General features: G+C 43.7%; 109 protein-coding genes and 1 other RNA gene (2 of these 110 running past the window's edge). 27 read left to right on the forward strand and 83 right to left on the reverse strand.

The annotated features are described in order from the left end of the window. From BJR36_RS01020 to rsfS, 10 genes are all read left to right on the forward strand, one after another. Positions 1-395: the 3' portion of a TIGR03936 family radical SAM-associated protein gene (locus BJR36_RS01020; protein WP_091228857.1), read on the forward strand. The gene continues 316 nt to the left of window position 1, outside the view; only the last 395 of its 711 coding nucleotides appear in the window; the start codon falls outside the window, past its left edge; its stop codon occupies positions 393-395. A gap of 19 nt (positions 396-414) precedes the next feature. Then, entirely contained in the window at positions 415-1644 is a 1230-nt protein-coding gene (locus BJR36_RS01025) for an Rne/Rng family ribonuclease (protein WP_091229877.1), read from the forward strand. 274 nt (positions 1645-1918) lie between these two features. Next, complete coding sequence (gene rplU, locus BJR36_RS01030; protein WP_091228861.1) at positions 1919-2227, forward strand: 50S ribosomal protein L21; 309 nt, start codon at positions 1919-1921, stop codon at positions 2225-2227. 21 nt (positions 2228-2248) lie between these two features. After that, complete coding sequence (locus BJR36_RS01035) at positions 2249-2572, forward strand: ribosomal-processing cysteine protease Prp (RefSeq protein ID WP_091228863.1); 324 nt, start codon at positions 2249-2251, stop codon at positions 2570-2572. Between the two features lie 3 nt (positions 2573-2575). Beyond that, positions 2576-2866, forward strand: a complete 291-nt coding sequence (gene rpmA, locus BJR36_RS01040) for a 50S ribosomal protein L27 (protein WP_091228866.1) — start codon at positions 2576-2578, stop codon at positions 2864-2866. A gap of 215 nt (positions 2867-3081) precedes the next feature. Then, positions 3082-4365 (forward strand): GTPase ObgE, encoded by a 1284-nt coding sequence (gene obgE, locus BJR36_RS01045; RefSeq protein ID WP_091228869.1) that lies wholly within the window; start codon positions 3082-3084, stop codon positions 4363-4365. A 66-nt stretch (positions 4366-4431) separates the two neighbouring features. Further along, positions 4432-4719, forward strand: coding sequence for a ribosome assembly RNA-binding protein YhbY (yhbY, locus tag BJR36_RS01050; RefSeq protein WP_091228872.1), 288 nt, complete (start codon positions 4432-4434; stop codon positions 4717-4719). Between the two features lie 10 nt (positions 4720-4729). Then, the gene (gene nadD, locus BJR36_RS01055) at positions 4730-5359 is read left to right on the forward strand and encodes a nicotinate-nucleotide adenylyltransferase (RefSeq protein WP_242875418.1); all 630 of its coding nucleotides are present in this window, start codon (positions 4730-4732) and stop codon (positions 5357-5359) included. Positions 5360-5372: 13 nt separating this feature from the next. Continuing rightward, complete coding sequence (gene yqeK, locus BJR36_RS01060; RefSeq protein WP_091229882.1) at positions 5373-6008, forward strand: bis(5'-nucleosyl)-tetraphosphatase (symmetrical) YqeK; 636 nt, start codon at positions 5373-5375, stop codon at positions 6006-6008. Between the two features lie 24 nt (positions 6009-6032). Further along, positions 6033-6389: a ribosome silencing factor gene (rsfS, locus tag BJR36_RS01065; RefSeq protein WP_091228876.1), complete on the forward strand. Its 357-nt coding sequence runs from the start codon at positions 6033-6035 to the stop codon at positions 6387-6389. Between the two features lie 459 nt (positions 6390-6848). On the opposite strand, the gene lexA is transcribed toward rsfS, so the two are convergent. Next, positions 6849-7466, reverse strand: coding sequence for a transcriptional repressor LexA (gene lexA, locus BJR36_RS01070; RefSeq protein WP_091228879.1), 618 nt, complete (start codon positions 7464-7466; stop codon positions 6849-6851). A gap of 206 nt (positions 7467-7672) precedes the next feature. Here lexA and BJR36_RS01075 point away from each other — a divergent pair, with 206 nt between their 5' ends. From BJR36_RS01075 to BJR36_RS01125, 11 genes are all read left to right on the forward strand, one after another. Continuing rightward, positions 7673-8059, forward strand: a complete 387-nt coding sequence (locus BJR36_RS01075; RefSeq protein WP_169823554.1) for a NusG domain II-containing protein — start codon at positions 7673-7675, stop codon at positions 8057-8059. A 186-nt stretch (positions 8060-8245) separates the two neighbouring features. Beyond that, complete coding sequence (gene ruvA, locus BJR36_RS01080; protein WP_091228885.1) at positions 8246-8869, forward strand: Holliday junction branch migration protein RuvA; 624 nt, start codon at positions 8246-8248, stop codon at positions 8867-8869. A 12-nt stretch (positions 8870-8881) separates the two neighbouring features. Then, complete coding sequence (ruvB, locus tag BJR36_RS01085) at positions 8882-9868, forward strand: Holliday junction branch migration DNA helicase RuvB (RefSeq protein WP_091228888.1); 987 nt, start codon at positions 8882-8884, stop codon at positions 9866-9868. A gap of 124 nt (positions 9869-9992) precedes the next feature. Further along, positions 9993-10406, forward strand: a complete 414-nt coding sequence (gene zapA, locus BJR36_RS01090) for a cell division protein ZapA (protein WP_330387770.1) — start codon at positions 9993-9995, stop codon at positions 10404-10406. Between the two features lie 12 nt (positions 10407-10418). Beyond that, positions 10419-13046, forward strand: coding sequence for a U32 family peptidase (locus BJR36_RS20015; protein WP_139133500.1), 2628 nt, complete (start codon positions 10419-10421; stop codon positions 13044-13046). 8 nt (positions 13047-13054) lie between these two features. Continuing rightward, the gene (locus BJR36_RS01100; RefSeq protein WP_091228895.1) at positions 13055-14410 is read left to right on the forward strand and encodes an FtsW/RodA/SpoVE family cell cycle protein; all 1356 of its coding nucleotides are present in this window, start codon (positions 13055-13057) and stop codon (positions 14408-14410) included. After that, entirely contained in the window at positions 14355-15872 is a 1518-nt protein-coding gene (locus BJR36_RS01105; protein ID WP_242875419.1) for a peptidoglycan D,D-transpeptidase FtsI family protein, read from the forward strand. The genes BJR36_RS01100 and BJR36_RS01105 overlap by 56 nt, the downstream gene beginning before the upstream one ends. 77 nt (positions 15873-15949) lie before the next feature. After that, complete coding sequence (locus BJR36_RS01110) at positions 15950-16402, forward strand: NUDIX hydrolase (RefSeq protein WP_091228898.1); 453 nt, start codon at positions 15950-15952, stop codon at positions 16400-16402. Positions 16403-16917: 515 nt separating this feature from the next. Further along, positions 16918-17226: a LysM peptidoglycan-binding domain-containing protein gene (locus BJR36_RS01115; RefSeq protein WP_091228902.1), complete on the forward strand. Its 309-nt coding sequence runs from the start codon at positions 16918-16920 to the stop codon at positions 17224-17226. A 121-nt stretch (positions 17227-17347) separates the two neighbouring features. Continuing rightward, positions 17348-18412, forward strand: coding sequence for a D-alanine--D-alanine ligase family protein (locus BJR36_RS01120; protein WP_091228903.1), 1065 nt, complete (start codon positions 17348-17350; stop codon positions 18410-18412). 191 nt (positions 18413-18603) lie between these two features. Beyond that, a complete protein-coding gene (locus BJR36_RS01125; protein ID WP_091229886.1) occupies positions 18604-19980 on the forward strand; it encodes a UDP-N-acetylmuramoyl-tripeptide--D-alanyl-D-alanine ligase in 1377 nt (458 codons plus the stop codon). 156 nt (positions 19981-20136) lie between these two features. Here BJR36_RS01125 and BJR36_RS01130 read toward each other — a convergent pair whose 3' ends face one another. The 3 genes from BJR36_RS01130 to BJR36_RS01140 all read right to left on the reverse strand — a co-directional run bounded on the left by BJR36_RS01130 (position 20137) and on the right by BJR36_RS01140 (position 23300). Next, a complete protein-coding gene (locus BJR36_RS01130; RefSeq protein WP_091228906.1) occupies positions 20137-20487 on the reverse strand; it encodes a P-II family nitrogen regulator in 351 nt (116 codons plus the stop codon). Positions 20488-20577: 90 nt separating this feature from the next. Next, positions 20578-21819 (reverse strand): ammonium transporter, encoded by a 1242-nt coding sequence (locus BJR36_RS01135; RefSeq protein ID WP_091228909.1) that lies wholly within the window; start codon positions 21817-21819, stop codon positions 20578-20580. A 428-nt stretch (positions 21820-22247) separates the two neighbouring features. Continuing rightward, positions 22248-23300 (reverse strand): tyrosine-type recombinase/integrase, encoded by a 1053-nt coding sequence (locus BJR36_RS01140; RefSeq protein WP_091228911.1) that lies wholly within the window; start codon positions 23298-23300, stop codon positions 22248-22250. Positions 23301-23634: 334 nt separating this feature from the next. On the opposite strand from BJR36_RS01140, the gene BJR36_RS01145 reads away from it, so the two are divergent. Beyond that, positions 23635-24933 carry an AI-2E family transporter gene (locus tag BJR36_RS01145; RefSeq protein ID WP_091228913.1) on the forward strand — a complete coding sequence of 433 codons (1299 nt, stop codon included), beginning with the start codon at positions 23635-23637 and terminating at the stop codon, positions 24931-24933. Between the two features lie 251 nt (positions 24934-25184). Then, positions 25185-26411 (forward strand): reverse transcriptase domain-containing protein, encoded by a 1227-nt coding sequence (locus tag BJR36_RS01150; protein WP_091228914.1) that lies wholly within the window; start codon positions 25185-25187, stop codon positions 26409-26411. Positions 26412-26830: 419 nt separating this feature from the next. On the opposite strand, the gene BJR36_RS01155 is transcribed toward BJR36_RS01150, so the two are convergent. From BJR36_RS01155 to BJR36_RS01370, 44 genes are all read right to left on the reverse strand, one after another. Beyond that, complete coding sequence (locus tag BJR36_RS01155; protein ID WP_169823555.1) at positions 26831-27685, reverse strand: EcsC family protein; 855 nt, start codon at positions 27683-27685, stop codon at positions 26831-26833. A 22-nt stretch (positions 27686-27707) separates the two neighbouring features. Continuing rightward, entirely contained in the window at positions 27708-27911 is a 204-nt protein-coding gene (locus BJR36_RS01160) for a YwbE family protein (RefSeq protein WP_091228917.1), read from the reverse strand. 145 nt (positions 27912-28056) lie between these two features. Beyond that, on the reverse strand, positions 28057-28716 hold the full coding sequence (locus tag BJR36_RS01165) for a cytidylate kinase-like family protein (RefSeq protein WP_091228919.1): 660 nt from the start codon (positions 28714-28716) through the stop codon (positions 28057-28059). 100 nt (positions 28717-28816) lie between these two features. Then, complete coding sequence (locus tag BJR36_RS01170; RefSeq protein ID WP_091229890.1) at positions 28817-29725, reverse strand: RluA family pseudouridine synthase; 909 nt, start codon at positions 29723-29725, stop codon at positions 28817-28819. A gap of 31 nt (positions 29726-29756) precedes the next feature. Beyond that, positions 29757-30284: a signal peptidase II gene (lspA, locus tag BJR36_RS01175; RefSeq protein ID WP_091228921.1), complete on the reverse strand. Its 528-nt coding sequence runs from the start codon at positions 30282-30284 to the stop codon at positions 29757-29759. A 4-nt stretch (positions 30285-30288) separates the two neighbouring features. Continuing rightward, positions 30289-31389, reverse strand: a complete 1101-nt coding sequence (gene aroB, locus BJR36_RS01180) for a 3-dehydroquinate synthase (RefSeq protein ID WP_091228924.1) — start codon at positions 31387-31389, stop codon at positions 30289-30291. A gap of 23 nt (positions 31390-31412) precedes the next feature. Further along, complete coding sequence (locus BJR36_RS01185; RefSeq protein ID WP_091228926.1) at positions 31413-32168, reverse strand: YlmH/Sll1252 family protein; 756 nt, start codon at positions 32166-32168, stop codon at positions 31413-31415. A gap of 17 nt (positions 32169-32185) precedes the next feature. After that, a complete protein-coding gene (locus tag BJR36_RS01190) occupies positions 32186-32704 on the reverse strand; it encodes a cell division protein SepF (RefSeq protein WP_091228928.1) in 519 nt (172 codons plus the stop codon). Positions 32705-32724: 20 nt separating this feature from the next. Beyond that, positions 32725-33420, reverse strand: coding sequence for a YggS family pyridoxal phosphate-dependent enzyme (locus BJR36_RS01195; protein WP_091228929.1), 696 nt, complete (start codon positions 33418-33420; stop codon positions 32725-32727). Positions 33421-33454: 34 nt separating this feature from the next. Beyond that, complete coding sequence (locus tag BJR36_RS01200) at positions 33455-34846, reverse strand: biotin/lipoyl attachment domain-containing protein (RefSeq protein WP_091228932.1); 1392 nt, start codon at positions 34844-34846, stop codon at positions 33455-33457. 306 nt (positions 34847-35152) lie between these two features. Further along, positions 35153-35572 carry a twitching motility protein PilT gene (locus BJR36_RS01205; protein WP_091228934.1) on the reverse strand — a complete coding sequence of 140 codons (420 nt, stop codon included), beginning with the start codon at positions 35570-35572 and terminating at the stop codon, positions 35153-35155. Between the two features lie 95 nt (positions 35573-35667). Continuing rightward, positions 35668-36654: a D-alanyl-D-alanine carboxypeptidase family protein gene (locus tag BJR36_RS01210; RefSeq protein WP_242875420.1), complete on the reverse strand. Its 987-nt coding sequence runs from the start codon at positions 36652-36654 to the stop codon at positions 35668-35670. Next, positions 36638-37033 carry a methylglyoxal synthase gene (locus BJR36_RS01215; protein ID WP_091228937.1) on the reverse strand — a complete coding sequence of 132 codons (396 nt, stop codon included), beginning with the start codon at positions 37031-37033 and terminating at the stop codon, positions 36638-36640. Before BJR36_RS01215 ends, BJR36_RS01210 begins: the two co-directional genes overlap by 17 nt. 14 nt (positions 37034-37047) lie before the next feature. Further along, complete coding sequence (locus tag BJR36_RS01220; protein WP_242875421.1) at positions 37048-38154, reverse strand: FtsW/RodA/SpoVE family cell cycle protein; 1107 nt, start codon at positions 38152-38154, stop codon at positions 37048-37050. 89 nt (positions 38155-38243) lie between these two features. Continuing rightward, the gene (gene minE / locus BJR36_RS01225) at positions 38244-38534 is read right to left on the reverse strand and encodes a cell division topological specificity factor MinE (RefSeq protein ID WP_091228938.1); all 291 of its coding nucleotides are present in this window, start codon (positions 38532-38534) and stop codon (positions 38244-38246) included. A 12-nt stretch (positions 38535-38546) separates the two neighbouring features. Continuing rightward, positions 38547-39338, reverse strand: a complete 792-nt coding sequence (minD, locus tag BJR36_RS01230) for a septum site-determining protein MinD (protein ID WP_091228939.1) — start codon at positions 39336-39338, stop codon at positions 38547-38549. A 29-nt stretch (positions 39339-39367) separates the two neighbouring features. Continuing rightward, entirely contained in the window at positions 39368-40033 is a 666-nt protein-coding gene (locus tag BJR36_RS01235) for a septum site-determining protein MinC (RefSeq protein WP_091228941.1), read from the reverse strand. Positions 40034-40050: 17 nt separating this feature from the next. Further along, positions 40051-42897: a penicillin-binding transpeptidase domain-containing protein gene (locus BJR36_RS01240; RefSeq protein WP_242875422.1), complete on the reverse strand. Its 2847-nt coding sequence runs from the start codon at positions 42895-42897 to the stop codon at positions 40051-40053. Beyond that, positions 42866-43384, reverse strand: a complete 519-nt coding sequence (mreD, locus tag BJR36_RS01245) for a rod shape-determining protein MreD (RefSeq protein ID WP_091228944.1) — start codon at positions 43382-43384, stop codon at positions 42866-42868. Before mreD ends, BJR36_RS01240 begins: the two co-directional genes overlap by 32 nt. 66 nt (positions 43385-43450) lie before the next feature. Next, positions 43451-44302: a rod shape-determining protein MreC gene (gene mreC, locus BJR36_RS01250; protein WP_091228946.1), complete on the reverse strand. Its 852-nt coding sequence runs from the start codon at positions 44300-44302 to the stop codon at positions 43451-43453. A gap of 91 nt (positions 44303-44393) precedes the next feature. Further along, the gene (gene mreB, locus BJR36_RS01255; protein ID WP_091228948.1) at positions 44394-45410 is read right to left on the reverse strand and encodes a rod shape-determining protein; all 1017 of its coding nucleotides are present in this window, start codon (positions 45408-45410) and stop codon (positions 44394-44396) included. Between the two features lie 74 nt (positions 45411-45484). Then, positions 45485-46180, reverse strand: coding sequence for a RadC family protein (radC, locus tag BJR36_RS01260; protein ID WP_091228952.1), 696 nt, complete (start codon positions 46178-46180; stop codon positions 45485-45487). Positions 46181-46252: 72 nt separating this feature from the next. Next, complete coding sequence (locus BJR36_RS01265; RefSeq protein WP_091228955.1) at positions 46253-46513, reverse strand: DUF4321 domain-containing protein; 261 nt, start codon at positions 46511-46513, stop codon at positions 46253-46255. 102 nt (positions 46514-46615) lie between these two features. Then, entirely contained in the window at positions 46616-47908 is a 1293-nt protein-coding gene (locus BJR36_RS01270) for a methionine gamma-lyase family protein (RefSeq protein ID WP_091229897.1), read from the reverse strand. 30 nt (positions 47909-47938) lie between these two features. Then, a complete protein-coding gene (gene miaA, locus BJR36_RS01275) occupies positions 47939-48886 on the reverse strand; it encodes a tRNA (adenosine(37)-N6)-dimethylallyltransferase MiaA (RefSeq protein WP_091228957.1) in 948 nt (315 codons plus the stop codon). A 12-nt stretch (positions 48887-48898) separates the two neighbouring features. Further along, positions 48899-51055: a DNA mismatch repair endonuclease MutL gene (mutL, locus tag BJR36_RS01280; RefSeq protein ID WP_091228960.1), complete on the reverse strand. Its 2157-nt coding sequence runs from the start codon at positions 51053-51055 to the stop codon at positions 48899-48901. Positions 51056-51133: 78 nt separating this feature from the next. Beyond that, the gene (gene mutS, locus BJR36_RS01285) at positions 51134-53752 is read right to left on the reverse strand and encodes a DNA mismatch repair protein MutS (RefSeq protein WP_408605695.1); all 2619 of its coding nucleotides are present in this window, start codon (positions 53750-53752) and stop codon (positions 51134-51136) included. 171 nt (positions 53753-53923) lie between these two features. Next, positions 53924-55588 (reverse strand): sulfate permease, encoded by a 1665-nt coding sequence (sulP, locus tag BJR36_RS01290; RefSeq protein WP_091228962.1) that lies wholly within the window; start codon positions 55586-55588, stop codon positions 53924-53926. Between the two features lie 369 nt (positions 55589-55957). Further along, positions 55958-57403, reverse strand: coding sequence for a tRNA (N6-isopentenyl adenosine(37)-C2)-methylthiotransferase MiaB (gene miaB, locus BJR36_RS01295; protein WP_091228965.1), 1446 nt, complete (start codon positions 57401-57403; stop codon positions 55958-55960). Positions 57404-57423: 20 nt separating this feature from the next. Then, entirely contained in the window at positions 57424-58671 is a 1248-nt protein-coding gene (locus BJR36_RS01300; RefSeq protein ID WP_091228967.1) for a glutamate-5-semialdehyde dehydrogenase, read from the reverse strand. A gap of 100 nt (positions 58672-58771) precedes the next feature. Then, positions 58772-59359, reverse strand: coding sequence for a 5-formyltetrahydrofolate cyclo-ligase (locus BJR36_RS01305; RefSeq protein ID WP_091228971.1), 588 nt, complete (start codon positions 59357-59359; stop codon positions 58772-58774). Next, a complete protein-coding gene (locus tag BJR36_RS01310) occupies positions 59307-59528 on the reverse strand; it encodes a DUF896 domain-containing protein (RefSeq protein WP_091228975.1) in 222 nt (73 codons plus the stop codon). The genes BJR36_RS01305 and BJR36_RS01310 overlap by 53 nt, the downstream gene beginning before the upstream one ends. Before the next feature lie 137 nt (positions 59529-59665). Further along, positions 59666-60514: a glutamate 5-kinase gene (gene proB, locus BJR36_RS01315; RefSeq protein WP_091228978.1), complete on the reverse strand. Its 849-nt coding sequence runs from the start codon at positions 60512-60514 to the stop codon at positions 59666-59668. Between the two features lie 91 nt (positions 60515-60605). Next, on the reverse strand, positions 60606-62195 hold the full coding sequence (locus BJR36_RS01320) for an NAD(P)/FAD-dependent oxidoreductase (protein WP_091228981.1): 1590 nt from the start codon (positions 62193-62195) through the stop codon (positions 60606-60608). 19 nt (positions 62196-62214) lie between these two features. Then, positions 62215-63456 (reverse strand): BaiN/RdsA family NAD(P)/FAD-dependent oxidoreductase, encoded by a 1242-nt coding sequence (locus BJR36_RS01325; protein WP_091228983.1) that lies wholly within the window; start codon positions 63454-63456, stop codon positions 62215-62217. A 56-nt stretch (positions 63457-63512) separates the two neighbouring features. Continuing rightward, on the reverse strand, positions 63513-65168 hold the full coding sequence (locus tag BJR36_RS01330) for a putative polysaccharide biosynthesis protein (protein ID WP_091228986.1): 1656 nt from the start codon (positions 65166-65168) through the stop codon (positions 63513-63515). Positions 65169-65245: 77 nt separating this feature from the next. Continuing rightward, complete coding sequence (locus tag BJR36_RS01335; protein ID WP_091228989.1) at positions 65246-66367, reverse strand: DUF3048 domain-containing protein; 1122 nt, start codon at positions 66365-66367, stop codon at positions 65246-65248. A 93-nt stretch (positions 66368-66460) separates the two neighbouring features. Beyond that, positions 66461-66958 (reverse strand): rRNA maturation RNase YbeY, encoded by a 498-nt coding sequence (gene ybeY, locus BJR36_RS01340; protein ID WP_091228992.1) that lies wholly within the window; start codon positions 66956-66958, stop codon positions 66461-66463. Between the two features lie 15 nt (positions 66959-66973). Next, a complete protein-coding gene (locus BJR36_RS01345) occupies positions 66974-67978 on the reverse strand; it encodes a PhoH family protein (RefSeq protein WP_091228995.1) in 1005 nt (334 codons plus the stop codon). Between the two features lie 146 nt (positions 67979-68124). Further along, positions 68125-69483 carry a hemolysin family protein gene (locus tag BJR36_RS01350; protein WP_091228999.1) on the reverse strand — a complete coding sequence of 453 codons (1359 nt, stop codon included), beginning with the start codon at positions 69481-69483 and terminating at the stop codon, positions 68125-68127. 273 nt (positions 69484-69756) lie between these two features. Further along, entirely contained in the window at positions 69757-70638 is an 882-nt protein-coding gene (locus BJR36_RS01355; protein ID WP_330387774.1) for a tRNA 2-thiocytidine biosynthesis TtcA family protein, read from the reverse strand. Positions 70639-70682: 44 nt separating this feature from the next. Continuing rightward, positions 70683-72731, reverse strand: a complete 2049-nt coding sequence (gene recG, locus BJR36_RS01360; RefSeq protein ID WP_091229002.1) for an ATP-dependent DNA helicase RecG — start codon at positions 72729-72731, stop codon at positions 70683-70685. Between the two features lie 137 nt (positions 72732-72868). Beyond that, on the reverse strand, positions 72869-74533 hold the full coding sequence (locus BJR36_RS01365) for a DAK2 domain-containing protein (RefSeq protein ID WP_091229004.1): 1665 nt from the start codon (positions 74531-74533) through the stop codon (positions 72869-72871). Between the two features lie 68 nt (positions 74534-74601). Further along, entirely contained in the window at positions 74602-74958 is a 357-nt protein-coding gene (locus tag BJR36_RS01370; protein WP_091229007.1) for an Asp23/Gls24 family envelope stress response protein, read from the reverse strand. Between the two features lie 308 nt (positions 74959-75266). Between BJR36_RS01370 and rpmB the strand changes: the two genes are divergently transcribed. After that, positions 75267-75452: a 50S ribosomal protein L28 gene (gene rpmB, locus BJR36_RS01375; protein ID WP_091229009.1), complete on the forward strand. Its 186-nt coding sequence runs from the start codon at positions 75267-75269 to the stop codon at positions 75450-75452. Between the two features lie 175 nt (positions 75453-75627). Here the strand turns inward: rpmB and BJR36_RS01380 are convergent, their stop codons facing one another. From BJR36_RS01380 to pap, 4 genes are read right to left on the reverse strand one after another with little or no spacing between them, the layout of a single operon-like run. Further along, complete coding sequence (locus BJR36_RS01380) at positions 75628-75993, reverse strand: GerW family sporulation protein (protein ID WP_091229012.1); 366 nt, start codon at positions 75991-75993, stop codon at positions 75628-75630. A 1-nt stretch (position 75994) separates the two neighbouring features. Beyond that, positions 75995-76972: a DUF2953 domain-containing protein gene (locus BJR36_RS01385; RefSeq protein ID WP_091229013.1), complete on the reverse strand. Its 978-nt coding sequence runs from the start codon at positions 76970-76972 to the stop codon at positions 75995-75997. 16 nt (positions 76973-76988) lie between these two features. Further along, positions 76989-77321: a hypothetical protein gene (locus tag BJR36_RS01390; protein ID WP_091229016.1), complete on the reverse strand. Its 333-nt coding sequence runs from the start codon at positions 77319-77321 to the stop codon at positions 76989-76991. Continuing rightward, positions 77318-78808 carry a polyphosphate:AMP phosphotransferase gene (gene pap, locus BJR36_RS01395; RefSeq protein ID WP_091229019.1) on the reverse strand — a complete coding sequence of 497 codons (1491 nt, stop codon included), beginning with the start codon at positions 78806-78808 and terminating at the stop codon, positions 77318-77320. Before pap ends, BJR36_RS01390 begins: the two co-directional genes overlap by 4 nt. 341 nt (positions 78809-79149) lie before the next feature. Between pap and BJR36_RS01400 the strand changes: the two genes are divergently transcribed. Next, positions 79150-79863, forward strand: coding sequence for a DNA alkylation repair protein (locus tag BJR36_RS01400; protein WP_091229021.1), 714 nt, complete (start codon positions 79150-79152; stop codon positions 79861-79863). Between the two features lie 267 nt (positions 79864-80130). Here the strand turns inward: BJR36_RS01400 and rpsU are convergent, their stop codons facing one another. The 5 genes from rpsU to BJR36_RS01425 form a co-directional block, all read right to left on the reverse strand. After that, positions 80131-80307, reverse strand: coding sequence for a 30S ribosomal protein S21 (gene rpsU / locus BJR36_RS01405; RefSeq protein WP_091229026.1), 177 nt, complete (start codon positions 80305-80307; stop codon positions 80131-80133). A gap of 134 nt (positions 80308-80441) precedes the next feature. Beyond that, on the reverse strand, positions 80442-83084 hold the full coding sequence (gene alaS, locus BJR36_RS01410) for an alanine--tRNA ligase (protein ID WP_091229028.1): 2643 nt from the start codon (positions 83082-83084) through the stop codon (positions 80442-80444). Between the two features lie 309 nt (positions 83085-83393). After that, positions 83394-84626 (reverse strand): tyrosine--tRNA ligase, encoded by a 1233-nt coding sequence (gene tyrS, locus BJR36_RS01415; RefSeq protein ID WP_091229030.1) that lies wholly within the window; start codon positions 84624-84626, stop codon positions 83394-83396. Positions 84627-84740: 114 nt separating this feature from the next. Then, positions 84741-85220, reverse strand: a complete 480-nt coding sequence (gene rnhA, locus BJR36_RS01420) for a ribonuclease HI (protein ID WP_091229902.1) — start codon at positions 85218-85220, stop codon at positions 84741-84743. Positions 85221-85266: 46 nt separating this feature from the next. Next, positions 85267-87003, reverse strand: coding sequence for a MutS-related protein (locus BJR36_RS01425; protein ID WP_242875424.1), 1737 nt, complete (start codon positions 87001-87003; stop codon positions 85267-85269). Between the two features lie 477 nt (positions 87004-87480). Between BJR36_RS01425 and BJR36_RS01430 the strand changes: the two genes are divergently transcribed. Continuing rightward, positions 87481-88848, forward strand: coding sequence for a citrate/2-methylcitrate synthase (locus BJR36_RS01430; protein WP_091229032.1), 1368 nt, complete (start codon positions 87481-87483; stop codon positions 88846-88848). A gap of 61 nt (positions 88849-88909) precedes the next feature. Here BJR36_RS01430 and BJR36_RS01435 read toward each other — a convergent pair whose 3' ends face one another. The 13 genes from BJR36_RS01435 to BJR36_RS01490 form a co-directional block, all read right to left on the reverse strand. Further along, positions 88910-89755: a YihY/virulence factor BrkB family protein gene (locus BJR36_RS01435; RefSeq protein ID WP_091229905.1), complete on the reverse strand. Its 846-nt coding sequence runs from the start codon at positions 89753-89755 to the stop codon at positions 88910-88912. 84 nt (positions 89756-89839) lie between these two features. After that, positions 89840-90017: non-coding RNA, 6S RNA (gene ssrS / locus BJR36_RS01440), on the reverse strand. Positions 90018-90134: 117 nt separating this feature from the next. Then, entirely contained in the window at positions 90135-91790 is a 1656-nt protein-coding gene (locus BJR36_RS01445; protein WP_091229033.1) for a phosphoenolpyruvate carboxykinase (ATP), read from the reverse strand. A gap of 94 nt (positions 91791-91884) precedes the next feature. Beyond that, the gene (locus tag BJR36_RS20160) at positions 91885-92049 is read right to left on the reverse strand and encodes a hypothetical protein (RefSeq protein ID WP_169823557.1); all 165 of its coding nucleotides are present in this window, start codon (positions 92047-92049) and stop codon (positions 91885-91887) included. A 253-nt stretch (positions 92050-92302) separates the two neighbouring features. Then, entirely contained in the window at positions 92303-93565 is a 1263-nt protein-coding gene (locus tag BJR36_RS01450; protein WP_091229036.1) for an L-rhamnose isomerase, read from the reverse strand. A 102-nt stretch (positions 93566-93667) separates the two neighbouring features. Beyond that, the gene (locus BJR36_RS01455) at positions 93668-94642 is read right to left on the reverse strand and encodes an AraC family transcriptional regulator (protein ID WP_091229038.1); all 975 of its coding nucleotides are present in this window, start codon (positions 94640-94642) and stop codon (positions 93668-93670) included. Positions 94643-94945: 303 nt separating this feature from the next. Further along, positions 94946-95737 (reverse strand): RnfABCDGE type electron transport complex subunit B, encoded by a 792-nt coding sequence (locus tag BJR36_RS01460; RefSeq protein WP_091229039.1) that lies wholly within the window; start codon positions 95735-95737, stop codon positions 94946-94948. Positions 95738-95748: 11 nt separating this feature from the next. Further along, a complete protein-coding gene (gene rsxA / locus BJR36_RS01465; RefSeq protein ID WP_091229042.1) occupies positions 95749-96327 on the reverse strand; it encodes an electron transport complex subunit RsxA in 579 nt (192 codons plus the stop codon). Beyond that, complete coding sequence (gene rsxE, locus BJR36_RS01470; RefSeq protein WP_091229043.1) at positions 96327-97022, reverse strand: electron transport complex subunit RsxE; 696 nt, start codon at positions 97020-97022, stop codon at positions 96327-96329. Before rsxE ends, rsxA begins: the two co-directional genes overlap by 1 nt. After that, entirely contained in the window at positions 97015-97629 is a 615-nt protein-coding gene (locus BJR36_RS01475) for an RnfABCDGE type electron transport complex subunit G (protein ID WP_091229046.1), read from the reverse strand. Before BJR36_RS01475 ends, rsxE begins: the two co-directional genes overlap by 8 nt. Beyond that, positions 97622-98596, reverse strand: a complete 975-nt coding sequence (locus BJR36_RS01480; RefSeq protein ID WP_091229048.1) for an RnfABCDGE type electron transport complex subunit D — start codon at positions 98594-98596, stop codon at positions 97622-97624. Before BJR36_RS01480 ends, BJR36_RS01475 begins: the two co-directional genes overlap by 8 nt. A 16-nt stretch (positions 98597-98612) precedes the next feature. Further along, positions 98613-99932 carry an electron transport complex subunit RsxC gene (gene rsxC / locus BJR36_RS01485; RefSeq protein ID WP_091229049.1) on the reverse strand — a complete coding sequence of 440 codons (1320 nt, stop codon included), beginning with the start codon at positions 99930-99932 and terminating at the stop codon, positions 98613-98615. Between the two features lie 18 nt (positions 99933-99950). Then, entirely contained in the window at positions 99951-100868 is a 918-nt protein-coding gene (locus tag BJR36_RS01490) for a putative ABC transporter permease (protein ID WP_169823558.1), read from the reverse strand. Between the two features lie 262 nt (positions 100869-101130). Here BJR36_RS01490 and BJR36_RS01495 point away from each other — a divergent pair, with 262 nt between their 5' ends. Next, the gene (locus BJR36_RS01495; RefSeq protein ID WP_091229055.1) at positions 101131-102222 is read left to right on the forward strand and encodes a ribonuclease H-like domain-containing protein; all 1092 of its coding nucleotides are present in this window, start codon (positions 101131-101133) and stop codon (positions 102220-102222) included. 9 nt (positions 102223-102231) lie between these two features. Here the strand turns inward: BJR36_RS01495 and BJR36_RS01500 are convergent, their stop codons facing one another. The 13 genes from BJR36_RS01500 to queA all read right to left on the reverse strand — a co-directional run. Continuing rightward, positions 102232-102984, reverse strand: coding sequence for a tRNA threonylcarbamoyladenosine dehydratase (locus BJR36_RS01500; protein WP_091229056.1), 753 nt, complete (start codon positions 102982-102984; stop codon positions 102232-102234). A 63-nt stretch (positions 102985-103047) separates the two neighbouring features. Then, positions 103048-103824: a CheR family methyltransferase gene (locus BJR36_RS01505; protein ID WP_091229059.1), complete on the reverse strand. Its 777-nt coding sequence runs from the start codon at positions 103822-103824 to the stop codon at positions 103048-103050. A gap of 21 nt (positions 103825-103845) precedes the next feature. Next, a complete protein-coding gene (rpsA, locus tag BJR36_RS01510) occupies positions 103846-104931 on the reverse strand; it encodes a 30S ribosomal protein S1 (protein WP_091229062.1) in 1086 nt (361 codons plus the stop codon). Further along, complete coding sequence (gene ispH, locus BJR36_RS01515; protein ID WP_091229064.1) at positions 104912-105763, reverse strand: 4-hydroxy-3-methylbut-2-enyl diphosphate reductase; 852 nt, start codon at positions 105761-105763, stop codon at positions 104912-104914. The genes rpsA and ispH overlap by 20 nt, the downstream gene beginning before the upstream one ends. Before the next feature lie 2 nt (positions 105764-105765). Continuing rightward, positions 105766-106437, reverse strand: coding sequence for a (d)CMP kinase (gene cmk / locus BJR36_RS01520; RefSeq protein ID WP_091229066.1), 672 nt, complete (start codon positions 106435-106437; stop codon positions 105766-105768). A 267-nt stretch (positions 106438-106704) separates the two neighbouring features. After that, a complete protein-coding gene (locus tag BJR36_RS01525; RefSeq protein WP_091229068.1) occupies positions 106705-107943 on the reverse strand; it encodes a BaiN/RdsA family NAD(P)/FAD-dependent oxidoreductase in 1239 nt (412 codons plus the stop codon). Next, positions 107936-108862, reverse strand: a complete 927-nt coding sequence (locus BJR36_RS01530; protein WP_091229070.1) for a MurR/RpiR family transcriptional regulator — start codon at positions 108860-108862, stop codon at positions 107936-107938. The genes BJR36_RS01525 and BJR36_RS01530 overlap by 8 nt, the downstream gene beginning before the upstream one ends. 405 nt (positions 108863-109267) lie before the next feature. Next, the gene (locus tag BJR36_RS01535; RefSeq protein WP_091229071.1) at positions 109268-110680 is read right to left on the reverse strand and encodes an oxaloacetate decarboxylase subunit alpha; all 1413 of its coding nucleotides are present in this window, start codon (positions 110678-110680) and stop codon (positions 109268-109270) included. Between the two features lie 51 nt (positions 110681-110731). Next, positions 110732-111892: a sodium ion-translocating decarboxylase subunit beta gene (locus BJR36_RS01540; protein ID WP_091229074.1), complete on the reverse strand. Its 1161-nt coding sequence runs from the start codon at positions 111890-111892 to the stop codon at positions 110732-110734. Positions 111893-111950: 58 nt separating this feature from the next. Further along, positions 111951-112352, reverse strand: coding sequence for a biotin/lipoyl-containing protein (locus BJR36_RS01545; RefSeq protein ID WP_091229076.1), 402 nt, complete (start codon positions 112350-112352; stop codon positions 111951-111953). Between the two features lie 19 nt (positions 112353-112371). Then, on the reverse strand, positions 112372-112716 hold the full coding sequence (locus BJR36_RS01550) for an OadG family protein (RefSeq protein WP_091229079.1): 345 nt from the start codon (positions 112714-112716) through the stop codon (positions 112372-112374). A gap of 12 nt (positions 112717-112728) precedes the next feature. Further along, positions 112729-114186 carry an acyl-CoA carboxylase subunit beta gene (locus BJR36_RS01555; RefSeq protein WP_091229082.1) on the reverse strand — a complete coding sequence of 486 codons (1458 nt, stop codon included), beginning with the start codon at positions 114184-114186 and terminating at the stop codon, positions 112729-112731. Positions 114187-114462: 276 nt separating this feature from the next. Then, a protein-coding gene (gene queA / locus BJR36_RS01560; RefSeq protein WP_091229085.1) for a tRNA preQ1(34) S-adenosylmethionine ribosyltransferase-isomerase QueA crosses the window boundary here: on the reverse strand, positions 114463-115343 show its 3' portion. 145 nt of this gene lie beyond the right edge of the window; only the last 881 of its 1026 coding nucleotides appear in the window; the start codon falls outside the window, past its right edge; the stop codon is at positions 114463-114465.

Consider the following 115343-nt stretch of genomic DNA (forward strand, 5'->3'; position numbering starts at 1 on the left):
TGTCAATAGTGGCGGCTGCCGATTACAGGGTTATGTTCAGGGAGGGCAGCAGCCTGATTCCTGACGTGGAACTCGAAGCGAAGCTTGCCGAATTCTATAACCGCAATGAGATCGTGATACTCAAAAAGACTAAGAAGAGCGAAAAGGAAGTAGATATCAAGCCGATGGTATACTCCCTGTCTGCGAAAGACGGAGTGATTTCCATGCAGCTTGCGACAGGCAGCGTAAACAACCTCAAACCAGAGCTCTTAATGGAGGCCTTTGCAGCATACCTTGGAAAAGAACTCGGTGAATTTGCCATTATGGTGCACAGAGTGGATGTATATGCCGATTTAGGAGATGAAAATAACCGGGAGCTTGTTTCCCTTGGAGATTTGGGTGAAGATATTGCATAGTAAACTTGTCATTACCAGGATGTCCGATAAATATGCCTCTGACAGCCAGGAAGAGAAGAATCCGGACAATATCATAACAGCGCTTTACGAGGACGGAGATCTTGTTGAACTCAACTGTGAAAAAGCCGAATCCGACAGGATACTGAACAACATCTATATCGGCAAGGTAAAAAATATCGTATCCAACATACAGGCTGCATTTATCGAGATTGCAGACGGCCTGATGTGCTACTATTCGTTTGAAGACAACAAATCGCCTATATTCGTAAACCACAAGAATTCTCAGAAGCTGGCCATCGGAGACGAGCTTCTGGTGCAGGTGAGCAAGGAGAATGTCAAGACAAAGGCTCCTGTCGTTACATCGAACCTGAGCTTTGCCGGGAAATATATGGTACTCACCACCGGAAACTGCCGTATCGGCATATCAGGCAAAATCCCGGAAGAGCAGAAAAAGCGCCTGAAAAGCTGGGTAAAGCCATATGCAAGCGAGGATTACGGCTTTATCGTGCGGACGAATGCCAAAGATGCTCAAAAGGAACAGATTGAAAAAGAGATCGAAGCCCTGATCAGGCGCTATAATGACGTAAAGTCAGCAGGATTGCACAGGACCTGTTTCAGTCTGATCTACCAGGCGCCTCCGGCATATCTCACGAATCTGAGGGACACTTATGCCAGGAACCTGGAAAGCATCATAACTGACGACGGGGAACTGTACGGAGCTATGAAGGCCTATCTTGAACTGGAGCAGAAAGAAGATGCCGGGAAACTGATGTTTTACGAGGACAGCCTCTTGCCCCTGCAGAAACTGTACAGCCTGGAAACCCGGCTGAAGGAAGCACTGAGGGAACAGGTATGGCTGAAATCAGGCGCATACCTGATCATCCAGCCTACTGAAGCCTTTGTGGTAATTGATGTCAACACCGGGAAATTCACCGGGAAGAAGAAGCTTCAGGACACCTTCCTGAAAATCAACCTGGAAGCTGCGAAAGAGATTGCGAAACAACTCCGCCTCAGGAACCTTTCCGGAATCATAGTAGTCGATTTCATCGACATGGAGAGGGAGGAAGACAGGCAGAGCCTTATGGAAAGCCTGGATGAGTGCCTGAAGAAAGATCCTGTCAAGGCAACCCTGGTCGGAATGAGCAGGCTCAACCTCGTTGAGATAACGAGGAAGAAGGTGCGCAAGCCCCTTAAGGAGCAGATGGTTGTACAATGTCCTGTATGCGGCGGAAGAGGATATCTTTATTAGGAGTGGAGTGTCAAAAGCCCATTTACACAATGGTATTCATCAATTTGCACAGGTTTTCGAATGAGGACGTGATACAAAACATGTTGATTCGCAGCGCGCTCTCGCTTAGATGAAGACGTACAAGGGGGCTTTTGACATGCTGATCTTATTAGCATAAAAAGTGTTGACGTACCCAGAAGACTGTGATAGTATAATAAGGTATGCCGCACAATGAGGTTTTAAGTTCCGATTACGGACACCGCAGTTGGCGAGTAATGATAATAGGAGGTGCCATATGTACGCAATTATAGCAACAGGTGGTAAACAGTACAAAGTAGCTGAAGGCGATATCATTAAAGTAGAAAAACTTGGAGTTGAAGCTGGACAGGCTGTTACATTTGACCAGGTTCTTGTTGTAAACAACGGTGAATTAGTAGTAGGAAGTCCTACAGTAGCTAATGCAACTGTTTCTGCAACTGTAATGAACGAAGGCAAAGGTAAAAAAGTCATCGTTTACAAATACAAGAGAAAATCTGGATATCACAAGAAAAACGGTCATAGACAGGCGTTTACTCAGGTTAAAATTGACAAGATCAATGCTTAATTTGAAGTAACAGGTATTGTTATGATCAGAATAACAATTTATAAGAATTCAAACGGCAGCAATGTTGGATTTAAAACTAGCGGTCATGCTGAATTTGCTGAATATGGGAAAGATATTATCTGCGCGGCAGTTTCTGCCATTACGATCAATTTCGTCAATTCCATTGAAGCATTTACCAATGACAGGTTTAAAATCAAAACCGGAGACGGACTTCTGAAATTTCGATTTCAAAAGGAACCAGGACCCGAATCAAAACTGCTGATGGATTCAATGATCCTTGGTTTGCAAGGAATCCAAAACGATTACAAGAATGAATATATTCAAATAATATTCAAGGAGGTGTAGACTATGTTAAAAATGAACCTTCAATTTTTCGCTCATAAAAAAGGAGTTGGTTCTACTAAGAATGGTAGAGATTCCGAATCTAAGAGATTAGGTGCGAAAAGAGCTGATGGACAGTTTGTAAAAGCTGGAAACATTCTTTACAGACAGCGCGGAACTAAAATTCATCCAGGTGTTAACGTTGGACGTGGCGGAGATGATACTTTATTCGCTTTAGTAGACGGTGTTGTTAGATTTCAGAGAAAAGGCAGAGACAAGAAACAAGTTTCTATCGTTCCTGTAGAAATCAACGAATAATTAACTATAAAAGGCGGCAAGGGCTTCCTGTTTTCATGAGTTAAGGGCTTCGGACTTGTAATTCATGTTAACAGAGGGACTTGCTGTTTTTTTGCAGATAATAGTATGTATTTATACATTTTTATTATATAATTGATTTGGCAGATATTCAGTCAAACCTGCTGAAGACTGTCTGATTTGATACAATTTAACGGAATTGAAAAGAAGGTGAATTTATGTTTGCTGATAGAGCAAAAATTTTTATAAAATCAGGCAAGGGCGGAGACGGACATGTAAGCTTCCGAAGGGAAATTTATGTGCCGAACGGCGGACCTGACGGCGGAGACGGCGGCAGAGGCGGAGACGTTATTTTTGTCGTCGATGAAGGACTCAATACCCTGAGTGATTTCAGACACAAGAGAAAATATTGTGCCGAAGACGGCGAACCGGGCGGAAAGAAAAGATGCCATGGTAAGGACGGCGCGGACATCATTATCAAAGTTCCCCAGGGAACAATCATCAAGGAAGCGGAATCCGACAAGGTAATTGCCGATATGTCCGAACCCGATTCAAAAAAGGTAATCCTGAAAGGCGGAAGAGGCGGGCAGGGAAACCAGCATTATGCAACTTCTACTATGCAGGTGCCTAAATTTGCACAGCCTGGACAGTCAAGCAAGGAACTGCAAGTCACCCTCGAGCTTAAGGTAATTGCCGATGTTGGGCTTGTTGGATTCCCTAATGTAGGAAAATCCACACTGCTCTCCAGGGTTTCAAATGCGAAGCCGAAGATTGCCAACTACCATTTCACCACGATAACCCCTAACCTGGGAGTTGTAGATCTTGAAAACGGAAAAGGCTTCGTAATTGCAGATATCCCCGGACTTATCGAAGGTGCTTCAGAAGGAGTCGGTTTAGGCCATGAATTCCTGAGGCATATCGAAAGAACAAAGGTAATGATACATATAGTAGATGCGGCCTCTACTGAAGGCAGGGATCCTGTTGAAGACGTTTATACAATCAACAGGGAACTAGCTGCATATAATGCCGACCTTGCGAAAAGGCCTCAGGTAATTGCTGCCAACAAGACAGATGCCATTTTTGCAGATGATGAAGATCCGGTCCAGAAGATCCGTGATGAATTTGAGCCTCAGGGAATAAAAGTATTCCCAATTTCCGCAGTGTCCGGAAAAGGCCTGAAAGAACTGCTTTACTACGTATATGAACTTCTTCAGACCGTAAATCCGGAACCGATCGTATTCGAACAGGAATTTTTCCCTGAAGCCATAGACTATGCAAAACTGCCTCATACAATACATGTGAATGAGGATGGCTTCTATGTTGTGGAAGGTCCTCGTATTGAAAGGCTTCTCGGATACACGAATCTGGATTCCGAAAAGGGCTTTGCATTCTTCCAGAAATTCCTTAAGGACAGCGGAATACTTGATGAACTTATAGAGGCAGGAATCCAGGAAGGCGACACCGTAAAGATGTATGGCCTGGAATTCGACTATTACAAATAAATTCCAAAGCGGAAAGCCCGGCAGAGCCGGGCTGCCTTATATCTTGCACCAGGGAGGTGACAATAAATGACAAGCAAACAAAGAGCATACTTAAAAGGCCTTGCAAGCACAATGGACCCGATTTTTCAGGTAGGAAAAGCAAGCCTTACGCCGGAAATTACATCTGCAATCGCAGAAGCACTTGAAGCAAGGGAACTCATAAAAATAAACGTTCTTAAAAACTGCATGGATGACCCGAAGGAAATCGCTTCAATAGTCGGCGAAAGAACCCATTCGGAAGTCGTTCAGGTAATCGGCAAGAAAATCATCCTCTACAAAGAATCAAAAGACAAGAAAAAGATCATACTTCCTTAGGAGATACAAAATGAAAATGTTTAGGGATGGAAATGACAGAATCGGCATTATGGGAGGAACATTCAATCCGATCCATATAGGCCATCTGATTCTGGCTGAGAATGCTTATGAACAATTCAATTTAGACAGAGTGCTGATTATGCCTTCGGGTAAACCGCCTCATAAGGAAAATCTGGAATCCGCCTCAACAGAACACAGGGTAAAGATGGCTGAACTGGCTATTGGCAGCAACAATCACTTTGAGCTCTCTCTGATTGAGGTGGAATCTTCCGGATACACGTATACCTATGAAACATTAGCTAAATTAAAAGAAAAAAATCCCGACACTGAGTATTATTTTATTATGGGAGAAGATTCGCTTTTTGATTTTGAAAAATGGAAGGAACCTGCAAAAATATGCGATAAGACAATCCTTGTTGTCGCATGCCGGGATGTCTACACACAGGCAGACCTGGATGAGCAGATCGGATATATCCGAAAAAAATATGGCTGCCGTATCTACAAGCTTGATACTCCAAACATAGACATATCTTCCAGCGTCATTCGCAAACGCGTCAGCAAAAAGCAGACAATCAAATATTACGTCCCTGAAGATGTGGAGCGTTATATTTACAACAGGAAATTATACCAGAATGTTTAATTGAATAGTGAAGGTGAGTACTACGAATCTGAAAAAATTTAAACGTAAACTGAAAAAGACGCTGGACGAGAATCGATATGTCCATACAATGGGTGTTATGTATACAGCTGCCTGCCTCGCCATGCGGTATGAATGCGATATTTCAAAAGCGCAGACTGCAGGTATTCTTCACGACTGTGCGAAATGCATACCCGATGATACCAAAGTGCAGCTTTGCAGGAAATACAATATCCATATGACAGATCTGGAGAAGTCAAATCCATTCCTTCTCCATGCAAAGCTTGGTGCTTTTTTTGCAATGCATAAATACAAAGTAACAGACAAAGAAGTAATCAGCGCAATCCTGAACCATACAACAGGAAAACCGGACATGTCGCTTCTTGACAAAATCATATATGTTGCAGACTATATTGAACCCGGCAGGGAGAAAGCGCCTAACCTGAGTGAAATCAGAAAGCTGGCTTTCATTGATATCGACCGTGCCGTTTACAGGATTCTGGATGATACTCTGGCATATCTGGAGCATTCCGATGGTGATGTCGAACCGCTCACCAGGAAGGCTTATGAATATTACAGGGATTATTACAATAATCTTGAAAATCATGATTTGAACGGCTCTGCCGATCTCAAGTCTGCTGAACATGAATAAAGGATACTGAGAGGAATTAGTAAAATGAATCAATCAAAAGAAATGGCACGTATAGCATGTGCTGCCCTTGCCGATAAAAAGGCAGAAGATATAAAAGTAATCGAAATAGGCGGCATCTCCGCTCTTGGCGATTATTTTATAATTGCAAACGGTACAAACAGAAACCAGGTACAGGCTATGATAGACAACGTACAGGACGACCTTTTCAAAGCAGGCCATGAAGCCAAGCATATAGAAGGCTACAACACTGCAAACTGGATTCTTCTTGATTACGGCGATATCATTGTACATGTTTTCGCAAAAGAGGACAGATCGTTCTATGATCTCGAAAGGATCTGGAGAGATGGCAAGGAAATTGACGTCGAAGAGCTGTTAAAGTAGATTCGTGCCAAAAGCCCATTTACATAATGGTATTCGTCAATTTGCACAGGTTTTCGAATGAGGACGTGATGCAAAACATGTTGATTCGCAGCGCGCTCTCGCTTAGATGAAGACGTAGTGGTACGTAAGGCCGCAAAATACGCGGCCCAAGTACCAACGTCTTCATAAAGCTGCTCATCAATTCATGTTTTGTATCACTGTGCTACAGCTAGCGAGTGTGCAAATTGATGAAGCCGAGGTTTACGATATGCTTTTGACATTCTGATCCTATGATGTTGGAGTCAAAAGGTATTTTGACCCTAGATACCTACGGATTGTTACGCACTTTGTGGTATCATCCTATAAATCAAAAAAACCACAGGCTGCCGAATTGACAGTTCTGTGGTTTTTTTTATCCGAACTTGTATTTGCAGGGCAGGCCTGGCATTTAACCGGTCCGCCGCCTGTTTTGTCTGCACTTTAATGAAAAAGCCTGAAGACACCGAATACCTTACCCAGTATGGAAAGCTCCTTGAGGATGATAGGCTCAAGGGAATCATTCTCCGGCTGCAGCCTGTAATGGCCGCTTTCTTTATAATAAGTTTTAACGGTTGCGGAGTCATCAACAAGCGCAACAACGATATCTCCGTTTTTTGCGGTTGACTGCTTCTGGACAAGCACCTTGTCACCATCAAGGATTCCTGCATTGATCATGCTGTTTCCCTTGACTGTCAGGATGAACGTATCCTGATTCGGCACATATTCAGTAGGCATAGGGAAATAAGATTCCACATTTTCAACAGCGAGAATAGGGGTGCCGGCGGCAACTGTTCCAACAATTGGAATGTTAACCATTTCCCTGCGTCCGAGGTTGAAGTTGTCATCTATAATCTCTATTGCTCTTGGTTTTGTTGGATCCCTTCGGATATAACCGTTCTTTTCAAGGGTTTCCAGATGGGAGTGGACGGAGGAAGTCGACTTCAGGTGGACTGCTTCACATATTTCCCTGACTGCCGGCGGATAACCCTTCTTTAATATTTCTTTTTTTATATATTCGAGGATTTCGGCCTGCTTTGCGCTCAATCTGCCATATTCCATTTATGTATACCTCCCTGGTTTAGAATGCAACGATCCAGCTGTATAAACGGCTGTTATATGCCGCATACTGAATAGTTATTTTGCAATTATCATAACACATACGTTCGGGTTTTGCAAACTAATGTTCGTATTATTTCTTTTATTTATTGATACCTCCTTGAAAGTATGCTAAGATAGATTCGTATCGTGAAAGGATGAAGCTGCAAATGAAAATGATCAGGAAAACAGATTTTATTGTCATTGGAATACTCATTCTGGCGGCGGGTCTGATTTTTTTCTTTAATTCAGTCATACTGGATACATCCGGTGACTACGCAGCAGTGTATGTGGATAATACTCTGATTGCCAAATACCCCTTAAAAGAAAATACGGATTTGATAATAAATGGCTACGGCGGCGGGACCAACCGCCTGATTATAGAAGACGGCAAAGCTCATATTGAGAGCGCATCCTGCCCTGATAAGATCTGTGCTAACCAGCATGCTGTCTCAAAGGCAGGAGAAACCATAGTATGCCTGCCGAATAAAATGGTGATTCGTATCATAAGTACTGACGACGGATCAGATGAAGATACCGATTTTATTGCAAAATAAAAACAACCCATCCCTGTACTTTTAAAGCATTTCGGCTTCCGCCAGATGCTTTTCCTTATATCACAGGAAAATTCTTCCTATGATCAAAAAAAACGCTACAGGAGTTGAATTGGCGATGCCACTTTGTTTAATGTAAAAGCTGGCTGCCAGAACAGAAACAAACAAATGATTTCGGAGGAATAGAAAATGATTTCATATATAAAAGGAAAAATCGCAGCAATAGAGGACGACATGCTGATACTCGAAGCAGGCAGCATCGGCTACAACATCCGTCTTTCGCTTTCGACAATCGCACAGCTTCCGCCCGCAGGAGCTGATGTGAAGATATTTACCTATTTGAATGTCCGGGAAGACGCCATGAACCTTTTCGGGTTTATTTCCAGGGATGACCTGAATGTTTTTAAACTTCTGATCGGCATCAACGGCATCGGCCCAAAGGTTGCCCTCGGCATACAGTCAGCCCTCAGCTCTGATGAGCTGAGGTTTGCAGTTCTGTCTGATGATGTCAAAACAATTTCGAAAGCTCCCGGAATCGGACCAAAAACTGCACAACGCGTTGTTATGGAGCTTAAAGACAAGATGAAGCTTGAAGATGCCTTTGAGAACCTGCAGGGAAGTTCTGATGCAGGTATGGCTGCCGCAGGCACTGCAGGCACCGGAGATGCAAAGAATGAGGCTGTGCAGGCGCTTGTTGCCCTGGGCTATTCAGGCGCGGAAGCCCTCAAGGCACTCAAACAGGCTGAAATCAATGAATCCATGGACGCGGAAATGATACTGAAAGCCGCACTGAAGAAATTATCTTTTTTATGATAGAGGACGGATATGAGCAAAAGAATAATAACAACAGATTTTACTGAAGAAGATTCACGGATTGAAAACAGCCTTCGCCCTCAGACTCTTGACGAGTACATAGGGCAGGAAAAGGTCAAAAATACATTGAAGATTTATATAGAAGCAGCCAAACAGAGAAACGAGTCGCTGGACCACGTGCTGTTTTACGGACCTCCGGGGCTTGGCAAAACCACTCTTGCATCTATAATCGCAAATGAGATGAACGTGAACCTGAAAATCACATCCGGCCCTGCTATAGAAAAACCCGGGGAAATGGCTGCTATTTTAAATAATCTGCAGAGCGGCGACCTGCTTTTTGTCGACGAGATACACCGCCTTAACAGGCAGGTAGAAGAAGTGCTTTACCCTGCCATGGAGGATTATGCCATTGACATCATGATAGGAAAAGGCGCATCGGCCAGATCCATACGCCTTGACCTGCCCCATTTTACCCTGGTAGGTGCAACCACAAGAGCCGGCCTTCTGACTGCACCCCTGCGAGATCGTTTCGGTGTCGTAAACAAGCTGGAATTCTACACACCTGATGAACTTAAGACTATAATCGTAAGGTCAGCCAGGGTGCTTGGAACCGATATCGATGAAAAAGGTGCTTCGGAGATTGCCAGCCGGTCCAGAGGAACACCAAGGCTTGCCAACAGGCTTTTAAAGAGGGTGAGGGATTTCGCCCAGGTCAAGTATGACGGTGCGATAACCGAAGAGGTTGCGAAGTTTGCCCTGGACCTTCTGGAAGTGGACAAACTCGGCCTGGATAACATAGACAGGACCATTCTGACGACAATGATTGAAAAATTCAGCGGCGGGCCCGTCGGGCTTGACACGCTGGCCGCTGCACTTGGCGAAGACTCCGGCACTATTGAGGACGTTTATGAGCCCTATCTGATTAAGAATGGATTTATAAACAGGACACCGAGAGGAAGGGTGGTAACGGAATCCGCATACTACCATCTCGGCCTGTAAACTGATCACTGTCGCCTTCGCAGGGAGCACTTTTATATTAAGATAAAAAAATCATTTCCTAATTAATCAACTAAACGGTATAAAACTTACATGATAAATTACTCTACAGATTGGAGCGGAAATTATGGCATCAAAAAACAACACACAGGTGTTAATAGGCGGAAGGGTCCTTACCCTGAGCGGATACGAAAGTGAAGAATACCTTCACAAAGTTGCCAGCTACATCAACAATAAGCAGGCTGAACTTAACCATATGAAGGGCTACAGCCGGATGACTTTTGACATACAGAGCATGCTTCTTGAGATCAATATCGCAGATGATTATTTCAAAGCAAAAACACAGGTGGCAGCCCTTGAAAGCGATATAGAGAAAAAGGAAAAAGAAATCTACGACATTAAGCACGAGCTGATTTCTGAACGGCTCAAGTACGAAGATCTCGAAAAGAAGCACAGGGAATTATACGAAAAAAACCATGAATTACAGAAAGAGATCATCAAGCTGGAAACAGAGATGGATGATTTCACCAGACCACAATAAAGGATCATACATATGAAAAATAGAAGAGTTGAACTGCTGGCTCCGGCTGGCTCCTACGAAAGTTTTGTCGCTGCTATAAATGCAGGCGCCGATGCCGTCTATATAGGCGGAAGCATGTTCGGAGCCAGGGCGAACGCAAATAATCTGGATGAGGAAGCCATGCTGAAGGCAATTGATTATGCCCATATTCACGGACGAAGCCTCTACCTTACCGTAAATACCCTTTTAAAGAATAGCGAGCTTGAAGATGAACTGATCAGATATCTCGAAAAATTTTATGAACAGGGCCTTGATGCGGTAATCGTACAGGACGTAGGCGTGCTGCGTAAAATCAGAAATCATTTTCCTGACCTGCCCGTACATGCCAGCACTCAGATGACGATAACCGGTCCCGACGGGGCAAAGCTCATGGAGGATCTCGGCCTCACCAGAGTCGTGACCGCCAGGGAACTGTCATTAGAAGAGATCCGGGAAATCCATCATAAAAGCAGCGTTGAAATTGAAAGCTTTGTACACGGTGCCCTCTGTTACTGCTATTCAGGCCAGTGCCTCTACAGCAGCCTCGTCGGGGGAAGGAGCGGAAACAGGGGAAGATGCGCCCAGCCCTGCAGGCTCCCTTATGATGTGCTGAAAGAAGGGAAATCCATAAACAGCCATGACGAGCATTATGTCCTGAGTCCTAAGGATATGTGCACCCTTGATATCATCCCTGATATGATCGAAGCCGGAATCTTTTCATTTAAGATTGAAGGACGCATGAAAAAACCGGAGTATGTGGCAGGCGTCGTCAGCATCTACAGAAAATACATCGACCTGTATCTGCAAAACGGCCGTAAAGGCTACAAAGTTGACCAGGACGACAGAAATATGCTTATGGACCTTTATAACCGGGGAGGTTTTACAAACGGCTATTACGGGCAGCATAACGGCAGACAGATGATTTCTCTCTCAAAACCAAATCATTTCGGTGTTCCTGTGGGAAAAATAACAGAAAAGGCTAAAGGAAAGCTCAGGATTGCCTTAACCGAAGCGATAAACAGCCAGGATGTGCTTGAAATACAGAAAGCACCGGGGGGCTCCGATACAGGCAGGGGACGTTCCGGCTCCGGGAGCCGTTATGAAAAAAATCCGAATTCTGCAAACAGAAAATACAATTCGTCGAAAAAGGATTTGCAATCCAGGTCTTTCGGCAATGACAGGGGACGCGCATCAAATCTGCAGGTCAATGACGGTTCGGCCGGGAAGCCCGAAGAATTCACAGTTAAAAACAGTGCTTCTGCAGGGTCCTCCATTTTCATACCAGTATACAATGAACATGCATTTTCAATCGGCCAGACAGTATACCGCACCAGAAACGAGGCTCTGCTTCTCGATCTGAGAAAACGTTTTATAGAGCCTGAAGTCAAAGAAGCAATCAGCGGGAGACTAATGCTCAGTCCGGGCCTTCCTGCCGAGCTGTCGGTCTCCATGGGCGGCACGGATGTAACTATTTCCGGACAGGTGGTGGAGACAGCACTCAGCCTGCCTGTCGACGAAAATAAGATCAGAAAGCAGATCATGAAAACTGGCAGCACGCCCTTTGTTTTTTCAGTTCTGGAAACAGACATAGAGAAACACAGCTTCATACCAATACAGGCATTGAATGAGCTCAGAAGAAACGCATTGGATACGCTGCAGGATGTACTCCTGAAAAACTACAGAAGGAAGCCGGAAACAGGCATGGATCCATATGATTCCGGCATTTCAATGGCTGGGGCACGCCAGGCGCTGTTTGAACAGGAATCTTCTCCGGGCGGAATGGAGCTGAATGCCTATATAGAGCAGGAGCCATACTTCGACGAACTCTTAAGCCTTCCGGAAATCAAAAATATATACATTGATGCGCTTATCCTCATAGAAGGCTTCAAGGATTCAGCCAGAAGATTTGCAGACGAAAAGCTCAGCAGATTTGCAGAAATGTGCCATCAGCAGGGCAAGGGATGTTTTCTGGTCCTTCCTCATATATTCAGAAAGGACATCAGAGAATTGTTCGAAGCTCATGCTGTTGTCATAAATGCATCCGGAATAGACGGCTTTCTGATTAAGAATATTGAAGAATTTGCATTTCTTCGTGAAAACGGATTTCATCAGACCGTCATTGCCGACCACAACCTGTACTCCTTTAACAGGGAAGCTGTTGATTTCTGGCACGAATCAGGAATCAGCCATGATACAGCGCCTGTGGAACTGAACAGCAGAGAATTGAAGGAAAGAGGCTGCAATAACAGCGAGCTTATCGTATACGGCTATCTTCCCATGATGGTGTCGGCCCAGTGTGTGAAAAAGACTACACAAGGCTGCGACCATACTCCGGGAGAACTTTATCTGAAGGACAGATACCAGAAGGACTTCTGTGTCAGGAACCAGTGCGGCTGCTGCTATAATACAATATACAACTGCCAGCCGCTAGTGCTGATAGACAATGACAGGGAAATCCGGAGCCTGCATCCCAGAGGGCTGAGGCTCAACTTCACAATTGAACCCTCCGGCTCCGTAAAAGAGATTGCCCAGGCCTTTATAGACAGATTTATATATGACAGAAAACCTCATGCAGCCTTCGACAATTTTACAAGAGGGCACTTCAAAAGAGGAATTGAGTAGGTGATGAATTGACTAACGTAATAGTGGAATTATCGAAATATATCATGATTATCCTGATTGCAGTGTATACGTTCCTTTGTTTCACTGTCTTTAAAAATCATACAGAAGAAAAAAAAACATCGATTTTCAGGAGGCAGAACGGATTTATGTTTTCCATCCACCTGATCGCGTATCTTGTTATTTTCCTGAAAACCGGAAGTACCAGGGCCCTTCTGTTATACGCAGCCCAGGCCGTGTTCCTGATTGGCGTAATAGCGCTTTATAGCGTGCTTTATCCAAAAGCGTCAAGGCTGATCACAAATAACATGTGCATGCTGATGTCGGTAAGCTTCATTATCCTGACACGGCTCTCCTTTGAAAAGTCCGTGAAGCAGTTCACAATCATGGCGGCTGCGATGGCAGCCGCACTCGTAATACCATTTATTATCAGCAGAGTGACGTTCCTGAAGAAGCTTGGGTGGATTTATGCGGTAACAGGAATTGCACTCCTGTCATCCGTCCTGGTGGCCGGAAAGGTTGTGTTCGGCGCAAAGCTCTCGCTTACAATAGGCGGTTTCTCCATTCAGCCATCAGAATTCGTCAAAATCATCTTCGTTTTCTGTGTTGCATCAATGCTTTATGAATCAACTGAAATGGAACAGCTGATCAAGGCAACAGCCATAGCGGGATTGCATGTCCTGATTCTTGTGGTTTCAAGAGATCTGGGCGGCGCCCTGATTCTTTTTGTTGTTTACCTGATTATGCTGTATGTCGCATCCAGAAGGCTCCTTTACCTGGTCGGCGGGTTTTCTGCCGGCTGTATGGCGGCTGTGGCGGCATATTTCCTTTTCAGCCACGTGCGGGTACGTGTACTGGCATGGAGCGACCCCTGGAGATATATTGAAAATGAAGGGTACCAGATTACCCAGTCGCTTTTTGCAATTGGCACCGGAGGGTGGTTCGGTATGGGCCTTTTCCAGGGCATGCCCAATAAAATACCCGTGGTGGAGCATGATTTTGTGTTCTCTGCCATTTCAGAAGAAATGGGCGCATTTTTTGCGCTCTGCCTGATTCTGATCTGTGTCAGCTGCTTTATCATGTTTCTGAACATTGCCATGCAGATCAGGGAACCCTTTTCAAGACTTGTGGCGCTTGGACTGGGGATTGCATACGGATTTCAGGTATTTCTGACAATCGGAGGGGTCACTAAATTTATTCCCTCCACAGGAGTGACGCTCCCGCTTGTAAGTTACGGAGGCAGTTCGGTTTTCAGCACCCTTATTATGTTCGCAATCATACAGGGGCTGTATATTTTAAGACAGAATGAGGATGGTAGCATTGATAGGCAAAAACAAAAAAGGAATAAAAAAACAAAACAGCAGTAAGAACCCCATTCCGCCAGCGGCGCAACCAAAGCAGGACAGGAGTGGAACGAACGGAAAACAAAAGGACAGGAACCGCGAACTTGTGCTCGTCACCTATATATTTACAGGCCTGTTTCTTATGCTTATGGGGTATTTCATATATTTCAACTGGTTCCAAAGCAGCGATGTCATTAACAGCCCTTACAATGCCCGTCAGGATACTTTTTCAGACAGGATAGTCCGGGGCAGCATACTTTCAGATGACGGAGATGTGCTGGCAGAAACCCTCACAGACAGTGACGGGAAAGAGACAAGGAATTATCCCTACGGGGAAATCTTTTCACATATCGCAGGCTATTCCACGAAAGGGAAATCGGGAATCGAATCTTTGGCAAACTTCAGCCTTCTGCGGTCCAATTCCTTCATTCTTGAAAGAATAGCGAATGAAATCAAAGGTGAAAAGAATATTGGCGACAATGTTGTTACAACCCTTGATACGGAACTCCAGCAGGCCGCCTGGAATGCACTGGGAGGTTATGACGGAGCTGTCATTGTAATGGAACCGGATACCGGAAAAATCCTGGCCATGGTTTCTAAACCGGATTTTGATCCCAACCGGATAAACGAGCTGTGGGACACGCTTCAGACCGACGAAGACGGCAGTGTCCTGCTTAACAGGGCAACCCAGGGATTATACCCTCCTGGATCCATATATAAGATTTTGACCACTCTGGAATACATCAGGGAAAATCCTGATTATGAGGCGTATTCCTTTGACTGCAGCGGAAGCCTTACTGTCGAAGGAAGCAGGATAAACTGCTATCACAACAAGGCTCACGGCCTGGAAGATCTGACTGCGGCATTCTCCAATTCCTGCAATTCCGCTTATGCGGATCTCGGGCTCCTCCTGGACAAAAAGATGTTTGTTAAACTCTGCAACAGCTTCCTGTTCAACGACACGCTTCCCTACGAGCTCCCATTCAGCAAGAGCAGCTTCGTGCTGTCAGCAGACGCTTCTGTAGAAGAGACGATGCAAACAGCAATCGGACAGGGTGAAACCCTTGTGTCTCCGCTGCATATGGCACTGATTACCTCAGCTGTCGCAAATGACGGAATTCTTATGAAACCCTTCCTGATCGACCGCATAGAAAATTACGCAGGCGATCTGGTTAAGCAATATGCACCAGCGAAAGAAAAGCAGCTTATGACCCCGGAAGAAGCCGGAATCATGACCGGAATGATGCAGAGCGTGGTGACCTCGGGTACAGGCATAAAACTAAACGGTCTGTCCTATACGGTAGCAGGCAAGACCGGATCTGCAGAATACAGTAATGAGAAGGGCGAAAGCCACGCATGGTTTGTCGGCTTTTCATCGGTAGAAAATCCCGAAATAGTAGTCAGCATCATTGTTGAAGGCGCCGGGGCCGGCAGCGAATATGCGGTTCCAATCGCCCGCAAAATCCTCGACGCATACTACAATTGACTTGCAAGAACATAAAAAAAGAGATATACTAGAATGAGTCAAAAATGACACACCAGTTATAAGCAGGAGGGATTGCATTGATTGAAGCAACGAGCTGTGGAGGTGTGGTTATATTTCGGGGTAAAATATTGCTCTTATATAAAAATTATAAGAATAAGTATGAAGGCTGGGTTCTGCCGAAAGGTACAGTTGAAGTCGGCGAGGATTACAAAGACACAGCGGCCAGAGAGGTACTTGAGGAAACAGGTGTAGCTGCATCAATCATCAAGTATATTGGCAAGAGCCAGTATTCATTTAATATACCGGAAGATACTGTCGATAAGGATGTACATTGGTATCTCATGATGGCAGATAGTTACTACAGCAAACCACAACGCGAAGAATATTTCGAGGATTCAGGCTATTACAAGTATCACGAAGCCTATCATCTTCTGAAGTTCGCAAACGAAAGACAGATATTAGAAAAAGCATATTCGGAGTATTTAGACCTGAAAAAGAGCAACCTTTGGGGAAACCATAAATATTTCTAGAAGCAGCACCAGACATTGTCTGGTGCTTTTTTAATTCATAAGAGCGGAATGTCAAAAGCCCATTTACAAAATAGAATCCGTCAATTTGCACAAGTTTTAATAAGGAAGACGTGATGCAAAACATGTTCATTCGCAGCTCGCTCTCGCTTAGATGAAGACGTAGTGGTACGTAGGGCCGCAGAATACGCGACCCAAGTACCAACGTCTTCATAAAGCTGCTCATTGAGCCATGTTTTGTATCACTGCGTGATAAATGGCGAATGTGCAAATTGACGAAGCCGAACGTTAGAAGAGGGCTTTTGACATTCTAGTCTTCATTTCTTATGAATTAAAAAGCGCCGCGCAGGATGTAACGCCTTGCCTGTTATTTTTGATTGCTAAGACAAAATATCTACTTTCGAAAATATGTTCGATTTTATCTTCAAAACGCATTGACAAACACACGTTCGATAGTTATAATATAACCATACAGAACATGTGTTCTTAAAATACGTTTGCATTATGGGGGTAATGATATGGAAGAAAGAAAAACAGGTTTCGCATTCTTATTTACGGTTTGTCTTATTTTTACTTTTTCTGTCTTGTTTGGTGGCTTTTTCTCAAAAGCCGAGTCTGTACCGGGTTCAGGAAGCTCGTCTGATAAATGCTTCGTTAGTATCGAGATTGAGCCGGGAGACACCCTCTGGAGCATAGCGCAGGAATATGCAACGGATGAATATGAATCTATAGAACATTATATCAGTGAGGTAAAAGACATCAATTCCCTTACTGGCGACAATATATGTGCCGGAGCTTTTTTAACACTTCCATATTACGAAAATTAGAAGGCATGTCTCTTTTTGGCTTGTAAATATAAATGAAATGGTATAGTATAAATAATTGAGGAATTCGAAAGAGTTCCTCAATAGCTATCAATACATTTAAATTACAAAGGAGATCTTCTAAATGAATATAGTAGTTTTAGCAGGCGGATTAAGTACGGAAAGAGATGTATCGCTCATTACCGGAACGATGGTAAACAGAGCGCTTAAAAATAGAGGGCACAATACAATTTTGCTTGATGTTTTCTTGGGATATGGAGACGAAAACGATGATCTGAAAGATATATTCGAACATACCGATGAAATATCGGAATTGACGAGCAGTATCTGCGAAATGGAACCTGATATCAAGCAGGTAAAGGCTATGAGAAAAGATAAATCCGACTGTTTCTTCGGACCAAACGTCCTTAACCTCTGTAAGATGGCTGACATTGTTTTTATGGCTTTACACGGCGAAAACGGCGAAAACGGAAAAATCCAGGCCGTATTCGACCTGTTTGGAATCAAATATACTGGAACCGGATATCTGAGCAGCGCTATCGCGATGGACAAAGGCATTTCTAAGAAAATGTTTGTTGCTGCCGGAATACCTACTCCCGGAGGATTTACCTTAAAGAAAGACGGCAAAGGTACCGGAAACCAGAATTCCGAGCTTTCTTATCCTAGAGTTGTAAAACCATGCTGCGGCGGATCCAGCATCGGAGTATACATGGTAAACACGGAAGACGAATATATCAAGGCTGTCGAATCGGCTTTCCAATACGAGGATGAAATAGTAGTGGAAGAATGCATAAAAGGAAGAGAATTCTCAGTAGGTGTGATAAATGGAAAAGCCCTTCCTGTCATCGAAATTGCACCTGTGCAGGGATTCTATGACTATAAGAACAAATATCAGGCCGGAAGCGCTATCGAAACATGTCCTGCAGAACTTTCAGATGATATCACTTCTAAAATGCAGCATTATGCAGAACAGGTATGTGAAGTACTCGGACTTGATACCTATGCCAGAATGGATTTCCTTCTTGATGGCAATGATCATATGTACTGCCTGGAAGCAAACACGCTGCCTGGAATGACCCCTACAAGCCTGCTCCCCCAGGAGGCTAAGGTAGTCGGCATGTCTTTCGAGGATCTTTGCGAAAAAATCATCGAAGTTTCTTTTTTGAAATACGCGAAGGCTGATCAATAGCAGTAAAATAAAGTAACTGTTCAGAAACCCTGTCTCGCAAGGCGTTTTTATGCTGAATTTGCATAAAAACCCGAGACATGCACGCTCCAAATTGCTGTTTTGCAATTTGTGCGCATCATATGTGACTATGAAGGACGTAGTCCTTAATAGTCACAAAATAAATGATAAGAGGTATGAGAAGTATGAGATATATGAAGAACATGACATTGTCAAACATTGCAAATGCCTGTAACGGTAAGTACTACGGACCTGAAAACAAAAAGGAGACTTGCGTTTCCGGCATAGCAATAGACAGCAGAAAGGTCGGAGAGAATTTTCTTTTCGTCCCGATAAAGGGCGAAAAGGTTGACGGGCATGCTTTTATCCCAAATGTGTTCGAAAACAAGGCAGCATGCACCCTCACCGAACATCCGCTCGATGAGTCAGCGAATCCATTTATCCTTGTAGAATCGTGTGCGCAGGCCTTAAAAGATCTTGCAGAGTACTACAGAAGCGTACTTGATATAAAAGTGGTAGGCATTGCAGGCAGCGTCGGGAAGACCAGCACCAAGGAAATGGTAGCTTCCGTACTCAGCCAGAAATACAGCGTGCTTAAAACGGAAGGCAATTTCAATAACGAAATTGGGCTTCCTCTCACGATTTTCAATATTACAGATGAACATGATATTGCCGTTGTTGAGATGGGAATCAGTGATTTCGGCGAGATGCACCGCTTGGCAAAAGTTGCAAAACCTGATATATGTATCATAACCAATATCGGATTCTGCCACCTGGAAAATCTGAAGAGCCGTGAAGGCATACTCAAGGCAAAATCTGAAATTTTTGATTTTCTTACACCTGACGGCAAAATAATCCTTAACGGAGATGATGACCTGCTCAGCGCAATTTCCGAAGTGAATGGTGTTGTTCCGATATTCTTCAGCAAACAGAAACAGGAAGGAGTATATGCAGACAACATTGAAAATCTCGGACTTGATGGCACAAAATGTTCTATTCATTTCAAGGAATCCAGCATTGACGTGCATATTCCCATTCCCGGACTCTTCATGGTTGATAATGCGCTAACAGCCTTTGCAGCCGGTAAATTGCTGGGGCTCAGCGACGAGCAGATAAGATACGGAATTCATGCAGTGAATTCAGCAAGCGGAAGAACAAATCTGATTAAAACGGAATTTATTACAATCATAGACGATTGCTACAATGCGAATCCTGTTTCTATGAAAGGAGCGATCGACGTGCTTAGCCATGCTGAAGGCAGGAAAATCGCCGTACTTGGCGATATGTTCGAACTTGGGAAGGATGAAGCCAGCCTTCACTACAGCGTAGGCCTTCATGTAGCGGATAAAGAGATCGATCTCGTTATCTGCGTTGGAAAGCTTGCATCTAACATTGCTAAGGCATTAAGGGACAAGAGCAGCCTCTGTGAGGTTCTGGAATTCATCAGCAAGGACACGATGCTTGAACAACTGGAGAGCCTTATAAAAGCAGGAGATACTATACTCGTAAAGGCATCCCATGCAATGGGATTTGACGAGATCGTATCAAAATTAAAGACTGTCAGGGCGTAACACAGATGCGTCAGGGCAAAGCTAATGCCGCTTGCCCAAAGCAGGACTCAGCTATACGATGAGAAGCCGTTCACATCCATTAAAACTAATGAATGTGAACGGCTTCTCTTAAAATCAATACCAAATCCAAAGCTTACTCTTTTATTTTAATGAGATTTACAGAGCAGCTTTTCCTTCGGCTCCGTCGCTTATTCTTATAACGTTCTCAACATCATAAACAAATATTTTTCCATCGCCAATCTGGCCTGTATGAAGAACCGCTTTTGCAGTTTCAAGAACTTTTTCCAGTGGTACATTGGCAATTACGATTTCAATCTTTACTTTAGGAAGAAGCTTGATATCGACTGCAGTGCCTCTATAATATTCTTTGTGGCCTTTCTGAACACCGCATCCTAAAACACTCGAAACCGTCATTCCTGTAATATCAATTTTATTCAGTGCATCCATCAGATCTTCCAGTTTGCTTTCTGATGTAAGAATGTCAACTTTTGTTATTTTATCGCTCATAAAATCCTCCTCACTTTTGGATAATTATATCATATATCCTGTGCTTGTCAATTATTCATCTGATAATAAAAATCATCTGACGTCTGCCATTTAGTGGAAAATGTTGTAGGCATTTTCACCGTGTAATGCAACATCCAATCCTTCGGTTTCTTCTTCTTTGTTGATTCTCAATCTGGTTAATTTTCCGATAACCTTCAGGATAACAAAAGTTGCCACTGCAGCATAAAAGACAATTACAACGACTGCTATCATGTGGGATTTAAGCAGTTCCGCGCTGCCGTAAAACAGGCCGTCGGCTCCAGCAGGATTTACTGATTTCGTAGCAAAAAGGGCAGTTGCTATAGCACCCCAGATACCTCCGACACCATGACAGCCGAATGCATCCAGAGCGTCATCGTAGCCAAGTTTTGCCTTAAGGAAAACAATTGCGAAGAAGCTTGCAGCCCCGCCAATGAGACCGATTATAAACGCAGACATAGGTGTCACATATCCGGCACCCTGGGTTATGGCAACAAGTCCTGCGATAGCACCACTTATTGTACCAAGAGCAGTAGGTTTTTTATTGATGAGCCATTCACATATTACAAAGGAGATTGCACCTGCAGCTGCTGAAGTATTTGTAGTCAGGAACGCATTGACTGCTACACCGTTGACTGCAAGAGCACTGCCTGCATTGAATCCGAACCAGCCGAACCATAGGATTCCACCGCCAAGGATTGCCATAGGCAGATGATGTGGTTCCGGCCTCATCTTTTTTCGCTTACCTAACATGATCGCCGCAACAAGACCCGATATACCTGAATTGATCTCTACAACAAACCCGCCTGCGAAATCCAGAACCCCAAGTTTTTTTAACCATCCGGCATTTTCACCTGCACCACCCCAGACCCAATGGGCTATAGGATCATATACGAATGTGCTCCATAGAAGTATGAAGAGCAGGAAAGCAGGAAATCTCATTCGTTCTGCAAATCCGCCGGAAATGACAGCTGCCGTAATAACAGCAAACATCATCTGGAATATGACAAACAGCAGCTGCGGTATTGTCGTCGAATAGTCTGCATTCGGAAGCTCCCCGATATTACGAAGAAAAGCAAAATCGAGCCCGCCTATCAGTCCGTTTTTATCTGGCCCGAAAGCAAGCGTGTATCCTATAAATATCCATTGAATCGATATGACAGCAAGAGCGGCATAGCTATGGAGTGTCGTACTCAATACATTTTTGCTTCGCACCATCCCTCCATAAAACAACGCAAGACCTGGTATCATCAACATGACCAAAGATGCGGCAAAGATTACAAACGCCATATCAGCTCCGTTTAATCCTTTCATAACTAATCCTCCTTCAAATAATTGATAAATAGTACATTTAAAAATTCAAATAAAGACAAAGGCGCCTGATCGTAATAGAACATATAATTTCCATTATTTCAGACGTCTTTGTCTTGTATGACATGATAAAGCGCCTGCAGATAATAGAATATTTAATTTCCATTACTACAGACGCCTTTGTCTTTCTAAAATTGAATTGTTTCAACTAGAATATATTTGATTTTCTTATAGTATAAATGCATTTTCAAGAAACAGCAATAGATTTTTATGATTTATTTCTGCAAATTTATTTGTTGCCGAATAAAAATTGAAAGCGGAAAAGGGACGCCACTCGCTGATACGCCCTTCGGAATCATATGCGTAATGATCCTGTTACTCTGTAGCTGCGCAATACTGATATTGAAAAAACGAAGAATGTTATAGTTTGGCTAATTCTTTTCCCGGAGTCTCACAAGATTCGCAGCGCTTCGCCTCCGGTCGTCCTCAATAGCCGCATAATGCTTTTTGGTCGTATTTACGTCTGCATGGCCGAGTACATCAGCCACCAGATAGATGTCGCCTGTTTCCCTGTAGAGATTTGTTCCGTAGGTACTCCGCAGCTTATGAGGGGTTATATTTTTAAGCTGTGTTGCCAGCTTAGAATATTTCTTTACAAGGTTTTCGACCGAACGGACATTGATTCTTTTTTTCTGCAATGAAAGAAAGAGAGCATTCTGGCTTCCTGTTTCGGCGATCATGCTGTTCCGGGTCTCAAGGTATTCTCTCAGGGCCTCCTCAACTTCATCTCCGAAGTATAAGATGACTTCCTTGCCGCCTTTTCGTTTGATCTTCATTCCGTTGTTCTTGAAATCAATGTCATCAATATCAAGGCCCACACATTCTGATACACGAATGCCGGTTCCTAATAGTACAGTCAGTATCGCCATATCGCGTGTTTTCGTTTTGCCATGGAATTTCTGCTGTCCCTTAGTAAGCTTTTCTCCCTGCTCAGCCTCATCAAGCATAATCGCAATCTCATCAATATCCAGACGTACTATGTTCTTTTCGTGGACTTTCGGCGTTTTCACAAGGGATGCAGGATTCTTCTCGATCATTTCCTTACGGTAATAGTAATTATAAAAAGAACGCAGGGAAGCAAGCTTACGCATTTTACCGCGTTCCCTGTTTACATGCTCATTACCGTCCTTGACGTAATACTTTAGATAATCAAGATATTCCTCGATATCCATGGGTTTGATCTGGTCAAGGAGCTCAAGAGGATAGCTTACTATTTCCATTTTATTGAATACCGGATTGTTCTCATGCAGGAATTCAAAGAAGACCCGAAGATCATAAGCATATGCAATACGTGTTCTGGATGACGTAGTCGGTTCGATGCCGCGGAAAAATTCCCCGCAGAATTTGGGAAGAGTGGCGATGATTTCCCGAAGTTTAAGGGCATTATCAATATTTACCTGTTCATCGTATGTATGTTCTTTCATGGCATTATTCCTTATTTCTTAATCGTATTTTTAATCCTTACTCTATTTATTATAACAAAAAATCCTGGATCTATCAGCAATTTAATGGAATCACATGCTTGTTTTTTAATAAATGGAAAATTTTGTTCAAATCATAAAACAAGACAGTCAATCTGTGTTATAATTTATTATTGTAAAAAGGTGATCACAATTTTTCGAAACATTCTAATGAAAAATTGGTGTTCTGATTTTCCTATTGCCTTCGACGCACTTTAGCAAAGTTTCTAATATCATACAATAACAGCGAAAGGAGAGTACCGGTACTATTCTGACAGGACGCCGGTGCAGCAATCAAATGAAATACCATTGGGACAAAAAATACTTATACTGGGGTGTCACATCTTTTATCGTAATAGCCTTAAGCATACTTTTCTATTACGGGATCTTTCATATTAAAGTTCTTGGGAATGGATTGAGTGGTTTAGTCGGCATACTGATGCCAATTATTTACGGCCTGATCATAGGATATATACTAACCCCTGTTGTGACTTTTCTGGAAAATAAGGTCTTTTTCAGGCTGGCAAAAAGACTCAAAATCAACAGGAGCAGCAATTTCGAAAAACGAGTGAGAAGCATCAGCATCGTACTAACACTGCTGGCAATGCTGCTCATCATATATGGTCTTCTTAATCTGCTGATTCCACAGCTCATAAAGAGCATACAAACGATTATACAAGGGTTTCCGGGATACTATAAGAATTTTCAGGAATGGTTTTCCAATGTTGTGGCAGGAAATTCAATACTGGAAAACAGTACCTCTGCAATGATCACAAACGCTTCCGACTACTTCCAGTCATGGTTAAACGGTGATCTGCTTCCAAAAATCAACACCGCGCTTGTTCAGATTTCTACGGGATTCATGGATTTCGTCAATGTACTGAAAAATATGGTGATCGGAATCATTATTTCAATATATGTCATGAGCAGCAAGGAGACTTTCGCTGCTCAGGCTAAGAAGATCCTATATGCAGCAATGGAACCGCATAAGGCAAATGATTTCATCAACAGCATGCGGTTCGTCAACAGGACCTTCATCAGATATATCAGCGGAGCCCTCACGGATTCAACCATAGTCGGGATCATATGCTTCATCGTAACATCTATTCTCGACATCCCTTACGGCGTACTGATCAGCGTTATCATAGGCTGCACGAATATCATCCCGTTCTTTGGACCATATATCGGCGGCATTCCAAGCGCATTCCTCATATTGATGGTGGATCCGGTCAAATGCCTGTACTTCATCATATTTATCGTTCTGATGCAGCTTGTTGACGGGAACATAATCGCACCCAAAATACTCGGCGATTCAACAGGATTATCAAGCTTCTGGGTCGTATTTGCAATTCTAATAGGCGGCGGCATATTCGGAATACCGGGAATGTTTATAGGGGTCCCTGTTTTTGCCGTCATTTATGCCTTTGTCAGGCTGATGGTTGATAAAGCCCTAAAATCGAGACGGTTTCCAGAAGACACCGCCAGTTATTTGGATTTGGAAAGAATCGATACTATTACCCATGAGTTTATCAGATCAGAAGCCCCAGGCTCTGCGAAAAAGGAGATTGAAACGGACCAGGAAGAGAAAAAGGAATGATCAGGTCTGCCTCTGTGATACTTCTATGGAAGGTTTGCCTTGGTAAATTCGTTTAATAAATTGACAATGGGAGTCTGCAATACTACAATAATGATAAGGAAGAGAATACAATTCATTTGTACCTGCGGTTGGACGAAGCATATGCCAAACATGTTTTGCAGGTGACAGGCATATGTTCAGTCTGGTGGCTACGCCTTCAAAGGATTTTCTCTTCCTTTTACTTTGTTCTTGAAAAAGCAGGAGATGAGAGTATGGAATTTTTTCTGGAATTACAGGACGAAGAGTTGTGGAATGAATTCTACAGATATAAAATGGAGCGCGGACATCTGAACAGCCGCGAAGACGCCTCTCTGAGCCTGTTTATTGCTGGCAGGATGTTTCGAAGCTACGGCAAAAGTCTGTCAGAAGGCGTATACCGATTTGATTATCCCACAAAGAGCCTGATCAACAAGGTAGGTACTGGTAAGAAACGTGTGGTATATTCATTCGGCGATGAAGAAAGTATGATCCTGAAATTTCTTGCATACAGACTATATAAATACGATTCTAAAATGTCTTCCAGATGCTATTCATTCAGAAAAGATATCGGGGCAAAAAAAGCAATCAGAAGGCTTTCAAATATAAAGAACATACAATGCATGTATGGGTATAAGCTCGACGTGCATAATTATTTCAACAGCATTGACACAGAACTCTTATTAACGATGCTTCAGGATGCCATAGACGATGATGAACCCCTTTATGCATTCCTGGACTGCCTGCTCACTGCTGATAAAGCATATTTTAACAATCAGCTCATAACGGAGAAGCGCGGAGCAATGGCTGGAATTCCCATATCTCCATTTTTTGCAAATATATATCTAAGTGAAATGGACAGGCATTTTGAAGAACTGGGAGCTGCATACGCCAGGTATTCAGATGATATCATTGTTTTCGCTGAAAATGAAGATACCTTACAGCTCTACCGCCAATATATCCTGGATACGCTGGAAAAACTTAAGCTGACAATCAATAAAGACAAAGAATATCTGATCAAACCCTACCAGGAATGGGATTTTCTGGGAGTCGAATTTCATAACCATGAAATTGACGTATCCCAGGTTTCATTAACTAAAATCAAAGGCAAGATCAGAAGAAAAGCGAGGAGCATTCGGAGATGGAAGGTAAGGGAGAACATTTCTGACGAAACTGCACTGAACAGATTTGCAGAAAGCTTCAACAGAAAGTTCTACTGTAATTCAAAATCCAATGAACTGACCTGGGCAAGATGGTTTTTCCCTCTGCTGACTGTCGATAAGGGCTTAAAAGAGATCGATGCCTATATGCAGCAAAACATGAGATATATTGCCACTGGGAAGCACAACAAAGGCAATTACAGGATAACTTATGAGATGCTGAAGCAATTTGGATACAGGAATCTGGTAAATGAATATTACAGGTTCATCAGCAAAGACTGGTCAGCGGATTTTGATGAGTGATGATTTGTTCGTTGACAGGAATATATGGATTGCTTAGCACAGGTGGTTTACCATAATAAGATTATGTTAATCGGAACACTGATACAACTGCAGTGTGCTTGAGACATCCCATTGACTGCAAAAAGAAACTGTTGAAAGATATCCTTTGCAACAGTTTCATTTTTGTTAGCGGTATCAAGAGAGCATGCACAAGATAAACCAGGCTGCCCGGGGCTGGGCCGCTCAAATGAACCGTAAACGCCTCAGAAACGATTTGTACTGGAGCCCACAAGGAAAATGCGTCAACTTTTCGTTAAAGTTGTGTTTTGCGAATAGTTGGAATAGTTACTATTACAGCTTTACAAGGCCATATTTTACGAATCATGCCCGTTTGATAAACCAGACCCAAATGCAATTTATGCATCTTATATACGAAGCTTTTACTTCTGATCCACTGTCTTTCCAAGCAGATACCTCTTTTTGTATTTTATTCCGGCATATCTTCCTATTTTGTTGATGACCGCCGGATTTATGACTCCGCCAACAACACCAATCAAAGGCAGCCCCTGGACGAATTTTGCAGTCAGGAGGGCGTCTGAAAGCGCATCGGAAGTCTCTCTTATGATTTCTTCCAGATCGATTGGAATACGGCCGCCTTTATCGATCATTTCACCTGTCATTTCGACTTTTCTGTCAAATTCCTTCTGTGTGTCGTCTTTTGACATGGCTCCACCTATCAGATACAGCATATATGCCTTCTCCTGATCTGTTTCATACTGGTATCCATAGGATAAGGCTATCTCATTGACAGTTCTCAGAATGACGGCGATAAACAGCGGTATATCCGGAAGGCCGATGCCCAACAGGCCGAGAACACCTCCCTCAAGGGCTGAAATGGAAGCGTTTAAGGTTTTCGTCTGGCCCGACTGCCTGTCCAGCTTTCTGATATGTTTTCGCTTCATTGCTCTGTCGACGGCATAATTGCTCATATCGAATTCCGCCCTGATTCTGTCCTTATCATATGTCTTTTCTATATAATCATTTCCTTTTTCAAAAACCAGATGAAACCCTTTGAAGAATGCAGTGTTTAAAGCACTCTTCAGTTTGGGTGGCACCATATTCTGGAGTTTATCCATAACGGGGCTTATCTTTGATTTCACAAAGGCATTTTCTTTTTGATTCAGTATCTTCTGCTCCTGTTTTTCAATATCCCTCAGCTGTCTTTCAAGGATGCGGCTCCTTCTACGATCTTCTCTTTCACTGTTTCGTTCCTGTACTTTTTCGGATGTTTTCATTTCATTTTCTCCTATGATTTTCTTAACAGTGCCCGATTATATTCTGTACCCTTCCCACCATATCGTTCTCAACGAGCATCACCTTAATCCCGTGGGGATGAAATTTGCTGTTTGTCAGAATCCTTTTTACATGGCCCCTTGTAAGCGTTCCGGTACGCTGGTCCTTCTTCAGGACTATATCGACCTCTGCGCCTATTTTAATATTATCTCTGTTTTGTCCGTTCATCTTCTAATCCTTTCCGTGTCCTGCAGTTTCCTATATTTTTCTATTTTTTTCGAATGTTTGCTCTTCGCACGAATACAAAATGCAAGGAACTGTATTCACCCGTCTGGCTATGAATACAGTTCCTGTTTTTTTGGAGTGATTACCTTTATTCGGCGTTTTTTTCAGTTTCTTCCTTTACCGGCATTTCTTCTTTCAGCCTTACCAGCTCTTCAATGATTTTAACTGCACCTGAAATGCCCACGGTTGTTGTGTTTATTGTAAGATCATATTCCCCAGCTTCGCCCCATTTTTTGTTCGAATAATAGTTATGGTAGCTTTCCCTGTTCTTATCCGTCTTCTTGATCAGATCCTTCGCTTTGTCCTCTGAAAGATCATAGAGCTTGGCGATTCTTTCGATTCTTGCTGGCAGATCTGCATGAATGAAGATATTCACACAGTTTGGAAAATCTGCAAGCGCGTAGTCGGCACATCTTCCGACGATGACACAGGGGCCCTCGGTCGCTATCTTTTTGATTGCTTCAAACTGTGCAAGAAAAACTTTATGGTTGATAGGCATGTCGACATATGCTGATGAGCCATATCCAAGTGAGTATGTATCCATTACCAGCGAATACAAAAAACTGCTTGTCGGCTTCTCATCGTGGTTCTCAAACAATTCAGGAGCCAGACCGCTTTCTTTGGCTGCAATTGAAAGCAGTTCCTTATCATAACATTTAATACCATAATCTTCTGCCAGAAGCTGTCCTGTTTCCTTGCCGCCGCTCCCGAATTCTCTCGCAATTGTAATTATCGTACTTGTTTTCATATAATTCACTCCTCTTTTATGAAATGCCTTAATATCTAGTTGTCTATGTGTCATTATAATACATTTTTCAAAAAAAGTACAGTTGCTGTGTGCATGTCGATCATCCGCGCAGCTTATTTAACAGTTTTTCAAAATATTCAGGCAGCGGAGCCTCAAATTCCATGTACTGCCCGGTCCTCGGATGTATAAATCCAAGAGTCATTGCGTGCAGTACCTGTCCCTGCAGATGATAGCTGCTATCCCTGGGACCATATACGGCATCTCCCAGAAGGGGATGATTAATGCTAGCCATATGTACGCGGATCTGATGGGTTCTGCCCGTCTCCAGCTGGCACTCAATGTAGGTGAAAGAGCCTATTTTTTCAAGAACCTTATAATGGGTAACAGCCGGCTTTCCATTCTTGTGGTTGACTGCCATCTTTTTTCTGTCTACAGGATGCCTGCCAATAGGGGCATCTACTGTACCGCTCTCTTCTTTCATGCCATGATAGACAATGGCCCGGTATTTCCTCGTAATGGAATGTACGCTCAGCTGCTCGGCAATAAAATTGTGTGCGGCATCGTTTTTACATACTACAAGAAGCCCTGTAGTATCCATGTCAATGCGGTGGACGATTCCAGGCCGGAGCACGCCGTTGATGCCTGAAAGACTGTCCTTACAGTGGTACATGATGGCATTTACCAGCGTTCCTGAATAGTGGCCCGCTGAAGGATGGACGACCATTCCCTTTGGCTTGTTCACAACCAGCACATCCTCATCTTCATAAATGATATCGAGAGGTATATTTTCCGGTTCGATATCCGGTTCGCGGTCTTCAGGTATCTGAAATTCAATGACGTCGCCAGCTGAAACCTTATAGTTCGCTTTGACCGTGGATCCATTTACCATCACGCCTCCGTTTTTCAATATGCCCTGAATGCGGGAACGGGAAATGCTCTCGACCATTTCTGATATATACTTGTCTATTCTTGCTCCTGTACATTCTGCAGGGACAATAAATTTTTCCATCTGTTTTACTCCAATCATACTTTCGGCCATATCAATCATCATTTCTATCCTTTTTTAAAGAAATAAAATCAAGATCGCTTTCCTTATAAATGAAAAGAAAAAGCACCATCAGAAGCCCTGCGGCAATTGTGACATAGCAGTCTGCCACATTGAAAATAGGGAAATCAATCAGCTTGAAGTATAGGAAGTCGATTACATAAGAATTCCGTATTCTGTCAATCATGTTGCCGACAGCGCCTGCAGCCATGAGTATGCTTACGATTCTCAGAGGCATGTATTTCCTCGAATCCGGAATCCTGGTATAGACATATCCGATACCTGCAAGTATGATTACACCGCTGATAATAAAGAAAATCTTCTGGTTCTCAAGGATTCCGAAAGCAGCCCCTCTGTTCTCAAGGTACTGCAGCTCGAATACCCCCTTTATGAGTATGAATGGTTCCCTGTCTTTCAAATTTTCAACTACCAATATTTTTGTAAGCTGATCAATCACGATCAGCAGGAAACATCCGGCTATTCCGACTATGTTATATAATAAACTCTTATTCTTTGCCTTCAATTGCTTAATCCTCAATCTCTCTGCACAGATATCCTGTAGCTTCCCTCAATTCATCATCAGTAACAGTCTTATCTATGAAGGCATTACCGATTGATTTAAGGAGTATGAATCTGATCTGGCCACGGTCCATCTTTTTATCAAGCTTAACTGTATTTATGATCTCATCAAGACTGATGCTTTCCATACTGACAGGAAGCCGGAAACCGACGAACATATCCCTGATTTCAAGAAATTCATCTTCTTTCAGATAACCGCGTTTCCACGAAATATATGCAGCTGCCACTGAACCAAGCGCAACGCATTCCCCATGAAGCAGTTTAAAATCCATGTATTTTTCTATGGCATGCCCAATTGTATGTCCAAAATTCAGAAGCGCCCGCTCGCCTTTTTCCTCTGGATCTTCTTCAACAACCCTGCCTTTGATGACACAGCTTCTGTAAATCATTTCTTCAAGAATTTCAGGGTCCTTTTCGTATATCTCGACCATATTTTCGATCAGCCATTCAAAGTAATGCTCATCCTTGATCAGCCCATGCTTGAGGATTTCTCCCATTCCCGAAAAATACTGCCTTGGGTTCAGGGTGTTGAGGGTGCTGATATTCATGTAAACAAGTCGTGGCTGATGAAACGCGCCAACCATGTTCTTATAACTGTCGAAATCTACCCCAGTCTTGCCTCCGATGCTGCTGTCGACCTGGGACAGCAAGGTGGTAGGAAGCTGGATGAAATCAATGCCCCTTAAATAAGTCGCAGCAGCGAAGCCTGTCAGATCACCTGTAACACCGCCGCCCAGGGCGACAAGGATATCCTTCCGGTCAAACCTTGACATGATCAGAAATTCGTAAAGCCCGCGCACTGTATCAAGCGTCTTGTTTTCCTCACCTGCTTCAAAAGTGAATATGACGACCTGGTCTGATATACCTTTCAAAACATCCGCAACTTCCTGACTGTAGAGGCTTCCGGCATTGCTGTCCGTTACGATGCAGATTTTCCTGTTCTCTGCTCCCAAAGCCTTCAACTCCTCTGCCAGGCGGTCGTAAGAGTTTTCTATAATAATATTATAAATCGGTTTTTTATTGTAATTTACTGTAAGCATTTTTGACATGATAGTTTAGTTTCCTTTCCAATTTATACATATTTGAGGATTTTTATAAAATAGCGTCCTTTTTTTGTCTGGGACACGACTTCTTTGAAAATGAATTTTCCCTTCCCACGTATTGATACGATGTCGTCAGGTTTCAGGACAGTGCTGTTAGAGAGGTTCTGCCTTCCGTTGATGAATACATTCCCATCTTCAGCCAGAACAGACATGCTGCTCCTGGAAGATGAAAAGGCAAGCGCCATTATGCTGTCAATCCTGGCTGAGGCTACAGATCCGCATATCTCATCAAACTCCTGGGCTGAACTGATGTTCTCCAGGGAGTCTATGGTTGTCCTGACATTCGTATGCTTTACACGAACCAGTTCATTCGCAAGGAAACCGCCAAAGGAACATGCGGCTATAATATAGCCGGTGTTGTCCTTAACGACAATATCCCCGATCCTGCTCCTGTCGATTCCAAGATTCAAAACGGCTCCAAGGAAGTCCCTGTGGGTAAGAGAATCTGAAAATTTCCTGTTCAGAGGCTCCACTTTAACGCATATAAGCGGATATTCTATTTCATAATAAAGATCTTCCGGTATAAACGCTGCCATCTGTCGCTCGGCAAGGCCATAACCGCCAAAAGTTTCCCACCTTACAGCGGGAAACTCGTTATGTGTGCTATGTAAGATCTTTAGTTCATTCAAATTCAGAAAATCCGTAAAAGTTACAATGTTTTTATAATATGCGGAAAAAGCCGTATCGATCAGCTTTTTCTGCAATATAAGTTCTTCTTTTGTCATAATTTAAGTCTGTCCGGCTAGAATTCGGTCTGTAATGCCGGAACATCAAAAGCGCCGTTTAAAATGCTCTGAAAATCACCAGAAATATCTACTGTAGAAGGTGTGATAATAAATATGTAGTTAGAAATTTTCTGAAGGTTTCCGCTTATTGCGAAACATGAACCTGATGTGAAATCTATGATTCTCTGTGCAACATCGACTTCGATGCCTTCCAGATTAAGGACAACTGTACGGCCGCTCAGCAGAGTTTCCGTAATTTCTCTTGAATCTTCAACATTTGCCGGCTTAATTACGCAGACTTCCATGCCATTTATCTGTTTTCTTGATGGACGAATTGGAGTGATCTTACCATTTTTAGACTGTGCTGCCTTTGTTTTGAAGTCATCCCTTCCATAATCGTCATAACTTTTATCTTCAGCTTTCGCTTTGTTCACAAAACTTTTTGTAGCCGGTTCATCCATGAAATCATCATCGTCATCATAAACTTCATCCCCGTTAAGCCTCATCAAATCCATAAACTTATTAAACATACTCATTCCATACTCTCCTATCTATGCTATACAATATTATAATTTCGTCCTCCGAAAATTCCAGTCCCAACCCTGATCATAGTAGCTCCCTCTTCAACAGCCACTTCATAATCCCCTGTCATGCCCATTGAAAGCTCGCTCATAGATACATTATCCTTGTTTTTAGTTTTTATGTCAACAGATAATTGTTTTAATTTCCTGAAATACTGCCTGTTCTGTTCTGGATTTTCAACAAAAGGCGCGATTGTCATAAGCCCCTTAATTTTCACATTTTCGAGTTTCGCAATCTGTTCAATCAGGTTTTCGACCTCTTCACATTTCACTCCGTACTTCGTATCCTCTTCTGCAACATTGACTTCAATCAGTACAGACACCACTACATTCTTTTTAAGCGCCTCCTGGCTGATTGTTTCCGCAAGACGGAGCGAATCAACAGAATGTATCATTTTCACCTTGTCAACGATATACTTCACCTTGTTTCTCTGCAGATGCCCGATCAGATGCCAGTTCAGGTTCTCTGGAAGTATATCGTACTTTTCAGACAGTTCCTGAACCTTATTTTCGCCAAATTCTATGATGCCTGCATCCATCGCTTCTTCAATCATGGATACTGGTTTTGTTTTGCTTACCGCAATAAGGGTTACTTCTTCCCTTTTTCGGCCAGCTCTGTCGCAGGCTGCCTGGATGCGTTTTTCAACTTCTGCCAAATTTTCTTTTATCATATTACTTGATTTCCTTTCCTATAATCCCACTTTGCTAATTTACAATATCATTTTCCCTGACAGTAGAACTGTCGAGAACTATGTGATCATAAATCGAAAGACCATAATCCGTATTTTTTTCAACAATGCAGTACTCTTCGTTTTCGCTAAGGATTTTCACCTGTTTGAATACAGCAAAGCCTTTATTGATATTATAGACGCCCATAAGCCTCGCAACAGGACCAATCTGATATCTTTCGGTAGACTCCGGTTTAACAAGATAATTTCCCGGTTCAAAATCCTTCTTATCTATATAATTCATACCCTCGACAGTGCTGTAAATTGTCGTTTCAATGAACTTCTGCGTCATTTTACCGTTTTCATCATAAGTCTCTGCAATAACACCCTTTGCATTATCGTTGCCGCCCTTTGTGAAATATTCTTCAGGAACTGTGTAGAACTCCTTCTCTACAAGGGAGGTCACCGGAATCTTAAGGCCTGAGGCATCATCAGAAAGCAGCTTTACATCGATATATCTGTCTGATGCAAATCTTACCATAGAATTTGTGAAATCGAGTTTTCCATAGGCAGTTCCATCCTTTTCGATTATGGAAAAAGCTGCCCATGCCGATGTATTATCCTTCTGGAACTCAACTTCTACATACTCTTCTTCAGCAAGAAATTCCGCGCGTTCCCTGCTCAGTTCAATTATAACGGACCAGTTTTCGCTGGTGATCGTCTTATAAGCCGGGTCACCCGGGTTTACAATCGTTTCTGCCTGCAGCATGGTTTTTTCATAGTTATTTCCACTTACCATATCCGCTGTAAATGTATCCACAGTGACTGCTTCCAGACCGTCTACTGCATAAATGACGACTCCGCTGACAGGAGCTGCATGAATTTTGAAAACGGATGAAATCCCCTTTTCAGCCAAAAGGCTGTCGATATTCAAAAGGACATTTGCGTTGATCTGTTCAAGAATTGTGCCATCAATTCCATATTTGAAATCATAGACACTTTCGAAATCCATCTCATCATAATCAGCCTTGAAATCCCTGATTTCAGTCTGTATTGCCGAAAGGTTGTCAGACGAAAGTGTTGCCTCATCGCTGTTCTCATTCAGGATTTCAGCTACCTTTCCATTTTCATCGACGGTATAGACTGTAGTACCGACACCGGCCTTTTCACCCTCTCTGATATAATGATTCACATACCCGGCATCCGTGGCATACTCGACTGTTTCTTCCCTAAGAATCAATCCTTTATAATTGTTATCAACTGCAATGGTGCCTGACTGGACCTCATATGCTGAAACACGTTCCGTTGTAAAATATATGAAGACACGGGTGAGAACAAAAATAAAAATTACTCCAAAAATGACAATTCCAATATTTATCTGATGAGGTTTTCTATACCTCGCAACTTTCCTGCTATTTCTTGTTGCCAAAACTGCAGCCTCCATTCATGTATGCATTATTCATTATATTATAAAGGTTATTAACAATAATTTAAAGGCTTTTTCTAAACTAATCAAAAAATTTACTCAAAACCCGACAAACGAACTTTCCTGGCAGATAACAAAGAGTTTCTCTTGCGAAACTCTCGCACTGACGCGCAGTCGCTTCTGCGACTGATTCTTCTTGCGCGTCATGCGCCTCCTCGCGGAGCGCTTTTGATATATCGGAAATTCAAGGAATTTCCGATATATCAAAAAAACACAGCCTCCGTTTACCAGAGACTGTGTGTATATATATTACAAGGCTAATAAGACTTGTGATTTTGCGAAATCAGGTAATTCTTCTTGATCCATCGAGATGCTTAAAACAAACTTGATGTTGAAATGATCACTGAGTTTTTCTAATTTTTTCAATACATTTGAAATATCTTTATCTTCCAGGTGCGCTATTTTTAAGAAGCTATCGAGATAGACCTGTTCCAAATCGTGATCTTCTGACATGATTCCGGTTATGAAACCTACGAATTCATCGCTATTGTCGATTGGATAATCGGTCACATTGATCAGTCGGATCTTATTGCTGAGTTCATACATATGCTTGATGTTTTTGTCAAGATATACAATGTTCCCCTTGCAATCACCGACGGCTTTGTTTACACTGTCAATTAAATGTTTTGTCTTTCCTTTTCCCTTTTTCCCTACGATTAACTGTATCATGTCGATCTCCTCCTTAGGCTTGAAAAAAATGAAGTGACTAAAAACAAGTATCTATTAGTGTTAATTATAGACTTCTATCCCTGAAATTACAAGAATTATTTGTTGATATCTTCTAATAAATCTGTCATCTGGCTGTAAAGCGTCGTTCTGTCATCCGATTTCAGGACAACCGAAATAAAAGGGGTTCCCTGAGCATTTTTACTGAACAAGATCAGACAGGCGCCTGCTTTTTGAGTGGTACCGGTCTTGCCGCCTATTACGGTCACTCCTTCCGGAGTGGCTGCTGTACCTTTCAGGTAATGATTCGTAATATTCCAGGTCACTTCTTTTGATGTACCATCACTCAGTGTATAAGACATTGTATAGGCTGGGGTGTTGATTATTTCCACGAATTTATCATACTTCACAACTTCCTGGAAAATCAGATAGAGATCATATGCAGTCGTATAGTGGTTATCATCATGCAGTCCATGTGGATTTACAAAATTGGAATTTGTTGCTCCTAAAGCCACAGCCTCCTCATTCATTGCTTTTGCAAATTCTTCCACGCTTCCGGATATATGCTCAGCTATTGCAATGCCGGCATCATTTCCCGAATAAATAAGAAGAGCATAGAGAGCCTGTTCAAGAGTCAGTTGATCACCCGGTCTGAATCCGCAGAGCTGTGCCCCTGACTCCGTTATAAGTGCGTTTTCAGTGACCGTGATGACATCCTCCAGGTTTCCCCGTTTTAAAGCTGTAAGTGCCGTCAGGATTTTTGTTATGCTCGCCGGATAAAGTTTTTCATGGGCATTCTTTGAAAACATCGTTTCCCTGCTATCGATGTCAAATAGAGCTGCCGCTTCGGCCTGCGTCATATCGATATCGCCCGCTCCAGGAATATCACCGGCGACAATGCATAAATCCTCTGCAAAAAGAGGGGAATATTCTTCTCCCGCACTTGCAGAGATTCCTGCAACAGGACTGTCACTATCCAGATTATAGGCATTTATTAAATTTTGGTTATTGCCGCATCCGGAGATCACTACTGTTGCTACCGCAGCAGCGATTGCAGGACAGAGCCTCTTATTTATACATTTCACGCCACTCTAAGTCTCCTCTGTCAAGTGATTTGATTAATAATTCAGCTGTCGCAAGGTTCGTTGCCAAAGGGATGTTATGAGTATCGCAAAGACGTACTGCATTATTGACATCCGGCTCATGGGATTTTGGTGACAGTGGATCTCTCAGAAATATAACCAGGTCGATCTGATTATGTTCAATCTGAGCTCCCAACTGCTGTTCACCACCCAAATGACCTGCCAGATATTTATGAATATTCAAATTTGTTACTTCCTCAATCAGCCTTCCCGTCGTACCTGTTGCAAACAGCTCATTTTTGGAAAGTATTCCGCGATATGCGATGCAGAAGTTCTGCATAAGCTTTTTCTTTGAATCGTGTGCGATTAAACCTATATTCATTCTTCATTCCTCCTCTAGTATTTTCTTTGTTGAAGTCCAACGTTTAAGACAAACCCAATTCCCAACAGCAGGCTGACAAGCGAAGTCAGACCGTAGCTGACGAAAGGAAGGGGTATACCCGTATTGGGAATCAGTCCCGTATCAACGCTTATATGTATGAAGCTCTGGAATCCGATCAAAGCAGCCATGCCGCTGCATATGATCATTCCCGACAGATCTTTTGCATTCCTTCCAATCCAAAGGCATTCGATTATGATCAGCGCAAGAAGCAGAAGGATGACACAGCACCCTGCAAATCCAAGTTCTTCGCCGGCGACTGCAAAAATGAAGTCTGTCTGCGGTTCAGAAATGAAATTGCCATTCTTAACCGATGCAATCGTATTATTGTTCAAGCCTTTGCCGAACAGCTGTCCTGAACCGATTGCTGTAATTGAATTCTGCTGCTGGTATGCTCCCCCCATCTCATATTCCATTGGATTGAGCCAGTACATAATCCTGTCCCTCTGGTAGCTGTGTATCAATTTCTGGTCTGGCTGAATAACGATACTCAGAAATATGACTGCCAGCGGGATGCTTACCGCAAGAATCCCACCAATTATTTTGTAATCAAGTCCACCGACAAATACGACCGTACAGAAAACAAGTACGATACAGATGCTTGTCGAAAGATTTGGCTGCTTTAGTATCAAAAAAAGCGGTGGTATCAGAAGTCCGACTACTTTTATCAATGTTTTCGGTTTATTCAAATCATCCTGATGTACCATCAGATATTTCGCAAAAAACAGGATGAGAAGTATCTTTGCCAGCTCCGAAGGCTGAAACTGAAAACCTCCGATTGAGATCCAGCGTGTTGCACCATTTACTTCTTTTCCTGCAATCCTTACTACTAATAATAATATCATATTCAATATATATATCAACCAGTAAAAATTAAGGATATAACTGTAGTCGATCAGTGAACAGATTATCAATGCAATCATGCCGATCACCAGTCCAAAGATCTGCTTGCCCATCACAGATTCTTTTGCACTCCCGATAATGAAAATGCCCAGAATTGAAATCATCAGTGTTAAAATGATTAATTTGAATCTGTAGTCTCTGAGCTGATATTGCTTCAACATATTATAAACGCATCCTTTCATGTTCCAGCTTAAAGGATATAAAGCCTCTTTCACTGCATGTGCTGCTATAGCTATTGTATATTGCTATTTTACTGTTCTTTCGTTTTCTTTCCGGAATTTTTTAGATCCCTGATAGGGATATTGGCATACAATGCAGGCACGCTGCCATTATTGCCTTCTGATTCCGTCTGCGTAATCTGGATATCAAGACCTTCCGGATCGATTTCCATATACTTTGAGATTACCTGTATGATGTCATTCTTAATCATTTCCATGATTTCAGGGGAGCAGTTGGCTCTGTCTGATATCAGCAATAACTTTAACCTGTCCTTTGCCACATCACCCGAATTTTTTTTCTTAAAGAAATCCAATAAACTCATCTTTTTCCCCTCCTAATTCTTTTTGAATAAGCCCATAAGCTTTGACCAGAAATTATTGTTCGCTCCTAAATCAAGCATTGGGACCTCTTCTCCAATAATACGTCTGCAGATGTTCATGTAAGCCTGTCCTGCCAGTGCATCAGAGCCTACCAGCGGTTCGCCCTGGTTTGTTGAGATTACGATGTTTTCATCATCCGGAACGGCTCCGATCAGGTTGATTGCAAGAATGTCTACCACATCTTCAATTGACATCATGTCTCCGCGTTTTACCATATCCATCCTTATTCTGTTTACGATAAGGTCGATTTTTTTGACTTCATTTGCTTCCAGAAGACCGATGATTCTGTCAGCATCACGAATCGCAGATACTTCAGGCGTCGTGACTATGAGGGCACGGTCTGCACCGGCGATGGCATTCTTGAATCCCTGTTCGATTCCGGCGGGGCAATCCAAAATGATATAGTCGAAATCTTCTTTCAGCTCTTCAATCAATGTAACCATCTGTTCCGGTGAAACAGCAGTCTTATCTCTTGTCTGTGCTGATGGCAGAAGGTAAAGATTGCTGTACCTCTTATCTTTGATCATAGCCTGCTTGGCTCTGCAGTGCCCTTCGATTACATCAACCAGATTATAGACGATGCGGTTTTCGAGGCCCATTACAACATCAAGATTTCTCAACCCGATATCAGTATCGACCAATACCACTTTTTTATTCAGTTTCGCAAGACCCGTGCCGACATTTGCCGACGTTGTGGTTTTACCTACACCACCTTTTCCTGATGTTACTACGATTACTTCACTCATTTCTGTTCCTCCCAAAATTGTTGATTTCTTTAAAATTTTATATCATTAATCACATTTTTATTAATTGGTTCGATATAAATGTTTCCTTCTTCGACAAATGCGATCTTCGGCTCAGGATTCTGAAGCTTCTGAGGCGTATCCGGACATCTTGCCATAACGTCGCCTATCTTTATCTGCATTGGATTCATTTCCAGGGCCACGACAAAAGAAGACGGATTTCCGGACTCTCCTGCATAGACAGTGCCTTTCAGGGCACCCAGAACGACTACATTTCCATTTGAAACGACCTTTGCTCCGGGGTTGACATCCCCCAGAACAATCATGCTGTCCTCTGACTCGAGCACCTGTCCCGAACGGAGCGTTCCCTTGTAGAACTGGCCGCCGCTGCTTGAAACTTCACAGGTCCTCTCTTCCAGCGCTTTCTTAAAATGCTGTTCGCGGATTCCGTCATTATCTATGATACACATGATCTGAAGATTTGAGTTTTCAGTAATCACATTGAGAATTTCCTTTTCCTGGGCATCTGTAAGAGTCCTTCCTTCAAATGAAAGAGCCATTTTGGCATCCTTGAAGAATTTTGCAGATTCCCTGAATTTAACGGCAATGTCGGTCAGAATTTCCTCGTAAGACACCTCGCTGTCCAGAATTACAGCAATGCCGTATTTATTGCTTTTAATAATAACTGAATTATTCATAATCGTATTTCTCTCCTTTAATCGCCTGCATGATCTGCACCTGGCTGGCTGGCAGTTCCGCTTATGACTTCGCCTTCATCCGCAAGGTTAAAGTAGTATTTTACCACATCACTTGCAACTGCGGCTGCATTCGCTGAAGTATAACCATTGGCAATACGGACGCTCATTGAAATCTCAGGGCTTTCATATGGTGCATAACCAACAAAGAGTGCGTGGTTTGCACGTTTTTTGCTTTCCTGTGCCGTACCTGTCTTGCCGGCGACGTTAATCTGCACACCCTCAAATGCAGCTGACTCTTCAACAACGCCACGCATGCCAAAATGCACCGCATCCCAGACGGCCCCAGGAAGCTCCACTGTTTTTGACACTTCCGGAGTATAGTCTTTTATAAGAGTACCCTTAGAATCCGTAACCTTGTCAAGCAGGCTCAAATTGAATACAGTACCGCTGTTTGCGACGGCTGTCACATATTTTGACAGCTGCACTGTGGTAAAGTTATTTGTGCCCTGTCCGATTGCTGAACGAACGGGGTCATTAGACGAGATCTGCGGTTCGGTTTCAGGCAGCTCAACACCTGATTTTTCACCAAGTCCGAACATTTCAGCATACTTCTTAAGGCTTTCAAGCCCCTGCTTTTCATCAAATGTTCCATTGGGACTTAAACTCAGTCTGTTTCCAACTTCATAAAAATAGTAATTGCATGAATGCTGGATGGCGCCAGAAATATTCAGGTTCCCATGCGCAGAAGGATAAATCCAGCATTTGGCCACTGGCTCAATTTTATCATATAAGCCCTTGCATTGTACAGTCTCATTCAAAGAAATTACGCCTTCCTGAACCCCTGCAATTGCCGATACCATCTTAAAAGTGGATCCGGGAGCCGTATTCTGCTGCGTTGCCCTGTTGAGCATCGGCTTTGAAAGATCGAACACAAGTTGTGCATAATATTTGCTCTCTGTAATCCTGTTGTTATCATAGCTTGGGTAGGAAACCATCGCAAGCACCTCGCCGGTATCTGTATCTGTTACGACGCAGGAACCCGAACACGGATCAAGTGCAAGCTGGGCGGGAGTTATTTTCAGATTGCTGATTTTATCGAGCATAAAATTGTAAGCACCTGTAGCGCCTGAATTCAGGCCGCTGATTTCACTCTCATTATATTCGAGTACACCCTGATCAAACAGCATCAGGCAGATTTCCCTTCCCGAAAGAGAATTGCCTTTAATCATATATTTGTATAGTTTCTTGCCGAAGGCCGAGTCTTTTGAAAGGCTGTCCGTAATATAAGTGATCAGTTTCCCATATATTTCATTTGTGTCAGAATACTGGCTCTCAATGTCGATTTTTGAAGTGTCGATCCAGTTCATTGAAATAGCATGGGTCAAATATTCCTTCAGGCTTATTGTTTCATTCTTCCATGCTTTATAGGTGTCGTCTGAAGTATCGATTTTCGAAGTCAGAAGCACGCCGCTATTCGAAAGGAGAGAGACTGCATAGCTCATATATACCTGCATCTCTTCATCCAGAGACTCATAGGCAGCCGGTTTGTTTGAGGACAGTTCCCAGTTAAGCTGAGTCAATACCGAAGACTGTTTGCTCAGGAATTTCTGATAGACCGCTTTTTCCGTTGAAGAAGCTTTATCCGTGGAAAAAGCATTGATGTCAATGATGCTGTTATTGATCAGTGCAAAATATACATCATCGATAGGTATCACAATGTCGCTTGATGAGCTGTTCTCAGACGGGGTATAGGTTTTCATGTTTCGAATCTTTGAAACCAGTATTCCTGCCAGCTTCTGTTCTAATATTTTGTATACCGACGCCTGAAGGTTCTTGTCTATGGTCAGGTACACATCATTTCCCGCTTCAGGCTCTTTGCTTTCAAGGGTCTCTATTACCCTTCCCACATTATCGACATAAACCTTTTCATAACCTTTTGCTCCCTGCAGTTCGGTCTCGAGTTCCTTTTCAATGCCGATCTGCCCTACTACATCAGTGAGGACGTAATCTTCATCTTTCTTCTGCAGCTCCTTGAGATCCTCTTCCGTATCGACCTTGCCGGTATATCCGATGATTGAAGAAAAATAGAGGCTGTCCACATATTTTCTGACGCTGTCTTCTGCAATAGAGACGCCCTGAAGTTTATCAAGGTTCTCCATTACTACGGCAACGGTAGAATCGCTGACATCTGCAGCGACTGTTGTCGCCACATACTTTTTAAAGCTGTTTGCAGACATGGAGTATCTGATATTCAGTATCTTCAGTGCGTCCACGGCTGCGTATTCATCTGAAAGGTCATATCGCTTATCGCTCCGAAGATAGGCAATCAGATTTTCGGCTGAGACATTCTTCTGTTCTTCGGAAAGATCATCTACAAGCTTTTCACCATATACATCAGCTATAAAACGAAGGAGTTTCGATCCTTCCACTGAATAGACATAATTTCCACTTTCGTCAATCAGGATCTTCAGGTCACTGGTGAGTGAATCTCCATTGCTCTCTATTATCTTTATCAATTCATAGATTGTACCATTGATTGCCTGGTTCTTTTCTTTTGTCGTTCTGTAGGAACCATTGTCTTCTATTTTAACCGAATAGGCCAGTTCGCTATATGCAAGGAGTTCGCCATTGCGGTCGTAAATATTCCCTCTTGTGCTGGCGATGGTTCTTTCCTTAATTATTTTCAATGTGAAATTCTCCAGATATTCCTCACCCTGAATAATCTGCAGTGAAAACAGCCGCTGTACAAGCACTGAAAACATCACTGCAAACACTACCAGAAGTACAAATAGCCTGGATTTCAATATATTCATTATTATTTCTTTGATATCACTAAACAAATTTACCTGCACTTCCTTTTTCATCCGCCTCCAACCAGCGGTTAATCTTCAAAATGATACGATACAATATAATTGTTATGACCAGCGTATATATGGTTTCCGGGATTATGACATTCCCGAGATAATAGATGAAATTCAGCCTGTTTCGAAGCAGAAACATGACAACATAAATGATAAGGCCATAAGAAAGCGTGCTCCCTGTAATGAGCATCATTGGGAGCTTCACATCATCCCTGAAGAATATCTTATGGAAGAATCCATTTATGTACCCCAGATACATATAGATCATGCCATAAAATCCGAAAATTCCCCCATACAGGATATCGATCAGAAGGCCCGAGAAAAGGCCTACCCACATTCCTTCCTTCTTTCCTCTCATAAAACCGAAAGAAGAAGTGATTACGATCATAAGGTTAGGGGATATCGAAGCAAGTGAAAGTGCTTTGAAAAGGGTGCTCTGAAGCAGAAAGCATACTAGTATCAGCAATGTCAGGACAATTTTTCTTTTCACTCTTTCCACCTCTTTTCCATTTTTATAACCATTCTGTAAGATAATACTTTTTTCCCTGTTTTCATATTACTGCTGCTGTTCCTTTAGATCGGTAATGACAAGGACCTCTTCAAGATGCTGGAAATCTACCACCGGGGTAATGTATCCGGATTTTGTAATGTTGTTGGCATCCATGGTTATTTCGCTGATATAGCCGATCAGGATTCCCTGCAGGAATTTGCTGCTGATGTGGGAAGTCACGACCTTGTCGCCAACAACAACAAGACCATTTGTATCATTCAGCTGTCTGAATCTTATCTGGCCTTCGTTCATGAGCTGAAGGTCGCCCATTACCATACAAGTATCGGATGTGGACAGTACCATTGAACTGACATTGCTTGAATCATCAATAATTGCGCGTACGGTTGCCCAGTTCGGTCCCACATCGCTTATGATGCCGACAAGACCGCTTCCTGCGATTACATTCATATCAACCGCAAGACCGTCTTTGGTTCCTTTGTCGATTATGAAAGTGCTGAACCAGTTACCTGGATCTTTTCCGGTAATCCTGGCAGCCACTTTCTTATAGCTTGGGTATTTCTGGTCAAGCTCATAAAGTTCCCTAAGCCTGTCAAGCTCATATTTATCCTGCTGCAGGGTGTTGTTCTCAATAGAAAGCTCATCAACCTGCTCCTTTAAATCCACATTTTCCTCCATGACTTCCTGGAGCTGTTTGAACGAATCAGCCTTATTGCTGAACCACATGCCTATGTTATTTATGCCGTTCTGTACAGGTATAATCGTATATCCCGAGATGAATTTCAGCGGTGCTACCGACGAATTTGTCACATATGTGGTAATCGCAGCAGCGACACATATGATAGTCAAAATCAGCAGTATATATTTACCTGGCAGAGTAAATTTTTTCTTTCTTTTCATATCATTGCCCCTATCGTTTGTTTTGCGTCTGCAACAGCGCAACTATCCAGCAGTGCCTACTGATAGCTGCAGAATAACCCATTTCGGGCTTTTAGTAATTCGGCTTATCTTTCATTGAATATGCAAGATCCCTGAAGTCATCCTCATTAATGATCTTAGCAAGGCCTCTTGCCACGCTTTCGGAAGCATCCTTAAAAAAGTTGACATTCAGATCAGTCTCTTTTTCAATAAGTTCATCAAAACTTCTAATATTCGATGACCCTCCAGTAAGATAGATGCCGGAATCTATAATATCCGCGGCGAGTTCCGGCGGAGTCCTTTCAAGCGTTATTTTGATCGCATCCACTATGGAACGGAGCTGCTCTTCAATCGCTTCATAAATCAGACCTGAAGAGATTTCAATTTCCTTAGGAAGGCCGGTCACAACGTCACGACCGTAAACCTTTGCAGTCATTTCCATGCCGCTGAGGGCAGATGCCAGTTCCATCTTCAGATATTCTGCGGTTTTGCTTCCGATTACCAGATTATGTTCTCTCTTCACCGAACTGATTATGGACTGGTCGAATTTATTTCCGCCTGTCTTGATCAGTTTGCTGAGTACAATACCCCCTATTGAAATAATGGAGATTTCCGTGGTGTCAGCTCCGATGTTTACGATCATCACGCCCTTTGCATGGGTTACATCAAGGCCCAGACCAAGCGCATCTGCGACCGACTGCTCAACAACATAAACATTCTTTGCCTTTACATCGGAATTATAGATCAGATGATAAAAAGCCCTTCTTTCGACTTCAGTGATATCCGTAGGCACGGCTATATAATAATCCGAATTCCTGATTCCCTTTTTCGCACTTTTCTTAAGCATTCCATTCAGAAGAATCTGCATATTATTGATGTCCGCAATCACGCCGTTTCGCATAGGCGAAAAAATGTCTATTGATTCAGGCGCCCGTTCGTACATGTCAAAGGCTTCATCACCAATCGCGATCACTTTTTTCCTTTTTTCTATTGCAATCATATTTCTTTCGTTAAAAATCGAGTCTTCTTCCCTGTTGTATATTTTGATATTGCTGGTACCGAGATCGATACCGAATGCGTTTGCTGCCATTTCTATTACTCCTCTCTGCAAAACCATCTGCATGCAGCCGTTTCACAATTTCGTCGTGAAAAGCACATGCAGCTTTATAAAATTCCTCGCTCTTTCATGCTGACGTAACAGTTGTCACCGATGATGATATGGTCCAGGAGACCTATCCCTATAAGCTTTCCAGCTTCGCTGACCCTTTTTGTCACAGCGATATCCTCCCTGCTTGGAGAAGGATCTCCGCTAGGATGGTTATGTACAAGTACAATGTAAACCGCATCCTTTTTAACTGCTTCTATGAAGATTTCCCTTGGCGATATGAGCGATGCGTTCACAGTTCCTTTTGTCATCATTTTGTCGCCGATCAGTCTGCTTTTTGTGTTGAGCATTACCAGAACAAGCTGTTCCTGCTCCTTATGACGCAGATCTTCCATGTAATAATCGGAAATCGAAGAAGGAGTCGTGAAGCAGAGGCTGCTGAGTGCAGTCGCCTTAGCCATTCTCCTTGTAAGCTCTGCAATACACTGTATCTGTACTGCTTTTACCTTTCCAATTCCCTTCACCTTCATAAGGTCATGGACTGACAAATGATGTATGCCCAGTATGCTGTGGTCATAGTTTGACATTTTCAGGACTCTTTTTGCAAGGTCCACCGACCCTTCCCCTTTTGCCCCGGTCCTGATGATTGCCGCCATAAGCTCAGCGTCTGTAAGCGATTCAGGACCTGATTCCAGGCACTTCTCGTACGGACGCTCGCAGGCGGGCATTTCTTTCATTGTTAAATGTGTTCCCATATTCAGTACTCTCCTAAATCGATGCAGACCTCTCCGGACTGTTTCTCATCTCAGGAAAATATGCTTTTGTTCTTACAATGCCCTGTATATGAATATTCCGGCAAGCACCCCAATGATACCGGCCATGGTGATTTTTATCGTGAGTCCAAAGGTTACTGCAAGTATACCAAGATTCAGTATGACAGGGCTGTCTAAACCGAAAGTCTGGCCATAGCTGAGCCAGCTCAGGAATGCAATATCCTGTGTCATCGCTGCTATGCATCCGCCAAGAACTATGCCCGAAAGCATCAGCAGCAGCAGTACCCAAAAATTTTTTGCCCTGGAATTTTTCATTTGAAATATCCCTTTCTGCTATAAATAATCTGAATAGTCAAAATAATAGTAACATAAATTATTTTTATTGTATACAAAATAAATGTGATTTTTTGTTGTCTTCTACTCTGGAATTACAGCAAGACCTTTGTCCACAAGCTTCTGCAGAGACATCAAAACACCAGTCTTCGCATGATTCCATGTGAGTCCTCCCTGGAAGAATACCGTATAGGGCGGCTTGATTGGCCCGTCGGCGCTGAGCTCGATGGAAGAGCCCTGCACGAAGGCTCCTGCTGCCATGATGACGTCACTGTCATACCCCGGCATATCCCATGGTTCCGGAACAACATAACTGTCTACAGGAGCTGCTGCCTGTATCCCTTTGCAGAATTCAATGACTCCTTCCGGGAAGCCGAATTCTACTGCCTGTATGATGTCATGGCGGCTTTCCGTTGAATCAGGACATACCCTGAATCCGAGTTTTTCGTAAATATTTGCTGCGTAGACAGCTCCCTTCAGGGCTCCGGCCACTACTGTCGGAGAAAGAAAAAATCCCTGGTAGAATGACTGGATCACACCGAGCGTCGCACCTACTTCTTTGCCAAGCCCAGGGGCCGTAAGACGATAGGAGGCATTTTCTATGCAGTCCTTTCTGCCGACGATGTACCCGCCGATTGGCGCAAGTCCGCCTCCCGGGTTTTTTATGAGGGATCCGACAATCATGTCAGCACCCACATCCGTAGGCTCTGTTTTTTCCACGAATTCGCCGTAGCAGTTATCGACCATGCAGATCACGTCAGGCTTGACAGCTTTTACAAAGCTTATGAGCTCGCCTATCCGGGCGACCGAAAGCGTCGGCCTTGACTGGTATCCTTTAGAGCGCTGGATAGCAACGAGCTTTGTCTTTTCATTGATTGCCTTTTTGATATTGTCATAGTCGAAGCTTCCGTCCTCGAGCAGGTCGACCTGCCTGTACGTAATGCCATATTCCTTAAGCGAGCCTTTTGATTCGCGGATTCCGATCACTTCCTCAAGAGTGTCGTAAGGCTTCCCAACCGGTGAGAGAAGCTCATCGCCGGGGCGAAGATTTGAAGAAAGTGCAATATTGAGGGCATGGGTGCCTGATATGAGCTGCGGTCTTACCAGCGCATCTTCTCCATGGAACGCTGTCGCATAGACTGCTTCCAGGGTATCTCTTCCGAGATCGTTGTAGCCGTAACCTGTGGTGGCGGCGAAATGGACATCGCTCACCTTATTTTTCTGCATCGCAGTGAGAACCTTAAGCTGATTATACTCAGCAGTCTCATCTATTGCCTCAAATCTTTCCTTAAGGCTTTCTTCTACCTGCCTTCCAAAAAGGAAGACCTCCTCGCTTATGCCGATTTCCTTATACATATCTTTTATATCTGTCTGCATTTTGTCTCCTTCTTTCATTGTATAACCTGCTTACTTCACGATTCCCTTTGCCTTGCACTTTTCAACCATTGCTTTCAGTACTTCTTTCCTGTCAGAATGGTAGTCCTGCAGTTCAATCCAGGTTACATCTGTTTCCCTTCGGAACCATGTCAGCTGTCTTTTTGCAAAATGTCTTGTATCCCTCTTTATTGTATAGACGGCTTCCTCAAGAGTCATCTCGCCGTCCATATAGGCTAATATTTCCTTGTATCCGAGTCCCTGCATAGATACGAGATCTCTTGTATAGCCTTTTTCCGCCAGCGTTTTTACTTCGTCCACAAGACCCTGGTCAAGCATCTGGTCGACTCTTTGATCGATGCGCTCATAGAGGATATCCCGGTTGTCGTTCAGCACAAAATACAGGAAATTGTATGGTGATTTCTTCTTTTTCTGGGATGCGTTGTGTTCGGAAATCCTGCTGCCCGTCTTTTTGTAGTATTCAAGGGCCCTGATTACGCGCTTGACGTTGTTCGAGTGTATTGCCGATGCCGATTCGGGATCCACGTTTCTGAGCATGTCGTGGAGATATTCAGCTCCTCTGTCAGCTGCAAGGATTTCAAGTTCCCTGCGGAACTCCGGATCTTCCGTGGTTTCAGAAAAATCGATGTCATTCAGCACAGCCTGGATATAGAATCCGGTGCCGCCTACCAGAATTGGGATCTTCCCTTTTTCATAAATCTTTTCCATATAGCGGCACGCATATTCCTTGAATTTCACTACATTGAACTCTTCGTCGGGTTTAAATTCATCTATCAGGTAATGTTTTATGCCGCCCATTTCTTCTTTTGTAATCTTTGCCGACCCGATGTCCATATACTTATATACCTGCATCGAGTCTGCAGAAATGATTTCTCCGTTCACAGCCTTGGCAAGGGCTATGGAAAGCTTTGTTTTTCCGACTGCCGTTGGTCCAGTCAGTATGATCAATGGTTTTTTCATATTATTCAACACCTACACAATTCGTTTGAATTTCTTTTCTAATTCATAATTTGACATGGAGATGATCGTGGGCCTGCCGTGAGGACAGTTATACGGATTTTCCAGCTCAAGAAGCTCGTCGATCAGAGCCTCTGCCTCGGAAAATGAAATCCGCTGTTTTCCTTTGACTGCAGCCTTACACGACATTGAGGCAATCTTCTCATTCACCATATCCGGGCTTCCGCTTGCAAGTCCGTCTGACAGCCCGTCTATCATTTCTATCAGCAGATTCTTCTGGGCTATGCCGAAGAGATTGTCCGGGACCGCTCTGACTGCATATTCTTTGCCTCCGAAGTGCTCAATTTCAAATCCTATGGCCGCGAAACTGTCCATATGTTTCCTGAAAAGCTCCTCCTCCTGCATGCTCAATGTGAGGATGATTGGGGGGCTGATGATCTGCGAACTGTATTCCTTCTTTTTCAGGGAATTCATGGTCCTTTCAAACAGTACCTTTTCATGGGCAGCATGCTGGTCGATGATGAAGAGTTTATCCTTGAACTGGACAAGCCAGTAGGTATCGAACACCTGGCCAATGATCCTGTGTTCTGCCCGGGACTCTTTTGCAAGAAGCTTCTCGTCGAAAAGGTTCAATTGCTGCGTGCCTGACGAAGCTGCTTCCTGCACCCCGCTTTCCTGCACCTGGATCTCAGATTCTGCTGCCTGCCTGCTGTCAGCTTGAGTCTGTTCTGATTTCTGTATGTTCTCAGCTTCAGGCTGTTCTGATGCCTGTATGTTCTCAGCTTCAGGCTGTTCTGCCGCCTGCATGTTCTCAGCTTCATACTTTTCTGCCCGCATGCCCCTGGTTTCAGGCGCTGGCGTATTCTGATTGGCAACCGGATGCTTTCCTGCCATCGCTGTTCCGATATCTGCTGTTGGAATCTCAACTGCCGACACACTACCCATAACCGGCACAACATCATCCTGCCGCCTTACTGACCCTGCTGCACTTTTTACTGTCTCCGGTCTGGATGAATATGCCTTGCTCTCCCTTACCGCATCCTGCTGCCTTGTCCTCTCGCCCATTTCACAGAGCTGTCTGAGCCTGTTCTTTTCAAATGGCTCGGGGGCAGATGTTTTAGGCGTGCTGCCGGTCTGGTTTTTTGTCCTGTTTCCGGAAGCAAAGCTCACTTCAGGGATAAGCTCCCGTCTTGCAAGACCTTCGGAAACCGCGCTGCATATGCTTTTATAGACGTCCTCCTGGTTGCTGAAGCGCAGCTCCATCTTTGTAGGATGGACATTCACATCAAGAAATTCACCATCAATTTTAATATGCAGCGCAGTGAATGGATATTTGTGCTGCATCATATATGATTTATAAGCATCCTCGATCGCCTTAGAAACGACTCCGCTTTTAATGTATCTGCCGTTAATATAATAATTCTCATAATTTCTGTTTCCCCTTGAAACAACAGGTTTTCCAATATAGCCTTCCAGTTTGATGACCCCCATGTCGGCATCTATGGGAATAAGATGGCTGGCAATCTCCCTTCCATACACATTGTATATGATATCCTTGAGCTTCGTATTGCCCGAAGTATGAAGCTTAATCTGTCCGTTATTGATGAACTTGAAAGAGATATCGGGGTGGGAAAGTGCAAGCCTCTCCATGAGGTCGCTTATATAGCCCGCTTCTGTAACGGGAGATTTGAGGAATTTCCGCCTTACGGGGGTATTATAGAAAAGATTCCTGATTATAAAGGTTGTCCCTTCAGGCGCACCGATTTCTTCCATTGATTTTTCAAATCCGCCTTCAATCACATACCTTATGCCAGTAAGCCCTGCTGCCGTTTTTGTAATGAGCTCAACCTGAGCGACTGCCGCAATGCTTGACAAAGCTTCTCCCCTGAATCCCAGGGAGGAAACTCCGGCAAGATCCTCAACTGACTTGATCTTGCTTGTGGAATGGCGAAGGAACGCAAGTTTCACATCGTCCTTGTAGATTCCCCCTCCATTGTCGGTTATCCTGATAAAGCTTGTTCCGCCTTCTTTGATATCGACTGTTATGGCAGTCGCCCCTGCATCGATTGCGTTTTCAACAAGCTCCTTTACAACGGAGGCGGGCCGCTCTATCACTTCGCCGGCAGCGATTTTATCAATTGTATTCTGGTCGAGTACTGTTATTTTAGACATTCTTACCTCCGTTTCTTAAAGTTCAGCATATCAGCTGTATGCCTTCTGTATCGTTACAGCCGGAATATCCGAAAACTGCTACCATCTGTTCTTTATTTTGTTCTGAAGCCTGTATACCGTATTAAGGGCATCCATGGGAGTCATGTTCCCTATGTCAAGATCTCTGAGTTCGAGTATGATGTCGTCGTCTTTGACTGTATCAAAAAGTGAAATCTGTTCAAGATCGACTATATCTGCAATCCTGTTTTTCTGCCCGTCAGTCCTTAATCCTGTCTTCACAATGATATCCTTTGCCTTAAGGGTGATGTCCGCATCGCTGAGCTCCTCAACGAGCTCCTTTGCCCTTACGATTACGGATTCAGGAACTCCTGCCAGCTTCGCAACCTGTATTCCGTAGCTCTTGTCGGCCCCGCCCTTAACGATTTTCCTCAGAAATACGATATCGTCTCCCTGTTCCTTTACAGCGATGCAGTAGTTATTGACGCTGTTCAGTTTGCCTTCCAGTTCCGTCAGCTCATGGTAATGGGTTGCAAACAGGGTCTTAGCTCCCAGAAGCTTCGGATTGCTGATGTGCTCCACTACCGCCCATGCGATGCTGAGCCCGTCAAACGTACTAGTACCCCTTCCTATTTCGTCCAGAATCAGAAGGCTGTTCTTTGTTGCATTCCTGAGTATGTTTGCTACCTCGGTCATCTCCACCATAAAGGTGCTCTGTCCGGAAGCCAGGTCATCAGATGCTCCTACCCTTGTGAAAATCCTGTCGCAGATTCCGATATCGGCGCTTTCTGCGGGTACAAAGCTTCCAATCTGTGCCATCAGCACAATCAGAGCCGTCTGTCTCATGTAAGTAGATTTTCCAGCCATATTAGGTCCTGTGATGATTGAAATCCTGTTTGAGCTGTTATCAAGGAATGTATCATTTGCAATGAACATGTCATTGCTGATCATCTTCTCCACAACCGGATGACGGCCGTTCCTGATATCAATTACTCCCCTGCTGTTGATCTTCGGCCGCACATAGCCGTTTCTTTCTGCTACGAGCGCGAGGGATGCAAACACATCTGTTTTTGCGATGGCCTTCGCCGCAGCCTGTATGCGGATGACCTCATGGGAAACCCTGTTCCTGATCTGGGAAAACAGGTCATATTCAAGGGCAAAAAGCTTGTCCTCGGCACCCAGGATAATATCCTCGAGTTCCTTCAGCTCCGGAGTTATATAACGTTCTGCATTTGCCAGCGTCTGCTTTCTTGTAAAGTAATCAGGAACCTGGCCCTTATATGAATTCGTCACTTCCAGGTAATAGCCGAACACCTTGTTGTATTTGATCTTAAGGTTCTTGATTCCGGTCTTTTCTTTCTCTTTTTCTTCAAGCTCAGCCAGCCATACCTTGCCTTCGGTTTTTGCATGCCTGTACTTGTCGATATCCTCGTTGCAGCCTTCCCTTATGATGCCGCCTTCTTTCACTGTGATCGGCGGTTCATCCACGATTGCATTTAAGATAAGGTCATAGATATCGTCCAGAGTATCCAATTCATCATGGATCTCCTTCAGAAGGCCTGACTTAAAGCTTTTCAGGATGAATTTTATATGGGGCAGCATCTCCAGGGAATTCCGGAAGGCTATCATATCCCTCGGATTGGCAGACTGGTAGCTTATCCTGCTCACAAGGCGCTCAAGGTCGTAAACCGGATTCAGGTATTCCCTGATTTCCTCCCTTGAAATGACATTCCCGTTCAGTTCCTCTATGGCATCAAGGCGCGCTGAGATATCGGTCTTCTCAATCAGCGGCTGCTCTATGAAGGTACGGAGCATTCTTGCTCCCATGGCTGTCTTTGTTTTATCGAGGACCCATAAAAGGGATCCCTTTTTCTGCTTTTCCCTCATGGTTTCAGAAAGTTCCAGGTTCCTTCTTGTTGAGCTGTCGATGATCATGAATTTTCCAGTGGAATACGGATTGATCGAAGTCAGATGGGAAAGAGATGTCTTCTGTGTTTCGTAAAGGTATTTCAAAAGGGCGCCTGCCCCTATCATGCCGCAATCATATTCTGCAAGCCCCAGGCCCGCCAGATCCTTCACTTTGAAATGTTCCATCAGAGTACGCCTGCACATCTCATCATCAAAAAACCAGGGTTCCAGTGGGTAGATTGTAATTCCCATCCGGAATTTAAGGTCTTCAATGTCAACTCCGCTGACAAAGAAGGCATCGTTGCAGACCAGTTCCGTCGGTGCAAACTTATGTATCTCATCCATTAGTTTCCGCTCAGAATCCACTTCCGTCACAAAATAATCGCCCGTCGTAACATCGGCTGTGGAGATTCCGAAACGGTCTTCGAGATAGACGACGCACATCAGATAATTGTTTCTGGTCGCATCGAGAGCCTGGATATTCAGGTTCGTTCCAGGCGTTACGATCCTTACAACTTCCCTCTTTACAAGCCCCTTCGCCGTTTTCGGGTCTTCGACCTGTTCGCCTATGGCAACCTTATAGCCTTTCGACACAAGTTTGTTCAGGTATCCGTCTACCGCATGGTAGGGAATCCCGCACATGGGTGCTCTCTCTTCCTGACCGCAGTCCTTTCCGGTCAGTGTAATTTCAAGTTCTCTGGATGCTGTAACCGCATCCTCAAAGAACATCTCATAAAAATCTCCTAATCTATAAAATAAAATGCAGTCACTGTACTGTTTCTTCGTTTCCATGTACTGCTGCATCATTGGAGTAAGCTGTGCCAAAATAATCGCCCTCTCTTTTCGTTAATTTAAATGCATTTTACATTCCATTATAGCATTGAAACATTGGTTAATAAAGAAAAAAATTGCACGGGTCTGCATCCGCGCAATTTTTCTGTGTCTTTTTCAGGCATCCTGTCGTTATTCTGTTTTAAGCTGTGCCGCCCTTTCCAGAGCCGCATCGATATTTTCGCTGAAATTTTCAGCTCCTATTTCCTTGTCGAATCCAGCCTTTACCATAACGGACATCGGCTGTTCCTGTACATGGGAAAGGATCAGTGTGATGTTCTTTTTTCTGCATTTCTCATGTATATGTTCAAGGGATTTAAGGGCCGTCACGTCCATGGCCGGAACTCCGCCCATTCTGATGATAATGACATTTTTTGACGGTGCTGCGGATATGTTCATGAATTTGTTTGCTGCTGCGAAAAACAGGGGCCCCACAATTTCATATACCAGAGTATTAGAAGGAACCTTCTTAAGATTGATTCTCTCCGTATCACTGGAGTCCACAGCGTCTTCGTCGCTGTCATCCATGTATTTCCATCCCGATACCTCTGTGACTTCTGCCATTCTCTTCATGAAAAGCAGCGCTGCCAGAATCATGCCGAATTCAATAGCAACCACAAGGTCGAATATCACTGTCAGGAAGAATGTTACCAGAAGCACTATGATATCGCTTTTGGGAGCCGTCTTAATGATTTCGACAAATTCTCTCCACTCGCTCATGTTGTACGCAACCATAATGAGCACTGCCGCCAGGGTAGGCATGGGTATCAGGGCCGCCAGCGGCATAAGCGCCAGAAGGATCAGCAGCAGTGTGACAGAATGGACCATTCCGGCTACCGGAGTGCGTCCTCCGTTCTTTACGTTTGCAGCAGTCCTGGCAATCGCTCCCGTTGCAGGGATTCCGCCGAACAGTCCTGACATCACGTTGCCTGCACCCTGGGCAATCAGTTCCATATTCGACCTGTGCCTGCTGCCAATCATTCCGTCTGATACGACACAGGAAAGAAGGGATTCAACACCTGCCAGAATCGCAATGGTAAATGCAGGCCTGAGAAGTTCCTGCATAGTAGCAAAATCAGTTTTTGGAAGTGCGAATTTAGGAAATTCCGAAGAAAGCTCACCAAATACGCTTCCGATTGTATTCACATCCATTTTCGTAAATTTTACGATAAGGGTCGTCACGATGATTGCTATAAGGGAACCTGGAATCTTTCCTGTCACCTTAGGCCAGACTATTAGGATTGCAAGTGAGACAGCTCCAATAATCAGGGCTGACACATTCACTGTGGTAATATGTTCTGCATAAGCCTCCATCTTTTCAATGAATTCCGATGGCACTGCCGCCATGTCGAGACCCAGGAAATCTTTGATCTGTCCGGCAAATATACCGATTGCTATGCCGCCGGTAAATCCCGTTGTAATCGTATAGGGAATATATTTGATCAGGCTTCCGAATTTTAAAAATCCCATGATTACAAGCATGATGCCGGCCATAATTGTAGCAACCGTCAGACCATCCATTCCATAATCTGCCACAATGCCGTAGATGATTACGACAAAGGCAGCAGTTGGGCCTCCGATCTGCACCCGGCTTCCTCCCAGGAATGAGATGAAGAATCCCGCGATGATTGCAGTGTAGAGTCCCTGCTCAGGATTGACGCCTGATGCGATTGCCAGAGCAATGGAGAGGGGTAATGCTATGATTGCTACTATAATTCCGGCTATCACGTCCTTGATGAACTGCTCCCTGGTGTATGTTTTCATTGTTGAAAATAGTTTTGGTTTGATTTTATACATGTAACAGACCTCCTAATTTTTTGATGTTGACAAAATCCGGTCTCTGTATGAGGCCTACAATTAAACATCATATGCCTCTAAAATGTATTTTTCAAGGGACTTATTAGGATTTTATGCATTTTTATTAAATTTATATAAATTATCTTAAATTTTTCGGACGGTTTTTATTGACTATTCAATTATTCTTTTGATTTGAGTCAATTGTGAATCAACATCCGAAGAAGAGGCAGCCTTTGGATTTCTGTATGTCAGCTCTGGGATTTCAAATCAACTTTTCTACGAGAAAAAAACCGGACTCCAGTAACGGCATCCGGTTTTCTGTATACTCAGTATGTAACTATCCAGGACTACGTCCTTCATAGTCACATACTAGTTCTGTACAGCTTCCCCCATATAATAGAATCCATGGCATTTGTTCAGTTTGACAGCTTTCATCTGTCCGATCATTGACTCATCGCCTGGAAAATGAACAACGATGTTATTGCTCAGTCTTCCAGTCATAAGGCTGCTGTTCTGCTCGTTCACTTCTTCAACAAGAACCTGCTGGACGGTGCCTTCATTTCTGGCAATCAATCCTGAAGAAATGCCCTGGATCTCATTGCGTAACCTGTCGAAGCGGACCTTGATCACATCAGCAGGGATCTGGTCTTCCATAGCGGCCGCCTTTGTGCCCGTCCTCTTCGAATAGATGAACGTGTACGCGCTGTCATATCCCACTTTTCTCACAACATCAAGGGTCTCTTCGAAATCTTCCTCGGTTTCGCCCGGGAATCCGACTATGATGTCTGTCGTAATGGATACATCAGGCACTGCTGCCTTTATCTTATCAACGAGCCCGAGGTAATGCTCCTTCGTGTACTGCCGGTTCATTTCCTTCAGTATTCTGGAACTGCCGGACTGTACAGGAAGATGGAGATGCCTGCATATCTTTTTAGAGTCCTTCATGACATCGATCAGCTCGTCGGAAAGGTCCTTCGGGTGAGGCGTCATGAACCTGATTCTTTCAAGCCCTTCAATCCTTTCGATTTCCCTGAGGAGTCCTGCAAAGGTCATCGGCTCATCCAGCGTTTTCCCATAGGAGTTTACATTCTGGCCGAGCAGCATGACCTCAACAACTCCGTCCTCTACAAGGTTCTCGATTTCCCTTACGATATCCTTAGGGTTACGGCTTCGTTCCCTTCCCCTGACGAAAGGCACGATGCAGTAGCTGCAGAAGTTGTTGCAGCCGAACATGATGTTCACCCCTGACTTGAAACTGTACTTTCTGTCCACCGGAAGGTCTTCGATTATCTTATTGGTATCTTCCCATACATCAATGATCATGCCTTTTGATTCCAGCCTGGAATCGATAAGCTCCGCCAGCTTGAAGATATTATGGGTGCCGAAGATGATATCCACATGCCTGTAGCTCTTCTTGATCTTTTCGACTACGGCTGCTTCCTGCATCATGCACCCGCAGAGCGCTATGATCATATTCGGATTTTTGCGCTTCAGGCCGTTTAAGTGTCCAAGCCTTCCGTATACCCTCTGATTTGCATTTTCGCGGACTGTGCAGGTATTGTATATGACAAAATCCGCGTCTTCCGAATCTGTTTCCACATATCCGATTTCCTCTAAAATTCCAGTCAGCTTTTCGGAATCTCTTGCATTCATCTGGCATCCGAATGTGGTACAGTGCATCTTAAGCGGCCTGCCAAGACGCTCCGATTCGGCTTTCAGTTTTTCCCTGAGTTTAACCATAAAGTATTTCTGTCTCATTGGTTCGTCTGTCGGGACAGGGGCTCCCATTTCTATGTCATCTAAATTGTAAATCATTTCTTTCTCCTAAGTACTTCCTATTTCCTGATTTGTCCGTTCCCGTAAATGATGAATTTCGTCGTTGTAAGCGCTTCGAGGCCCATCGGTCCCCTTGCATGGAGCTTCTGTGTGCTTATGCCTATTTCTGCCCCGAATCCAAATTCGAACCCGTCCGTGAATCTTGTGGATGCATTTACATAAACTGCAGCAGCATCAATTTCATTCAAAAATCGCTGTGAATTTGCGTAGTCGCTGGTGATAATCGCTTCCGAGTGCTTCGTATTATAACGGTTGATATGGCTGATGGCCTCGTCAATTCCCGAAACTGTCTTTGCGGAAATGATATAGTCCAGGTATTCCATTCCCCAGTCCTCTTCAGTTGCCTCTGTCACGGAAGGTTCTGCCGCCATCGCCTTCTTGTCGCCTCTTATCTCCACGTTCTTTTCAGCAAGCTTTGCCGCAAGCAGAGGCATGAACCTGTCTGCTATCTTTTCATGGATTACCAGGGATTCGCAGGCATTGCACACCCCGATTCTCTGGGTCTTTGCATTGTATATGATATCCAGCGCCATGCCAAAATCAGCTGTCTCATCCACAAAGATATGGCAGTTTCCCGTTCCGGTCTCTATAACCGGGATATTGCTGTTCTCCACAACTGCCTTGATCAGGCCTGCGCCGCCCCTTGGGATAAGGACATCTATATACTGGTTCATCCGCATGAACCCGGCAGCAGTTTCCCTGTTCGTATCTTCAATGAGCTGAATGGCATCAGCAGCAAGCCCTGTTGCCTCGAGTGCCTGCCTGATCACCTTTACGATTGCCTTGTTTGAATTTATGGCATCACTTCCGCCTTTGAGGATAACGACATTTCCTGTCTTAAAGCAAAGCCCGAAAGCATCGGCTGTTACGTTTGGCCTCGATTCATAGATGATGCCGATTACACCAAGGGGCACCCTCTTTTTGCCTATCAGGAGACCGTTAGGGCGCTGTTTCATTGATAACACTTCACCGATAGGGTCATCAAGCCCCGCAATCTGGGTCAGGCCTTCAGCCATGGCCCTAATCCTGTCCTCTGTAAGAAGCAGCCTGTCTACAAGGCCTTCCTTCATTCCGCTGTTCCTTGCGTGTTCGATATCCATCACATTGGCTGCCAGGATTTCAGCCGACCTGTCTATAAGTTCCGATGCAACGGCTTCTAACGCCTGGTTCTTTACTCCGCAGCCCAGAGTCCTTATGGATGCTTCAGCTGCCTTTGCTTTCTGTCCGATTTCGTCTAAATTGTACATTTCTATTCTCCTCTTCCAGTCAGATTATATTGTAAAGGCGGACGTGACTGTTCAGAACTCCTGACCTGCCAGGCGTTTTATACTTAGTCTGTCCGCTTGATTATTTACCTGTTTTGATATCTCTTGTTTCTGTAATGATTTCATCTGTACAGATATCGGTATCCTCAAAGGGAATTTCTGAAAACACCTGAAAATCAAAGGCGAGAGCCATCTTATAGTGATTCTCATGAATGCTCAGATATTTGTCATAGTAGCCCTTTCCGTAACCGATCCTGTGGCCGTTTTCATCAAATGCAACTCCAGGCATAAGCATGAGTGCTTCTTCCTCCCCGGCAGGATCCAGAACAACAGGTTCCAGGACGCCAAAACACCCTTCCTCCAGTTCCGAAATGCTCCTTATATAATAGAAATCCATCCTGTCGCCGTGCACCTTCGGAACAGCCACTCGCTTTCCTTCAGTCAGTGCATGCGCTATGATTCCCTTTGTTGCGGCTTCGTTTCCGAAGTCCACATACGAATAGATGCACCTGGCATTTCTGTATTCCGGTGATGTCTCCACTTTACTGGCAATCATTCTGCTCATAGCTTCGTGTTCAGAGGGTGCAAGCTGCATCCTCAAATTCTTGATATAATTCCTAATTTCCTGTTTTTCCAGCATGTTTTTTACCAAGGTCGACGATTGTTCCATCAGGGTTCTGTATGGACACGTTGTTCAGCTGCCCTCTGAGGCTGCATTTGACACTCTCGACATATTCCCTTCTCAAATCGGCCTGTTCCTTTGTTTCTTCTGCGGTGAGTCCTTCCGCCTTGGCTTTTCTATAAAGTTCATTGATTCTTGTTATCTTTGATTCATTCATTCTTTTTCTCCTAAATCTTTGGTTCGTTCTTCATCACATATGATATTTTAGTATAACTGTTCAGAACCCCTGTCTCGCGAGGTGTTTTTCTTTCACTCTGTGTGACTATGAAGGACGTAGTCCTGAATAGTCACATTTTAGTAAGTAGTATCCACCAGATAGTCCACCAGGTAGAAGTCTTCGCTTTTGTCTGAAAGGAAAATGGTTCCGCAGTTTTCGCCTTCCATAATCCTGTGGATCACATTCAGATCCTCGCCATTTGCAATTATCATGTCTGCACCTGCAAGGGTCGCTATTCGCGCCGCAGTCAGCTTTGTCGCCATTCCGCCGGTTCCGACGTTGCTTCCCGATGAGCCTTTTCCCATGTCGAGAAGATCGCTGTCGATCTTATCTACCACTTCAATGAATTTTGCATCTTTGTTTTTATTCGGGTCATCCGTAAACAGCCCGTCTATATCGGACAGGAGTATCAGGAGATCAGCATCAATAAGGCCTGCTACGATTGCAGAAAGCGTATCATTGTCACCGAATTCCATTTCATATGTAGAAATCGTATCATTCTCATTTACAATTGGAATGGCCCCCATTTTAAGCAGCTCTTCAAATGTATTCTGCGCATTTTTTCTGCTCAGGTTATCGAGCATGGTTCCTTTTGTAAGAAGGATCTGAGCTGCAATCTGATTATATTCTGAAAACAGTTTCTGATAGGCCATCATCAGCCTTCCCTGACCTATCGCAGCGCATGCCTGCTTCAATGCAATCGTTTTCGGCTTGCTGGCAAGTCCTGCAGCCTTCCTTCCGACAGCAATCGCGCCTGACGAAACAAGAACGACTTCCTTGCCCTGGTTTCTGAGGTCGCTTAGTTCACGCACCAGTTTTTCCAGTTTTATAAGGTTTAAATTCCCTGTTGCCGGATGGGTAAGAGAAGATGATCCTATCTTTACGACTATTCTTTTTTTATCTTTCAGCCTTTCTCTGACGTTCACTTTTATGTCCTCCTGTGGAATGCTTTTCCTTCTGATCAATTCAATATCATGATTATTTCTAGTATATATTACACTTTATTTTTCATTTCGTCTACAGCGGATGATATTTCTTTGCCACGGCTTCCGCTACTTTTATCCCATCCATTGCTGCTGATGTAATTCCTCCTGCATACCCTGCACCTTCGCCGCAGGGATACAGGCCGGCGATTTCGCTTTCAAAATATTCATCCCGCGTTATCCTGACCGGGGAAGATGTCCTGCTTTCAACTCCGGAAAGTACAGCATCCATGCGTCCAAATCCCCTGATCATTCCGTCAAACCCTCTGATGCCCTCAATGAGGGAGCGGGACAGGAAATCAGGCAGGGCTTCTCTGAGGTTTGTAAGAACATATTCACCCTTCATGCACGGCTCAATATCTCCAAGCATTGTGCTCCCCCTGTTGTCGCAGAAATCTCCGAAGAGCTGTGCCGGGATTTTGCCTGCCCCGGCTGCAAATGCTTTTTCCTCCAGTCTGCGCTGGAACTCCACGCCTGCAAGCGCATGGTCAGAGCCGAAATCCTCCGGCGTGACTGTCACGATCATTGCGCTGTTGGCATTCCTGCTGTCCCTGGCATGATAGCTCATACCGTTTACAGCAAGCCTGTTTTCTTCCGATGAAGCGTTAACAACATAGCCGCCAGGACACATGCAGAAAGAATAGATGCTTCTTCCATCCTGCAGCTGTTTGACCAGCTTGTAGTCTGCAACGGGCAGATATGGATTTTCCGTCGTCCCGTACTGTGACTTGTTGATGAGAGCCTGCGGATGCTCGATCCTGACTCCTACCGCAAAACATTTCTGGGTCATCGGCACTGATTTCCGGTGCAGCATTTCAAAGGTATCCCTGGCGCTGTGTCCAATCGAGAGGACTGCGATATCCGTCTCAATCTTTTCCTTACCGTTTACGGTAACAGACCTGACGCTCCCATTTTCTATCTCGATATCAGTAACCTGGCTTCCAAACCTGACCTCTCCGCCATATCTTTTGATTTCCTCGCGTATGTTTTCCACGACCCGGCTGAGAACATCTGTTCCGATATGAGGCTTGTTGAGATAAAGAATTTCAGACGGGGCACCTGCATCGACAAAGACTTCAAGAACCTTGCGGTTCCTGCCGACAGGATCTTTTACGAGAGTGTTGAGCTTGCCATCCGAGAAAGTACCGGCTCCGCCTTCGCCGAACTGCACGTTTGAAGATGTGTCCAAAATCCCCGTATTCCAGAACCGGTCGACACTCTTCATCCTTTTTTGCACTTCCTCTCCTCTTTCAAGAAGGATAGGACGATATCCGTGCTTTGCAAGAAAAAGGCCGCAATAAAGGCCTGCAGGACCAGTTCCGATTATGACAGGCCTGCGCTTCAATTCTTCATCTCCAGAGGGCGGAAACACGTAGGGCACTTCGTTGGTTGACATAACATTATTATTGTTAACTTTTCTGATTATTACCTTTTCATCAGACGTTTCCACATCAATGGCATATACAAATTTTATATCGTTTTTCTTTCTGGCGTCAATGGACCTCTTTGCAATCCTGTAGCTTCTGATGCCATCTTTTTTTATTTTCAAAGCTTTTGCAATCTCCGAAACCATCTGTTCTTCACTGTGTCCCGGACTCAGCTTAAGCTGCTGTATTCTGATCATAATTTTCTGCCTTTCCCATTTATAAAGCCCGTTTGGATGAACTGCTCATTCCTGCAACGTAGCCGCTGGTCCATGCCCACTGCAGATTATAGCCGCCGCATGTGCCATCTATGTCGATTATTTCACCGGAAAAATAGAGCCCTTTAACAAGTTTTGATTCCAGGGTCTCGTCATCCAGTTCCGTGGTGTCAACCCCGCCTGCACAGATCTGTGCATTTGCAAAGGGATTCGTTTCCTTGATTGTCACTGTGAACTTCTTCATCTTTTCTGCCAGCTTCCTTACCTCGTCCTTCTTTAGTGAATCCGAAGGCGCGTGCAGTGGTATTCCCGCCTGCCTGAGAAGCACTGCGTTTAATTTTTTGTTAAGAAGCCCGTTCATCATTTCCTCTGCGTCCTTATAGGGGCAGTTGCAGATCCTTGCAAAAAGCATGTCTGTCAGATCATGTTCATTCACTTCAGGCATAAAATCAATTTCGGTGCTGACCCTGCAGCCGGACTCAAGTCCTCTGGCTGCAAATCTGCTGATCTGGAAAACCGGAATCCCGGAGATGCCATAATCCGTGAGCTGCAGCTCTCCTGTTTCCCAGGCCGCCTTACTGCCGTTTATAAACAGCGTGATTGCTGCCTCTGTCCTGATTCCTGCCAGGCTCTTGAAAAAATCCTCTTTCGCCCGCAGCTGCACAAGGGCGGGCACGGGTGTTATGATCCTGTGTCCAAAATCTGCCGCTATCTTATATCCGCTTCCGTCAGATCCGGTAACCGGAGCAGCTTTAGAACCTGCTGCAACGATGAGCCTTCTGCATTCATAACTGCCGGTGCCTGCCTGGATGCAGAATCCGGCGCCTGTTTTTTTTATCCCCTTAATTTCAGTTTCACAGATAATCTTTATTTTCAGATGCTCTGCCTCCATTCTGAGTACATCCAGGACCGAAGCTGCCTGCTCAGAATTCGGATAAATATAGCCGTTTTTATTCTTTGGAAATATGCCAAGTCCTTTGAAAAATTCCAGAGTTTCCGTTACGCCGAACTGTTTGAGCAGATTCATGGCAAACTCCGGATGTTCTCCTCTGTAATGTTCAGGCTTCTGGTCAAGATTTGTCAGATTGCATTTTCCGTTTCCTGTTGAAAGGATTTTCTTGCCGATTCGGTCCTTATGTTCAAGAATCGTCACCCTGCTGCCATTTCTTGCAGCCGTTATCCCCGCCATAAGCCCTGAGGCACCGCCGCCAATAACGACTATATCATGTATGTCCTTTGCCATTTTTAACCCTTTCTCATTTTTTTATAATTAATTACCAGATCCAACGTTTCATGATCTTAAATCAGATGCAGTTTCTTTGCCAGCCTGCAGATGAGCCTTCCTTTTGGAAGAGCAAGGATTTCTTCTTCATCCATTCCTTTCAGATAAAGAATCATGATTCCATAGATTCCGACTCCGAAAGCCATCGCAATTATGACAGCAGCCGTGTTGCTTCCACTGAGCTGGTTGATCCCTTTGTGTATGAGATACACGCATATTCCCATCATAGCTGACGAAACAGCCGGTATGACGAAAGTTTTTTTCACTTCCTGCGAATAATCCAGATGTTTTCTGATTGCCATTCCGTTGAGCATGCACATTAAAAATGCGAATAAGACGCTTGCATATACGACACCGTATACATTCCATTTCAGGAAATACAGCATCACGAAAAGCAATGCAAGATGTATGGTCAGGGATATCAAAGCATGCCGCACAGGCAGTTTCATCCTGTTTATTCCCTGCAGAATACCATTAGTGAGGGTTGAAAGGGAATAGAATACCACAGATACAGATCCGACTCTCAGCAGGTTGGCTGGCAGCTGGCTGGCATCACGAAACAGAAGCTGCAGCACTGGCGAGGCAAGCACGCTCAGGCCTACTGCGCTTGGTATTGCGATAAGCATCGTTGCACGTATCGCACTGTATATTTTTTTCCTGACTGCACCGTCATTTCCCTCGGCGACAGCCCCTGAAAGGCTCGGTATTACAGAAGCACAGAGAGCCGAGGCGATGGCAATCGGCATATTTGTAAGAAGTTTATACTTGTTGCTGAAAATCCCCCAGAGGCTTGCTACATCCTTAGATTCATAGCCTTGCCCTGCAAGGATATTATTGAACATTCCCTGGTCCAGAATGCCGCTGATATTGTAGACGGCAGTACTGAGGATAACAGGTGCTATCGTCAGGAACAGCAGCCTGTAGATCTGGGAATAGGATTCCTTTTTCTTCGTGGTGTCTTTTCTCAGTTGTTTCCTGATTATCTTTTTGTACATTGCCATGACAAAAATAAGGAAAAAGAGGCCGAAAACTGCGCCTGCCCCCGTTCCAAGTGTTCCGCCTGCTGCCCCGTAGGCTTCCGCATAAGATTCCGTATTCAAAACCCCGTCGACCTTTGCGCCGTAGGAAAAGAGGTAATATGCCGCACCGACGCTGACGATTGCATTTATGATTCCTTCGATGATCTGTGAAAGCGCAGTCGGCATCATTGTGCCGAGCCCCTGGAAATAGCCCCTCATTACGCCCATAACGGCAACAACGAAAAGTGTCGGAGCCAGCATCCTGAGAGCGATACCGCTCATAGCCTGAGCCATTACCCGTCCCGCAAGGAAATCAGCTGCGAAGTATGTCACCAATGCCGCCCCCCCGCCTACGGTCCCGGCAAAGACCAGGGCGCATCTGAATATCCGGTATGCGTTCCTTTTCTCTCCCATTGCCACCCTGGCTGCTACCAGTTTCGAGACTGCAAGCGGCAGGCTGTATGACGATAAAAGAAGCAGTATAGAATAGACCTCGAACGCGGCAGCGTAATAGCCGTTTCCTTCATCGCCTATTATATTTGTAAGGGGTATTCTGTATGCGATCCCGATAAGCCTCACGATAATGGAAGCCATCGCAAGGATACTGCCCTGTATGATAAAGCTGGATTGTCTTTGCTTTTTTTGTTTTTCCATGAAGCACCTCTGTTATGATTTTGATTTCCGGCATACGGACACAGTCCGCATTGTCAGAATCGCCCTTTGCCGGGCGTTTATTGCTGCGTCGGAGTATCGAGAATCTCCACTTTATCTGCACCGCCATTCTGGATGATGCATACCCAGGTCTTCCCCTGGTTCAGCCGGATTTCCTCGCCCGCCGTGTTATAATACCTTGTCGGACCGAATTCAGAATCCTTTTTCCAGGTGATGTCGATTGATTTTCCGTTGGTAATGAACTTTCCCGATCCACCGCTCTGTACATTTATATTCAGATACTGGGTATTGTCGAAATTGCTGCTGCTACAGTTCTGGAGTATGATATTTTTATATGCAAGCTGCTGATTCGTCATCTCGTCAATCTGGATACCGCCGTACTGAAAGCGGTAATACAGGCCATCTGCCGTATTGTATTCGAACCATGGCTTATTTATGGGATAGCCCGGCTTAACGACCATTGCGGAGATTCCGTCGGGAACGATGCTTTCGCCGTCTGCCGCAAACTGGTAATGTCCGGTATAGCCGGCGTCATAATTTTTATCATAGCCCTTTGCTTCTATGCCTGCGGCAATCCCTGAAGCGCTTGCATAGGCATTGTGGGGGGCTTTCCTGTCGGTCGTCCTGAAGTACACCGTGCCTCCGATACCGCTGAGGCCGCTGAGGTTATCGACGTTATCCCTGTCCAGCAGATTGAGGGCATATGCGGACTGGCCAAAATGGGCATAGATGGCATCGAATTCGACTGCAAAATAGACATAATAGTTTCTTGCACTTCTGACAGATCCAATCTTTTCAAGCTGGTCATAGTCTTCAAATATTCCCATCAGCCTTGTAAGCGCTCCTTCAACAGGCGCTTCATATACAACGCCTGCCTTTGAAATTCCGCACTGGGGCGTTGCCACCTGAATATTATTGAGCATCACCGCTACAGGACGTCTTGTCCCGATTGCAAGCTCCACCCACTCCCCTGTCAGATAGCTCTGCATCTGCCCTTCGTGGGTAACAACCGGTTCCTCTGCTACCGGCTCCACAGGAGGTGCCTCTTCTGCTGTCTCTTCCTGTACCGCAACAACAGGTTTTTCTTCTGCTGCCGGCTCCGCTTTCACTTCTTTTCTCCCGCATCCTGCAAGCATGACTCCTACAACCGCAAGGATTGCCATATACCTGATTCTTCTCATCTGATGTACCCCTTCCGCTTTCCTCATTCTTCAAAACAGCTGTTCATTTTCTATACTGCTTCTACTCCGTCTCCCCAGACATCTGCGTCCATCCTATCTGGTAATGTCCATGCCATCCAGGATCTTTTTCTGTCTTGCTTCCATTTCTGCCGCTTCCTCTTCAGTCATATGATCGTATCCGCACAGATGCAGCACGCTGTGGGCTATCAGGAATGCAAATTCCCGTTCCGCCGAATGCCCATAATTCTCCGCCTGTTCGAAAACTTTGTCTGCAGAAACAACGATGTCCCCGAGCATGAGTTCTCCTGTCTCAGGATTAAAGAAATCCTCCACCTGTTCTTCAAGGTGGGAAAAGTCTCCCGGCACTTCATACTCCGCCATGGGGAACGAAAGCACATCGGTGGGCCGGTCTATTCCTCTGAACTCATTATTGATCTTCCTGATTTCTTCATTGTCCGTAATCACAAGATGCACTTCCGTTTCATAAGGGCATTCTTCAAAGTCAAGAACAGCTTCGATCACTCTTTCTGCAAGTTCCTTTACATTAAACGGAAACTCTTTTCCGCTTTCGAATTCAACATCAAACGTCATTGTTTTACCTCCGTCTTATTTGTGTGGTTTTCTTTCAGTTTTTTTCTTCAGCACTGACGGCTGGCTTACTTTTTCATATTCGTCATATGCAGTCACAATCTTCTGTACAAGCGGATGGCGGACTACATCTTTGTTTGTCAGAAAGCTGAAGGCGATTCCGTCAATGTTATTCAGGACCTTTGCCGCCACGTCGAGTCCCGATTTCATGCCCTGGGGCAGATCTTTCTGGGTCGTATCACCGGTGACAATCACCTTAGATCCGAATCCGATTCGTGTCAGGAACATCTTCATCTGTGCAGGCGTTGTATTCTGCGCCTCATCAAGGATGATATAAGCATTGTCAAGGGTTCTTCCCCTCATATATGCAAGAGGTGCAACTTCGATAAGTCCCTTTTCCATATTCCGCTGGAAGCTCTCAGCTCCGAGTATCTGATAAAGCGCATCATATAGCGGCCTTAAATAGGGGTCCACCTTGCTCTGGAGGTCGCCTGGAAGGAAGCCCAGCTTTTCTCCGGCTTCAATGGCAGGTCTGGTCAGGATAATTCTGTTCACATCGCCGTTTTTGAAGGCAGTCACTGCCATCGCCATTGCGAGATAAGTCTTGCCGGTCCCTGCCGGTCCCACTCCGAAGACTATCATATTATGCCGGATCTGGTCAACGTACTTTTTCTGGCCAAGGGTCTTCGGCTTTATGGGCTTTCCGTTGATCGTATGGCATATGAGGTCCTTATCGATTTCCAGAATCGCCGTTTCCTTCTCCTCAAAAGACAGGGCAATTGCATAGTCTACATTCTGCTCCTCAATGATGCTGCCCCTCTTTGAAAGTTCTATGAGCTGGCTAAACACGCTTTTCGCCTTCCTGACAGACAAATCCGCACCAAGTATCTTCAGTTCGTTATCCCTGGCAACGATCGTCACGTTGAGGGTTCTTTCTATCTTCTTGATAAATTCATCGTACCTCCCGAAAACGTTTTTTGCATGTTCCGCAGGTATGTCGATTATTGTTTCTATAATTGCCATAAATGTTCCTATCCCTCCATATGTCTCCGTATCTTCTGCTGATCAGAACCAGCGTTTTGCGGCATGAAAAGTTTATCATAAATATGCGAAAAAAGACAATCCGCGTCGTGATACTGACTAGTCTTGTCTTTGTTTTCGCTTATGGTCTAGTGCTTTTCTTTTTTTTCAGATGTCTCATCTTTTTCTTTTTTTTCCCTTTTGATATAAAGCGCTATCTTTTCAATCCTTTTTTCCTTTATGCTCTCAAGTTTGAAAACAAGATTCTCCAATTCGATTGTCCTGTCATCGCCTTCCTGAGGTATGGTCCCCATAATGTCAATCAGAAGGCCTGAAAGGGTGTCATAATTATCCGAGCTGATGTCAAGATCCAGTTTGTTGTTCAGTTCATCGATGGTTATAAGGCCATCAATGATATAGCTGTCATGATCGATTTTCTTGATTTTCGGTTCCCCGTCATCATATTCGTCTTCAATATCGCCCATGACCTCTTCAACCAGGTCTTCGATGGTTACGATACCTGAAAAGCCGCCGTACTCGTCAATGAGAATCGCAATGTACCTCTGCGTCTGCTGAAGTTCCTTGAAGAGTTCGTCGATATTCTTTCCTTCCGGCACCAGATACGGCTTATGCAGGATGGACTTGATATCCACATTATCGAATCCATGTTTCCTTGCCTCAAGGAAAAAGTCTTTCATGTAAAGCACGCCGACAATGTTATCGATGTCTTCATCATATACAGGAATCCTTGAATATTTAGTCTCGAGCATCTCGTCCAGATAGGAGCTCAGTGGCTCTGTAATATCAATGGCATATACATTGATCCTTGGTGTCATGACTTCTTTTGCCAGTTTATCGTCAAATTCAAAAATCGAATTAATCATTTCTTTTTCGGTTCGGTTGAATACGCCCGTTACCTGGCCTACTTCCACCATGGATTTAATTTCTTCTCTGGAAACCAGTTCTTCCAGATTGTCTGCTTCCATCTTGATCATTCTTAAAGTCAGGTTTGTTGAAAATGTCAGGAATTTTACAAACGGAGCTGCAATTTTCGATACCAGCATAACTGGTTTTACTGAAAACATGCTGATCGCTTCGGCTTTCTGAAGCGCGATCCGCTTTGGAACAAGTTCACCGAATACGAGGGTGAAATAAGATAAAACAATAGTAACCAGAACAAACGATATCTGTTCTCCATAAGGTATACCCATTTTTGAAATCGCATCTCCAAGCACCTGGGATATCCCTGTTGCCGCAGAAGCACTGGCAAAAAATCCTGCCAGGGTAATCGCCACCTGTATTGTCGACAGGAACCGCGTAGGCTCTTCCAACAAGCGCTGTATCTGCTGCGCCTTTTTATTTCCGTCATCAGCCATCATGTTGATCTTGTTCTTGTTGACTGAAACCGTCGCCATTTCGGCGCATGAGAAAAATGCATTGATTGATGTCAAAAGCAATAGAAAAAGTATCTGGGTTATCATATTTGTCCCGTCAGGGTCTGCTTCCATTTTTGTTTCCTCCTAAAAATATAATTATTGATATGTTATCACAGTTTTTCCCTTATAACAATATTATCTGTTAATTTATTGCATAATTCAAATAATTTTGCTACTGCCTGCACGTTATTTGCGCAAGGTGTTTTTGTGAATGTAGCGAAGCGGAAATCACAAAAACCCGGGGCTTACGGCGCGAAATGGTGCATTTTAACCATTTCTGCGCATCGCGAAGCATGTTACTGTTTACTCTGTGAACAATAACATAATTTTAATTCATCGGGCATTTTAATATTCATCAAGAAAACTGTGTGATTCATGATGTTTCTCATATCCGATTACAGTATCCAGATTCACGTTATGTATGCTGCGGAAGATATTCATATCAATGATCGGACTTGTTTTTCTGAATTCCTTTACAAGATCTTTCATTTCTTTTCTCTTCGAGGTACCATCATGCTCTTCCTGTGATGTCATTTCAGTGAAGCGGCATGCGCATTGCAGGAATTTAAGACCGTGGTAATTCTTCCATGCTATGATATCTTCTTCTTTAACCAGGTAGAGCGGTCTGATCAGCTCCATGCCCTTAAAATTGGTGCTGTGGAGTTTCGGCATCATGGTCCCGATCCGTCCGCTGTAGAGCATGTTCATCAGGGTTGTTTCTATCGCATCGTCAAAATGATGACCTAAGGCGATCTTGTTGCATCCCAGATCCTGTGCATGCTTGTAGAGGTTGCCCCTTCTCATCCTGGCGCACAGATAGCATGGCGACTTGTCAATATCCGCGACTATATTGAATATGTCCGTTTCAAACATATGAATCGGGATATTCATCAGTTTGGAATTTCTGATTATCATTTCCCTGTTGGCTTCATTATAGCCCGGGTTCATGACGAGAAATTCAAGGTCGAAGGCTACCTTTCCATGCTTTTTAAGCTCCTGCATAAGCTTTGCCAGAAGCATGGAATCCTTTCCACCTGATATACAGACAGCGATCTTGTCGCCCTCCTGGACGAGTTCATAATCGTTTACCGCTGTAATGAACTTTGACCAGAGCGTCTTCCTGTATTTCTTGATCAGGCTTCTTTCAATTTCCTGGTGCTTTTCCATATTCTTAGTTTTTTTCTTTTCAAGGCTGTCCGTTTGTATCACTTTACCATTATCCTTCATGTGCTTTTCCTTCTTCCTGCTGTAAACAGCGAACACTCTGCTCCCTAGCAGCTGAAATCCCTGCTAAGCAGCTTGTCCAGTTTTGTTTTCAGCATGCTGTTTTCTTCTTTCTCAAGCCCATCATCGTCCTCAAGAATGCGGCCTGCCATTTCACTGGCATCCTGCAATATCCCTGCATCCGTATAGATATCTCCGATTTTAAATTCCATCAGCCCGCTCTGCCTGATTCCGAACATGTCTCCTGGTCCTCTTAATTTCAAATCCTCGCTGGCGATAAAAAAACCGTCATTTGACTTGTTCAGTATCTCAAGCCTCTCCCTCGTTTTTCTGCTCTTCGATGGGCTTACCAGAATACAGTAGGACTGGTGTTTCCCCCTGCCGACGCGCCCCCGAAGCTGGTGGAGCTGGGCAAGTCCGAACCGTTCGGCATTCTCGATCATCATGACGCTTGCATTTGGTACATTGACGCCCACCTCGACCACGGTCGTAGAGACAAGCACCTGAATCTCGTTCCTTGCAAAGCGTTCCATAATCAGATTTTTTTCCTTGGGCTTCATTTTTCCATGAAGACATGCCACTTCAATGCTGCCGTCCAGCTGCCACTTCAGCATTTCTGCATATTCCGTTACATTTTCCGCTTCGATCGATTCGCTTTCCTCAACCATGGGGCATATGACATAGGCCTGCCGTCCCTTTTTCACCTCATTTTCAATGAAGCTGTAGGCTTTCGGCCTGTACTCTGTTCCGACAGCGCAGTTTTTGATGGGCAGCCTTTCAGCCGGCAGCTCATCGATCACTGAAATGTCAAGATCTCCATATATGATTATGGCAAGGGTCCTGGGTATCGGCGTTGCGCTCATGACCATCACGTTCGGCTCCAGGCCCTTATTTGCCAGCGCTTCCCTCTGCTTCACGCCAAACCGGTGCTGCTCATCGGTTACGACCAGGGCCAGGCTGCTGTACTTCACTTTTTCCTGGATCAGCGCATGGGTACCTATAATGATATCTGCCCGTCCTTCTTCAATTTCTTTACAGGCTTCCCGCTTATCCCTGGCGGTCATGGAACCCGTAAGAAGAATTGCCCTGTATGGCAGGCTGTTCTTTTCGAGTATTTCTGTGATCGATGCAAAATGCTGTGCAGCCAGTACCTCGGTAGGAACCATCAGAGCACCCTGGCAGCCGTTCTCCGCCGTCATTATAAGGGCCAGCACCGAAACGATGGTCTTGCCGGAGCCCACGTCTCCCTGGATCAGGCGTCCCATTATTTTCGGGCCTTCCAGATCCTTCTTCACTTCTTCCCAGACCTTTTTTTGTGCCGCAGTCAGTTCATAGGGAAGATTGCGGATCAGTGATTCAGCATGTTCAGACCGTTTCATCCGGAAGCTGTTGGCGGACTGTTCCTTGGAATCCTTCAGCCGCCTCAGCGCCATAACAAAAAAGAAGAATTCGTCGAAAACAAGCCTTTTTCTTGCCTCATCAAGGCTTTTTCTGTCACCGGGAAAATGAACGGTCCTGACGGCATAATTGTATTCGCAGAGGCCATATTTTTCCCTGACAGCCGCCGGGAGGCATTCCCTGACGGTCTCCAGGCTGTCAAGAGCCTGTTTTACAGCCTTTGAGACACTTTTATTCGTGAGCCCTTCGGTCAGCGGGTAAACCGGCTGCATAGCGCCTGTCATCTCCCTGTATCCCGACTCGGTAAAGATCTCTGGCTGCTGCATGGAAATACGGCCATTTCTGCTCACCACTTTGCCCCTGAAGACGAAGTGTGCTCCCATATGCAGCGTTTTTTTCAGGAACGGCATATTGAACCATGTGAACTCCATGTTTCCGGAATTGTCTTTCCCGGTAGCGGTTGCGATCTGCAGGTTTCTGACACGCTTGACCTGTACCGGCGATGAAATCCTGATACGGACCGCATAAATGCCCTCATCCTCAAGCTCGCTGACGGGACAGGGTTCTTCATAGATATCATAATCCCTGGGATACAAAGAGATCAGGTCGCCAACCGTAAAGACGTCCAGCTTATGAAAAAGCGCACATGTTTTCTCGCCAATGCCCTTCAGCGCTTTGATTTCCTCGTCTTCAACCATATCATATCCCCCTTTATTGCTGTAAAATAGCACATAGCCGCCTTTTTACCAGGGTTATGTGCTATAAGTCTGCTTTCAGGTCCGAATCGGATTATACTTGTCCGCAATCGAAACCTTTCTGAAATTTCTTGATGACTTTATTCCACTGAAACAAGATAGTAATAGATCGGCTGTCCGCCTTTGTGGACCTCCACATCACATTCCGGATATGCTTCCACGATGCTTTCAGCAAAGGCTGACGCCTTTTCTTCACTGATTTCTTCACCGTAATAGATGCTGATCAGTTCAGAGTCCTCGTCTACGAGTTCTTTTATCATCTCGGAAGCAGTCTCGTCGATATCAGTTCCTACTGCGAGAATTGCACTGTCGCCGATTCCCATGATATCGTTCTGCCTGATTTCCTTGCCGTCAATGTTTGTGTCCCTGACTGCATAGGTAACCTGTCCGGTCTTGACCCTTGCTATCTCTTCAATCATTCTGGCTTCGTTGTCCTCTGCAGTTTTATCAGGTATGAAGCTGATCACTGCTGTTATTCCCTGCGGTATGGTCTTTGTAGGAATAACAATGATCTTTTTGTTCTCAACCAGCTCCCTGGCCTGGTTTGCAGCCAGAATGATGTTCTTGTTGTTTGGGAAAATAAAGATGGTATCCGCATTCACACTGTCAATGGCATTGAGCATATCCTCTGTACTAGGATTCATCGTCTGGCCGCCTTCGATGATATAATCGACTCCGAGTTCTCTGAATATCTCATTTACGCCTTCTCCTATGGATACGGCAACGAATCCGAACTCTTTCTTAGGCTGTGCTGCATTTTCCATGGACGCAGCCTCTTGTGCTGCCTTCTGCTCAGCTTCCTTAATGAGTTTCTCCTGATGTTCTTCCCTCATGTTGTCGATTTTCATATTGGTCAGCGAACCGTAAGTCAGGGCTCTCTGGATCGCAAGTCCGGGATCGTTTGTATGGACATGAACCTTAACAATGTCGTCATCTGAGACAACGACAATCGAATCGCCTATTGAACTAAGATATGCCTTGAAGTCGCTTTCGGTGTCCATGCTGTACTCCTTTTCCAGCATGACAATGAACTCCGTGCAGTATCCGAACTTAATTTCAGACGCCTCCTGCACACCTGTCTTTGCAGGTTCAGCAGATTTTTCGCTTGTGAATTCAAAGCTGATCTCTTTGCCCAGGAACGCATCATAGGCTCCCCTGAGTACTTCCATCAGGCCCTGTCCGCCCGCATCAACTACGCCTGCCTGCTTCAAAACCGGAAGCATTTCAGGTGTCTGGCTCAGCACGTAATCGCCATGTCTGATAACCGCATCTAAATATTTCGTCAGGTCGTCAGTCTTTCCTGCAAGTTCTGATGCCTTGTCTGCCACCCCTCTTGCCACTGTAAGGATAGTTCCTTCCTTCGGCTTCATAACCGCCTTGTATGCTGTTTCAACAGCTTTCTGGAGGGCATTTGCAAGAATTACAGTGTCCAGTTCCTGATAGTCCTTGATTTCCTTTGTGAAGCCCCTGAAGAGCTGTGACAGGATAACTCCGGAGTTTCCTCTTGCGCCTCGAAGGGATCCCGAAGAAATTGCCTTCGCGAGGCTTTCCATGGTCAGGTTTTCCTGATTTCCCACCTCTCTTGCTGCAGCCAGAATCGTCAATGACATATTCGTTCCTGTATCGCCATCTGGAACCGGAAAAACATTCAGTTCATTTATCCATTCCTTCTTGGCCTCTATATTCTTTGCACCAGCCAAAAACATCCTGGCAAGCATCTTGGCGTCTATTGTATTTATTACCACAATAAGTTCCTCCTTAAATAGTCTGTATTAGTGGCTATTCATGACTATGTCCTGAATAGTTATCTATATTAGTCAATCACTCTGACTGCTTCCACAAAGATGTTGATTTTGTCAATCTCCATACCAGTGAATTCTTCAACCTTATATTTCACATTACTGATCAGATTGTCTGCTACTGCTGAAATGCTTACTCCATATGCAACAATGACATGAAAATCAAGTTTGATTTTATTATTCAAAATTTCAACATTTATCCCATGAGAAAGACTGTCTTTTTTCAGGAGCCTGACGATTCCATCCTTCACATTATAAGTTGCCATACCTACTATTCCAAAGCATTCAACAGCAACGGATCCTGCATATTTCGCAATAACATCTGTATCGATCAAAATTTCACCTAACTGATTATTCATACGACCTTTCATATCGGTACCTCCATTTTGTGTTTTATTCTGAGTAATCATTTCAATATACATGCCGATATTGAAACCGGTTATAAAAAAAATCATACTGAGCCATGTATATTATAGCCTTTTTCCATAAAAAATGAAATATATTTTTTATATTATATCCGTGAATGAAAAAAACATCACTATTTTCAGAGTTTTTTTCTATTTGGGCTTGCATTATTAATACGTATCTGATAGAATACATTTGTTGCGAGTCTGTATGGACTTATTACAACGCAATAGTAAAACTTTATGTTTTTTATTGTAGACGAGGAGGTGCTATAATGGCTAAATGTAGTATTTGTGAAAAAGGTGCTCACTTCGGACACGCTGTGAGTCATTCCAATAGAAAAACAAACAAAATGTGGAAATCCAACGTGAAATCTGTTAAGGTTAAAGTGAACGGAGCTGCTCAGAAGATGTATGTATGTACTTCTTGCTTAAAATCAGGCAAAGTAGAACGCGCTTAATATCTGGGTTATGGAGTTTCAAGCTGTCTTCTTAGGAAGGCAGCTTTTTTTGTCCCATCAAAATATCATGTCCTTTGAAATAGAAATCACTTCTTGTCATATTCCAGAGGAACTTTCCTGCACTACAATAAATGCCCCCTTGTTTCTGAACAAGGGGGCACATGCATTCTTATTGCTATTCTGTCTTCTCTTCTATGTCTTCCTTCTCTTTTGCGAACCTACTTACGAAATCAGGCACCAGGTCGAGAATTTTAGTGAGTCCATCCTGGTTCTTAATATTGACCAGCTTTGTCGTTCCGTTCTGTATCACCAGAACTGCGCTTGGTGTAATCTTACCACCCATTCCGCCGCCGCCGTTGTTCTTCTTATTATCCTCAGAAAAGGCTCCGGCTCCGACACCGAACGAAACATCCACCAATGGAAGTATAATTGTATCCCCTATTGTTATTGCATCTCCTACAACCGTCTTGGTTGTAATGAAACTGTCCATGCCTTTAAAAAGTGACTCCACTGTTGAATTGAAGCTATTATCTGCTGCCATGCTACTTCCTCCTTATGCTTTGATATCTTTGAATCAGATATTTGACATTCTCATTAAAATACAATTTCAGGAAGACTCTCAAGAGCGTGAACACTCTGATTCGTCCCTTTATCAGGCCCCTGCCTTCAAGAATCCTGTTTTCAAAGTCAGGTTCTACATACAGCGCCTGATGGAAAAAAGGTGATATGACTCCGATACAGCCCAGGATCTGTCCTGTTCCTGCCGGGTCTCCGGTTCCATACCGCATGCTAAGACTCAATTTTGATGGCCTTATATGCTTCCAGAGCACTTTCAGCTGGCTTTTGATAAGCCTGAAAGCCTCTTTGTTCTTTTCGTCTCTGATAAAAGCCCTGATATCCTTCATCAGATTCTCTATGTCTATAATCTTATCACAGATTTTTTGAATTGTGAATTTAATATTCCGACATTTTACAAAAAAAGCCTTCAGAATTCCAGATATTTTATATATGCTTGCTTTAATCCGGTCCGCCAGACGCTTCCTGCCGTTATAATCAGGTTCCGTTTCATCTGTTTCGGCTCTTTCACTTTCAGCCTTATCCGGACCCGGCAACAGGGTCCGGACTTTCTCTTCCCCATATTCCCTCAATCTTTCCTCAATACCGCGGGGCTTTTTCTTAACTGCCTTTTTATCTGCCTGCTTTCGCTTTCCTGTTTTGCCGCGGCGGGATTTTTGTCCTGCGTTATCATCTTCATCCTGATTCATGTTGATTTTGATTGGTATTCCCAGGACCCGGACCTTCATATCCATTGCATCCCCCTGATACCGGACAGTAAGCGTGACAAAATGCAGGAGCCATGAAACTTTTCCTGTTGCTTTCATTTCCTCATATTTTTCAGCACGCACCAGGTATCTGAAGGGAACAAAAAGCAGCAGGAGAAGCAGGAGTATCAACAGCCCCAGGATCGCTGCCAGTATGATGCCGGCTATTTTCAGTATTCCAAGTAAAGTAAGAAGCATATTTTCACACCTGCCATTAGTTTTCCTTATTTCCGTTCTGTATCCCCATAATATAGTCCTTCACTTTTACGCCTCCGGACTCCCGGTATACATCTTCTATAATCTGCTGTACTACCAAAAGCGCTTCCTCATAGCCGCAGGCAATGCCCACTATGAATAAGGGCCTGTTTCTGTAATGGCGCTGCATCAGCTCTGCTGAATGGTAAATATCCAGAAGGTTCCGTTCGTTGCTTGGAAGCGCTATGACATACGTCCTGACCATTCCTGCCCTGTGCTTTATCTTCCAGATTATAGTATATTTATTCATCCGGGCTTTTTCACCCATATATAAGTTTCTATACCACTTCATCTTAATCTCTCTTCTATAGCTGCTATGATAGTTTCCAAAACCTTTATTCTTGCATAATATTTAGAATTGGCTTCCACGATGGTCCACGGGGCATAAGTAGTCGAGGTCCTGATCAGCATCTCGTCAGCAGCCTTTTCATACTGGTCCCATTTATCTCTGTTTCGCCAGTCTTCCTCTGTAATTTTCCACTGTTTAGAAGGATCTGCCATGCGCTCGGCGAACCGAAGCTCCTGCTCATTCCGGTCTATGTGCATCCAGAATTTCAGGATAATGGTACCAAAGCGTGCTATATGCTCTTCCATCTGGTTTATTTCTTTGTAAGCTCTCTTCCATTCAGTGACGCTGCAATAGCTTTCCACTCTTTCAACCATCACTCTACCATACCATGTTCTGTCATAAATAGCAACGTGTCCGGCCCTTGGGATGGTGTTCCAGAACCTCCAAAGGTAGTGACGGGCCTTCTCGGCAGCATTCGGGGCGTCGGTAGGGTTTACGGTATACCCCCGGGGATCCATGTTCTCTGTGAGCCGCTTTATAGCCCCTCCCTTTCCTGAAGCATCCCACCCTTCAAATGCAATGATGACAGGAATTTTCCGGCGATACAATTCGTTATGGAGCATATACAGCTTTTGCTGGAGCACTGGCAATTTCTCCTGATATTCCTCCCTTGACATCAGCCTGTTCAGATCAACGCTGCCAAGCACGGAAGATTTGTAGATGCTGAGAGCATCAGGGATTTCATTATCAGAGCCGTTTTTTTCTGCAGTCCGTTCTTCGATTTCCGAAATACGTTTCGAAAGGAAGCCGCTTACGGCTGAAATTATTTTAACAGCAGCATATTCTTTATCCATGGCCTCTACAATTGTCCAGGGCGCATATTCCGTATCGGTTTTTTCAAGCATTTCCTCATTCATCCTGAGATAGCTCTCGAACTCTTTGTTTCTTCTCAGATCGCCTTCCGAAACCCTCCAGGCTGTTTCCTTTGTAGAACGGAGCTCTTCCAGCCTTTTTTTCTGCTCTTCCTTTGAAATATAGAGAAACAGTTTAATGATTACCATCCCGTCATCATGAAGCTGTCTTTCAAAAGAATTTATCTCCTGGTATGCACAGGATACCTTTTCCCCGGCTATTTTTCCATCAAACCGGTCTATCAGGACACGTCTGTACCAGCCCCTTATAAACATCGACATCCTGCCTTTTTCCGGCGTCTTGGTCCAGAAGCTCCAGAGAAACGGCCGTTCCTTCTCCTCTTCCGATTCTCCGCCTGTAGCATAGGTATAGAACCCCCTGGGATCCAGAGGATGTATAAGCCGGTTCAGCAGCGCCCCCTTGCCGGAAGCACCAAGGCCTTCAAACAGAATCACCACAGGAATGCCAAGAACCCTGCTCTTCCTCTGAAGTTCAGACAGTCTGGGTTCCAGAACGTCCATAAGCTCATTATATTCCTTTTTCTTCATCTTCTTTGACAGATCGATTTTTTCAAGCATGACACTCCCCCCTCCGGCATATCGAAACCACAAACACGAATGGTAAAACTATTTTTCTTTCACTCTGATGGCCTGTGAAGCACATGATTCTGAATCGTTATATTCATTTTACCAAAGATAAGAAAATAAATCATCCGAATTTATTCGGTTTTTTTGAGCATAATATGGAACCTTCATTGTGTTGTTACTTTCGCTTCGCTGCACTCACAAAAAAACACCTCGCATTAACCAGGGCGTGAAAAGTAATATTGTCATGCAATATAAACGGCAGGCTAATCGCCGACCATTGAAAATAGCTGTGCAGAAATGTTATAATTACAGAAAAACAGGGAGAGCTGACTATGGATTTAAAGAAAACAGAATGGCTGAACACGGATTATCATCATTTAATTGAACTTCTAAAATCAGAAGCTGACGAAAAATACCGTGACTTTCAGAAAGGCCTGATTCCCGGCGACGAAAAAATGATTGGAATCCGCATGCCCAGACTCAGGCAGTTAGGCAAAGAGATCTCAAAAGGGAACTGGAAGGCTTTCATTTCCCTTGGCGGTGCAGATTATATCGAGGAGAAGATGCTCAAGGCTATAGTCGCAGGACTCTCAATAACAGACATCAGGGAATTCATCACGACGGCTGAGGATTTTATTCCGCTGATTGGCAACTGGGCTGTCTGTGATGCCTTCTGTTCAGGAGCAAAAATTGTACGAAAGCACCAGGAAGAATTCTGGCCTGTCATTGAAAAATGGCTCCGTTCAGATAACCCCTGGGCTGTGAGAGCCGGAATCGTAATGATCATAAGCCATTATATGACAGAGGACTATCTGATTATCGCCCTCAACCTATGTGAAAGGATCCAGTCAGACAATTATTACGTCCGGATGGCTCAGGCATGGCTGGTGTCCGAGGCCTATGCGCGCTTTCCGGTAAAAACTCACGATTATCTTACCCGGTCCCTTCTTGACGACTGGACCTTCAACAAAGCTCTTCAGAAGGCCAGAGAATCCTTCAGGGTTTCTGATGAACGGAAATACATACTTCTGGGTATGAAAAGATAACCGGACAGAGTATTTTTTCCCATAGGGCCTGCGACATATTCTTCTTGCGCATCATGCGCGTCATGCGCCTCCTTGCGGAGTTTTTTTAATATATAGGAAATTCGTGGAATTTGCTATATATTAAAAAAAATGTCTGGATCAAATTGATCCAGACATTTATAAACCATTCAAATCGTGTTATAAAATAACACACTGCACATCTTACGCCTTCATACATTTCTACAGTGTAAACTGCAGATCAGTATATAGGATATCAACCAATCAATCTTAGTTAAATTTACGTTTTCTAGCAGCCTCTGATTTCTTTTTGCGTTTTACGCTTGGTTTTTCATAATGCTCTCTTTTACGTATTTCCTGTTGGATACCAGCCTTCGCACAGTTTCGTTTAAATCTGCGTAAGGCACTATCTAAAGTTTCATTGTCTTTAACAATTACATTTGACATAGTCTCACACCTAACCTCCCTCCAGTTGTGTATTGTGCATAATACAACTGTTTGGGTATTTTTTAATTGCACTATTAAGATTATAGCATATTTTTTTCATACGTCAACAGTTTTATCAAAATTTACAAGTATTTTTATACAATTTGTAAATTTACCACCTCAATTGTCTTTGTGATGACATCATCCACGCCTGCAGGGTTCTTTCCTCCTGCCTGCGCCATGTTAGGTCTGCCGCCACCGCCGCCGCCTACAAGGCCTGCTACGCCCTTGATCAGGTTCCCGGCATGTGCTCCGTTCTTCATTGCGCCTTCCGTTGCCATTGCAATCAGACTCACCTTGTCAGTTCCCTGGACGGAAGCCAGCAGGATAACACTTTCACCAAGTTTTTCCTTTAACTGGTCTCCAAGTTCACGCAGGCCGTTCATGTCGACATCCATGACCTTGGCTGCAAGAACCTTGATTCCTTTCACTTCGACAACCTGGTCCATAACATCTCCCAGGGCATCTTTTGCAAGTTTGCTCTTAAACTTTTCATTTTCGCTCTGAAGAGCTTTCATTTCCTGGAGAAGAGCTTCTATCTTTTCGTTCACATTAGAAGGCGTGGTCTTCAGCAGTCCTGCTGCACGCTCAAGCCTTTCTTCAACTTCGTCATAGTAGCTGAATACGCCTTCAGCAGTAAGTGCTTCAATTCTTCTTACGCCGGCAGCAACGCCCGCTTCAGAAACAATCTTAAAAGCAGTTATGGTTCCTGTATTGCTGACATGCGTACCGCCACAAAGTTCTCTCGAGAAGTCTCCCATTGTGACAACCCTTACGTCATCAGTGTATTTTTCACCAAAAAGGGCCATTGCTCCGGTCTTCTTTGCTTCTTCGATATTCATGACAGCAGTATTTACCGGAAGCGCTGCTGCTATCTTTTCATTTACGATTTCTTCAACTTTTGCGATTTCCTCGTCAGTCATTGCTGAAAAATGAGTGAAATCGAAGCGGAGCCTGTCCGAAGTGACATAGGATCCGGCCTGTTCAACGTGGGTTCCAAGAACCGTCCTCAGCGCCTTCTGGAGAAGATGGGTAGCGCTGTGGTTCTTTCCTGTTGCAAGACGTTTTGCATCATCAACTGCAAGTTCAACGCTATCCGAAACCTTGAATACGCCTTTTGTGACCTTACCAATATGTCCGATTTTGCCGCCTAACAGCTTCACTGTGTCTTCAACTACGAATTCGGCAGTTTCAGTCCTGATTATGCCGGTGTCGGCAGCCTGACCGCCGCTTGTAGCATAGAAAGGTGTCGCTTCAACGAAGATGGTGCCGCATTCATCTTCTGAAAGCGCCTCTGTTATTTCAGTTTCCGAAGTGATTACGGTGATTTTTGAAGTATATGTAAGATTGTCATAACCTACAAACGTTGAAGTGATGGAAGGGTCTATGGATTCGTATACGGTTACGTCAGCTCCCATATAGTTCGTAGTTCCCCTTGCAGTACGGGCTTTCACCCTCTGCTCTTCCATTGCAGCTTTGAAGCCATCTTCATCGATATCAAGGCCTTTTTCTTCCAGTATTTCCCTTGTGAGGTCGATCGGGAAGCCATAGGTGTCATACAATTTGAACGCATTATCTCCTGAAAGCTGTTTCAGTCCTGCTGCAACCATTTCTTCCTGCATTTCTGCAAGGATGTTCAGACCCTGATCGATGGTCCTGCTGAATTTATCTTCTTCCTGCGTAATGACCTTGAATATGAAATCTTTCTTTTCTTCAAGTTCAGGGTATCCGTCCTTAGATTCGGCAATTACTGTTTCGCTCAGTTTTGTCAGGAATTTCCCTTCAATTCCAAGCAATCTTCCATGACGGGCCGCACGCCTTAAAAGTCTTCTTAAAACATAGCCTCTTCCTTCATTTGATGGCATGATGCCGTCTGAAATCATGAAGGTAACTGAACGGACATGGTCGGAAATAAGCCTGATGGAAACGTCTTTCGCTGCATCCGCCTTATATTCTGTACCTGAAAGCTCACATACATTTTTAATGACAGCCTGTATGGTATCTACGTCAAAAATCGAATCCACGTCCTGCACAATGCTTGCAAGCCTTTCAAGGCCCATTCCTGTATCGATGTTCTTCTGTTCGAGTTCTGTGTAATGTCCGTTACCGTCGCTTTCAAACTGGGTAAATACATTATTCCAGATTTCCATATAACGGTCGCATTCGCATCCCACGGTACATCCAGGTTCGCCGCATCCGTATTTTTCGCCTCTGTCATAATAGATTTCCGAACATGGACCGCACGGACCTGCACCATGTTCCCAGAAGTTATCTTCCTTGCCCATTCTGAATATTCTCTCGGCAGGGATTCCAATTTCCTTGTTCCAGATGTCAAACGCTTCATCATCTTCCATGTATACTGAAGGATAGAGCCTGTCAGCTTCAAGGCCTACCACCTCTGTTAAAAACTCCCAAGACCATGCTATCGCTTCATGCTTGAAATAATCTCCAAAAGAGAAGTTTCCGAGCATTTCAAAGAAAGTGCCGTGGCGTGCAGTCTTTCCTACATTTTCAATATCGCCTGTACGGATGCATTTCTGGCAGGTCGTGACCCTGTTTTTTGGTGGCTTTTCCTGTCCCGTAAAATATGGCTTCATAGGCGCCATGCCAGAATTGATGAGCAGAAGGCTCTTGTCATTATGAGGTATTAACGGAAAGCTTTTTAAAACCAGGTGATCCTTGCTTTCAAAGAATTCCAGATACATTTTTCTAAGTTCGTTTAAACCATACTTCTTCACTGTTTTTCCTCCCGGATGCTTTTATTATAATTATTTGATACTATTCCATTCATGTAGTTTAATAATCTTTGCGCATGGTAACACAAAACCAACTGTTCAGACCCCCTGTGCCGCGAGGTGTTTTTATGCTGACTTTGCTTAAAAACCCGAGTTATGTATGCGCCAAATTGCTGGTTCTGCAATTTGTGTGCATCATCTGTAACTATGAAGGACTTAGTCCTGAATAGTTATACACAAAGAATACTAGCATTTCTGCTAGTATTCTATTATAAATACATTCTTTTCCCTTGTCAATCGGCCCGTCCTGTATTAGTCTGCTTTAATCTGGTGATATCCTTTTTTGCCTTTTTTGATAAGTAAAGCTCCATCAGCATCAAAATCGGCAGTCGTAAATTTCCTGTCGATTTCCGTAACCTTGACATCATTTACTGTAACTCCGCCCTGCTGGATCAGTCGTCTTGCCTCAGAACGTGTAGGGGCAAGCTTTGCATTTACCATAAGGGTAATAAGGTCGATTCCTGCATCAAGTTCTGCTTTCGGGTATGTGGTTGTAGGGATATCCTCGCTCTTTCCGCCGTTTGCAAATAATGCCTTCGCAGCTTCCTGTGCTTTTACGGCCTCTTCCTCTCCGTGTACGATCTTTGTGATCTCAAATGCCAGTACTTCTTTGGCCTGATTGATTTCTGCTCCTTCTAATGCCCCAAGCCTTCTAACTTCATCCATAGGAAGGAAGGTAAGGAGTCCGAGACACTCTTCAACTTTAACGTCCTCGATGTTCCTCCAGTACTGGTAGAATTCATATGGGCTTGTCTTTTTAGGATCCAGCCATACTGCGCCTTTCATTGTCTTGCCCATCTTGATTCCTTCGCTGGTTGTAAGGAGTTTGAAGGTAAGGCCGAATGCAGGTTTCTGCTCTTTTTTTCTGATCAGCTCAACACCGCCGATGATGTTTGACCACTGGTCGTTTCCGCCAAGCTGAAGCACGCACCCATAGTCCTTGTTCAGTTTCCAGAAGTCATATGACTGCATGAGCATATAATTGAATTCAAAGAAAGTAAGTCCTTTTTCCATTCTCTGCTTGTAGCATTCCGCAGCAAGCATCTTGTTTACTGAGAAGTAAACGCCGATTTCCCTGAGGAATTCAACATAATTCAGATTCAGAAGCCAGTCTGCATTGTTTGCAATGACTGCCTTGCCTTCACTGAAATCAATAAATTTGGAAAGCTGTTCCTTGAATTTCATGGCATTGTAGTCGATCGTTTCCCTGGTCATGATGTTTCGCATATCGGATTTTCCCGTAGGATCTCCGATCATCGTGGTTCCACCGCCCAGCAGGGCAATCGGCTTATGGCCCGCTTTCTGCATATGCATCATGGCCATAACTGTAAGAAAGTGGCCTGCTGTAAGGCTGTCTGCAGTAGCATCAAAACCTATATAAAAGGTAACGCTTTCCTTACCTAGTAATTCCTTAATTTCTGCCTCATGAGTGGTCTGTTCTATAAATCCTCTCTCAAGCAGAATATCATAAACATTTGTAGACATGATATTACCTCCTTTTTCTCTTGCATTCAATGGTAACATATGGATTTTCTTATTTCAAGCATTTGTTAAATACTGCCGATAATTATTTTTGTTTTCGGAATGATTTTTTACAGACTATTGCATCTGCACCACATCATCCATCAGGTTATCGCCGTCGGCAGCAGATGTTGCCAGCTCATCGCATCTTTCATTCATTTCGTGTCCCGCATGGCCTTTGACCCATATAAACGTTACCTGATGCATGGCTTTTGCTTCAAGCAGCTCCTTCCAGAGGTCAATGTTTTTGACAGGCTCATTCTTCCCGCGTTTCCATCCTTTTTTGATCCAGCCGTCAATCCATTTCTGGTTGAACGCATCCACCAGGTATTTCGAATCCGAATAAAGCTCGACGCTGCATGGCTTCGTAAGGGCCTGCAGCCCCCGGATTGCAGCCATAAGCTCCATGCGGTTGTTCGTAGTCTTTTTGTAGCCGCCTGAATATTCCCTTTTATGAACAATCCCTTTTGCGTCCCGGTATATTATTACTGTGCCGTATCCTCCCGGCCCGTCCGGATTCCCCCTGGCCGCCCCATCCGTATACATTTTTACCTGCATCATACTCAAAACCTCTTTCTTTTTTAATCTTCCAGCTGGAATATGGCTATGCCAGCATTGTCCACATTCCGTCATTGATAAAATCTTCTGCCGCTTTTTCCGCATTTTTTATCATTACATCTTCAAATCCCATTATCCCCAAAAGTTTTATGGCATTCCTGGAGACAGCCCGGCCACTGTATATCCTGTAGTCAAATCTGACATCCCCGTCAGCCACCTCTTCCTGGAAATGATAATTGCTATAATATCCTTCCAGTATATGCGTCAGTTCAACGTCATGGGTAGCCGCAAAACATAATACATGCTCACCGCACAGCCGCTTCAGAATCTGTGCCGAGGCTGCTATCCTTTCGACGGTGTTCGTCCCCCTCAGAACCTCGTCTATAAAGCAGAGGACCGGTATGCTGCTATCAGCCTGATCCAGTATCCTCTTCAGGGATCTTATCTCTGCCATATAATAGCTTTCATTGTTAGAGAGGTCGTCCTTAAGTGTCATGGATGAGTATATCCTGCTGCATACGCCGGAGTAGGAACGGGCCGGCGTCGTATAAACAGTCTGAGCCAATATCGCACTGATTGCCAGCGTCTTCAGGAATGTCGACTTTCCCGAAGCATTCGATCCGGTCAGCAGGACACTTCTTGTTTCAGAGATCCCATTAGCCACAGGGTCATCTATCAACGGATGGAAGACACTTTCCACATTCAGAAAAGCGTCTTTGTCCGTACTGAGAACGGGAACAGCATAATACGGAAGGCTTTCCCTGAAAGAACCTGTCGCTATTGTGGCCTCCAGTATACCGATCGTTTCGAACAGACATTCAATATCATCCATATATCTTTTCACTTCGACAACCATAATATTGAACTTGATCAGATCCACATGAAATATCATTCTGACATAATCCATGAACACATCGGCCAGCGATCCCCCCATTCCGTTTCCCGACATGAGCAGGAAAGAATTTCTCCTGAATTTCACAAATCTTTTCCTCGCACTTGAAATTCTGTCCAAATAGTGTTCAATTTCGACTATTCTCAGTTTTTCCATCTGATCCGCTGCTTTCAGAATCTTCATGACATACTTCAGCGAGATGATATACGGCTCGATTTCAGCTTTTGTTTTATAATAATTCAGAATACTTACGACGATGCTGATCACCAGACAGGATATCCCCCACTCCGGCCGGACAAAAAGCAGTCCCGCAGATACGCACATTATTAAGATCATAACGTAATGGGAACGATTGCTTCTGGAGCCAATATCTTTGAGTCTGTAAACATAATCAGTTATTGAGATTGCTTTGGTCCTGCCTATGCCTCTGAAAATCCGCTGAAGCTCCAGTCGTTCCTTTTCATTTTCACGAAAATAATCTGCAAGCCGGCTTCTCTCCGCAAGCACAGCCATATCGTATTCAGGAGTTCTAAGCATATCGTATAAACAGGATTCTCCAATCGATGACTGGGTATTATTGAGCATCATGAATATGCTATCCATATCCAGATCATTCCAGGTTATGTCGTCGATGAAGAAACGATTCTCCGACCTGTTTCTAAAATAATGGGATATGTTTTCAAATTCTTCATAATCGTATTTCCGTTCGGGCCTTTTTCCCCATTCCATTTTCAGCCTTTGGAGCAGCTCAGCCTTGTTTTTTCTTTCGTACCAGAAAATCCGCACTATTAGAATCGCAATTACCGCCCCCGCTATAGCAACTGTCCATTCCATAAATCCATCTACCCCTTTCGTTACACTTCCCCGTATATTTCCATCATTAGCATTCATGTCCAAAATGCATTTTAACACAGAACATCCCAAAAAAGTAGTACATTTTTCGCCCGGCACATGAAACTATCACATAACTTTATTGCCATGATTCCAGCTTTATGCTAAAATAAATGTGTATATATTTTAACATATTCGGATTTTTCATGTTTGTTTCTCAACGAAATCAGGAAATGCGTATGCCCAGCCCTGGCTTTTAATGCCTGTCAGCTCTCCGGCATACCTGGCTGCAAGCAAATAAAGACAGCTAACCGGATTCCAGATATCCGTTATAGACAGCCAAGGTAACTATTCAGGACCAGTTCCTCCATAGTCACATATGATATACAAAAATTGCATAACCAGCAATTTTACACAGGCAGAACTCGGGTTTTCATGCAAAATCAGCGTAAAAACGCCTCCCGGGACAGTAGTTCTGAACAGTTACCAGCCAAGTTACTTATTGACAAAATAACGCACGAAACGGAGGTAATTAAAATGAATTCTACTAATTTTTCTGAAATAACACCACAAATCCTATCTCTTTCAAATCTTTGCATCGAATCCAATGCTACAGATCCGGCTTTATATGCAAAATACGAGGTTAAACGCGGACTTCGTGATATAAATGGAAAAGGCGTCCTGGCAGGCCTTACGAACATTGCAGAGGTCAGGGCATATATAATCGAGGACAGCGAGCTGGTTCCTTGCGAAGGCAAACTCTTCTACCGCGGAATCGATGTAGAGCAGATTGTTGATGGCTTCATAGCTGAAGACCGCTTCGGCTTCGAAGAAGTCTCCTATCTGCTGATGTTCGGAAAACTTCCTACAAAGCACGAACTGATCGAGTTTTCAAACCTGCTTGCAGGATACAGAACTCTTCCGACAAGCTTCGTACGAGACATCATCATGAAGGCTCCAAGCCAGGACATGATGAATACGCTTGCAAGAAGCGTACTTACGCTCTACTCCTATGATGACCGCGCAGATGACATCACGATTCCGAACGTGCTCAGGCAGTCGCTCCAGCTTATTAGTCTTTTCCCGCTGCTTTCCGTTTATGGATACCAGGCTTACAGCCATTATCACGACGGAAAAAGTCTTTTTATCCATTCACCGCTTCCCGAATTATCTACAGCCGAGAATATACTGAGAATTTTAAGGCCGAATAAATCATATACAGCATTTGAAGCCAAGATCCTGGATGTTGCCCTGGTTCTGCATGCAGATCACGGCGGCGGCAACAACTCTACCTTTACAACAAGAGTGGTATCCTCCTCGGGAACAGATACCTATTCGGCTATAGCCGCAGCTCTCGGCTCTCTAAAAGGACCAAAACATGGCGGTGCCAATATTAAGGTTGTAAAGATGTTTGACGACATGAAGGAATGCATTAAGGATTGGACTGATGAAGACGAAGTTTCATCCTACCTTTCAGCCCTTCTCAACAAAGAGGCATTTGACCATGCCGGACTTATATATGGAATGGGACATGCAGTATATTCTCTGTCTGATCCAAGAGCGAACATCTTTAAAGGGTTTGTACAGAAACTTGCAAAAGAAAAAAACAGAATGGAAGAATTCGAACTATATTCCATGGTTGAACGTCTCGCTCCAAAGGTTATCGCAAAAGAAAGGCAGATGTACAAAGGCGTCAGCGCAAATGTCGACTTCTACAGCGGATTCGTATACAGCATGCTCGATCTTCCAAGCGAACTGTTCACTCCTATTTTTGCAATTGCCAGGATAGCTGGCTGGAGTGCACATAGAATTGAAGAGCTTGCAAATAACGGAAAAATAATCAGACCAGCATATAAAAGCATTGCAAAACATGGCAGATACATTCCGTTAACGGAAAGAGAATAATGGATATCAGCAATATCAAAAAGCACCCTGAAGGCTGTCATATAGCCTTCAGGGTGCTTTTCTAATGGTCTTTTTGCAGCTGTTCTTTTCGCTGCATGTCTTTTCTAAATGAATTGATTTCCGCCCCCAGCAGCATAAGATACATGCAGAAGTACAGCCACAGCATCATGATTATTACCATGGTGAGGCTGCCGTACATATAGGAAAAGCCGCTAGTCCTCTCTATATAGGCTGCAAACGCAAACGAGTATAACGCCCAGGTTCCAGCCGTAAATACGGACCCTGGAAGCTGATCTTTGAGCTTCTCTTTCCTGTTCGGCAGGAATTTAAATACCATCGTAAAGAAAAGCACCAGTACTACCAGCAGCACGGCAACACCAAACAGCCTGATATTCATAATAAAATCAGATACCTCTCCAAGCTTCGGAAATCTCTTTTCAATCAGGGCCTGCAGGCTCTTACCGAATACCATAAGCACGAGGGAAAGGATAATCGATACAATAATTATGATTGTATACAACACAGCTCTAAGGCGGACTAAAATGAAGTTTCTGGTCTCCGCCACTCCGTAGACCGTATTCAGTCCTATTGTAATCGCCATAACTCCTTTTCCCGATGACCATATGGCAATCACGACTGCTATCGGAATGGTTGCAGCCGATTTGGCATAGATCTCTTCCAATATGGATACCGCTAATGGATCGGCGAAGGACGGAAGCATTCTGGATACAAGCAAAAAAATATAATCTTTTGTGACCGGCGTATATTTTACTGCCGATAACAGGATCATTACAAAAGGGATAAAGGAAAGCGTCATAAAATAGGCCGCCTGGGCGGCATATGCGTTTATATGGTCTTTCTTGGCTTCAGCCAGAAAATGTCCGATTATTGCTATTTTTCTGCTCATAAAGCAGGCCTCCCAGTCTTCAGACGCTTTTTTGATGATATGAAAAAAAGCAGCCTCAAGCTGCTTCTTTAATTTCTTGTAGATTAAATACCCAAAATGCCGTTTCCTGCGATTTTGACTCCTAGCTAAGCTAGGTGGGTAACCGCACCCGATCTTCTGTCTTCCGCTGCAAAGACGGCCTGACATCTAATCAGGGATGTAGGAATCCCATGAAAAATGATGTAGGTTCAAAATAGCAGGGTGTCGAACATTCCAGGAATCATTTTCTAACATTATTATACCCCAGGAGATTCTATTTTTCAACAAAAAAATGAAATCATCTCACAGTATCTACTACGGAGAGATTAAAAACCTCCCGGAACATCCGGGAGGTTCAAAATTATTCTATCTCAGAAACTACTTTGTTGAGTGCCGCTAAAGCATCATCTGGTAATTTATCGAATCCGCCTTTTTCTGTTTCTCTTGATTCAACAAATCTTACTCTGTCTTTCATTCTTTCCTTTAACTGATGTTTGTATTCTGCATCATTGAGGTCTGGTACAAAACCTTCCCATTCCATGATTTCGATATCTTCGAAAGGTCCCCACTGTTTGAATTCAGCTTTTCCTTCAACGATTGTTTCGATTACGCCTAAAGTATCCTTTGGAGTAACTTTTTTGCCCATAAAATCACCTGTATTGATGATGTAGCAGTCTACGTTTCTATCAGCAACTAATGCTTTGAATTTTTCGTAGTCATTTACTAATGGGTATGTTCTGAATGGGTTCGCATATGGTTCAACAACTAATGCGTTAGGATCTACGCCAGGAGCAAGTCTCTCTGCTGATGATCTCTTAGTAGCAAGTGTAGCTCCCATAACTGAAGCAAGGGAAGCTCCTTTTAATTTTACTACTGGTGGGATTGTAGGATCTTTCATGATCCAGAAGATTGCGTTAACTGGTTCGTCAATCTTGTCAACCCTGTTTGGTGACCATAATTTAGATTTAACAGCACGGCCGTTTCCGTTACGGATATCTTCTGTAACGATAACTTTGTGTCCGTCTTCATCAACTGTAACACCACAGTTCTGTACTGTTACAAGGAATTTGTTATCTGGGCTGCTTAATGGATAATCCTGAGTCTTATCGAAATAAGCTGGTTCTAATGCGATTGATGATCCATCAACAGTTGAGATGATGAAAGCATCATCATGAAGAACTGTGATATCATATTTTCCGCCGTGTGCTGCGTGTGTGATTGTTGATTTACCTGATCCTGAAAGACCGAATACACCAGCAACATATTTGCTTCCGTCTGCAAGGTTATATCTCTTCTGTCCGCCATGGCATGAAGCATATCCATGTCTGTTAGCGATTGCCCATGAAATTGTAAGAGTACCTTTTTTGTGTTCACCAAAATATCTCATGCCTAATAAAGCAGCACAGTTCTGTTCAGTGTTGAAATATGTTAATCCCATTGGATGATCAGGATGTGACCACTGTGGGTTAGAGAAGATATAGATATCGCCTTCTCCTTCGATAAGTTTTGAATTTTTGTACATGCTTACATATGAATCTGACATATACTGGAAGTTTAACATCCATGAGTATAAGTTGTTTTCTTCGCCTTCTGGAATAAGCAGGTGTGCTTTCACCATGAAATCTTCATGAAGTCCGATATAAACTTCTGCATGGTACATTAAAAGGTTTCTTGACTGGTAAACTGCTTCTTTTGTTTTTCCATCAAGATCTCCGCAGTTAACACCTGGTTCTCCTGCGATCTTACGTGCTGCAGCTGCTCTTCCGCTTACATTACCATCATTGAATAATAAAATCTTGGCATCCGCTTCAAGACCGATCTCTTCTGCTCTATATACAGGCATATCGGTAACTACTGTACCTGGTGCATTTTTTGCGAGTTCATATGCTTCTTTAAGAGTGTTTACTTTGATTACATTATTTCCGTAAAAAGCTGATTCAATTATTGTACGTGTTGTTGAAAAAATAGGATTCTGTGCTCCAATTTCAGTTCTTGGAAAATTTGCTTTCGTTGACATTATTTGTCCTCCTTTAAAATCAAGATTTGTTTTATTATCTCATTACGCAGTTGAAAAGTCAAGCCAATATGTGAAAGTTTTGACATTTAATAATTCATTTGTCGAATTTTAATAGTCTGGTCTTTTCTTTTTTAATCCCTTGTCTTTTTGGCATTTCCACCATGTGAAACCCATAATATTCAGCATATTTTTTATTTTTTGACTTAAGTCTGTTCAAAAAACCCTTCCAGCCGTATATTTCAACAAAAAAGCCTGTCATTCCTATTTATTGCTTTTTATGTTGTCAATATTCAAAATGCAAGTTTGAAATACTTAACTTGCATTTTGAAAAACTTCGATTGCCCCCCCACTCCCAGAACATCTATTTTTTAGTTGCCTTTTGTATACACCATTCATTATTCTGCATAATTCCAGATAAGCTGCTTCACAATATCATTGACTCTTCTATTTTACAAATACAAAAAGAAGAGCTGCAGCATCATTTGCTGTCAACTCTTCTTTCTGTCACTCATTTATTTTCTGTTCTGAAGAACCTCTTTTTCGTATTCCTGAACTTCTTTCAGCCATTCCAATCCTGTTCCGGCATTTTCTTTCGCGCAGTAGTAATCCCATACAAGTGCAAATGGTGCTGCCTTGAATTCTTCCTTGTATGCCAGGCGTGCGCTCAGGTCACCTTTAGCTTCAATTTCCTTCATCTGTGCTACAGGCTGAAGCAATGCAGCCAGCATGGCTTTTCTCGTGTTTCTGAGTCCTGTCACCCATGCGACGATCCTGTTGATGGAAGCATCAAAAAAGTCTGTTGCAATGTAGGTATCCTGAAGTTTGTCCAGACGCACCAGTTCTTCCATGATTGCTCTTGTCTCATCATCAAAACTTACAACATGGTCAGAATCCCAACGGATCGGACGTGATACATGAAGAAGTACAGAATCAGAAAAAGTATAAACGGAAGCAAGTTTCGCGGAAACCACTTCTGTCGGATGGTAATGTCCTGTATCAAGAGTCATGATGATGTGGTCTTTGTTAGCCTTCATCACATAGCCCATACAGAATTCATGCGAGCCAGCTGTAAAGCTTTCGGCTCCAATTCCGAATACCTTTGATTCAATTCCGTCAACAACGCCCTGTACGTCTTTTGTTGCTTCAAATATCTGGTCATAGCTGTCTTTGAGTCTCAGTCTTGGTCCGATTGTATCAACAGGCACTTCTTTATCTCCATCAGGAGTCCAGTGGTTGATGACGCATGGTTTTCCTGTTCTCTTATAGAAGTACTCGCCGATCTGGCGGCATCTGATACCATGTTCGATCCAGAACTTACGGATATCTTCATCTGCTGATGAAAGAGTAGCTACCTCGCTCTTTGGATGGGAGAAATAGGTCGGATTGAAATCAAGGCCGATTCCCTTTTCCACTGCCCAGTCAGCCCAGTTGCTGAAGTTTTCAGGAGTGATTTCATTTCTGTCAACAAAAGTATCTGCTTCCATGTAGTTCGCATGTACATTGACCTTCTTTACGCCCGGTATATACTGCATTGCCTTTTCAATATCTGCACGGAGTTCCTGCGGATTGCGCGCTTTCCCAGGATAATTTCCAGTAGCCTGGATTCCACCTGTGAGGCCGCCTTCCTTTTTTTCAAAACCGGCAACATCATCACCCTGCCAGCAGTGCAAAGAAATTGGTGTCGCATCGCATATCTCGATCGCCTTATCTACATCAATGCCGTACTGTGCATAAAATTCTTTTGCTACCTCGTAGCCTTTGTTTAAATCATACATCCTGTTTTCCACCTTTCATATGGTCGCTCTGTCGTTCAACGACTATCTATAAGTTGATTTTAATGAAAAAGTGCTGCTAGAACAAGGACTTGATTTCGCCGTTTATACGTCCTTATTTTCCATGCTTCTGAATTCCTTGGGACTCATCCCATATTTTTCCTTGAAAATCCTGTAAAAATAGCTTGTATTATCATATCCTACCATGTAAATGATATCTGTGATCGACAGAGATGTATGAGAAAGAAGGTGGACAGCCTGGTTCAGTCTTTTTGTCTGCAGAAGTTCCTTAAAAGTGCTCCCTGTAATATTTCTGATCAGTTTGCTGAGATTTGACACAGACTGGTTCATTTCCACTGCCAGGTCTGTCAGGGATGCCGTCTTATAATTCTCTTCAATGTATTTTAAGGTCTTCATTGCCAGATAGTTATGATACTGCCCCGGCTGGTTCTGATCTATCATATCCGTATAATTAATCAGCTGCATAAACAAAAGTCCCATCGTGGTCTGGTTGATCTGTCTGTAGTTCGGCTGCTGGTTCTTCAGGGACCACACAAGATTCTCCACAAGATTCTGAACCGGAAGGACATCTGCCACCTTGAAATGAAGATATGCCGCACTCTCCGCATTCTGACGCAAGGTACTGATTATAAAATTGCTCAGTACATTTTCTTTTCCGAGCATAGGCAGAACTTCATCAAAAAATTCCGGCAGTATGATGAAATTTATACCCAGATCTTCCCTGCCCGCCGGAAGTATTTCATGTGTGGAAAACTGATTGAAAAACAGCAGTTCTCCCTGGCCCAGCAGGATTTCAGTCCCTCCGTCTACGATATGTCTTGTTTCGCCTTTGCACATATACATAATCTCGATATAGTTATGTTTATGCGCCGGGAAAGCAACAAACCTGGTATGTGTTCTGATGTCGATCAGGTGCCCCTTTTCAAGCATTTTGCTGCTATCTATTGTAAATCCTCTTCCGGTCGCATAAATTTCCTTATCAATCTGCCTGTTTCCATCAAGTATTCTCTGTTCTTCTTTCGAAACCGGTTCAAGAAGCTTTATCAGCTCAGCATTCAATGATTTTCTCCTCCTTCCTGTACCATACTCTGTTTCTCCGAAAGCAGCGCAGTCTCAGCATGGTTTCTGGTTTAGCAACATTTTACATCCTTATCAGCCAGATGTCCAGTGCAAAGGGAATCCCGGCCGGAACAACGAGTTTGCTTACTTTCCTATAAGACAGTTAAGACAGTAAGATTGTACCCAGTATAGGCGTATTAAAAAGCAGATGCTGTGGAATACGATTCCACGGCATCTGCTTTGAACAAACTGTAACCATTCTATTTTATCTGCAAAAACCAGATATAAGTGTTTTCTGCAAATCTACAGGATTACTTTAACCGGACACTTCTCTGCGCATTTTCCGCAGTTGGTACATTTTTCATAATCGATATGGGCTATGTTGTCCACAACCTTGATTGCATCGAACTCACAGACTTTTTCACACATCTTGCAGGCGATACATCCGATATCGCAGACAGATTTGACGTCTTTGCCTTTATCCTTCGAACTGCACTGCACCAGATGTTTGGCACTGTAAGGGACGATTTCAATAAGGTTTCTCGGGCATTCCAGAACGCATTTCCCGCACGCCTTGCATTTGTCCTTGTTTACATATGCTATGCCATCTACGATGTGGATCGCATCGAACTCACAGACTCTGACGCAGTTTCCGTAACCGTGGCAGCCATAGGTACAGCCTTTTGCACCTTTTCCCGGAAGCTGTTCTGCCATACTGCAGTCCTCCACTCCATAATAGGTGTATTTTTCTTTCGCCTTGCTGCAGCTTCCTGCACATTTGACAAAAGCAGTTTTCCGTTCAGCACTTCCAGCTTCTACTCCCAGGACTTCGGCAATCTTTTCTGCCACAGGAGCACCGCCTACAGGACAGGCATTAACCGGAGCCTCTCCAGATGCAATCGCTTTCGCGAGAGCATCGCATCCTGCATATCCGCAACCTCCACAATTACTGCCCGGAAGCGCTTCTCGTACCAGAATTTCATTTTCATCAACTTCAACTTTGAATTTTATGCCTGCAATCCCCAGAAACAGACCTAAAACAAGACCCGTTCCTGCCACGATTACAGTAGCTATCATAATTGCTTGTATGCTCATCTTTGTCCCTCCTACTTAATCAATCCAGAAAATCCAAAGAAGGCAATTGCCATAAGTCCAGAAATAATCAACACTATAGGTGAGCCTTTAAAGGATGGTGAAATGTCATTGTACTCTATTTTCTCTCTGATACCTGCCATGATAACAATGGCAATTGTAAAGCCAAGAGCAGTTGCCACTCCGTTCACGATACTCATGCCTACATTATATGAATCTTTAACATTAATCAAGGCAACACCTAAAACAGCACAGTTTGTGGTAATTAACGGAAGATAAACTCCCAAGGCATTATAAAGCCCCGGGCTCATTTTCTTTATAACCATTTCAACAAACTGCACCAACGTAGCTATAACAAGAATGAATACGATAGTCTGCATGTATTCAAGATCAAGCGGCGCAAGTATAAAAGTATAAATTGCGCTAGTGAAGGCTGAGGCGATCGTCATAACAAATATAACAGCCGCACCCATACCCGCTGCAGTTTCCACTCTTTTCGAAACACCAAGAAATGGGCATAACCCCAAAAACTGACTGAGAACTACGTTGTTAACCAAGGCCCCACCGACAATCAGAAGTAATATTTCTTTCATTATTTATCTCCTCCTGTTCTGCTGCTGCATCCGCTGCTGCCACATGAAGAACACCCGGAACTTCCGCACCCGGTTTCTTCTGGTTTCATGCCTGTTTCAGAAGCCTTGCGGTTTTTAACCTTATTCTGCACTGCAACAAGCATTGCAAGAACAAAAAACGCACCAGGAGCGAGGATGAAAATTGTAATCGGTTCGTAGGCAGCCGGCATAATCTGAGCACCGAAAACCGTACCATTTCCTAACAGTTCACGGAAAGCTGCTATAAAAGTAAGACCTACGGTAAATCCAAGCCCCATTCCAAGACCATCGAAGACTGATGGCATCACACGATTTTTTGAAGCATATGATTCCGCCCTTCCGAGAATAATACAGTTAACAACGATAAGCGGAATATAAATTCCCAGACTGTTATAAAGGCTGGGTATAAAACCTTCCAGAAGGAACTGTACAATCGTTACAAAAGATGCAACCACAACAATGAATGCAGGCATTCTGACACTGTCTGGAATTATCTTTCTCAACATCGAAATAATCATGTTTGACATTACAAGAATTACTGTTGTCGTAAGCCCCATACCAATACCATTCACCGCCGAAGTTGTAACGGCAAGAGTTGGACACATGCCAAGCATAAGCACAAACGTGGGATTCTCTTTGATAAGGCCGTTATAGAGCCTCTCTAATGCTTTATTCATTTTCAGCACCTCCCTCTGCAATGCTATTGAAGAAGCAAATGCCTGAATTGACAGCATTTGTTACTGCATTTGTTGTTATAGTCGCACCGCTGATGACATCAATTTCTTCATCGGAAGCTGCTCCGGATTTTGTATACACGAATTTCTCAACATTTTTATTGCCATACTGGTCCTTGAATTCGCTATCAGCTGCTTTCATTCCCAATCCTGCTGTTTCAGAAATCTTGAGTATTTCAATGCCGTTTACGGTTCCGTCATTCTGTATGCCCATGGCAATCTTGATTTCCCCTGCATACCCTTCATTGGTGATCACACTCATTACATACCCGAGGGTCTCACCATTTTCGTTGACAGCTTCCATAACCTCTTCAATGGCTTCTTTTCCATAGCCGTTTTCTGCAAGTATTGATGCTGCATCTGCCAGATCCGCATCTGAAGCTTCGAAACCTGAAGCATCCTTGAACACAGCTTTATAGGATTCCTGCTTTGCAAGTTCCTGCTGTTTTTTGATCGGTTCCTTTGTGATTTCATAAATCGTACCTAACAGAAAGCCTGCCACAAGCGTTATAAGCGCAAGCATCAATGCATCTTTTACAATCTTATTCATTTTTAGCCCTCCTTTGACCGAATGCAGGGGGAACCGTAACGCGTTCAATTAGCGGTACCATCAGGTTGCTGATGATAATTGCATATGAAACGCCTTCAGCTGTTCCACCGAAAAGTCTGAAGATTCCTGTCAGGAGTCCTATGATAATGCCGTATACGATCTGGCCGCTCTTTGTAATCGGAGTCGTCACATAGTCAGTCGCCATGAACCAGGCACCAAGCATAAGTCCGCCGCCGAACAGATGGCCCAGGATATAGTTTGCATCAAGCCCGTGGCCGCCAAAAATTATTATGAACACCGTAAAACTAAGGATGTAGGCACCCGGTACTCTGAGATCGATTACTTTGATTGCAAGAAGGAAGGCAGCACCGATCAAAAGCGCGAGAGCCGAAGTCTCTCCAATGGTACCTGTTGTCGTTCCTAAAAACAGCTTCATGACATCTACCTGCTCGCCTGCCTTTATAAGGGCAAGAGGCGTCGCTCCTGAGATACTGTCAAGAAGAGCGCCGTCAGCAGTAGCTCCCACTTTTCCGGTATATGTAAAATCAGTCATTCTGCCTGCAAAAGAAATCATGAGGAAGCATCTTGCCGCAAGGGCAGGATTCATGAAGTTCTGTCCAAGTCCTCCAAACACCTGTTTAACGACCAGAATGGCAAAGATACCTCCAAGCATAGGCATCCACCATGGTGCACCGGACGGAAGGTTGAGCGCCAGAAGAAGTCCTGTAAGAATAGCACTGTAATCGCCTACTGTTACTGTTTTTTTCATGAAATGCTGATAGAAAAATTCTGTTGCGACGCATGAAGCAATTGAAACGCAAATGAGCATCAGTGCGCTGAAACCGAAGTTATAAACTCCGAATGCTGTTGCTGGTAACAAAGCAATTATTACCATGAGCATGATATTACTGGTTTTCACCTTTGATCTTATATGCGGCGATGATGATACGCTGTATAATTCACTCAAAATTTACACCTCTTTCTTATTTTTTCTTTCTGCTGTCCAAAATCATTCTTCTCATGGATTTGATGGACTGTGCAAGCTGTATTTTTGCCGGGCATACGTAACTGCAGCATCCGCATTCACAACACTCCATCCCATGGAGCTTCAGGAACGCTTCCGAATCATGACGTTCGGCACATGAAGCCAGCCTTGTAGGAAGGACACGGCCTGGACATACGGATACGCAACGACCGCAGTTGATGCATGGCGATGGTTTAGATTCAGCCACTTCATCCTCTGTGAGACATAATAGAGCAGATGAGGTTTTCGTTATAGGAATGTCAAGATTGAAAAGGGCTACACCCATCATCGGTCCGCCGGATATCAGTTTGGCAGGTTTTTCTTTGAAACCACCTGCTGCTTCAATGAGTTCGCTGTAATTCATCCCTGTCTTAACCCTGAAATTCATCGGATCCTTGATTGCATTTCCAGTCACGGTAACAATTCTTTCATTAAGGGGTTTGCCTTCAGCAACAGCCCTGTAAACTGCTACAACGGTATCCGCGTTGTTTACCACACACCCCGCATCAGCAGGCAGCATGGACGAATTGATCGAGCGGCCTGTTGTGGCATAGATCAGCTGGCGTTCAGCTCCCTGGGGATATTTTGTCTTCAGAGATTTCACTTCAATCTTACCGTTGCCCTTTACGAGTTCTGATAAAATTTTTATGCAGTCTGGTTTGTTGTCCTCAATGCCAAGAACACCCTTTGCATTTGGAAACAGCCTGAGTATAATTTCAAGTCCGCCTATGATTTTTTCAGGTTCTTCCATCATCCTTCTGTAATCGGATGTCAGATACGGTTCACACTCGGCGCAGTTTATGATGACAAAATCAATCTTATCATCTTCCTTAGGCGAGAGTTTCACGTGTGTAGGAAAACCTGCACCGCCCATTCCGACGATACCTGCTTCTTTTATCCTGTTTCTGATTTCTTCTTTCGAAAGTTTTTCCATATCCACCGAATACGCTGAATCCGCTTCTTTGTATTCATGGTCATTTTCTATGACTATGGAATTCACTTTTACTCCTGATACTGTTATTCTTGGTTCAACTGCCTTTACAGTGCCCGAAACGCTCGAATGAATGTTCGCCGAAACGAATCCGCCAGCCTCAGCAATTTTCTGACCTGCAAAAACATAGTCTCCTTTTCCAACTAAAGGGACAGCAGGCGCACCAATATGCTGAGACAATGGAAACACCATGTCTCCTTTTGGTAGAATGTCTTTTATCGGTTTATTTTTTGACAATTCTTTACCATCATCGGGGTGAATACCACCTTTAAATGTCAGTAATCCCATTTCATACAACCTTCTTTCTTATTTTCTATTCCTTAACAGCCTGTCTCTTAAGATCCTTAACTGACTCTGGCTGGTTAGAACCTTTGATTTCAGATTCGGATAGGAACGCAGAAACCTGTCATGCACAGAATTCTTCTGCCCTCTGAGCTTTAAGTACCGGCTCCCCAAATCCAAAAATTTTACCTCAATTTCCTTTTTGTATTCCCTGATATTCAATTCCTTTGCTTTTTCAGAAAGCAGATCCAGTTTTTCCTCAAGCTTAGATCTGAAATCGCCTCTGTTTACATCATTCTTTTTATATGAATTCAGTTTCGAAAGAAATTCCTCTTTTGTGTCAAAAAGCTTTGTCGGCTGAAGAAAATTATATAATTCATCAATCAACTGATTCATCTTCTTCAGACGCTTATCAAGTCCTACTGCATTCAGTGTTGCATTCAGAAAATCTACCGAGAATATAATAACAACAACTGAAACCATGAACTTTCCTGACTCCATCGAATAAGACGACACGATTGCCTCGACTGCCGGATGCAGAACTGTGAAAAGGAGTACTGTGAACCCTCCCCACGTCAGCGTGCTGGTCAGGCATATCCTTCCCTGGAACTGGATTGTCTGGTTTGAATAGTCCCACCAGCTTGTATGGAACATGGTTTCCATTACAACTGCAGTCAGATACTCAAGAACAGTTGCCACGATACATCCACCAAGAAAGAGAAAAACGATGTTGCCCGCAAATGGATGAAGCAGCACATAGACGCTTACCGCACCACATCCGTAGATTGTACAGAAAGGACCAGTCACGAACCCCCTGTTGATCAGCTTCTTATGCCTGAGTGATACATAAGATGATTCAAATACCCATCCGAAGAAACTGTATATAAAGAACCAGCTCAATATGTAATAGATTTCAATACCCAGAACTTTAAATTCCCACAAAGCAAGCCCTCCTTTTGGAATATACCACCCTTAATAATATAATGGATATCAGTTCCAAAATCCAGTGTTAAATTTTTGACTTATCTAATAATTCAAAAAAGAACAAAAACAATGCGCAAAAATGTTCGATTCCGATACTCGGAATGCGCTGGATTATAATGCCAAAGCACATTCTCTATGCTATACTTAGAACTGTTAAAACGTAACTTTCAGCAAGAATGGCCCTTACTTGCAATATCATTTTGATCAGGCGGTGTAAACTATGATTATAACAAAAACTCCCTTTATACATGAAACAGATATTACTGTCAGTGTCCTTCAGAATCCTTCCGGAACAATATTTTTTGATATAGAGACCACAGGGTTATCCCCTAAAACATCAATGGTCTACCTGATAGGCTGTGCCTGTCTGGATGGTACCACTCCGGTCGTAATACAGTGGTTCGCAGAAAACAAGAATGAAGAGCCATTGATCATGCAAGCATTCTTTGAATTTGCTGCGGGATGCAGCCTGCTTGTACATTACAACGGGAGCGGCTTTGACATCCCTTATCTTCAGCAGAGATGCCTTGTCCACGGCCTTGAATTTGATTTCAGCAGCCTGCCAGGCATTGATCTTTATAAAAAGATTTCACCCTACAAGAAACTGCTAAAACTGGACTCACTCCGCCAGAAAGCTGTCGAGGGCTTTCTCGATATCGAAAGGGATGACAGGTTTTCTGGCGGCGAACTGATTTCCGTGTATCTTGAATACCTGAAAAACGGCGATTCTGAGTGCATAGAACCGCTCCTGCTCCACAACAGGGAGGACCTGTCCGGGCTTTTTAAAATCATGCCCATGATCTCTTACTGCAGCCTATTTGAAGGCGCCTTCAGCATCACTTCCTGGGAATCCGAAAGCTATACTGCTTTTGATGGCGCTCAGACGGCCGAGCTGGTCATAAGCCTCACACTTGAGAAATCCATTCCGCGAAAAATAGCAGGACATTTCGGCTGCTTTTATTTTTCAGGCTCCGAAGACAGGGGCAAACTGAAAATCGGCCTTTATGATGGCGAACTGAAATATTTCTACCCTGATTATGGTAACTACTACTATCTGCCTGCCGAAGATGCTGCTATCCATAAAAGCGTAGCCATGTTCGTTGACAGGGAATATCGAAAAAAAGCCAGAGCAGCAAACTGCTATACGCGAAAATCAGGCATCTTTCTTCCACAGTTTTGCGAAATCATCACGCCATCCTACAAATCAGAGTTCAAAGATAAGCTCACATACTTCGAATTGACCGATGACTTTCTCAATGACTCAGGGAAGCTCAAATCATACGTCTGCCATGTTCTCTCTCTGCTGGTTTAAAATAAAACACTATCTGATCCCTGTGATGTCCTTAACGACCTCTCCTGCGATGATCAGGCCGGCTACTGATGGCACAAACGCAGTGCTTCCCGGAGTCTGTCTTTTAGGCTTTCCTGCCCTCAGTGGCTGAGAAGGCAACTCTTCACCGGGTGTTCCGTTTTCTGCTGCCAGCGGCTTCCTCGGCAGCTCCTTTGAATATACAACCTTCAGCTTCTTGATCCTTCGTGCCTTCAGCTCTTTCCGCATTACCTTTGCAAGGGGACACACGGAAGTCTTGTAGATATCCGTCACTTCAAGCGCAGTCGGATCCAGCTTATTTCCGGCGCCCATGCAGCTGATAATCGGTGTTCCTGCAGCCTGAGCCCTGACAACAAGTTCCAGTTTTGCTGTCACGGTATCAATGGCATCAACAATATAGTCATAAACAGTAAAATCGTATTGGTCTGCCTGGTCGGGCCCATAGAAACATTGATAAGCATTGACTATGGCATCCGGATTAATGTCCAACACCCGCTCTTTCATAACATCCACCTTATTTCTGCCTATCGTCCTGGTTGTTGCAATGATCTGCCTGTTGATATTGGAAACGCATATCGTATCATCGTCAAAAATATCCAGGGTTCCGACACCGCTTCTTGCCAGCGCTTCAACTGTATATCCGCCCACGCCTCCGATGCCAAAAACAGCCACCCTGGATCCTTTGAGCTTATCCATGGCCTCTTTCCCAAAAAGAAGTTCCGTTCTTCCAAACAATTCAGACATAAATATCTCCTTTCGTTTAAAAAGACTACTGAATGAAAATCCAGTAGTCTTTTGTGATATTAGTTATGATTTCTGATAAAAAAACGATTTGTAGCGTTCAAAATTCATTGCCCTGTACTGAATAATCTGTTCCGTGCTTCCAATAAAAAGAATACCATCTTTTTTCAAAGCTTCATTGAATTTCAGATAGATATCATTTTTAGCTTCTTCGGTAAAATAGATCAGCACATTTCTACATACAATCAAATTACAGCTGCCCGGATAAGGATCCTCTAAAAGATTATGTTCCCGAAATTCAACACATCGCTTGATATCATCAGATATCTGGTAAGATGGACCGATTTTCGTAAAATACTTTTTCTTGAATTCATCCGGTACAGATTTGATGCTTTTCTCATTATACAGACCGACTTTTGCTTTCGCCAGAACCTCTTTATCAATATCCGTTGCAATAATCCTGATCTGATTAAGCGGCAACAGCCTCGAAAGTACCATCGCCAGAGAATAAGGCTCATCACCTGTTGAACATGCTGCACTCCAGATCTTAAGTCTGCTGCCGAAATTCTTCAACATCTGTGGGAAGACTTCCTTTTCAAGAAGCGCCCACTGTTCCGGATTTCGGTAGAACTCCGAGACATTAATTGTTATATAATTAATGAATTCATGAAACAGGCTGGAATCTTTATTCATAGCCGAGATATATTCATTATATCCGGCTATGCTGTTTTTGCTGATTAATGTATCAATCCTTCGTTTCATCTGTCTTTCTTTATAGGCATTGAGATCGATGTTTGTCAGGCTGAAGACATCCTTCTTGAATTTTTCATAATCATTAACCAAAAACGACTCTCCCTTTGAAAACTATTCTTCTGTAGCTTCTTCTTCAGATGCTTCTTCTGTTTCCATAGCTTTGATGCTTAAGCTGATTTTTTTATCAGCTTCGTTTAAATCTACGACTTTAGCTGTTACTTCCTGTCCAACTTTCAGAACATCTGATGGCTTTTCAACATGATCTTTAGAAATCTGGGAAACATGAAGTAATGCATCAACGCCTGCTTCTAATTCAATGAAAGCGCCGAAATCAGTCATTCTTGCAATCTTTCCAGTAACAACATTGCCAACTGCATATTTTTCTGTCGCATTTGCCCATGGGTTTGCATCTGCAAATTTAAGGCTGAGAGCGATTTTATCTGCATTGATTTCTTTGATGAGTACTTTGATCGTATCGCCAACTTTGAATAATTTCTTTGGATTTTCAACTCTTCCCCATGACATTTCTGAAATGTGAAGAAGTCCGTCAGCTCCGCCAAGATCAACGAAAGCACCGAAATCAGTAACGTTTTTGATTGTTCCTTCAACAACGTCGCCTGCTTTGATTTTAGCAAATAATTCCTTCTGAAGTTCTGCTTTTTTAGCAACCAGAAGCTGTTTGCGATCTCCGATTACTCTTCTTCTCTTAGGGTTGAATTCGCTGATTACGAATTCAATTTCCTGATCTTTGTATTTTTCAAGATTCTTTTCATAAGAATCTGAAACAAGGCTTGCAGGAATGAATACTCTTGCTTCATCTACAACAACGCTTAAGCCGCCGTTTAATACCTGTGCAACCTTAGCAGTAAGCACTTCTTTATTATTGAATGCTTCTTCGATTCTCTTGTTGCCTTTTTCAGCAGCAAGTCTCTTATAAGTCAATAAAACCTGTCCTTCGCCATCGTTAACTTTTAAAACCTTAACTTCCATGGTTTCTCCAACCTGGACAAAAGTTCTAAGATCAGCGTTTGGTGTATTGGTATATTCATTTCTTGTGATAATACCGTCTGACTTGTAACCTATATTTAAGATGATCTCATCTTCTTTGACGTCGATAACTGTCCCCTCGACTACCTCTCCTGTACGTATTGTTTTTAATGACGCCTCTAACATTTGTTCAAAACTCATTTCTGACATTGGTATGAACCTCCTCGATAATATTATTTGGGGTTGATGCCCCTGCGGTAATACCTACGCTACTAATGGACTTCAATTCCTCTAAGTCCAAGTCTTTGAGTGTCTGTATATAGTAAGTATTTTCACATTCCTTCTTGCATATTTCAAATAGCTTCTGAGTATTGGAACTATTGGTTCCGCCTATAACAATCATGGCCTCTACTTCGCCTGCAATTTGCTTTGCCTCAGTCTGTCTCTCTTCCGTGGCATTACAAATCGTATTTAAAACAAGTATATCATAACCCTTTTTAGAAATAATTTCAACTAAATCTTGAAATTTATTATGATTAAATGTCGTTTGAGATACAATACATACTTTTTTTTCTTTTGCCGCATCGAACTTTTCTGCCTCTTCCGGTGATTCGATCACATAGGTCTCCGGTCCTGACCAGCCTTTGATCCCCTCTACTTCAGGGTGCTTGTCATTGCCTATGATGACTATGACGTTCCCTTTTTCGCTTTCGTTTCTGACTATTTTATGAATTTTCCTTACATAGGGGCATGTCGCATCAACACATTCCAGCCCCAGTTGATCAATTATCCGGTATATTTCTTCCGAAACGCCATGGGAGCGTATGATTACGATTCCTTCATTCAGGCTTTTCAGTTCATCCACCGTATCGATTACTTTTACGCCTTTTGCCTCCAGATCCTTCACAACTTCTTCATTGTGGATAATCGGACCAAACGTATAGATTGGCATGTCAGCTTTTTCAATCTGCTCATACACTTTGTCTACAGCCCGCTTAACGCCAAAACAGAACCCCGCAGTTCGTGCCAGTTTAACTTTCATATTCACTCACCCTTTTTGCCATGAAATAATTCCATAATAGAATCAATGACTTCCTCTATTCCCATATAGGAACTGTCCAGCAGAACAGCATCTTCAGCTTGTCTCAAAGGCGCAAACTCCCTGGTCATATCCCTGTCGTCCCTATCGATAATATCCCTTTCGATAGCGTCAAAATCGCATTCAATTCCTTTTTCCGTGAGTTCTTTATGCCTGCGTTCGGCCCTTACAGCAGAGCTGGCGGTCAGATAGATTTTCAGATCCGCCTCGGGCAGAACGTAGGTACCGATATCCCGGCCATCCATGACCACATTTTTTTTCGCAGCCATGTTCCTCTGAAGTTCTACAAGTTTGATCCTTACCTCTTTGTTAGCAGCGCTTGCAGATGCCATATTTCCGACTTCCTCGGTCCTGATGCTGCCATTCACGTTCTCGCCGTTCAATATCACCTGCTGCTCTCCGTCAGCGTATTCTATGGTTATATCCGCATCCTTGCAGGCTTCACTGATGCGCTCCCCATCATCCGCTGCAATGCCCTTGCGAAGCAGATATAAGGCCATTGCACGGTACATTGCACCCGTATCCACATAAATGAATCCAAGCCTTTTTGCAACCTGCCTTGCTATCGTGCTCTTCCCTGCCCCTGCTGGACCGTCGATTGCTATGCTGTAACTCATCTTCATTCCCCATTTCTGTTTGTTTATTTGAATTTCCTAATCTGCGGCACATTCTTCTTTCACATCATTTACCTCCCCGCGGAGTGTTATTGATTTCTAGGAAATCTGCGGAATTTCCCATAAAGATTAACATGTCAAAAGCCCCCTTGTAACGTCCGGCTTCGTCAATTTGCACATTCGCCAGCTGCATCACGTCCTCATTCGAAAACCTGTACAAATTGACGAATACCATTGTGTAAATGGGCTTTTGACCTCCACTCCTGTAAATCAATAAATGCTGCTGCCTGCCGCATAAGCTGTTGACCATGCTATCTGAAGATTGAACCCGCCTGTCATCGCATCCAGGTCAAGCACCTCGCCGATAAAATACAGGCCGCTTACCAGCTTTGATTCCATCGTCGATGGATTCACCTCTTTGAGTGATATGCCGCCCCTGGTTATGATTGCTTCATTATAATCACGCAGGCTTAGGATTGTCATCTCCATACCTTTGATGACGCCGATAAAATGCTGTCTTTCTTCTTTCGAAATCTCATTTACCTTTTTATCCGGGTTGATTTTCGAAAGTTCTATCATTACAGGAATCAGCTTGGACGGAAACAGTCCGCCGATCGAGTTTTTGAACTGTTTGTTTTTGTTGGCCTCGAAGTCCCTGAGGATCCTTGCATCCAGCTGTTCCTCAGACAGTGCCGGTTTCAGGTCGATTGACAGTTTCAGCTTCCTGCCTTCCTGAAAGCCTTTGTATGCGCTTACATAACTGCTGGCGCTTAAAATAAGCGGCCCGCTAACGCCGAAATGCGTAAAGAGCATTTCACCAAAATCACTGTATACTTCCTTTTTTCCGTCAGATACCGTTGCTCTTACATTTTTCAGGGACAGGCCCTGCAGTTCCCTGGCAAACGGCTCCTGGATATTAAACGGCACCAGGGAGGGTGACAGTTCTGTTACGGTATGGCCTGCTTTTTTCGCAAATTCGTATCCGTCCCCTGTGGATCCCGTAACTTTGTAGGAAAGGCCTCCTGTGGCAACTATAACTGCATCTCCGAACACTTTGTCCCGGTTCTTCAGTCTGATGCCCTTTGCCACGCCATTTTCCACAATCACTTCACGGACTTCCTTGTTCAGATGAACTTCCACGCCATGATCTCTCATATCCCTGGCCAATGCCTGGATCACGTCTGATGAGTGATCGGATACTGGAAACACCCTGTTCCCGCGTTCAATCTTCGTCTTCAGCCCGGCCGCCTCAAAATAGTCGATCACATCGAAATTATTATATCCGTAAAAGGAGCTGTACAGAAACTTTTTATTTCCCATGATATTATCGAACAAGGTCTCCATATCACTGGCATTTGTGATGTTACATCTTCCTTTTCCTGTTATATATAATTTTTTTCCAAGTTTTTCATTTTTCTCATATACATGGACTTCGTTCCCGTTTTTAGCGGCAAATATGGATGCGAACATCCCGGCTGCCCCTCCGCCGACAATTATTACTTTACTCATTTTTATCTCCTGCTTTTGGAAAATCAGAATCCGTACTATTTTCCAGAAAGTCTATTTCATCATTATTGTATACCTGGTACTCATCCCATATCTCTTCAAGGGTTTCCAGCGTGTGTATAGCCTCCTGCTGCTTTTTCATGAAAAGAGCTACCAGAAGGGCGTTTATGACGCTCAGAGGTGCAACGAGGGAATCCACGATGGAAGCCATATCGCTGCGGGCTATCAGATTGCAGGCAGAGTACATGGTCATGGGAGAATGTACGCTGTCGGTAAGGGTGATCACCTTCGCATTCCTTTTGTTGGCAAACTCCATGGCCTTAAGGGTCCTCATTGAATATCTTGGAAAGCTGATTCCTATGATTACATCTTCCTCATTGATACGGATCATCTGTTCAAAAAGCTCACTTGAGCTGTTCGTCTGGAGAAGCTTTACATTTTCAAAAATCAGATTCAGATAGAAGCTGAAAAAACTTGCCAGAGGCGCACAGCTTCTGATCCCCACTACATAAATATGCTTTGCATCTGCTATGGTCTCAACAGCCGATTCAAAAGCTGCCTGATTGATTCCTTCCTGTGTCTGTTTGATCTTCTCCATATCCGACTGGAGTACAGATGTCAGGATTTCCGACTGGGTGACCCTTCCATATGTGACTTCCATTCTCTGTATGGAATTTAGCTTGTTTTTTACTACTTCTTCCAAATCCCTTTGAAATTCCGGATATCCGTCATAGCCAAGCTGCGCTGCAAACCTTACTACCGTAGATTCACTGACTCCTACTATTTTACCAAGCTTTGCAGCTGTCAGGAAGACTGCCTTGTCATAATTAGCAGTAATATAAGACGCAAGAAGTTTCTGACCTTTACTGAAGCTGTCCCTTTTATCATTTATTCTTTTAATCAAATCGTTTTGTGTTTTCATAGGCCACCCTCTAAATTATTCTTTATACTCAAACGCACTGCCGGCTCTGCCTTATTACAATCCCATTATTCAGTCAGGTTGCATTACTTGCTAAAGTATAACATATCGGTACGTTTGTATACAATGATTATTTTCTACCCTGTATTTAGACAATGCAGGATAGATGTCCCCTTCTTTCACCTGGCTTAGTCGGAACCGGAGTGGCACATCTCGCACGGAGTATTTTTATCTCATAAGAATGTGCGATTCTGTCAACCAAAAACAGCATACAGGTACCGGAACTGCCGGGCTGTATGCTGCTCATATTATTCTTTGGATATATCTGTACAGGTATCAGGCAATCTGCCTGCTTCGTTTGCTGCTATGAAAGCGCAGTACCGAATGCCTGCAGATCCGATAGGATTCCTATACTGGATAAGCACCGCTGGCAGTATCTGCAACAGCCGGATCTACCTTTGCTTTCTGTGCCTGTCTGTATTTGAAGAAATCAGTTGCAACCTGTGGGAATAATGCATAAGTAAGGACATCTTCATCCTGCTCTTTCCACTGTGCCATTTCAGCTTCAATCTTGGCAAGTTCAGGTTCAAGAAGATCTGCCGGTCTGCAAGTGATTGGTTCGATATCTCCAATTACTTTTTTCTGAACTTCTTTGTTGAAAGGTTTAACAGTCTGTCCGTATTCACCGCTCAGAACTGCCTTTGTTTCTTTTGTAGCCATTTTATAGCGTTCTCCCAGGAGAACATTAAATACAGCCTGAGTACCTACGATCTGGCTTGAAGGTGTAACCAGAGGTGGTTCGCCAAGATCTTTACGTACTCTTGGTATTTCATTCAGCACGTCATAATATCTGTCTTCTGCATTCTGTTCCTTCAGCTGGGATACAAGGTTTGATAACATTCCACCTGGCACCTGGTATAACAGAGTCTTAATGTCAACACCCATTACTTTCGGATTCAGCAATCCTGTTTCAAGGGCCTTGTCTCTTAATGGTCTGAAGTAATCAGCGATTTCTGCAAGAAGCAGCTGGTCGAATCCAGTATCATAAGGAGTTCCCTTGAATGTTTCAACCATAACCTCAGTTGCCGGCTGGCTTGTTCCCATTGAGAATGGTGACATAGCAGTATCAATGATATCGCAGCCCGCTTCTACTGCTTTTAAGTATGTCATGGCAGCAACACCGCTTGTATAGTGTGTATGAAGCTGGATTGGTATTTCAACTGCATCTTTTAAAGCGCCGATAAGATCCGTTGCTTCGTAAGGAAGCAGAAGTCCTGCCATATCCTTGAGGCAGAGGGATTTCGCTCCCATTTCCTGAATTCTTTTAGCCATTTCAACATAATATTCAGTTGTATAAGCATCACCTAATGTGTAGGAGATTGCAATCTGAGCATGTCCGTTTTCTTTGTTTGTAGCCTTTACAGTTGTTTCAAGGTTACGGATATCGTTCAGGGCATCAAAGATTCTGATGATATCGATACCATTTGCGATTGATTTCTGTACAAAATATTCTACAACATCATCCGCATAGTGGCGGTATCCGAGAATGTTCTGTCCCCTGAAAAGCATCTGAAGTTTCGTATTCTTGAATCCTGCTCTTAATTTTCTGAGTCTTTCCCATGGATCTTCCTTTAAGAATCTGAGGGATGCGTCAAATGTAGCTCCGCCCCAGCATTCCACTGAATGATATCCCACTTTATCCATCTTCTCAATGATCGGAAGCATTTCCTCAGTGGTCATTCTTGTGGCGATTAAGGACTGGTGGGCATCACGCAATATAGTTTCGGTAATTTTTACCGGTTTTTTAATATGTTCTGTCATTTCCTTACCTCCTGATTTTTTAAGCACTGCAAAATGCCAATGCTTCTCTATTTATTTTACTCCGAAAATAGCCATAAATGTACCAGCGGCTACTGCCGTACCGATAACACCGGCTACGTTAGGTCCCATAGCATGCATAAGCAGGAAGTTCGTTGGATCCGCTTCCGCTCCGACTTTCTGGGATACCCTCGCTGACATTGGGACAGCCGACACGCCGGCAGAACCGATGAGCGGGTTGATCTTTCCGCCGGAAAGTTTGCACATCAGCTTTCCAAAAAGGACACCAGATGCAGTACTGATGCAGAATGCGATGAGTCCTAAAGCCACGATTTTCAGCGTGTCAAAATTCAGAAACGCCTCAGCGCTTGTGGTAGCTCCAACTGAAGTACCCAGCAGAATAACGATGATATACATCATTGCATTTGAAGCCGTTTCCTGAAGCTGCTTTACAACGCCCGATTCCCTGAACAGGTTTCCTAACATAAGCATACCGATAAGGGGAGCCGTTGATGGAAGGATCAGTACTACAACAATCGTAACGATAACCGGGAAGAGGATCTTCTCAAGTTTTGTCACGTGTCTCAGCTGTTCCATCTTGATGCATCTTTCTTCCTTTGTAGTGAGGGCCCTCATAATCGGAGGCTGTATGATTGGAACAAGGGACATGTAGGAATATGCCGCAACGGCTATAGGCCCCATATATTTTACCTGTCCCAGCTTGCCCGCCAGATAGATTGAAGTAGGACCGTCAGCTCCGCCGATAATAGAAATAGCTGCTGCTGCCCTATCATCAAATCCCATTACAATTGCAGCAAGATAAGCAAAGAATACGCCGAACTGTGCAGATGCTCCCAAAAGAAAACTTTTCGGGTTTGCAATCAGCGGGCCGAAATCTGTCATGGCACCTACGCCCAGGAAAATAAGAGAAGGCCAGAGTCCAAGTTCATCTCCCACGTAAAAATAGTGAAGAAGCCCGCCTGCCTGCTCAATCCCGTTCGCGTCAACAAATGGTAATGCCATGATTCCCGGAAACAGGTTGACCAGAAGCATACCGAAAGAGATTGGTACAAGAAGCAGCGGTTCATAATCTTTTGCAATTGCTAAATATAAGAATACACATGCAACGCCGATCATGACGAAATTGCCAGGCTGCAGGCTGGTAAATGCTGACTGTTCTGCCAGATTGACCAATGTATTGATAATATAATCCATTTTTTATAACCTCCCGTAATATTCCCTGCGATAATCCGTTTCAGGATTATGGGAGGGTCTAGTTTAATGTAGCAAGAACAGCTCCTGATTCGATCGCATCTCCTGCTGATACATTGATGCTTGCAACAGTTCCGTCCTGTGGCGCTACAACAGGGATTTCCATCTTCATAGCTTCAATGATGATTACTGTATCTCCGGATTTTACCGCCTGTCCAACGCTTGCCTCAACTTTAATGATCTTGCCTGGTACAGCTGCTGTAACTTCAACAGCTCCCGCTGCTCCAGCCGGTGCTGCTGCAACTGGTGCTGCTACTGGTGCTGCTACTGGTGCTGCTACTGCCACTGGCGCTACCGGTGCTGCTACTGGTGCTGCTACTGGTGCTGCTGCTCCTGCCGTAATACCTTCTTCTACTACTACGTTATATGCTTTTCCATTAACGGTAATTGTATAATTCTTCATTTTCTATTCCTCCTGTTAATTAGGCTCTCTGCCATTTCTTCTTTGAATTTGCACGTTTAATTGACCTAACCACAAAACTGTCTGTGGAAGTATTTTCCGAAGCTGCAATTGCAGCTGTAATAACAGCCACAAGTTCAAAATCATCCACAAGTTCCTCTGCTGCCGGCGCTACGGACTGTTTTACCGGTGCTGGAGCTGCTGGTGCTTTTGCAGGTGCCTGAACAGGCTGGCCGCTTTTTTTGTCCATAATCTTAGGGATAATCGACATACAAGAAATGATAAACGCGATAAGGATCAGTACTGCGAAAACGCTTCCCATCCCTAACAAAGTATTTAATAACCCTGTAACAATTTTATCTACCATTTATTTCACCTCTTATAATACCGTTCCATGTTTCTTGCCTGGACGGTCCTCTCTTTTTGTGAACAGCATTTCAAAAGCACCGATAACATATTTTCTTGTATCCTCTGCTTCGATAATGGTATCTACATATCCTCTCTTAGCTGCAGCCATTACGCTTGACTGTAATTCCTGATATTCAGCTGCTTTTTCTTTGATCAGTGCAGCTGCACTATCTGAAGCTGCGATTTCATCTGCATACATGATTTTTGCAGCCTGGGTTGCATCCATCATTCCGATTTCTGCCTTAGGCCATGCATAAACCATATCTGCTCCGAGAGACTTGCTGTTCATAGTCAGGTATCCGCTTCCGTAAGCTTTTCCGACAACGACATTCACTTTTGCTACAGTTGCATTTGCAAATGCATAAGTAAGGCGTGCTGCTGCTTTGGCAACTGTCTTTTCTTCTTCAACTGTAGCCATATATCCTGTTACGTTTGTAAGACTAAGGATCGGTATATTAAATGCATCACAGAACTGAACGAATTCGGCTGCTTTTCCACATCCTGCAGTAGTAAGAACTGCTTCGTACTTTTCTGCCACATTGCCTTCACTGTCATAAACTGCTGTGCGGTTTGCAACGGCACCAACAGTCATTCCATTAAGCCTTATGAATCCTGTAACCATTTCTTTTGCATAATTCGCCTTAACTTCAAAGAAGAAATGGCTGTCTGAAATATTTGAAAGAACGATTGCTGTATCTTCTGCAGCATTCTCAAGATTTTTGCATACCCTGTTCAGATCGTCGATGCACTCGTCATAAGACATATCATCTTCATTGTTTGCCGGAAGAACGGAAACAAGACTGCGGATCTGCTGGAACATTTCCGCTTCGCTGCAGACAACATCTACATTTCCAGCCTCTTCAGCCTGGAATTTTGCCGAAGCAGTATCAAGTTTTGAAACAATATTTCCATCAATTGCATTTGGCGAATTTACAAATAATTTCGCATTCTTTTCTTCCATGAATGTAAAATCAGTAAGTGAAGGCACTACGGATAAACCACCGCCGCAAGTTCCAAAAATCGCTGTAATCTGAGGAATTACTCCTGATGCCAGACTCTGCTTAAGATAAAGTTCGCCAAATCCGTTAAGCGCATCTGTTGCTTCCTGAAGTCTTAAACCTGCGCAATCAAGCAGACCGATTACAGGTGCTCCCATTTTAAGCGCCATGTCATAGATTTTCACGATTTTTTTTGCATGCATTTCGCCTATAGATCCGCCTAATACGGATACATCCTGGCTGTACACGTATACCAGATTTCCATCAATTACACCATATCCGGTAACCACACCGTCTGCGGGGGTTTCCTTCTGCTGCATGTTGAAATCTGTGCTCCTAGCTGTCACGCAGCTGCCAATTTCAACAAAACTGTTCTTGTCAAGCAAAGCGTTGATTCTTTTACTTGCCAAGTTCTGTGCTGTATTACTCATTTTCAGCCCTCCATTTTTCTTTTTTTTATAAAAAGTAAATCCAATTTTCTGCCGATTATAATTGTAACTTTTTTTTAGGCAAATTTCAAGCCTTAAGTCAAACTTTTAACAATTTCATACATTATGAACAACAAATTTGCACAAAAATCAAAAGAGAACAACCGGTCAGGGTGTCCTCTTTTGATAATTTCACTTTTATGTCAGGTATTCTTCCAAAAAGCAAGAACCGTTTGGTTTAAATTATTTTGCGGTCCATTGGCATATTCTAGGCTGACGTCAATGGATAAACATGGCATCGCCAAAACTAAAGAATCTGTACTTTTCAGCCACAGCCATTTTATAGGCCTCCATCACATTCTCCCTGCCTGCAAGGGCAGAAATAAGCATCAAAAGGGTAGATTCCGGTAGGTGGAAATTTGTAACAAGTCCGTCAATTATTTTAAACTCATATCCTGGATAAATGAAGATCTCTGTCCATCCGCTTCCGGCCCTCAGCCTGTTGTCCTGTCCCGCTGCCGATTCAAGGGTTCTGCAGCTTGTAGTGCCGACACCAATCACCCGCCTGCCCTGGTCTTTTGCCTTATTGATTTTCTCTGCTTCCGCCTCTTCCACGGAGAAGAATTCAGAATGCATGTGATGGTCCAGTATATTATCCACCTTGACAGGCCTGAAAGTTCCAAGTCCTACATGAAGGGTCACATATGCAATTTCCACGCCCTTTTCCTCTATCTTTTTCATGAGTTCCGGCGTGAAGTGAAGACCGGCAGTCGGTGCCGCTGCCGAGCCTTCATGCTTTGCGTATACAGTCTGATAACGGTTCTTATCCTGAAGCTGATGCGTAATATAAGGCGGAAGCGGCATCTGTCCAAGACGGTCAAGTATCTCTTCGAAGATGCCGTCGTAAGAGAACTGAATAAGACGGTTTCCCTCTTCAACCACATCCATGACCGTTCCTGTCAGGAGTCCGTCCCCGAAGCTTATCTCCGCTCCTGGTCTCGCCTTCTTGCCTGGCTTTACAAGGCATTCCCATATATCATTTTCCATTCTTTTCAAAAGAAGAACTTCTATCTTTGCCTCGGTTCCGATTTTACTTCCGATGAGCCTCGCCGGAATCACCTTGGTGTCATTGACAACAAGGCAGTCGCCGGGGTTCAGAT

Origin of the sequence: Anaerobium acetethylicum (genome assembly GCF_900096945.1) — a bacterium.
GTDB lineage: Bacteria > Bacillota > Clostridia > Lachnospirales > Lachnospiraceae > Anaerobium > Anaerobium acetethylicum.

What these genes read in the sequence shown, in the direction of transcription:
- obgE (WP_091228869.1), top strand. Translation starts at nt 3,082, where the DNA reads ATGTTTGCTGATAGAGCAAAAATTTTTATAAAATCAGGCAAGGGCGGA.
- BJR36_RS01155 (WP_169823555.1), bottom strand. Translation starts at nt 27,685, where the DNA reads ATGAAAACATCCGAAAAAGTACAGGAACGAAACAGTGAAAGAGAAGAT.
- BJR36_RS01345 (WP_091228995.1), bottom strand. Translation starts at nt 67,978, where the DNA reads ATGGCAATTATAGAAACAATAATCGACATACCTGCGGAACATGCAAAA.
- ruvB (WP_091228888.1), top strand. Translation starts at nt 8,882, where the DNA reads ATGAGCAAAAGAATAATAACAACAGATTTTACTGAAGAAGATTCACGG.
- ybeY (WP_091228992.1), bottom strand. Translation starts at nt 66,958, where the DNA reads ATGACGTTTGATGTTGAATTCGAAAGCGGAAAAGAGTTTCCGTTTAAT.
- rpsA (WP_091229062.1), bottom strand. Translation starts at nt 104,931, where the DNA reads ATGTCAGAAATGAGTTTTGAACAAATGTTAGAGGCGTCATTAAAAACA.
- BJR36_RS01170 (WP_091229890.1), bottom strand. Translation starts at nt 29,725, where the DNA reads ATGGAAAAATTTATTGTCCCTGCAGAATGTACAGGAGCAAGAATAGAC.
- lexA (WP_091228879.1), bottom strand. Translation starts at nt 7,466, where the DNA reads ATGGAATATGGCAGATTGAGCGCAAAGCAGGCCGAAATCCTCGAATAT.
- BJR36_RS20160 (WP_169823557.1), bottom strand. Translation starts at nt 92,049, where the DNA reads ATGACAGGCTTTTTTGTTGAAATATACGGCTGGAAGGGTTTTTTGAAC.
- tyrS (WP_091229030.1), bottom strand. Translation starts at nt 84,626, where the DNA reads ATGTCTACAAATGTTTATGATATTCTGCTTGAGAGAGGATTTATAGAA.
- yhbY (WP_091228872.1), top strand. Translation starts at nt 4,432, where the DNA reads ATGACAAGCAAACAAAGAGCATACTTAAAAGGCCTTGCAAGCACAATG.
- recG (WP_091229002.1), bottom strand. Translation starts at nt 72,731, where the DNA reads ATGGTTGAAGACGAGGAAATCAAAGCGCTGAAGGGCATTGGCGAGAAA.
- rpsU (WP_091229026.1), bottom strand. Translation starts at nt 80,307, where the DNA reads ATGTCAAATGTAATTGTTAAAGACAATGAAACTTTAGATAGTGCCTTA.
- BJR36_RS01235 (WP_091228941.1), bottom strand. Translation starts at nt 40,033, where the DNA reads ATGAATAATTCAGTTATTATTAAAAGCAATAAATACGGCATTGCTGTA.
- sulP (WP_091228962.1), bottom strand. Translation starts at nt 55,588, where the DNA reads ATGTATAAAATCAAACCAAAACTATTTTCAACAATGAAAACATACACC.
- BJR36_RS01380 (WP_091229012.1), bottom strand. Translation starts at nt 75,993, where the DNA reads ATGGCAGCAGATAATAGCTTCAATTCAACAGTGGAGTCACTTTTTAAA.
- rnhA (WP_091229902.1), bottom strand. Translation starts at nt 85,220, where the DNA reads ATGCAGGTAAAAATGTATACGGATGGGGCGGCCAGGGGGAATCCGGAC.
- aroB (WP_091228924.1), bottom strand. Translation starts at nt 31,389, where the DNA reads ATGTCAAAAATGCTTACAGTAAATTACAATAAAAAACCGATTTATAAT.
- BJR36_RS01310 (WP_091228975.1), bottom strand. Translation starts at nt 59,528, where the DNA reads ATGAATGAATCAAAGATAACAAGAATCAATGAACTTTATAGAAAAGCC.
- BJR36_RS01540 (WP_091229074.1), bottom strand. Translation starts at nt 111,892, where the DNA reads ATGGATTATATTATCAATACATTGGTCAATCTGGCAGAACAGTCAGCA.
- rsxC (WP_091229049.1), bottom strand. Translation starts at nt 99,932, where the DNA reads ATGGGATTACTGACATTTAAAGGTGGTATTCACCCCGATGATGGTAAA.
- BJR36_RS01370 (WP_091229007.1), bottom strand. Translation starts at nt 74,958, where the DNA reads ATGAAAGGTCGTATGAATAATCAGTTAGGTGAAATTTTGATCGATACA.
- miaB (WP_091228965.1), bottom strand. Translation starts at nt 57,403, where the DNA reads ATGATTTACAATTTAGATGACATAGAAATGGGAGCCCCTGTCCCGACA.
- rpmA (WP_091228866.1), top strand. Translation starts at nt 2,576, where the DNA reads ATGTTAAAAATGAACCTTCAATTTTTCGCTCATAAAAAAGGAGTTGGT.
- BJR36_RS01025 (WP_091229877.1), top strand. Translation starts at nt 415, where the DNA reads ATGTCCGATAAATATGCCTCTGACAGCCAGGAAGAGAAGAATCCGGAC.
- minE (WP_091228938.1), bottom strand. Translation starts at nt 38,534, where the DNA reads ATGAGTTTATTGGATTTCTTTAAGAAAAAAAATTCGGGTGATGTGGCA.
- BJR36_RS01240 (WP_242875422.1), bottom strand. Translation starts at nt 42,897, where the DNA reads ATGAAAAAGGAAGTGCAGGTAAATTTGTTTAGTGATATCAAAGAAATA.
- BJR36_RS01185 (WP_091228926.1), bottom strand. Translation starts at nt 32,168, where the DNA reads ATGACAAAAGAAGAACTTATATTGCAGAAAAAGCTGATCGATACGGCT.
- BJR36_RS01265 (WP_091228955.1), bottom strand. Translation starts at nt 46,513, where the DNA reads ATGAAAAATTCCAGGGCAAAAAATTTTTGGGTACTGCTGCTGCTGATG.
- BJR36_RS01075 (WP_169823554.1), top strand. Translation starts at nt 7,673, where the DNA reads ATGAAAATGATCAGGAAAACAGATTTTATTGTCATTGGAATACTCATT.
- BJR36_RS01160 (WP_091228917.1), bottom strand. Translation starts at nt 27,911, where the DNA reads ATGAACGGACAAAACAGAGATAATATTAAAATAGGCGCAGAGGTCGAT.
- BJR36_RS01460 (WP_091229039.1), bottom strand. Translation starts at nt 95,737, where the DNA reads ATGAGCATACAAGCAATTATGATAGCTACTGTAATCGTGGCAGGAACG.
- radC (WP_091228952.1), bottom strand. Translation starts at nt 46,180, where the DNA reads ATGGGAACACATTTAACAATGAAAGAAATGCCCGCCTGCGAGCGTCCG.
- BJR36_RS01350 (WP_091228999.1), bottom strand. Translation starts at nt 69,483, where the DNA reads ATGGAAGCAGACCCTGACGGGACAAATATGATAACCCAGATACTTTTT.
- nadD (WP_242875418.1), top strand. Translation starts at nt 4,730, where the DNA reads ATGAAAATGTTTAGGGATGGAAATGACAGAATCGGCATTATGGGAGGA.
- BJR36_RS01500 (WP_091229056.1), bottom strand. Translation starts at nt 102,984, where the DNA reads ATGTCTGAATTGTTTGGAAGAACGGAACTTCTTTTTGGGAAAGAGGCC.
- minD (WP_091228939.1), bottom strand. Translation starts at nt 39,338, where the DNA reads ATGAGTGAAGTAATCGTAGTAACATCAGGAAAAGGTGGTGTAGGTAAA.
- BJR36_RS01115 (WP_091228902.1), top strand. Translation starts at nt 16,918, where the DNA reads ATGGAAGAAAGAAAAACAGGTTTCGCATTCTTATTTACGGTTTGTCTT.
- BJR36_RS01325 (WP_091228983.1), bottom strand. Translation starts at nt 63,456, where the DNA reads ATGGCAAAGGACATACATGATATAGTCGTTATTGGCGGCGGTGCCTCA.
- BJR36_RS01535 (WP_091229071.1), bottom strand. Translation starts at nt 110,680, where the DNA reads ATGACAGAACATATTAAAAAACCGGTAAAAATTACCGAAACTATATTG.
- BJR36_RS20015 (WP_139133500.1), top strand. Translation starts at nt 10,419, where the DNA reads ATGAAAAATAGAAGAGTTGAACTGCTGGCTCCGGCTGGCTCCTACGAA.
- miaA (WP_091228957.1), bottom strand. Translation starts at nt 48,886, where the DNA reads ATGAAAAAACCATTGATCATACTGACTGGACCAACGGCAGTCGGAAAA.
- mutS (WP_408605695.1), bottom strand. Translation starts at nt 53,752, where the DNA reads ATGGAAACGAAGAAACAGTACAGTGACTGCATTTTATTTTATAGATTA.
- BJR36_RS01220 (WP_242875421.1), bottom strand. Translation starts at nt 38,154, where the DNA reads ATGTTGAAGCAATATCAGCTCAGAGACTACAGATTCAAATTAATCATT.
- BJR36_RS01495 (WP_091229055.1), top strand. Translation starts at nt 101,131, where the DNA reads ATGATTATAACAAAAACTCCCTTTATACATGAAACAGATATTACTGTC.
- BJR36_RS01130 (WP_091228906.1), bottom strand. Translation starts at nt 20,487, where the DNA reads ATGAGCGATAAAATAACAAAAGTTGACATTCTTACATCAGAAAGCAAA.
- BJR36_RS01425 (WP_242875424.1), bottom strand. Translation starts at nt 87,003, where the DNA reads ATGAATGCTAATGATGGAAATATACGGGGAAGTGTAACGAAAGGGGTA.
- BJR36_RS01400 (WP_091229021.1), top strand. Translation starts at nt 79,150, where the DNA reads ATGGATTTAAAGAAAACAGAATGGCTGAACACGGATTATCATCATTTA.
- BJR36_RS01190 (WP_091228928.1), bottom strand. Translation starts at nt 32,704, where the DNA reads ATGAGTATGTTTAATAAGTTTATGGATTTGATGAGGCTTAACGGGGAT.
- BJR36_RS01135 (WP_091228909.1), bottom strand. Translation starts at nt 21,819, where the DNA reads ATGAAAGGATTAAACGGAGCTGATATGGCGTTTGTAATCTTTGCCGCA.
- BJR36_RS01300 (WP_091228967.1), bottom strand. Translation starts at nt 58,671, where the DNA reads ATGTACAATTTAGACGAAATCGGACAGAAAGCAAAGGCAGCTGAAGCA.
- BJR36_RS01530 (WP_091229070.1), bottom strand. Translation starts at nt 108,862, where the DNA reads ATGAAAACACAAAACGATTTGATTAAAAGAATAAATGATAAAAGGGAC.
- BJR36_RS01145 (WP_091228913.1), top strand. Translation starts at nt 23,635, where the DNA reads ATGAAATACCATTGGGACAAAAAATACTTATACTGGGGTGTCACATCT.
- BJR36_RS01450 (WP_091229036.1), bottom strand. Translation starts at nt 93,565, where the DNA reads ATGTATGATTTAAACAAAGGCTACGAGGTAGCAAAAGAATTTTATGCA.
- BJR36_RS01125 (WP_091229886.1), top strand. Translation starts at nt 18,604, where the DNA reads ATGAAGAACATGACATTGTCAAACATTGCAAATGCCTGTAACGGTAAG.
- BJR36_RS01435 (WP_091229905.1), bottom strand. Translation starts at nt 89,755, where the DNA reads ATGAGCAGAAAAATAGCAATAATCGGACATTTTCTGGCTGAAGCCAAG.
- mreC (WP_091228946.1), bottom strand. Translation starts at nt 44,302, where the DNA reads ATGAAAAGAAAGAAAAAATTTACTCTGCCAGGTAAATATATACTGCTG.
- mreB (WP_091228948.1), bottom strand. Translation starts at nt 45,410, where the DNA reads ATGGCAGCAAACGCATTCGGTATCGATCTCGGTACCAGCAATATCAAA.
- BJR36_RS01445 (WP_091229033.1), bottom strand. Translation starts at nt 91,790, where the DNA reads ATGTCAACGAAAGCAAATTTTCCAAGAACTGAAATTGGAGCACAGAAT.
- mutL (WP_091228960.1), bottom strand. Translation starts at nt 51,055, where the DNA reads ATGTCTAAAATAACAGTACTCGACCAGAATACAATTGATAAAATCGCT.
- BJR36_RS01105 (WP_242875419.1), top strand. Translation starts at nt 14,355, where the DNA reads ATGGTAGCATTGATAGGCAAAAACAAAAAAGGAATAAAAAAACAAAAC.
- BJR36_RS01195 (WP_091228929.1), bottom strand. Translation starts at nt 33,420, where the DNA reads ATGATAAAAGAAAATTTGGCAGAAGTTGAAAAACGCATCCAGGCAGCC.
- ispH (WP_091229064.1), bottom strand. Translation starts at nt 105,763, where the DNA reads ATGAAAGTTAAACTGGCACGAACTGCGGGGTTCTGTTTTGGCGTTAAG.
- pap (WP_091229019.1), bottom strand. Translation starts at nt 78,808, where the DNA reads ATGCTTGAAAAAATCGATCTGTCAAAGAAGATGAAGAAAAAGGAATAT.
- ruvA (WP_091228885.1), top strand. Translation starts at nt 8,246, where the DNA reads ATGATTTCATATATAAAAGGAAAAATCGCAGCAATAGAGGACGACATG.
- BJR36_RS01385 (WP_091229013.1), bottom strand. Translation starts at nt 76,972, where the DNA reads ATGCTTCTTACTTTACTTGGAATACTGAAAATAGCCGGCATCATACTG.
- BJR36_RS01140 (WP_091228911.1), bottom strand. Translation starts at nt 23,300, where the DNA reads ATGAAAGAACATACATACGATGAACAGGTAAATATTGATAATGCCCTT.
- rsfS (WP_091228876.1), top strand. Translation starts at nt 6,033, where the DNA reads ATGAATCAATCAAAAGAAATGGCACGTATAGCATGTGCTGCCCTTGCC.
- BJR36_RS01430 (WP_091229032.1), top strand. Translation starts at nt 87,481, where the DNA reads ATGAATTCTACTAATTTTTCTGAAATAACACCACAAATCCTATCTCTT.
- BJR36_RS01330 (WP_091228986.1), bottom strand. Translation starts at nt 65,168, where the DNA reads ATGGAAAAACAAAAAAAGCAAAGACAATCCAGCTTTATCATACAGGGC.
- BJR36_RS01165 (WP_091228919.1), bottom strand. Translation starts at nt 28,716, where the DNA reads ATGAAAACAAGTACGATAATTACAATTGCGAGAGAATTCGGGAGCGGC.
- rplU (WP_091228861.1), top strand. Translation starts at nt 1,919, where the DNA reads ATGTACGCAATTATAGCAACAGGTGGTAAACAGTACAAAGTAGCTGAA.
- zapA (WP_330387770.1), top strand. Translation starts at nt 9,993, where the DNA reads ATGGCATCAAAAAACAACACACAGGTGTTAATAGGCGGAAGGGTCCTT.
- rsxE (WP_091229043.1), bottom strand. Translation starts at nt 97,022, where the DNA reads ATGAATAAAGCATTAGAGAGGCTCTATAACGGCCTTATCAAAGAGAAT.
- BJR36_RS01550 (WP_091229079.1), bottom strand. Translation starts at nt 112,716, where the DNA reads ATGGTAGATAAAATTGTTACAGGGTTATTAAATACTTTGTTAGGGATG.
- BJR36_RS01545 (WP_091229076.1), bottom strand. Translation starts at nt 112,352, where the DNA reads ATGAAGAATTATACAATTACCGTTAATGGAAAAGCATATAACGTAGTA.
- rpmB (WP_091229009.1), top strand. Translation starts at nt 75,267, where the DNA reads ATGGCTAAATGTAGTATTTGTGAAAAAGGTGCTCACTTCGGACACGCT.
- BJR36_RS01270 (WP_091229897.1), bottom strand. Translation starts at nt 47,908, where the DNA reads ATGCAGACAGATATAAAAGATATGTATAAGGAAATCGGCATAAGCGAG.
- BJR36_RS01305 (WP_091228971.1), bottom strand. Translation starts at nt 59,359, where the DNA reads ATGGAACAATCGTCGACCTTGGTAAAAAACATGCTGGAAAAACAGGAA.
- rsxA (WP_091229042.1), bottom strand. Translation starts at nt 96,327, where the DNA reads ATGAAAGAAATATTACTTCTGATTGTCGGTGGGGCCTTGGTTAACAAC.
- BJR36_RS01390 (WP_091229016.1), bottom strand. Translation starts at nt 77,321, where the DNA reads ATGAAGTGGTATAGAAACTTATATATGGGTGAAAAAGCCCGGATGAAT.
- BJR36_RS01150 (WP_091228914.1), top strand. Translation starts at nt 25,185, where the DNA reads ATGGAATTTTTTCTGGAATTACAGGACGAAGAGTTGTGGAATGAATTC.
- BJR36_RS01320 (WP_091228981.1), bottom strand. Translation starts at nt 62,195, where the DNA reads ATGATCAGAATACAGCAGCTTAAGCTGAGTCCGGGACACAGTGAAGAA.
- BJR36_RS01475 (WP_091229046.1), bottom strand. Translation starts at nt 97,629, where the DNA reads ATGAATAAGATTGTAAAAGATGCATTGATGCTTGCGCTTATAACGCTT.
- BJR36_RS01525 (WP_091229068.1), bottom strand. Translation starts at nt 107,943, where the DNA reads ATGAGTAAAGTAATAATTGTCGGCGGAGGGGCAGCCGGGATGTTCGCA.
- BJR36_RS01035 (WP_091228863.1), top strand. Translation starts at nt 2,249, where the DNA reads ATGATCAGAATAACAATTTATAAGAATTCAAACGGCAGCAATGTTGGA.
- BJR36_RS01355 (WP_330387774.1), bottom strand. Translation starts at nt 70,638, where the DNA reads ATGAAGGATAATGGTAAAGTGATACAAACGGACAGCCTTGAAAAGAAA.
- BJR36_RS01555 (WP_091229082.1), bottom strand. Translation starts at nt 114,186, where the DNA reads ATGAGTAATACAGCACAGAACTTGGCAAGTAAAAGAATCAACGCTTTG.
- BJR36_RS01215 (WP_091228937.1), bottom strand. Translation starts at nt 37,033, where the DNA reads ATGAATATAGGTTTAATCGCACACGATTCAAAGAAAAAGCTTATGCAG.
- BJR36_RS01120 (WP_091228903.1), top strand. Translation starts at nt 17,348, where the DNA reads ATGAATATAGTAGTTTTAGCAGGCGGATTAAGTACGGAAAGAGATGTA.
- cmk (WP_091229066.1), bottom strand. Translation starts at nt 106,437, where the DNA reads ATGAGTTACAGCATAGCAATCGACGGTCCAGCAGGGGCAGGGAAGAGC.
- BJR36_RS01205 (WP_091228934.1), bottom strand. Translation starts at nt 35,572, where the DNA reads ATGATACAGTTAATCGTAGGGAAAAAGGGAAAAGGAAAGACAAAACAT.
- BJR36_RS01335 (WP_091228989.1), bottom strand. Translation starts at nt 66,367, where the DNA reads ATGAGAAGAATCAGGTATATGGCAATCCTTGCGGTTGTAGGAGTCATG.